Below are 110,366 nucleotides of genomic sequence, written 5' to 3'. Positions count from 1 at the left end.
TCGACGATCAGCCAGCGCCGCACGACGCGCAGCGGGATGCCCGCGCCCATCGTCGCGGTGATGTCCGCGCCCGCGATCATCCCGCGCGCGGGCGGCAGCGGCGCGATCGGGCGGCGCGCGCTTGCCGAGGCGAAGTCGCGCCACGGCGTCCCGGGGGTGCGCAGCCGCAGGTGGAGGTCACCGAGATGGACGTAGCCGTCGCCGGCGCGCTCCGCCTCACGCGCGGCCGGGAGGAAGTCGAAGCCGGCGGCGCGATCGGGGCGCAGGCCCGCCGCGGTCTGCGTGTCGCGGCGGAGCGCCAGGGTGAAGCCGCCGACGCGGTAGCGCGTCGTGGGCACCGGTGCGGCGTCCGGGCGCGGCGCGGCGGCCGCGGGGGCGAGCGCGAGGGCGCCGAGGAGTAAGACTGCGCGCATGACCGTCGTCCCGCTGGATCGTATACAATAGCCTGTCGCACCGCGGCCGCGAGATCAAGCGTCTCGTGCCGGGCGCCCGCGCGATCGGCGACGCGGGCGCGCGATGCGCCCGCGTCGGACCGGCGTCGATCGGCTCTAGCGCGGCCGTTGTTCCGCGCGTAAGCGCGGCGCCATGACGACGAAGACCGTTTCGGATCACAGTGCGGCGGTCATCGGATCGCGCGACCAACTGATCGCCCATCTCGCCTCGGGCGAGAAGCCCGCGTCGCGCTGGCGCATCGGCACCGAGCACGAGAAGTTCGTCTACGCGCTCGGCGACCATCACGCCCCCTCCTACGACGAGCCCGCGGGTATCCGCGCGCTGCTCGGCGAGCTGGTCCAGCACGGCTGGCGGCCGGTCGAGGAGGGCGGCAAGGTGATCGCGCTCAGCGGCGCCGACGGCAGCGTCAGCCTCGAGCCCGCGGGCCAGTTCGAGCTCTCGGGCGCGCCGCTCGAGACCCTCCACCAGACCTGCGCCGAGACCGGCCGCCACCTCGCGCAGGTGAAGGCCGCGGGCGAGGCGCTGGGGATCGGCTTCCTCGGGCTCGGCATGTGGCCCGACAAGACGCGCGCCGAGCTGCCGATCATGCCCAAGGGCCGCTACGCGATCATGCTGCGCCACATGCCGCGCGTCGGCACGATGGGGCTCGACATGATGCTGCGCACCTGCACGATCCAGGTGAACCTCGACTATGCCTCCGAGGCGGACATGGTGCAGAAGTTCCGCGTCGGCCTCGCGCTCCAGCCGCTCGCCACCGCGCTGTTCGCCAACTCGCCCTTCACCGAGGGCAGGCCCAACGGCTTCCTCTCCTATCGCAGCCACATCTGGTCGGACACCGACCCGGCGCGCACCGGCATGCTGCCGTTCGTGTTCGAGCAGGGCTTCGGCTACGAGCGCTACGCCGACTACATGCTCGATGTGCCGATGTACTTCGTCTACCGCGACGGCCGCTACATCGACGCCGCGGGCCTGTCGTTCCGCGACTTCCTGCGCGGCGAGCTGAGCGTGCTGCCCGGCGAGAAGCCGACGCTCGACGACTGGAACGACCATCTCTCCACCGCCTTCCCCGAGGTGCGGCTGAAGACCTTCCTCGAGATGCGCGGCGCCGACGGCGGGCCGTGGGGGCGGATCTGCGCGCTGCCCGCGCTGTGGGTGGGGCTGCTCTACGACCAGGGCGCGCTCGACGCCGCCTGGGACCTCTGCAAGGACTGGACGCTCGACCAGCGCCAGGCATTGCGCGACTCGGTGCCGCGGCTCGGACTGGCCGCACCGCTACCGGGCGGCGGCACGCTGCGCGACGTCGCGGGCGCGGTGCTCGACATCGCCACGCTGGGCCTGCGCGCGCGCGGGCGCACCAACGCCGCGGGCGACGACGAGACCGGCTTCCTGGAGCCGCTGCGCGAGATCGTCCGCGGCGGCAAGGTGCCCGCCGAGCAGCTGCTCGAGCGCTACCACGGCGCCTGGGGCGGTGACGTGTCGAGGGTCTACGCCGAGGCGAGCTACTAGGACGTAGCCGACCGGTGCGCGCCCGAGCGCGCCGCCCTGCCACGCCGCCCTGCCACGCCGCGCAGGAAGGCGGCGTGCCGTCACACCCTTGTTGCCGCTCCCCCGCGCACACCCTACGTAGCGCGGGATGACGCTCCCTCCTCCCGTCGCCGCGACGCGCCCCCATTCCTTCACGCGCCACGGCGTCACCGTCGAGGATCCTTATGCCTGGCTCAAGGACCCGGGCTACCCCGAGGTGACCGACCCTGACGTGCTCGCCTATCTCGCGGCCGAGAACGCCTATTTCGAGGCGCAGATGGCGCCCCACCAGGCGCTGGTGGACCGGCTCTACGAGGAGATGAAGGCGCGCATCAAGGAGGACGAGTCGAGCGTCCCCCAGAAGGACGGCGACTATGTCTACTGGACCGCGTTCGAGACCGGCGGCCAGTATCGCCGATGGTGGCGCAAGCCCGTCGCCGGCGGTTCCGACGAGCTGCTGCTCGACGAGCCGGCGCTCGCCGAGGGCAAGGACTATTTCCGTCTCGGCGCCTTCGCGATCTCGAACGACGCGACGAAGCTCGCCTATGCGATCGACGGCGATGGCTCGGAGCGCTTCACGATCCACGTCAAGGATCTGACCACCGGCGCGCTGCTGCCCGACACGATCCCCGGCATGCTCTCCGACATCGTCTGGAGCGCCGACGACGCGGGCTTCCTCTACGGGCTCGCCAACAAGGAGTGGCGCACCGACAACGCGCGCTTCCACCGCCTCGGCACCGACCCGACGGAGGACGTCGAGCTCTACCACGAGGACGACGAGGGCTATCGCGTCGCGGTCGGCGAGACGAGCGATCGCCGCTGGATCGTGATCTCGACCGGCGACCATGTCACCAGCGAGGTGCGGCTGCTCCCCGCGGACGACCCGTTCGCGGCGCCGATCCTGGTCGCGCCGCGGCGGGAAGGGCGCGAGTATGACGTCGACACGCACGGCGACACGCTGTTCATCCACACCAACGACACCGATCCGATGTGGCGCCTCGTCACCGCGCCGATCGCCGCGCCGGGCGAGTGGACCGAGCGGATCGCGCCGAGCCCGCATTTCTACATGACCGGCGTCGACTGCTTCCTCGACTATCTCGTGGTCGAGGGGCGCGAGGACGGGCTCGACCAGATCGAGATCCATTCCTACGATCCCGACGAGGCGCCGCGCCGCATCGCCTTCCCCGAGGCGAGCTACACCGCCGGGATCGGCGACAATCCCGAGCATGACACGCGGGTGCTGCGGCTCGGCTATGAGTCGATGGTCACCCCCGGTACCGTCTACGACTATGACGTCGCCAGCGGCGCGCTGACGGTGCTCAAGGTGCAGGAGATCCCCTCGGGCTATGACGGCGCGCGCTACGCCACCGAGCGGGTCAGGATCACCGCGCGCGATGGCACCGAGGTCCCCGTCTCGATCGTCTACCCGCGCGACTTCCCGCGTGACGGCTCGCGGCCCCTGTTCCTTTACGCCTATGGCGCCTACGGCCACGCCATCCCGCCGGGCTTCTCGACCGGGCGGCTATCGCTGCTCGACCGCGGCTTCGCTTATGCCATCGCGCATATCCGCGGCGGCGACGACCTCGGCCAGCAATGGTACCACGACGGCAAGCTCGAGAAGCGCGCCAACACCTTCACCGACTTCGTCGACGTCGCGCGCGGGCTGATCGCGGGAGGCTGGACCAGCGCTGGCCGGATCGCGGTCGCGGGTCGCTCGGCGGGCGGCGAGCTGATGGGCGCGGTGGTCAATTCGGACCCCGAGCTGTGGGGCGCGGTGATCGCCGACGTGCCCTTCGTCGACGTGCTCAACACCATGCTCGACGAGACGCTGCCGCTCACGCCGGGCGAGTGGCCGGAATGGGGCAACCCGATCGAGGACGCGGCCGCCTTCCACCTGATCCGCGGCTACAGCCCGTACGACAACGTCCGCGTCCAGGCCTACCCGCCCCTGTTCATCTCGGGTGGGCTCAACGACCCGCGCGTGACCTATTGGGAGCCGGCGAAATGGGCCGCCCGCCTGCGCGCCACCAAGACCGACGACAACCTGCTGCTGCTCAAGACCAACATGGGCGCGGGCCATGGCGGGAAGTCGGGGCGGTTCGAGAGCCTGCGCGAGGCCGCCGAGGAGCACGCCTTCGTGCTGTGGCAGCTGGGGGTCGAGTCATGAGGCGCGACCGGCACCGCGCCTCGTGACGATCGAGGCGATCGTCGCGCGCTACGGGCTGGCGGCGGTGTTCGCCGGCGCCGCGCTGGAGGGCGAGGCCGCGGTGATCGCGGGTGGGCTGCTGGCGCACCAGGAGATGTTCCCGCTCGCCGGCGCGATGGCCGCGGCGGCGGCGGGCTCGTTCACCGCCGACCAGGCCTATTTCTACGCCGGTCGACGCTTCCGCGACCATCGCTGGGTCGCCGCCGCGCGCGAGCGCCCCGCCTTCGCCAGGGCGATGGCCGCGCTGGAGCGCCATCCGGTCGGCTTCATCTTCGCCTTCCGCTTCCTGTACGGGCTGCGCACGATCAGCCCGATCGCGATCGGCACCGCCGGGATCCGCCCGCGGCTGTACGCCGCGGTCAACGCGGTGTCGGCGATGCTGTGGGCGATCACCTTCACGACGATCGGTTTCGTCTTCGGCGACACGTTCGAGGCGGCGGTCGGGCGGCTGCGGCACGATCCGCGGCTATGGTGGCTGGCGGGGAGCGTGGTCGCGGCCGGCGCGGCGGTCGCGCTGGTCCATCGCATCAGGAGCCGCCGCGCGTGACGCCGTTCCGTCGCCAGGTCACCGCCCGGCCCGAGGACATCGACGAGCTCGGCCATGTCAACAATGCGGTGTGGGTGCGCTGGATCCAGGACCTGGCGGTGGCGCACTGGGCGGCGGTGGCGCCGCCCGAGCAGCAGGCGGCGCATGTCTGGGTCGTGACCCGCCACGAGATCGACTATCGCGGCAACGTCGTCGCGGGCGAGACGGTGACGGGCGAGACCTGGGTGCCGGGGGCGCCGCGCGGCGCGCGCTTCGACCGCCATTTCCGCTTCCTCGGCAGCGACGGCCGCGTGCGAGTCGAGGGCGTCACGACCTGGGCGCTGCTCGACCGCGCCACCGGCCGGCTGCTCCGCATCCGCCCCGAGATCGCCGCGCCGTTCCTGGGGTGATCGAAGGACATCCTCCCCGTCCAGCATCCCTCTGCAAAATGTTCTGCATGATGTGTACCGCCATCACCCCCCCGCCGCCTCCTCCAGCCGGTAGTCGCGCCACCGCTCGCGCAGCAGCTTCTTGTCGATCTTGCCCGTCGCGCCGAGCGGGATCGACTCCACCGCCAGCACCGCGTCGGGCATCCACCAGCGCGCGATCTTGCCGTCGAGGAAGGCGAGCAGCGCGTCCGCGTCGCAGCGCTCACCCGGCGCGGGCTGGACCAGCAGCACGGGGCGCTCGCCCCAGGTCGGGTGCGCCACGCCGATGACGGCCGCCACCGCGACCGACGGGTGCGCCGCGGCGAGGTTCTCGATCTCGATCGAGCTGATCCACTCGCCGCCCGACTTGACGATGTCCTTGGCACGATCGGTGATCCGCACATAGCCGGCCTGGTCGATCACCGCGACGTCGCCGGTGTCGAACCAGCCCGCCGCGTCGACCGCCTCCTCCGCTTCGCCGTAGTAAGCGCGCGCGATCGTCGGCCCGCGGATCAGCAGTCGCCCCGCGCTGGCACCGTCGTGCGGCAGCACCGTGCCCGCATCGTCGACCAGCCGCAGCTCGAGCCCGCACACCGGCCGCCCCTGCATCGCCTTGCGCCGCACCTGCGCGTCATAGGGCTGCGCCAGCACGTCCGCGGTCGGGGAGGAGAGCGTCGCCAGCGGCGAGGTCTCGGTCATGCCCCAGCCCTGCACCACCTCGACGCCGTAATCGTCCTGGAAGGCGCGGATCAGCGCCTCGGGCGGGGCGGCGCCGCCGATGATCACGCGCTCCAGCGAGGTGAAGCCCTGTCCGGTGCCGCGCAGGTGCTGGAGCAGCCCGTGCCACACCGTCGGCACCGCGGCGGAGAAGGTCACCTGCTCCTGCTCGATCAGCTCGTACAGCGCGGCGCCGTCCATCCGCTGGCCCGGCAGCACCAGCTTGGCGCCGACCGCGGGCGCCGAATAGACCACGCCCCAGCTGTTGGCATGATACATCGGCACCACCAGCAGCAGGCTGTCGCGCGCGGACAGGCCCATGGCGTCGTGCTGGAGCGCCATCAGCGTGTGGAGCCAGTTCGACCGGTGCGAGTAGAGCACGCCCTTGGGTAGGCCGGTGGTGCCCGAGGTGTAACACAGCCCGCACGCGGCGCGCTCGTCGAAGCCGCCCCAGGGGTGGTCGGTCGGCTGCGCCGCGACCAGCTCGTCGAAGGCGATGCCGCCGCCCTCGGGCAGCGCGTCCGCGCCGCAGAGATAGACGACCCGCTCGATCGTGCCGACCTCGCGCGCCAGCCGCTGCGCCAGCGCGGCACATTCCGGGTCGGCGAACAGCAGCCGGTCACCGGCGTGCGCGGCGATGTAGCGGATCTGCTCGGGGAACAGCCGCGGGTTGAGCGTGTGCAGCACCGCGCCCATGTTGGTCGCGCCGTACCAGGCGGCGAGGTGGCGGAAGCCGTTCCAGCCGAGCGTCGCGACGCGGTCCCCCGGCAGGATGCCGAGCCCGGCGAGCGCGGCGGACACCTGCTTGGCGGTGCGGTGCAGCCCGGCATAGTCGCTGCGGCTGACCGCGCCGGCGGCGTCGCGCGAGACGATCTCGCGGCGCGGGTGCCACTCCGCCGCATGGTCGAGGAAGCGGTCGACCGTGAGCGGCATGTCCTGCATCAGCCCGAGCAGCGGCGGCATCGTCTCTCCCGTGCGCGCGCCGCGTGGGTCGCGGTCGCGTCGTGCCGGCATGATGGCGCAGTAGCGCGCGGCTGTCGCGTGTCGATTGGTGTCGGGCGGCTCAGTGCGGGCGCGTGACGGATCAGAAGGGAGGAATGCGTTCCTCGGTGAGGCGGATCATCTGCGTGCCCTTACCGGCGGGGAGAAGCTCGATGTGCCACATCGTCTCGTAATTGGAGCGCGTATAGAAGGACCAGCCTGCTCCCGTTGGCTCGACCTTATACAGATCCTGCAGCGGCAAGACGGCAAGCAGGTCCTTCGATCGCACCTGGCAACGCTTGCGCCATTCCAGCTTGACGCAAACCACCGTCATGTTGCGATGGCTCGCGCTGCTGCACTGCGACGGTGGCATCGTAGAGCGTCTGAAGCGCGTTCGCCGCGGCCTGTGGGTCAATGCCATGGGGGAGTGAGGTGAAGGATTCGTCCACGACGAGCCCGCAATCTCCGCTCAGCTTGATTCCCTCGAACTGATGAAAAGGGCGGCCCGGCTCGGCGTAGCGTCCGTACAGGGTGTGATAGCCGACGCGGAAGCAGACGTCGGTAGTGAGACGTCGAGAGCGCTCGAACAGCTGCACTCCGATGAGGTCACCTTCCGACGATCTGGTCTCTCTCCCGCCGATGACGCGCGAACGCTGTGGAGAGGTATTTCTTCCATGGCGGCACGAACGAGGGGGCTGGTCGGCGGAGGCGGCAGAGCGGGACCTCCGCCGACCAGCGCGCGCCCGGCCAGTAGCAGTAATACCGGCAGAGCGAGGGCGATGAAGCTAGGCGTCAACATAGGGGACCTCGCACGTAAACAACTAAGTCACCGGATTGGATTTCTCCGGCCCTCCTCGTCATGCCCTGTTGGATGTGTGTCGCTATCGATCTCAGGATCGACAGATGTACCAGAGTTGACGGAGTTGCCGTAATTCACGTCAACATAGGCGTCATGTCCAGCATGAAGCTGGATGACCTTAGCGACATCGTTCGCGATCACCTCGCGTCGCTGCTCGGACACTCAGGAGGCAGATAAAGAGTATTTGGTGCGAGCGGAAGTCGATACGCTTGTCATTGCAACTGACTCCTCGCCTAGAAAAATCAAATGCCCTCTCACTAAGTAGAGGGTGTTCCCGCGAGAGGCCGGCGCATCGTATCATTTTTGAAGCCTGATGTGGCTACTTGAGTAGATTGACCTATCTTGGTCGGCAATACTTCAGAGGTATACGCTGCGAGCCGCGTGAGAACTCCGCTCACCCCCGCCGCGTCGCGCTTCCGCTGTCGAAGCCCGCCGCCTGCGGCTCGGCCAGCTCGGCCTCGCCCGCCATCGCGTGCGAGTCGTCGTGGTCGCGCAGCGTGTCGAGGTGCATCAGGCGGCGCACCAGCGGGCTCACCAGCAGCACCAGCAGCGCGATCCCCATCGCCCACCAGCCGATCGTCTCGTACACCGCCAGCGTGCCGTCGCGCGTCATCGTCCCGCCCTCGCCGCCGCCGGTGGCCTCGCCGATCTTGCCCGCGACGAAATTGCCCACCGCGGTCATGTAGAACCACGCGCCCATGATCAGGCTGGCGAGGTGGCGCGGCGCCAGCCGGTTCATCGCCGAGAGGCCCACCGGCGACAGGCACAACTCGCCCGAGGTCTGGAAGAAGTAGATCATGAAGACGAGGTACACCGGGGTCAGCGCCGCGCCGTACAGCCGCGCGCCCCAGACGAAGAGCAGGAAGCTCAGCGCCACCTGCACCAGCGCCAGCCCGAACTTGGCCGGCGCCGAGGGCTCCCAGCCGCGCCGCCCGAGCGACACCCACAGGCCCGCGAAGATCGGCCCGAGCAGCACGATGTAGATCGGGTTGACCGACTGGAACAGCGAGGCCGGCACGCCGCCGCGGTCGACGAAGCGGTCGGTGTACAGGTTGAGGCTGCCGCCGGCCTGCTCGTACAGCCCCCAGAACAGGGGATTGAGCGCGATCAGGAAGAGCACCGCGAACATCCGGTCGCGCGCGTGCGGCTCCAGCTTGAGCGAGGCGAACAGCACGTAGCCGAGCAGCGCCACGCCCGAGACCATCAGCAGCGTCTCGATCACGTCCTGGTATTGGATCAGCAGCCAGATCACGCCGACGGCGGCGACGCCGATCGCGTAGAGCGACCATTCGAGCGACCGGGCCAGCGCGCGCGGCGCCTCGCCGCGCCCCTTGAGCAGCGGCTTGCCCAGCACGAACACCAGCAGCCCCAGCAGCATGCCGACCCCCGCCGCGCCGAAGCCGTAGGACCAGCCGTAGGTCTCACCGAGCCAGCCGGCCAGGATCGTGCCGAGCGCGGCGCCGGTGTTGATGCCGATGTAGAAGATCGTGTACGCACCGTCGCGGCGGATATCGGTGAGCGGGTAGAGCTGCCCCACGATCACCGAGATATTGGCCTTGAGGAAGCCCGAGCCGACGATGATGAAGCCGAGCGCGAGCCAGAACACGTTGATCGCGGCCGAGGCCTGGCCGCCGTCGCCCTCCACCGCCATCAGCAGGTGGCCGAGCGTGAGCAGCACCGCGCCATAGACCACCGCGCGGCGCTGGCCGAGGTAGCGGTCCGCCAGATAGCCGCCCAGCACCGGGGTGATGTACACCAGCGAGGTATAGGCGCCGTAGATCAGATTGGCCTTGCCGTCGTCGAACAGCCAATGCTTGGTCAGGTAGAAGATCAGCAGCGCGCGCATGCCGTAGTAGGAGAAGCGCTCCCACATCTCGGCGAAGAACAGGACGTACAGGCCCTTGGGATGGCCGGCGAACTCGTCGCCCGGCTTCACCGCGGCGGCGATCCCGCCGCCCAGGAGCAATGCGAGAAAACCGAGCGCGATCGTGGGGATGATGGGCAAGGGAGGGCGGCTCCGGTGAGGGGCGGGGCGCGCGCGGGCGGCGCCGATGGTTGCGCGCGAGACTAGCGATATGGGCGCGGCTGTAAATATCCCCGCGGCGCGCTATCTGTCCCGGCGATGTTCAACGACCTCTCCTCGCCGCTCGCGCTGCTCGCCACGCGCCGCTCGGGCAAGCCGCGCGACCTCGTCGCACCCGGGCCGACGCGCGACCAGCTCGTCGCCATGATCCAGCTCGCCGGGCGCACCCCCGATCACGGCAAGCTGGCGCCGTGGCGCTTCGTGATCGTCCCCGACGAGCGGCGCGACGCCCTCGCGGCGCGGCTGGTCGAGGCCTATCGCGCCGAGCGGCCCGCGGCGGCGCGCGTGGAACTGGAGGCGATGGACCAGTTCGCGCGCCAGGCGCCCGCGCTGGTGGTGGCGCTGTCGTCGCCGCGGCCGGAGAGCCACATCCCTTTGTGGGAGCAGGAGCTGTCGGCCGGGGCGGCGTGCATGAACCTGCTCCACGCCGCGCACGCCCACGGCTTCGCGGCGGGCTGGCTGACCGGCTGGGCGGCCTTCTCCGACGCGGTGCGCGACCTGTTCGGCGCCGCGCCCGAGCGGATCGCGGGCTTCGTGTTCATCGGCACGCCGGGTCGCGCGCTCGAGGAGCGCCCGCGCCCCGACCCGGCGGCGCTGTGGAGCGAGTGGGCGGGGTAGGCGGTATCCTCCTCGCGGTGTCGCGGGCGCGGACGCGACGCCTGCCGTCGGGGGCGCGACGCCGTCTTCCCGGGCGACGAGGCAGGTCGCCGCGATCGTCATGACCGCGCCACGCGGCGGCGCTTCGTCGCCGGCGCCCGATCCCCGTGCCTGCTCCCGTTCGCGTGACGGTGCCATCGAGGAGGCGCGGCCAGGATCGTCGAATGCGTCGGCTCGACGATCAGAGCCGCGCGCCCGGCTCCCGGGCCCGCGGCGACGCGGTCATGCAGTATTTCGCGACGTGCGTGGACGAGAATGAAGCATTCGTGAAGATGATCTCACGGTGTGCGTGGGTTAACGTCTCGAAACCTTCCGGCTTAACCGATCCGAATGAAATGATGGAGTAAGAAGGCGTAGTCCGAAGTCGGCGATCGGTTGGTCCGTCGCTGTGACTTCGTCCCAACGTCTGTCTCTTCGGGGGTTGCATGAAGAAGCTCTGGATCGTGGGCGGGGCCCTGGTGGCCGCGTCGAGTGCGTATGCGGCGACGAACACCGCCAGCGTCACGCAAGCCGCCACCAGCCTCGTCACGGTGGTCGCCGCGCCGGCCGCGACGGTGGCGACGCCCGCCAAGGTGGTGAAGCTCGCCGCCGACGGCCTCCCGGTCGACGCGATCCGCAAGACCGGCCCGTTCGGGCTCGTGCAGCAGCCGTCTTATGCGAGCAACTTCAAGGCGGACGACCTGCTCGTCCCGTCGTGGGGAACGGGTGCGATCCCGCAGTCGGGCGCGCCGGACGTGGTCGGCGCGTTCCGCTTCATCTGCATGCCAGGTCAGGTGCTCAAGGACGATCCGATCGTCTTCCCGGGCCAGCCGGGCAAGTCCCACCTCCACCAGTTCTTCGGCAACACCGGCGCCAATGCTTACTCCGATTATGGTAAGCTTCGTTTCAGCGGCGACAGCACTTGCAACAACAAGCTCAACCGCTCGGCCTATTGGGTCCCGGCGATGCTGAACGGCAAGGGCAAGGTCGTCCGCCCTGACTACGTCTCGATCTACTACAAGCGTCTTCCCGAGAGCAGCCCGGCGTGCCGGATCGAGGGCAAGGCCTGCGTCGAGATGCCGCGCGGCCTGCGCTTCGTGTTCGGCTACAACATGAGCACCGGCAAGAGCGAGAACAACTTCTACTTCAACTGCGACGGCCCGACCGCGACGCCCGGCCACTATCCGGATCTCGTCGCCGCGGCCAAGGCCTGTCCGGTGGGCAACCGCATCGGCGTGGTGATCCAGGCGCCGAGCTGCTGGAACGGGCGCCAGCTCAATTCCGGCGATCACCGCAGCCACATGGCTTTCCCGAGCTACGGCTGGGACGGCATCCTGAAATGCCCCGCGACCCACCCGTATATCGTGCCCACCTTCACGCTGGGCGCCTGGTACACGGTGGACGAGGACCTCGACACCTCGGGCGACTGGAGCGAGGGCAAGAGCACTTGGACGCTCGCCTCGGACTCCATGCCGGGCATGGCGACGCAGCGCCCCGGCAGCACCTTCCACGCCGACTGGATCGGCGCCTGGGACGACAAGGTGCTGCAGATGTGGACCGAGAACTGCATCAACAAGCTGCTCAACTGCTCGGGCGGCGACCTCGGCAACGGCCTGCAGCTGAAGATGCGCGACGACTTCACCTGGAATGCCACGCCGCGTCTCGTCGACATGCCGAAGTAAGCGGGACCATGCGGGACGGGGCTCCCCGTCCCGCACACCGCCGATCACCGCCGCGCCGTACCCGCTCCGACGAGCCGGTGCGGCGCGGTATCGCATGTCGTCGAGCGCGCAGCGCGAGGTCGTGCGCGGGCCGCGGTCGGGGGGCGCGCTACGTCTGGCAGCAGCGTCGAGGCGGCCGCCGACGCCGTATCAGGCCGCGGCGCGATCCGCCCGGCCATGATCCCGACGCGTCCTGCTGCTGTGGGGAAATGGTGCCCAAGGGCGGGATCGAACCACCGACACTACGATTTTCAGTCGTATGCTCTACCAACTGAGCTACTTGGGCGCACCGCTCGCTGAGCGGTGAGGCGCGGTCCCTAGGCGGTGTCGCGCGGCTTGTCCAGCCCCTCCAGCATCTCGTCGTCGATCGGCCGGCCGGGCAGGCGATAGCCCTCGCCGAGCCAGCGCAGCAGGTCGCGGTCCTTGCAGCCGCGGCTGCAGAAGGGGGCATGGTCGGGGTGCGCCGGGGCGGCGCAGATCGGGCAGGGCTGGGTCATCACTCGAAGATAAGGAGCCGGCCGGTGCGGCGCAGCAGCTCCTCCTGCCACGCCGGGGTCGCCAGCACGCGCGCGCGCACCGGCTCGGGCAGGCGGTGGCGCGGCGAGGCGCCCGGCGGCTCGCGCTCGATCCGGCGCAGCGCGGCGCGCGCCTCGGCGCCGACGGGATCCTCGCGCAGCCGCTCGGGCAGCGACGCGCGCGGGCGCGGGCGGACGATCTGGAGGAAGCCGAAGCCGTTGACCGCGGTGCGCTCGAACGGCGGCGGCAGCGCGGCGTCGAGCGCGGCGGCGACCGCCTGGCGCGCCGCCTTGCCGGTGACGCTGGGGAAGTCGACGCCGATCGACCCGCCGATGCCGTGGCGCCGGATCGCCCGCGCCACCGCGGTGGCGGCGCGCAGCGCGAGCGCCTCGGGCGCGTCGTCGCCGTCGACGTCGAACAGCGTCATCGCCGGGGTCGGCGACATCCGCAGCGCGCCGCCGGCGAAGGCGATCTCGCCGGTGCGCGCTTCCTCCAGCACCTCGGACCAGCCCGCCGCCTCGAGCACGTCGGCCTCGTGCGCGCGCGGCGCGATCACGGGCAGCCCGGTGGCGGCGATCCGCTCGCGCAGGCTCGCGCCCGCGGCGGGTGCGGCGTCAGTGACGCGGCCGCGCGCGCGCTTGGCGCGGCCGGGTTCGGGGATCGCCTCGCGCGTCACTTCCACTGCCAGCCGCGCGCCGAGCGTCACGCCCGCGGGCGCGCGGTCGAGCAGCAGCTCGCGCCCATCGTCGAGCACCGCGACCTGCCGCTCGCGCAGCCGCGCCGGGGCGACCGTGCCGACGCGCAGGCCGTCGGGCAGCTCGATCCGCGCGGCGAGGAGTCGCTCGCCCTCGACCAGCGCGGCGCGTGCCTCGCCGATCCCCTCCTCGTACAGCCACTCAGCCAAGCAGGACCCCCGCCGCGGCGAGCAGCGCGCGGGTCTCGAACAGCGGCAGGCCGATCACCCCCGAGTGGCTGCCGGCGAGGAAGCGCACGAACGCCTCGGCGCGGCCCTGGATAGCATAGCCGCCCGCCTTGCCGAGCCCCTCGCCGCACGCGACATAGGCGTCGATCTCCGCCTCGGACAGCGGCTTGAACGCGACGACCGTGTCGGCCAGCCGGGTGCGCGCGCGGCCGTCGGGCGCGATCACGCACACCGCGGACAGCGCGTGATGTCGCCGGCCGGCGAGCAGCCGGAGCAGCGTGCGCTGCACGTCCTGGTCGGTGGCGGGGGGCAGGATGCGACGGCCGAGCGCGATCGTGGTGTCGCCCGCGAGCACCGCCTCGCCCGCGCCGCGTGCCACCGCGCGCGCTTTCTCCTCGGCGAGGCGCGAAGCATAGGCGCGCGGCAGCTCGCGCGCGCGCGGCGTCTCGTCGATGTCGGGCGAGTCGGTCCGCGCGGGCACCACGCCGAGCCGCGCGAGCAGGTCGCGGCGGCGCGGCGAGGAGGAGGCGAGCACCAGCGGCGCGGCGCCGTCGGGCGGCGTCACGCGGTGACCGTCGGCGTCATGGTGGGGCTCGTCCGGCGCGCGGCTCAGGACGGGCCGGGGCCGCCGCGGCCGGGCATGAAGCGATAGGTGATGCGACCCTTGGTGAGGTCGTACGGGGTCAGCTCGACCAGCACCTCGTCGCCGACGAGGACGCGGATGCGGTTCTTGCGCATCTTGCCCGCGGTGTGGCCGAGGATCTCATGGTCGTTCTCGAGCCGGACGCGGAACATCGCGTTGGGCAGCAGCTCCACCACCTGCCCGCGCATCTCGAGGAGTTCTTCTTTCGCCAAACGGTGTCTCTTTCGCGCTGAGTGCGCGCGCCCTTAGCCGAGACGGCGGAGAAAGGAAAGGCGAGCGCGTGGATCGCGCGGCGACCCTCGGGCTGCGGCGCGCCCCGTATATGGACATCGCGGCGGGGTTCGGCAAGCCGGCACGGCGCGGCGTCTATCCGGCCGTCTATATTGGCGCATGGGGGCTACTACCTTCACGCTGCGCTACGAGGACCTGCTGGCGGCGGCGCGCGCGGGCGCGGCGCCGCGCGGGCAGTGGCGCGGGGCGGCCTTGATCGCGCTGCCCTGGCTCGCGCTCACCGTCGCGCTCGAACGCGGCGATCTCGGGCCGGGCGGCGCGGGCGAGCGCGGCGCGATCGCGACGGCGCTGGTGCTCGTCGCGCTCGGCTGGACCGTCGCGACGCTGCTGGTCCCGCTCGCGGCACGCCGCCGGCTGGTGCGGCGGGTCCGTCGCCGCTTCGCGCGCCAGCCCCCGACAGCGCTGCTCACCACGCTGGTCTGGTGCGAGAGTGGGCTCGTGCTGGCCTCGTCGCGCGGCACGCTGCGGCTCGGCTGGGGCGAAGTGGCTGCCGTGGAGCAGGGCGCGCTGCTGCTGTTCCGCCGGCGTGGCGGCGGGGTGCCGCCCTTCGTGCCGCTCGCGCTGCTGACGCCGACCCAGCGCGCCGAGCTGCGCGCGCTGGCGGACGGGCGGCATAGCGGTGGACGGTCGGAGCGGTGACGTGGTCGTCGATACCGCTCGTGCTCCGTGTCAGGCTGGGCGTCGCGCGTGCCGCCGGTCGCCGCCCTCCTAGCTCTGACGTCCCGCCCTCGCGACGCCTGACATCGAGATGACGGACCGCCCCGGCGGACGCCGGGGCGGTATGTGGGCAAATCTCGAACGCATCTCGCGGCAGCTCGCCGCGTCGCAGGATAGTGAACAGCGGCCGCGTTACAGTCTGATCCACCTCATCTGAACCATCAGCGTGCTCCGGCGAACGCCGGAGCCCAGGACCACCAAGGTCGCCGCCTGTGGCGCTGGGGTCCCGCCTGCGCGGGAGCACGGGGCCGCTCGGACGGGATGGGACCCTTGCCTTCCCACCTTCCCCGCCATCCCTCCCGCAGGCCGTTCCCCTACAGCAGCGAGCCCTGGCCGCCGCGCGCCTCGCGCGCGGCCTGGCGGAAGGCGGCGTCGGGGTCGACGTGCGGCAGGTCGGGGCGCTTGCCCGCCATCAGCTCGGCGAGCGTCAGGATCTGCAACCGCGCGTAGCTGCGCCCGGTCGCGCTGCTGGCGAAGCGGCCCACCGCGGCGGCCTCGCGGATCATCGGCTCGGTCGGCGCGGCGCGCGTCACGAACACGCCCGCGACCGCGCGGTCGCGCACCATCGCCGAGTGGAGCTCGCGCACCATCGCCACGCCGACCTGCTCGCCGCTCTTCACCGAGACCAGGGCGCGCTCGACGGTGCGCCCGTCGGGGCGGCAGTAGAGCAGCCCGTCGACCCCGCCGTCGGCGCCCCTGCGCCGCCCGCCCTGCGGCATCGCGCCGATCAGGAACACCACCCACCATTGATATTGGTAGCGGTCGCGCCGCGCCAGGTCCTCGGCCGAGGCGAGGTCGCGCGGCGTGCCCTCGACGGTGAAGCGCGCCTCGGGGAAGGCGGCGTGCAGCCGCTTCTCGATCAGCGCGATGGCGAGATGGGTCACGTCGATCCCGGTCCAGCGCCGCTCCAGCTTCTGCGCGGCGTGGACGGCGGTGCCGCAGCCGCAGAACGGGTCGAGCACCAGGTCGCCGGGCCGCGACGAGGCGGCGATGATCCGCTCCAGCAGCGCCACCGGCTTCTGCGTCGGATAGCCCAGTTTCTCGGCGGAGAAGGACTTGATGTTGGGCGAGTAGAGCGCGGGATCGTCCCACACGTCGTCGAGCGGCTTGCCGAGCGGGTTGCCGCCGCCGCCGCGCCGCTCATATCCCGGGGCGTGGGCGACATATTGCTTGTTGAAGGTCCAGTCGCCCGCGGGATCGCGGACATAATAGAAGATCGTGTCGTGGTTGCGCACCCAGTTGGCGGTGCGCGTCTTGAAGCCGCTCACCCAGCCCGAGCGCCACACGATCTCGCGGCGGAAAGCGTGCGGCGCGAACACGCCATCGAGCAGCAGCTTGAGGTAATGGCCCGCGGTGGGGTCACAGTGGAGATAGAGGCTGCCGCTGTCCTTCAGCACGCGGCGCAGCTCGATCAGCCGGATCGTCATCATCGCGAGATAGGCGAGCATGTCGTTCTCGCCGAGGAAGCGGCGCAGCGAGTCGAGCAGCTGGAAGGCGCTCGCATGGCCGCTCCGCGCGACCTGGTCGAAGGCGTCCGCCGCGGCGTCGTTCCAGTGCCAGCTGTCGTGGAAGGCCTCGACCTGCGCCGCGGTGCCCGCGCCGTCGGGCGCGCGGAAGAGGACATTGTAGCTGGCGTTCGAGTTGAACGGCGGGTCGAGATAGATCAGGTCGACGCTGGCGTCCGCGATCTCGCGCCGCAGCACGTCGAGATTGTCGCCGTAGTAGAGGTGGTTCGTCGGTTGGTTCGTGCCCATGCGCGCGAGCGGAGCGCGGTTGTCACGCCGGCGTCACGAGCTGGTTCGTCCGGAATGGACTGGGGCGGCGGGGCGCGGGGGAAGGAAGGCCCGATGTGGATTAATTTGGGTTGATCGGGTGGAAGATCCTCCCCGGCACGGGGAGGGGGACCGCCGCGCGTAGCGCGGTGGTGGAGGGATTCCCCACGTAGCGCAGCGCCTGCGGACGCCCCCCTCCACCACGCCTTCGGGCGCGGTCCCCCTCCCCGCGAGCGGGGAGGATCTGCCCTCAGCCGCCGCCCCCGGCCAGCGCGGCGAGCAGCAGCAGCGCGACGATGTTGGTGATCTTGATCATCGGGTTCACCGCCGGCCCGGCGGTGTCCTTGTACGGGTCGCCGACCGTGTCGCCGGTCACCGCGGCCTTGTGCGCCTCGGAACCCTTGCCGCCGTGATTGCCGTCCTCGATGTACTTCTTGGCATTGTCCCAGGCGCCCCCGCCCGAGGTCATCGACAGCGCGACGAACAGCCCCGAGACGATCACGCCGAGCAGCATCGCGCCCAGCGCCGCGAACCCGCTCGCCTGGCCGTCGACCGCGGTGACGATGAAATAGAGCGCGATCGGCGACAGCACCGGCAGCAGCGAGGGCACGATCATCTCGCGGATCGCGGCGCGCGTGACGAGGTCGACGGTGCGGCCGTAATTGGGCCGGCTCGTCCCCGCCATGATGCCGGGATTGTCGCGGAACTGCTGGCGCACCTCCTCGACCACCGCGCCCGCCGCGCGCCCCACCGCGGTCATCCCGAACGCGCCGAACAGATAGGGTAGCAGTGCGCCGAGCAGCAGCCCGACGATCACATAGGGGTTGCTGAGCGAGAAGTTGACCGACAGGTCGGGGAAATAGGTCTGCAGGTCGGTGGTGTACGCGCCGAACAGCACGAGCGCGGCGAGCCCCGCCGAGCCGATCGCATAGCCCTTGGTCACCGCCTTGGTGGTGTTGCCCACCGCGTCGAGCGCGTCGGTGCGCTCGCGCACCTCGTCCTCCAGCCCCGCCATCTCGGCGATACCGCCGGCATTGTCGGTCACCGGGCCGTAGGCGTCGAGCGCCACCACCATGCCCGCCTGCGACAGCATCGCGGTCGCGGCGAAGGCGATGCCGATGATCCCGGCGAGCTTATAGGCCGCGACCACCGCGACCACGATCACCAGCGTCGGCAGCGCGGTGGCTTCCAGGCTGATCGCCAGGCCCTGGATCACGTTGGTGCCGTGGCCTGTCTCGCTCGCCTTGGCGATCGACTTGACCGGGCGATAGTTGGTGCCGGTGTAATATTCGGTGATCCACACGATCAGCCCGGTCACCGCCAGCCCGATCAGCATCGAGAAGAACAGGTCGTAGCCGGTGAAGGCGCTGGCCGCGGGCACGCCCGCCACGCCGCTCGCCGCCTGGGTGGTGGCGCCGGCGTCGGGCACCGCGCCGCCGCCGGCGTCGAGGAAGCCCGCGCCGCCGATCACGCGGTGCATGTCGCCGAGCGTCCACTGCGTCACCACCCAGATGGCGGGGATCGACAGCAGCGCCGCGGTCCAGAAGCCCTTGTAGAGCGCGCCCATGATCGAGCCGCCGCCGAGCCGCACCATGTAGGTGCCGATGATCGAGGTGAGGATGCACACGCCGCCGACCGCGAGCGGCAGGCTCATCAGCCGCATCAGCTCGGCCGCGTCGGCCTGGATCAGCAGCGCGATCGACACCATCGTGACGCCGAGCGTGACGACATAGGTCTCGAACAGGTCGGCCGCCATGCCGGCGCAGTCGCCGACGTTGTCGCCGACATTGTCCGCGATCACCGCGGGGTTGCGCGGATCGTCCTCGGGGATGCCGGCCTCGACCTTGCCGACCAGGTCGGCGCCGACGTCGGCCGCCTTGGTGAAGATGCCCCCGCCCAGCCGCGCGAAGATCGAGATCAGCGAGGCGCCGAACGCCAGCGCGGTGAGCGCCTCGACGATCGCGCGGTCGTTGGGCAGCAGCCCCGCCGGCCCGGTGAGATACCAGAAGAACAAGGCGATCGCGAGCAGCCCCAGCCCGGCGACGAGCATCCCCGTCACCGCGCCCGAGCGGAACGCCATCGTCAGCCCGCGCTGGAGCGTGTGGCGCGCCGCCTCGGCGGTGCGGACGTTGGCGCGCACGGAGATCGTCATGCCGACGAAGCCCGCGAGGCCGGACAGGAGCGCGCCGATGACGAAGCCGACCGTCGACAGCAGGCCGAGCGTGACCGCGAGCACGACCGCGACGATCGCGCCGACCACGGCGATGGTGGTGTATTGGCGCCCGAGATAGGCCTTGGCCCCCTCCTGGATCGCGCTGGCGATATCCTGCATCCGCTCGTTGCCGGGCGACGCGGCGAGCACCTGGCGGCTGGTGACGAAGCCATAGAGTACGGCCACCAGGCCGCAGACGATGGCAAGGTAGACGATCGTCATGCCTCACATCCCTCCTTGATGCGCGCCCGGTCTGATGCCGGGAGATGTCGCGCGGGACGCGGAGGCTAACATGCGGGAACGTCAGCGCAACCCGTGCTCATACCCGAGCCGGGCAGGGGGCGGCTCGGGGGCGCCGGCGCGGGTGAGCCGCAGCCCGGCGCCGGGCTCGAAGCGGCCGACGCGGGTCGCCGGCACCGGCGGCACGAGGCCGGGCGCGGCGGCGAACAGCAGCTCGTAATCGTCGCCCGCGGCCGCCGCGGCGAGCGGGTCCGTGACGCCGCGCGCGAGCGGCACGTCGGCGAGCTCCACCGTCACCGCCACGCCGCTCGCCGCCGCCATGCGCGCCGCGTCGATCAGCAGCCCGTCCGAGACGTCCATCATCGCGGCGACCAGCGGCGCCAGCGCGCGCCCCTCGGCGAGCCGCGGCACCGGGCGGCGGTAGCGCGCGAGCAGCGCCGCGTCGCCGCGGCCCGCGCGCGCGATCGCCAGCCCCGCGCCGGCGTCGCCGATCGTGCCGGTGACCCACAGCGCGTCGCCCGCGCGCGCGCCGTCACGCGGCGGCGCGGCGGCGTCGCGCCCGATCGCGGTGAGCGTCAGCACGCGCGGCGCGCCCGCGGGCAGCGCCACCGTGTCGCCGCCCAGCACAGCGCCGCCCAGATCGCGCAGCGCGGCGTCGAGCCCGTCGAGGAAGGCGGCGTCCCAGCCGGCGTCGCGGAGCGGGTAGTTGAGCAGCACGCCCTCCACCAGCGCGCCCTTGGCGGCGAGATCGGAGTAATTGGTCGCGAGCAGCTTCCACGCCACGTCGCCGGCGGGGTCGCCGGGGAGGAAGTGGACGCCCTCCACCAAGGTGTCGGTGGTGAGCGTGTAGCCGCCCAGCGCGGCGGTATCGTCGCATAGCCCGCGCGCGCCGGGATGGAGCGGCAGGCGGCGCAGGCGCGCGAGCAGGTCGGCCTCGGTCATCGCGGCGGCATAGCCGCGCGGCCTGCCGCTGTCGCGCGGCGCGGCCACCGCGCGTTAACGACTGGGTCGTACACCGGGGTCGCGATAGGAGCTGACGATGTCGGGCGTACCGGCGGACCATGACGAGCTGCGCCGGCGGATGGCGCGTTTCCTGCCCCTGATGGACTCGACCGGCCATGCCGGCGGCGTGCTGCTGCGCGAGCGGCTCGAGTTCTCGCGCATCTTCCAGACGCACAGCCAGCGGGAGCAGCGGGAGGTCGCCGCGCGCGCCGCGGCCGAGCCCGGCTTCGCCGCGACCGCCGCGGCCTATCGCGACCGACTCGACCGGCTGCGCACCGACTATAGCGCGCACATCGCGCGCTGGACGCCCGCGGCGATCCGCGACGAAGCGGCGGCCTATCGAGGCGCGGTGGTGACGCTGCAGCGCCGCTTCCACGACCTGCTCGCCTGGGAAGAGCGCCACCTGGCGTGAGGCGGCCGCGCGACGCCGCACGCGCGCTCGCCTCCGTCACTCCTCGCGCCGTCAGTCCTCGCCCGGCCGCCCCAGTGCCGCGCCGTCGAGCGCCGCGTCCTGTCGCGCGCGCGCCTGCCGCTCGGCCAGCTTCTCCGCCTTGGTGCGGCCGTGCGCGACGCGGTTGGCCGCCGCCTGCGCCGCGTCCTCGGCGCGCTTCCGCGCCTTGCGTGCGCGGCTCAGCGAGACCAGCTCGCCCATCTCAGCCGCGCACGTCCTTGGCGATATTGTCGAGCAGCCCGTTGACGAACCCGGCCTCGCGCTTCTGGTAGAAAGCGTGCGCGACGTCGACGTAGGAGCTGATCGCCGCGCCCACCGGCACGTCGTCGCGCGCGAGCAGCTCGTAGCAGCCGGCGCGCAGGATCGCCTTCATCGGCTTGTCGAGCCGCTCCAGCGTCCAGCCGCTGCTCAGCTTGGCCTCGATCAGCCGGTCGATCTCGCCGCGGCGCGCGTCGGTGCCGGTGACCAGGTCGTCGAAGAAGTCGACGTCGGCCTCGGCATATTGCGCCTCCTCGATCTCGGCGCCGAGCCGGTGGTGGTGGAATTCGTGGAGCAGCGCGGGCAGAGCGGTGCCCTCCATCTCGCGCTGGTACAGCGCCTGGACGGCGGCGAGGCGGGCGGCGGCGCGGGCCTTGGTGCGGGCGGCGGTGCGGGACATAAGCGGCGCCCTGTACGCGCGCCGCGGCGCTTCGTCACCCCTCCGCCGCGTTTGATCTCGATCAGCGTGTTCGCGGACCGCCGCGGCGCAACGTCCGCGAGGCCCCGTCGTTCGTGCAGCATCCCCCCGACCCATTACCAGAGGAGCATCACCATGGGCCTGTTCACCAAGGACATCGCGACGCTGCACGACCTGTTCCTGCACACGCTGCAGGACATCTATTACGCCGAGAACCAGATCACCAAGGCGCTGCCCAAGATGATCGAGAAGGCGACCGCGCCCGAGCTCAAGCAGGGCTTCGAGACCCATCTGCGCGAGACCGAGGGCCAGATCGCGCGGCTGGAGCAGGCGTTCGAGGTGCTGGGCGAGAAGGCGAAGGCGGTCACCTGCCCCGCGATCGACGGCATCATCAAGGAGACCAACGAGGTCGCCGGCGACATCGCCGACAAGTCGGTGCTCGACGCGGCGCTGATCGCCTCGGCGCAGGCGGTCGAGCATTACGAGATCACGCGCTACGGCACGCTGATCGCCTGGGCCAAGCAGATGGGCCACGACCAGGTCGCGACGCTGCTGCAGGCGACGCTCGACGAGGAGAAGTCGACCGACGAGAAGCTGACGACGCTGGCCGAGAGCAAGGCCAACCAGAAGGCAGACCTCGCGACCGCGTGAGGTGACGCGGGAGCCGCCCGGGATCGGGCGGCTCGTCAGGTGCGGTATCGCCCTTCCGTCTTGTTCCCCGGCGAAAGCCGGGGCCCAGGTGGGGGACGCTGCTGAGGCACGTGACAGGAGTCACGCCCACGTCTCCGCTTGAGCCGAGGTTGACATGTGGCGACAGTCGCGCGTCACCACCGCGGCTTTCGCAGCTGGGCCCCGGCCTCCGCCGGGTCACAAGCGGCAGGAGTCAGGGGAGCGAGCTGGCGCCGGAGTACCGGCGACCTCGCCGCACCCCTTCATCCCACCCGCACACCCCGCTAGGGCGGGCGGCGTGACCCCGACGCTGCCGATCCACGCCGTCCTGCCCGCGCTGCTCGCCGCGCTGCGCGACGTGGGCGCCGCGGTGCTGGTCGCGCCGCCGGGCGCTGGCAAGACCACCGCGGTCGCCCCCGCGCTGCTCGCCGAGCCCTGGTGCAGCGGCGAGATCATCGTCACCTCGCCGCGCCGCCTCGCCGCGCGCGCCGCGGCCGAGCGGATGGCGCAGCTCGCCGGCGAGCCGGTCGGGCAGACCTTCGGCTATGCCACCCGGCTCGACACCAGGCGCTCCGCCGCCACCCGGGTCACGGTCGTCACGGAGGGCATCCTCACCGCGCGGCTCCAGGGCGACCCCGAGCTGACCGGCGTCTCGGCGCTGCTGTTCGACGAGGTGCACGAGCGCAGCCTCGACGGCGACTTCGGCCTGGCGCTCGCGCTCGACGCGCGTGCCGCGCTGCGCCCCGACCTGCGCCTGGTCGCCATGTCCGCGACGCTCGACGGCGCGCGCTTCGCCGCGCTGCTCGACGGCGCGCCGGTGGTGGAGAGCGAGGGCCGCAGCTACCCGCTCGAGCTGCGCCACCTCGGCCGCGCCGCCGAGGCGCGGGTCGAGGACTCGATGGCGGCCGCGATCCGCGAGGCGCTGCGCGAGGAGCAGGGCGGCGTGCTCGCCTTCCTGCCGGGCGTCGCCGAGATCGAGCGCACCGCCGAGCGCCTCGGCGACCTGCCTGGGGTGCGACTCCACCGCCTCCACGGCAGCCTCGACCCGGCCGCGCAACGCGCCGCGATCCGCGCCGAGCCCGACGGCGCGCGCAAAATGGTGCTCGCCACCAGCATCGCCGAGACGAGCCTCACGCTCGACGGCATCCGCGTGGTGGTCGACAGCGGCGTGGCGCGGCGCCCGCGCTACGACCGCGCCGCGGGCATGACTCGGCTGGTCACCGAGCGCGCCAGCCAGGCCGCGGCGACGCAGCGCGCGGGCCGCGCCGCGCGCCAGGGGCCGGGGTTGGCCTATCGCCTGTGGGAAGCGGCGGCGACCGCCGGCATGCCCCGCTTCGACCCGCCCGAGATCCTCGAGGCCGACCTGTCGGCGCTCGTGCTCGCCTGTGCGCTGTGGGGGGTGAGCGACCCGCGTGACCTGCGCTGGCTCGACCCCCCGCCCGAGGCCGCGGTGGCGGAAGCGCGCGCGCGGCTCGCCGCGCTGGGCGCGCTCGACGCCGACTCGCGGCCCACCGCGCACGGGCGCGCGATCGCGGCGCTGCCGATGCCGCCGCGGCTGGCGCACATGCTGCTCGCCGCGCCCGACCCGCGCCGCGCCGCCGAGGTGGCGGTGCTGCTCCAGGAGCGCGGGCTGGGCGGGCCGGACGCCGACCTCGAGCTGCGGTGGCGGCGCTGGCGCGGCGACCGCTCGCCCAAGGCGGAGAGCGCGCGCGGGCTGGCGCGGCGCTGGGCCGGTCTGGTGAGACGCGGCGCGGACGAGGGCGCGCCCGACTCGATCGGCGCCTGTGTCGCGCTCGGCTTCCCCGATCGCGTGGCGCGGCGGCGCGACGCGAGCGGCGAGCGCTGGGTGTCCGCCGGCGGGCGCGGGTTCAAGCTCGACCCGACGTCGCCGCTCGCCGGCGCCGAGTGGCTCGCGGTGGCGGAGACGCAGGGCATGGCGGCGGGGGCGCGCATCCTCGCCGCCGCGCCGATCCTCGCCGCCGAGGTGGAGGCGCTGTTCGCGGACCGGATCGAGACGCGCCGCACCGCCGACTTCGACCCCGCCACCGGCGCGGTGCAGCCGCTGCGCGAGCGCCGGCTCGGCGCGATCCGGCTGTCGAGCGGGCCCGACAGCGGCGCCGACCCGACGGTGATCGCGGCGGCGCTGGTGGAGGGGGTTCGCGCGCAGGGGCTGGCACTCCTGCCCTGGTCGCGCGCGGCCGAGACGCTGCGCACGCGCGCGGCCTATGCCGGGGTGCCGCTCGACGACGCGACGCTGCTGGCGCGGCTCGACGACTGGCTGCCCGCGCTGGTCGAGGGCAAGCGCCGGCTCGACTCGATCGCGCCGGGCGCGCTGGTGGAGGCGCTGCGCGGGCTGCTCGGCTGGGACTCGCTGCGCGCGATCGACCGAGTCGCGCCGGCGGACTTCACCAGCCCGGCGGGCTCGACCCACGCGATCGACTATGGCGCCGAGGCGGGGCCGACGGTGGAGCTGCGCGTCCAGGCGCTGTTCGGGCTCGACCAGCACCCGGTGGTGGGGGCGGAGCGAGTCCCGCTGGTGCTGTCGCTGACCTCGCCCGCGGGCCGCCCGATCCAGACGACGCGCGACCTGCCGGGTTTCTGGCGCGGCAGCTGGCACGCGGTGGCCAAGGAGATGCGGGGCCGCTACCCACGCCACCCCTGGCCCGACGATCCGGCGAGCGCGGCCGCGACGCTGCGGACGAAGAACGCCGACGCGCGGCGTGGCTGACGCGTTCGGCGCGGCGACTCCTCACCGCCCAGCCCCGCCCCACCCCGCCCTCGGCTCACGCGGCGCGGCGCGGCGCCGGCTGGTTGAGCCGATCCAGGTCGAACGCCGCCGCGAATTCCAGCCCGGCGCGTCCCTCGTCGTCGACCCAGCGGATCGTCGCCGCCAGCGCCAAGCCGTCCTCCAGCTCGAGCGCCACCGGATAGCCGATCGCGGCCGCGGGCAGGTCGACGCCGTCGACCATCGCGCCCGCCGCGGAGATGTTGCGCACGCGCACCTCGGCGCGCTCGCCCGCCAGCTCGATCCGCGCCGAGCGCAGCACGCGGTGGCGCGCGGCGCGGCTGGTCTTGTGCCCGATCGGCACCGCATAGCCTTCCGCCGCGGCGAGCTGGGCGCGCACGTCGTCGGCGCGCGCCGGTCGGCCGTAGACATAGCCCTGGATGTGGCTGCACCCCAGGCCGCGGATCAGCACGATCTCGTCCTGCTGCTCCACCCCCTCGGCGGTGGTCTCCATCCCGAGCGTCTCGGCCAGGCTGACGATCGCGCGGATGATCGCGGCGTTGCGGTTGCCCGGCTGGATCGCGCCGCGCACGAAGCTCTGGTCGATCTTGATCTTGTCGAACGGCGCCTTGCGCAGGTAGCCGAGGCTGGAATAGCCGGTGCCGAAATCGTCGAGCGCGAGCCGCACCCCCAGCGCCTTGAGCGCGCGGAACATGCGCTCCGACGAGGCATCCTCGTTGAGGAACACGCCCTCGGTGATCTCCAGCTCCAACCGCGCCGGCGCCAGCCCCGAGGCGGCGAGCGCGCGGGTCACCAGCGCGGGCAGCTGGGGATTGGCGAACTGGATCGGGGAGACGTTGACCGCGACCCGGACATGGTCGGGCCAGGACGCGGCCTCGGCACAGGCGGTCTCGAGCACCCAGGCGCCGATCGCCTCGATCAGCCCGCATTCCTCCGCCACCGGGATGAACTCGGCGGGGCTGACCGGCCCGCGCTGCGGATGGTCCCAGCGCACCAGCGCCTCATAGCCCATGATGCGCGTGTCCGCGGTCGACACCACCGGCTGATAGGCGAGGTGGAACTGCCCCGCGGCGAGCGCCTGGCGCAGGTCGTCCTCCAGGCGCTTGCGGTTCTGCGCGCCGTGCAGCAGCTCCTCGCGGTAGAAGCGGTGGACGCCGCGCCCGTCCGCCTTCGCCGCGTAGAGCGCGAGGTCGGCGTTGCGCACCAGCTCCTCCTGCGCCGCGCCGTCGGCGGGCGCGATCGCGACGCCGACCGAGCAGCCGATCGACAGCGTCGAGCGGTCGATGTGATAGGGTAGCGACAGCGCCGCGATCACGCGCTGCGCCAGCGCGGCGAGCCGGTCGCGGTCGCCCTCGTTGGGCACGATCACCTTGAACTCGTCGCCGCCGAGCCGCCCGACCAGGCCGGCGTCGCCGATGGTGCGCTGCAGCCGCTGCGCCACCTCCTTGAGCAATTCGTCGCCGACCTGATGGCCGAGCGTGTCGTTCACCGCCTTGAAGCGGTCGAGGTCGAGCAGGAACAGGCCCGTCGGATGGGTGCCGCCCGCCTGGGCCTGCGCCAGCGTCTGCTCGAGCGCGAGCCGCATGCGCTGGCGGTTGGCGATGCCGGTGAGCGCGTCGAACAGGGCGAGCCGCTTGATCTCCGCCTCGGCGCGGCGCTGCTCGGTGAGGTCGGAGCCGGCGCCGATGAAGCCCTGGAAGCGATCGAGGTCGTCGCGCGCGGGGCGGCCCGAGATCGACCACCAGCGTTCCGCGCCGCTGCCCCCCGCGGCCGGGCGGACCGAGTAATCGGTGAAGGAGGTGCGCGACGACAGATGGAAGCTCAGCGTGCGCTCGGTCTCGACCCAGGCCGAGTCGACGCGGAACACGTCGGTGAGCGGCGCGCCGATCGGCTCGATGCCGAGCGCGCGCAGCTCGCGCGCGACCTTGTCGGAGAGATAGGTGAGCCGGCCGCGCCGGTCGCTCTGCCAGAACCAGCCGGTCCCGTGCGCCTCATATTCGGCGACGAGGCGGCTGTCGCGGCGCTCGATCTCGCGGCGCGCACGGCGTTCCCCCAGCGCGCGCTGCCGGACGAGCGCGGCGCGCGTCACCGCGAGCGCGACGAGCGCGGCGGCGCCGAGCGCGAGCGCGGCGGGCAGCGGCGCGGCGCCGGTGAGCGCGAGCGCGGCGAGCGCCAGCGTCGCCACCAGCGCGAGCGTGGCGGCGCGCAGCGGCTGGAGCGCCAGCGCCAGCGCCACGGTCGCGGCGCCCCCCGCCACCGCCGCGGCGGGGTGCAGCGCGCGCGGCAGCGCCGCGGCGGCCTCGGCGCCGAGCGCGAGCGAGAGCGCGATCGCGCTGGCGCCCGCGGCGATCGTCGCGAGGCGCCATTGGGTCGGGCTCGCGGCGGCGCGCGGGTGCGCCGCGACCGCCCAGCAGCCGAGCGCGAGCAGGACGGCGGGGGCGGTGCGCCACGCCAGCGCGGTCGCGGCAGGCGTGCCGAGCGCGAGCAGCACCAGCGCGAGCGGCGCGAGCAGCAGCACCGCGGCGGCGGCGGGCCATAGCGCGGCGCTGGCGGCGAGCGCGGCGCGACGCGACTCCTCGACCAGCGCGTCCGACGCGGGCGCGAGCCCCAGTGCCTCGACGAGCGCGCGCGCGCCGCCGGACGGCTCCTCTCGGTCGGTGGCGGGCGGTCGCATGACACTGCCCTAGCTCGACAACCTTGCTTATTCCTTTGCGCCGCGCGGAGGGGGGCGAACCGTCTCGACGATCCGAGAGTGCCATCATCTGCCCGCCGCCTCGCGCATGCTTGGCACCCTCGATCAGATCGGAGGTCGGCTCTCGAGTTTCGGGGGTCTCCAGCGAGATCGACGTCCGCCCGATCCTCCCATGCAGGGGAGGATTCATCATACCCGTCGTATGTCCATGACGCCCCGGGGCTCCCCCGGTGCGCCCAGCTCCCGCCAGTTGCCCCGCTATCGGCACCGTCGTACAGCCGCGCGCATGACGACGATCCGCGAAGCCGACCTGATCGAGAGCGTGGCCGACGCGCTCCAGTACATCAGTTACTATCACCCGATGGACTACATCCGCGCGCTGGGCGACGCCTATGCCGCGGAGCAGAGCCCCGCCGCCAAGGACGCGATGGCGCAGATCCTCACCAACAGCCGGATGTGCGCCGAGGGGCATCGCCCGATCTGCCAGGACACCGGGATCGTCACCGTCTTCGTGAAATGGGGCCAGGACTGCCGGCTGGAGAGCCAGCGCTCGCTCCAGGAGGTCGTCGACGAGGGTGTGCGCCGCGCGTACCTCCACCCCGAGAACAAGCTGCGCGCCTCGATCCTGGCCGACCCGGCCTTCACCCGCCGCAACACGCGCGACAACACGCCCAGCGTGCTCCACGTCGAGATGGTGCCGGGAGACAGGGTGCACATCGACGTCGCGGCCAAGGGGGGCGGCAGCGAGAACAAGTCCAAGTTCAAGATGATGAACCCGAGCGACTCGATCGTCGACTGGGTGCTGGAGATGCTGCCGCAGATGGGCGCCGGCTGGTGCCCCCCGGGCATGCTCGGCATCGGCATCGGCGGCACCGCGGAGAAAGCGATGGTGCTCGCCAAGGAATCGCTGATGGGGCAGATCGACATGGCGCAGCTCAAGGCGCGCGGGCCGAGGAACGACCTGGAGGCGCTGCGGATCGAGCTGTTCGACAAGGTCAACGCGCTCGGCATCGGCGCGCAGGGGCTGGGCGGGCTCTCGACCATCCTCGACGTCAAGATCCTCGACTGGCCGACCCACGCCGCCTCCAAGCCGGTGGCGATGATCCCGAACTGCGCCGCGACCCGCCACGCGCATCTCACGCTCGACGGCTCGGGCCCGGTGTACCTCGAGCCGCCCAGGCTCGCCGACTGGCCCCAGGTCGACTGGCAGCCCGACAGCGCCGCGATCCGCGTCGACCTCGACGCGCTCACCCCCGAGGTGGTGCAGAGCTGGAAGCACGGCGACCGGCTGCTGCTCAACGGCAAGATGCTCACCGGGCGCGACGCCGCGCACAAGCGCATCGCCGACATGCTCGCGCGCGGCGAGGAGCTGCCGGTCGCGTTCAAGGGCCGCGTGATCTATTATGTCGGCCCGGTCGATCCGGTCGGCGAGGAAGTGGTCGGCCCCGCCGGCCCGACGACCGCGACGCGGATGGACAAGTTCACGCGCATGATGCTCGAGCAGGGGCTGCTCGCGATGGTCGGCAAGGCCGAGCGCGGTCCCGCGGCGACCGAGGCGATCCGCGACCATAGGAGCGCCTACCTCATGGCGGTGGGCGGTGCCGCCTATCTCGTGGCGCGCGCGATCAAGGGCAGCAAGGTGGTGGGCTTCGCGGACCTCGGGATGGAGGCGATCTACGAGTTCGAGGTGAGCGACTTCCCCGTCACTGTCGCGGTCGACGCGGAAGGACAGAACGTCCACCAGCTGGCGCCCCTAGTGTGGCGCGAGAAGATCGCGCGCGCCAGGGAAGCGGACGGGGGATTGCTCCAGCCGGCGTGAGGGGAGGTCGCGGGCGGCGAGCGATGCCGGATCGCCTCGCTACCTCCGGCTGCTCGCCGTCACGCCCGCGCTAGCGCCGCTTGAACGATCCCCGCGTCCACGCCTGGTGCGCGGGCGCGACGATCGCGGCGCAGATCTGGACGATCGCGGCGCTCCACGCCGCCAGGAAGACCGCGATCCAGATATGATCGCCGCGCGTCACACCCAGCAGCGCGACGCTCTTCGTCACCACGCCGCCGATGACCAGCGGCAGACTGAGTGCCAGCGTGGCCATGACCAACAGCGTCCAGCGGTGCCCTTCGAAGTCCTTCATCACCCCGCGCGCCAACCCGGTGCCGCTGACGCTCGCGGCGAGCATGGCGATCATGCCGGCGACCAGCGCGACGCGCTCTCCGCCGCTGAGATAGAGCGTGTCCGCTCCACGCGAGCCGGCGCTCGCGTGATGGGAGATGGCGAGTAGATATTGCAGCGGCACGAGGACGAAGCCGTACAGCATGAAGGCCAGCAGCGTAGCGACGCAGCTCTGGTCCAGTCGCCTGGTCCGCGCGGGATATGTCCGCACGATCCTGTCACGCCGGGCAGCCAGCGCCGCCAGCCAAAGATAAGTGCGCTGCATCATCGCGACATGGTCCTCCAGCCTCATCCGCCGCCCGCCTGCGGAACGGAAGGGTGACATAGTGGGTACGGCAGTGCAACCGCGATCGTCGACACGCTCGCTGGAGACGCGCGCGACGGCCGCTGCCGCCCGGGTTCAGTCGCCAGGGTCACTCGTCCGGCTCAGGCGCGCCGGAACAGCGCCGCCTCGCCCGCGCCCGCGGTAACGCGCCAGCCCTCCGCCTCCAGCGCGTCGCGGTGGCGCGGGGTGACGTAGAGCAGGCGGACGTCGCGCCCGGGCGGCAGCGCCGCCAGTCGCCGCGCCACCGCGCGGATGATCGCCGCCTCGAACGGGTTGAACAGGTAGACGACGAGATCGCCGTCGGGCAGCGCCACCGCGGTGGCGTCGCCGAGCAGCGCGGTCGCGCGCGGGTCGCCGCGGCGCGCGAGGTTGCGGGTCGCGACGGCGTGGAGCTCGGCGGCGAACTCCACCCCGGTGATCGCGCGGAAGGGATAGTCGCAGGCGAGCAGCAGCGCGCGCCCCTTGCCCGAGCCGAGGTCGAGGAAGTGGAAGCGCGCCAGGTCGCCGTCGAGCAGCGCCATCGCCGACGCGAAGACGTCGGGGTCGGAGGCGACGTGGTCGATGCCGTGGCGCGCGTTGGGGCTGTCGATCGCGAGCGTGTAGAGCCGCTGGACGCCGCCGGTGTCGCTGCCGTGCGCGGCATCATAGGCGGCGTCGCGCGCGGCCTTGGCGGCGAGATAGTCGCCGAGCCCCGGGTCGGGCCGCGCGCGCCGCAGCAGCCGCCGCGCCGCCTCGATCGGCCCCTCGTCGGCTACGATCGCACCCAGCCGCCGCGCCGCCTGGCCCCATCGTGCGAGCCTGCCCATGCGCGCTTCCCTCTCACCTGTGCCAGATATGAGAAGAGGTTGCCGGACCCCGCCGAAGCGGCGCCCGACAACCCCTAAACATGGTCAGCGGCCGGAGAGCTCCAGCCCGGGAGACCATGCAGGCCTCCGACAGACCGATCTACCTCGTTGTCTGGGGGAGGATACCCCCCGAGGCAGACCGCACCGTCAGAAGCGCGTCCCCCGAACGAACTGAACCGACCCCATTGCTGAACCATGAGACATCGGATCACCTCCTTTCGCTGGTTGATAACGAGCGCGGCCCTCGCGAACCGCAGGATCAATGTGAGCCGCGCGCGACTCGGATACAAGTCTTGTGTTGCGGGACGGAATGTACGATTCTCGCACGCTCGGCCGCGGCCCTTCCGGTGAACGAGGGGGCGTCGCGCCACGCCGAACTGGATATTCGCGCCGACATCGCCTATGTGCGCGCGATGCTGACAGAGCCGGCCGCCCCCATGCCCATCCCCGGGCACATCGATCCCGTGCCCGTGCCGCGCGCCGTCGCGGCGCGCCCGGATGGCCGGGTCGACCTGATCGGCCTCTCCAAGGACCAGCTGCGCGAGACGCTCGCCGCCGCGGGGCTGGAGCCGCGCCAGGCCAAGTTGCGCGCCAAGCAGATCTGGCACTGGATCTACAACCGCGGCGCCACCGACTTCGCGCTGATGACGGACATCGCCAAGGCGCAGCATCCGTGGCTGACCGAGCGCTTCGTGATCGGCCGGCCCGAGGTGGTCGAGGCGCAGGTCTCCAGCGACGGCACGCGCAAGTGGCTGCTGCGCTCGCCCGACGGGCAGGATTACGAGGCGGTGTTCATCCCCGACGCCGACCGCGGCACGCTCTGCGTCTCGAGCCAGGTCGGCTGCACGCTCAACTGCACCTTCTGCCACACCGGGACGATGCGGCTGGTGCGCAACCTGACCGCGGGCGAGATCGTCGGCCAGGTGATGCTGGCGCGCGACTCGCTCGGCGAGTGGCCCAGCCAACCCGAGGGACGCATGCTCACCAACATCGTGATGATGGGCATGGGCGAGCCGCTCTACAATTTCGACGCGGTGCGCGACGCGCTCAAGCTGGTGATGGACGGCGACGGCCTGGCGCTGAGCAAGCGGCGGATCACGCTCTCCACCTCGGGGGTGGTGCCGATGATGGCGCGCGCGGGCGAGGAGATCGGGGTCAACCTCGCGGTGTCGCTCCACGCGGTGACCAAGGAGGTGCGCGACGAGATCGTGCCGCTCAACCGCAAATACGGTATCGAGCAGTTGCTCCAGGCCTGCGCCGACTATCCCGGCGCCAACAACGCGCGCCGCATCACGTTTGAATATGTAATGCTGAAGGACAAGAACGACTCCGACGCGGAGGCGCACGAGTTGGTGCGGCTGCTGCGCCACTATCAGCTGCCCGCCAAGGTGAACCTGATCCCGTTCAACCCCTGGCCCGGCGCGGCCTATGAGACGTCGACGCCCGAGCGCGTGCGCCGCTTCAGCGAGATCATCTTCGAGGGGGGCATCTCGGCGCCGGTGCGCACCCCGCGCGGGCGCGACATCGACGCCGCCTGCGGCCAGCTCAAGACCGCGGCCGAGCGGAAGAGCCGCGCCGAGCTCGATCGCATCGCCGCCGAGAAGCAGGCGGCGCTTGGCTGATCTCGGTGCGATCGCGCTGGCGGCGGGTGCCGGCGCGGTCGGCGGCGCGATGAACGCGCTGGCGGGGGGCGGCACCTTCGCGACGCTGCCCGCGCTGCTCGGGCTCGGCCTGCCCGCCAACGTCGCCAACGCCACCTCCAACGTCGCGCTGCTGCCCGGCGCGGGCGCGAGCGTCTGGGGCTTCCGCGACGAGCTCGGCCCGGTGGCGGGCGTGTCGCTGCGCCGGCTGGCGGGCGTCACCTTCCTCGCCGGGCTGGTCGGCAGCGCGCTGCTGGTGGTGACGCCCAGCCGCGCCTTCGACCTGATCGTGCCCTGGCTGCTGCTGGTCGCGCTGGTCGCGATCGTGCTCGGCCCCGCTGGCGCCTCGTGGCTGGCGGCGCGGGTCACGATCGGGCGCCGCAGCCTGTTCGTCGCCCAGGCCCTGCTCGGCACCTATGGCGGCTATTTCGGCGGCGGCGTCGGGATCATGATGACCGCCACCTACGGCCTGCTCGCCGGCGCCACCCCGCGCGCGATGTTCGCGCCGCGCACCGCGATGCTGGCGACCGCGAACGGCGCGGCGGCGCTGGTGTTCATCGCGACCGGGCTGGTGCGCTGGGAGGCGGGCGCGCCGATGCTGCTCGGCGGCATCCTCGGCGGCTGGGCCGGCGCGGGGGTGGGCAAGAGGCTGCCCGCGCGCGCGGTGCGCGGCTGGACGATCCTGGTCACCGCCGCCACCACCGCGGTGTTCTTCTGGCGCGCCTATGGCTGAGCCCGGCGCATCGCTCACGATCGGACGATCGGCGCGAAGCGGGCGAGAGAAACGGTCCGCCTCCTAATCTCCGTTGAGGACCCTTGATCGCGGTCGCGGCTAGCCGTCGCGGCGAAGGGAGCCGCCGATGCCGCGCTATTATCTCAACGTCCGCGACGGCGTCTCGCACCCGGACACCGAGGGCCAGGAGTTCGCCGCGATCGACGACGCGCGCGCCGCGACGGTGCGCTTCGCCGCCGACGTGATGCGCGACGAGGCGGGTCCGCTGCTGCGCGGCGAGGACTGGCGCGTCGAGTTGGTCGACGCCGACGGCAGGCTGCTGTTCTCGGTGATCGTCGCGACGGTGGCGAGCGCGCTGGCGGCCTAGCAGTAATCCTCCCCGCTCGCGGGGAGGTGGCAGCGCGCAGCGCTGATGGGAGGGGGCTCCCCGCGCACGCTGCGGGACATGGGAACGCTCGCGATTCCCGTCTGCCGTACCGCCCGCGGCTACCCCCCTCCACCAGCCTTCGGCTGGTCCCCCTCGCCGTGCCGCTAAGGCGTTCGTGTACCCCTTCAGCCCGTCGGCCGCTCCAGCCGGAACAGCTGCTCCGCGGTGATCTCGAAATAATCGGCCGGGCCGCCGCCGCGCGTGATCGGGCGCGCGCGCGCGGTCTGGTAGACGCCGTCCTCGAGCAGCGCGCGGTCGAGGTGGATCGCCACCGCCTCGCCCAGCACCAGCCACGACGGCAGCCGATCGCCCCCGCGCGCCTCGAGCTGCACCAATTGGGTGACGACGCACTCGAACTGCACCGGGCTGGCCGCCACGCGCGGCGGGCGCACCTTGGCCGCGGGCAGCGTCTCCAGGCCCGCCAGCGCGAACTCGTCGGCCTCGGGCGGGGCGGCGACCGAGGAGGCGTTCATCGCCTCGGCGAGGTCGCGCGTCGCCAGGTTCCACACGAACTCGCCGGTGTCGCGCGCGTTGGCCAGCGAGTCCTTGGCGCCCACCGAGCAGAACCCCACGATCGGTGGCTTGTAGTTGAAGAGGTTGAAGAAGCTGTACGGCGCCAGGTTGCGCACGCCGTCGCGCGACACGGTGCTGATCCAGCCGATCGGGCGCGGCGCGACGATCGCGTTGAGCGGGTCGTGGCGCAGGCCGTGGCCCGCGGCGGGCTCGTAGAAATGCCATTCGGTCATGCGCTGACCTCTGCTAGGATGGGCGCATGGGTGCAACCGCCATTCGCCGCCACCGGCTCGCCACGCGACTGTGGCACTGGCTCAACGCGGTCGCGGTGATCGTGCTGATCGGCTCGGGGCTGGGCATCTCCAACGCGCACCCCCGGCTCTACTGGGGGCGCTACGGCGCCAATTTCGACCATGCCTGGGCCGAGCTGCCGCGCTTCCCCGCGTGGCTGACCATCCCGGCCAATTATAATCTCGCGATCTCGCGCCGTTGGCACCTCTTATTCGCGCTGGTCCTGGCCTTCTCGCTGCTCGGCTACATGATCGTGAGCCTGCTCAACCGCCACTTCCAGCGCGACCTGCGGCTGCGCCGCCGCGACCTCGCGCCCGGGCACATCGCCGCCGACGTGCGCGCGCACCTCGACCTGCGCTTCCACGATCCCGAGGCCCCGGGCGAGTATAACGTGCTGCAGAAGCTGAGCTACGTGTCGGTCGTCTTCGTGCTGCTGCCGCTGGTGATCCTCACCGGGCTGGCGCTGTCGCCGGGGATGGACGCGGCCTGGCCGTGGCTGCTCGAGCTGTTCGGCGGGCGCCAGTCGGCGCGCTCGCTCCACTTCCTCGCGATGGCGGGGCTTGCGCTGTTCACCGTGGTGCATCTGACGCTGGTGATCCTCGCCGGGGTCGGCAACGAGCTGCGCTCGATGATCACCGGCTGGTGGCGGGTGCCCGAGTGATGTGGCGTCGGCGCCAGCTGCTCGCGCGCGGCGCGGCCGGGGGGAGCGCGCTGCTGCTCGGCGCGTGCGACCGCGTCATCCAGCGGCCGGAGGTCCGCACCATCCTGTTCAAGGGCGAGGACATCCATCGCGGGCTGCAGCGCGCTCTGTTCGACCGCGGCGCGCTCGCGCCCGAGTTCCGTTCCGATCAGATGTCGCCGCGCTTCCGCACCAACGGCACGCGCGACCCCGGCACCGACGCTTATGCCAGCCTGCGCGCCGGGCGGTTCGCCGACTGGCGGCTGGCGGTCGACGGGCTGGTGGGGCGCCCGCTCGCGCTGTCGCTGAGCGACCTCGGTGCCTTCCCCCAGCGCGCGCAGATCACGCGCCACGACTGCGTCGAGGGGTGGAGCGCGATCGGCAAGTGGCAGGGGCCGCGGCTCGGCGACGTGCTCCGCGCCGCGGGGCTGAGCGACCGCGCGCGCTACCTCGTCTTCACCTGCGCCGACTATTACGGCGGCGCCCCCTATTACGAGTCGATCGACCTGGTGGACGCTTTCCACCCGCAGACGATCCTCGCCTGGGCGATGAACGACCGCTTCCTCGACGTCGGCCACGGCGCGCCGCTGCGGCTGCGGGTCGAGCGCCAGCTCGGCTACAAGCAGGCCAAATTTCTGATGCGGGTCACCGCGGTGGAGTCGCTCGCGGGCGTCGGCAAGGGCCGCGGCGGCTATTGGGAAGACAATGTCGACTACGACTGGTGGGCGGGGATCTGAGCGGGTGAGGTGAAACAATCCTCCCCGGCACGGGAAGGGGGACCGCCGCGAAGCGGTGGTGGAGGGGGGCTACCGCGGGCGGTGCGCCGCGTGGAGAGTCCCCTCCACCACCGGCCTCCGGCCGGCGGTCCCCCTCCCCGCTAGGGGGGAGGATCTTGAGGGTTCGTCCGCCCGTCCCCCCGCCGCCTCAGTGCGACGACGTACACCACCACCGCGACGCCCGCGAACAGGAACCACTGCACCGCATAGGCGAGGTGGTTGTTGGGCACGCTCGACGGGTCGGGCGGCGCGTTCGCCGCCAGCCCCGCCGCGGGTCGGTCGCTCACCAGCATCAGCTCGCGCGCGCGCGGCGCCGTCACCGTCGCGATCAGCGGGCGCGCGTCGGGGGCGTGCGCGATCCAGCCGCTGACCTCTCCGCCGCGCCACGCCGCTGTCGCCTTGGCGTCGCGCGTGGTGCCGAGCTGGACGCGCAGCCCCGGCCCCTCCGCGCCGGTGCGGCATACCGCGATGACGCGGAAGCCCGCCGCGCCCGCGCCGGCGCGCTCGAACGCCACCGGCTCGAGGCAGAAGGCGCTCGCCCGCCGGAACAGCAACGTCTCGTCGGGGAAGCGCGGGAAGGCGACCGGCGGCTTGGTCGGGTTGGCGGCGAGCTGCGCCAGCAGCGCCTCTTTCTGCGGCCGGCGCTCGAGCAATTGCCACAGCCCCAGCGCCACCATCGCCGCCGCGGCGAGTGCGACCAGCAGCGTCGGCACGACCGGCACGCGCCTCATTCCGCCACCCGCCCCTCGCGCGCGGCGTTGCGATATTCGGCCGCGATCAGCCAGCCCTTGGCCAGCCGCAGCGAGCCGACCACGCCGGCGAGCGTCAGCGGCACCCAGAGCAGCGCATGGACCCACCAGGGCGGTGCCATCGAGAGCTCGAGCGCGATCGCCAGCGCGACCACGATCGTGCCCCAGATCAGGGTGAGGAAAGCGGCCGGGCCGTCGCCGACGTTGAACTCGGCGAGGCGCAGCCCGCAGGCGCGGCACCGGTCGGCGAAGCGCAGCAGCCCCGCGAACAAGGTCGGCGCGCCGCAGCGCGGGCAGAGGCCCTTGAGACCGACGTCGAGCGGGCGCGGTGTGACCCTCCCGGGGGGCGCGTCCCGCCCGGGGTCGGTCACGCGCGCCTCAGCCCGCGTGGACCGGCGCGCCCCAGCCGCCCCAGACGTAGATGGTGACGAACAGGAACAGCCACACCACGTCGACGAAATGCCAGTACCAGGCCGCTGCCTCGAAGCCGAAATGCTGGCGCGGCGTGAAGGCGCCGTTGTACGCGCGGATCAGGTTCACGATCAGGAAGATCGTGCCGACCAGCACGTGGAAGCCGTGGAAGCCGGTCGCCATGAAGAAGGCGGCGCCGTAGTTGATGCCCTTGAACGGGAAGGGCGCGTGCATGTACTCATAGGCCTGGATGCTGCTGAACAGCACGCCCAGCGCCACCGTCGCCCACAGTCCCTTGAGCACGCCGTCGCGGTCGCCCACGCCGAGCAGGCCCCAGAAGCCGCGCTTCTCGCCGCCGCGCTGGTCGTGGATCAGCGCGTGGTGCGCCCAGGTGATGGTCGTGCCCGAGCACAGCAGGATCAGCGTGTTGAGCAGCGGGAACTCGAACGGGTCGATGACCTCCAGCCCCTTGGGCGGCCATTGCGCGGCGATCGCCGCGGCCCCCTCGGCGGCGCGCTCCACCTGGCCGTCGACGAACGACATGGCGGTGGGGAACAGCGAGAAGTCGAAGAAGGCCCAGAACCAGCCGACGAAGAACATCACCTCCGAGGCGATGAACAGGATCATGCCGTAGCGGAAGTGGAGCTGCACCACCGGCGTATGGTCGCCGGCGTGCGCCTCGCGGATCACCTGGTGCCACCAGCCGTACATGCAGAACAGCACCGCGGCGAGGCCGATCAGGAAGACCCAGCCCCCCGCCGTCGCCGAGTGCATGTACATGATGCCACCGGTCGCCAGCACCAGCGCCGCCATCGAGCTGAGCAGCGGCCAGGGGCTGGGCGGCAGGATGTGGTACTCGTGGTTCTTGGCACCCGCCATGCGCGGCTCTCCCCGTTACGCTTATCGGCTCTCGTCTAGCCCGCTCGCCCGGCGGAATCCACCGGGTAAAATGTGTAGGAGAGCGTGATCGTCTGCACGTCCTTGGTGTCCGGATCGGTGAGGATCGCGGGGTCGACGTAGAAGATCACCGGCATGCGCTGCGACTCGCCCGCCTTCAGCGTCTGCTGGGTGAAGCAGAAGCACTGGATCTTGGTGAAATACTTGCCCGCGATGGCGGGGGTGACGTTGTAGGTCGCGGTGCCCGTGGTCTCCTGCGCGGCGCGGCTGGTGGCGGCGAAGAAGGCCATGTCGCGCGCGCCGATCTCCACCACCTCCTGCTCGCGCTCGGGCTGGAAGCGCCACGGCAGCTTGGGGCTGGTGTTGGCGTCGAACGCGATCGTGATCGAGCGGTGCACGCCGCCCGGCGCGCGCTCGGCGCGGCCGGTGGTGCCGTTGAGCCCGGTCGCCTGGCAGAACAGGCGGTAGAGCGGCACGCTGGCGAAGGCGAGCCCGGTCATGAAGCAGATGCCCAGCACCGCCAGCAGCGCGGTGCGGCCCGTGCGCGAGAGCCCCAGGAACGATCGCGCGCTCAATGCCCCATGCCCTGGTGGATCTTGGCGATGGTGATGAAGAAGATCAGCACCACGAAGGCGGCGAGCAGCAGCGCCACCACGATCGCGCGCGCCCTCTGCCGCTGCTGGACGAGTCGCTGTTCCTCCGGCGTCATGCCACCCACCGATCCACCACGAGCGCTCCGAACACGACGAACAGGTACAGGATCGAGAAGCCGAACAGCTGCTTCTCGTGGCGCATCGGCCTCACCGCGCTGGTCCGCCCGGCGGCGACCAGGGCGGCGAGCAGCGCGAACACCGCGGTCATCGCGGTCGCCACCACGCCGTAGACCGGCCCCGCCAGCCCGAGCGGCCAGGGCGCCACCGCCACCAGCGCCATCGGGATGGTGTACAGCCCGATCTGGCGCCGCGTCACGCGCTCGCCCGCCACGACGGGGAGCATCGGCACGCCCGCGTTGGCGTAATCGGTCTTCACGAACAGCGCGAGCGCCCAGAAATGCGGCGGGGTCCACAGGAACACCAAAGCGAACAGCAGCAGCGGCAGCAGCGCCACCTCGCCCGTCGCCGCGGCCCAGCCGATCAGCGGCGGGAAGGCGCCTGCGGCGCCGCCGATCACGATGTTCTGCGGCGTGCGGCGCTTCAGCCACACGGTGTAGATCAGCACGTAGAACAGGATCGAGACGGCGAGGATGGCCGCGGCGGCGAGGTTCACCGCCAGCCCCATCAGGATCACCGAGAAGGCGCCGAGCCCGACGCCGAAGTGCAGCGCCGATTGGCGCTCCATCCGTCCGGCGGGCAGCGGCCGCGCCGCGGTGCGCTTCATCACCGCGTCGAGATCGGCCTCATACCATTGGTTGAGCGCCCCCGCCGCGCCCGCGCCTAGCGCGATGCACAGGATCGCGGTGAAGCCCAGCACCGGGTCGACCGCCACCGGCGCCGCGAGCATGCCGCACAGGCCGGTGAACACCACCAGCGTCATCACGCGCGGCTTGGTCAGCGCGAGGAAGTCGCGCCAGTCGGCCGGGGGCAGGAGGGGAGCGGCGGTGGTCATCGCCCGTCGCTCCTACTCCGCCGTGGGAGCGAGGGAAAGGGCGCGCGGTCGGCTTCTCAGCCGACGCGATGCACCATGATATAGCCGCCTGGGCCGCAGGTCTGGCCGTCGTAGCCGATGTTGATCGACTCGTGCGTCGCATAGGCCGTGAGCAGGCGGCTGAGTTCCTGCTGTCGCGCCAGACCCTGGTCGCCGGGGATGACGAAGTACCGGCCCGTGCAGTTCGGCACCTTGGGCATGTGTGCGAAGGCGAACAGGATGGTCGTATCGCCCGTGTAGGTCAGCACCTCGCTGAGTTGCCCCCCACTGTTCATATTGTAGCTGTTGTCCGCCGCCGCGGGTGTCGCCGCGAGAGCGGCGAGCGCGAGCGCGCCGTAGGCGCACCCCCGACCGGCGGAGACCGCGCTGACGAGGCGGTGACAAGGGCTGAACATCGTGCGACCTCCCGGTTTTTGACTCCATCATAGGACGGCGCGGCCGCCTTACCGTGGGGCGGGCCGGCGGTTCGATCGGCCGGCGGACTGGCCAGCGGGCTCGACCGGCGTTCTGCGTCAGGCACAGCGACCATGACGCCGTCGTGCCCGGGCTCCCTCTATGATGGAGATGATCTAGGCTGCGACGGAAGGCTCCCGTGCGATCCCTCATTCTCCTGCCGCTCGCCCTGCTCGCGGGACCGGCCGCGGCGCAGACCCCGCCGGCCAACACCACCACCTACACCTATGACGCGCTGGGGCGGCTGGTGCAGAGCGACGTCACCTCCGACGGGGCGACCGTCGAGACCAAGGTTCAGTACGATCCGGCCGGCAACCGCACGAGCTACACGGTGACCGGCGCGGGGCGCACCGACGACGGCGACGGCGGCGACGGCGGCGACGGCGCGGCCGTGGTGAGGCCGAGCGGCGTGGTGGTCGTGCCGCTGAACGGCTTCACGATCATCCCGTTGGATGGGAATTCCTGATGGTCGCTCGGTCACGGGCCGCCGCGGCGGCGCTGGCGATGGTCGCGGCCGGTGTTCCCGCCCCTGTCGCGCACGCCGCCACCTTCTACTGCGACGCCGACGCGCACGCCTATCTGGGCGTGGGCAGCAACGGCTACGTCTACACCGGCGTGTCGAACGGCAGCGGCATGGTCATCACGGCGATCTGCAGCCTGAGCAGCGCCGACGGCGATGTCACCCCGCAGGCCTGCTCCGCCTGGTACGCGATGCTGCTCACGCAGCGAACCGCGGGTGGCAAGGTGCTGCCGCATTTCGACACCACCCACGCGGGCAACACCGCGCTCACCGGCTGCGCCGACCTGAAGCCGTGGGAGCATCACACGCCGTATTTCATCCCCGCGCAGTGATCGCGGCGTCGGCCGCGCCGACCTGCCCCAGCCCCGTCGCGAGCGCGTCGAACACCGCGCGGTAGCGCGCGCCCCCGCGAAGGTCCTCGTGCATCACGATCCACAGCGGCAGCGCGACGTCGAGCGCCGCGGGCAGCACGCGCACCAGCGCCGGGTCGCGCCGCGCCACCGCGGTCTGGCAGATGCCGATGCCATACCCCGCCGCGATCGCCGCGACATGCGCCGCGTCGCTGTCGGTGCGCAGCGCGAAGGCGACGCGGTCGAGCCCCGGCAGCCAGTGCGCCGCGGCGCGGGTGAACGCGGTCTCGGTGTCGGGGCCGATCAGGTCATGGTCGCGCAGCTCGGCCGCGGTCGCGGGCGTGCCGCGGCGCGCGAGATAGTCGCGGTGCGCGTGGAAGCCGAGCCGCACCTCGCCGACCCGCCGCGCCACCAGCGCCCGCTGTGCCGGCTCGATCATCCGCACCGCCACGTCGGCCTGACGCTGCAGCAGGTCGTCGACCGAGTCGCTCAGCGCCAGCTCGACCGTCAGCCGCGGGTGCGCGCGGCGCAGCGCGGCGAGGATCGGGGGCAGGTGCCACACGCCCACCGCCTGGCTCGCGCTCACCCGCACCACGCCCTCGGGCGCGTCGGGTGACCCACGCCCCGCGCGCCGCAGCGCGGTCGCGGCGGCGACCAGCGCCTCGGCGTGCGGGCGCAGCGCCAGCGCGCGGTCGGTCGGCGAGAGTCCGCGCGGCGAGCGAACGAACAAGGCGCCGCCGACCGCTCGCTCCAGCGCGGCGACGTGCCGCGCGACGCTCGGCTGGGTCAGCCCCAGCGCGCGCGCCGCGCCCGAGAGCGAGCGGTCGCGCAGCACCGCGGCGAAGCTGCGATAGACGTCCCAGCTCGGCTCCCGGCTCATCGATCGGCGTATAGCAGACCCACGGTATTCGGCAATTTTCGTCGATCCCGCACGCCCCCATCCTCGCCGCGACCATGACGAGGAGAAGGATGATGAGCGAGCGACAGGCCCTGATACTCGGCGCCACCGGCGGGATCGGCGGCGCGACCGCGCGGCGGCTGCTGGACGGCGGGTGGCGCGTCCGGGCGCTGGTGCGCGGCGACGCAGCGCGGCTCGACCCGCGCTGCGAGGCGGTGCGCGGCGACGCGCGCGACGCCGCCGCGGTCACCGCCGCGGCGATGGGGGCGGCGGCGATCGTCCACGCGGTCAACCCGCCGGGCTACCGCGACTGGGCGGGGCAGGTGCTGCCGATGCTCGACAGCACGATCGCCGCGGCGCGCGCGTGCGGCGCGCGCGTGGTGCTGCCGGGCACCGTCTATAATTACGGTCCGGACGCCTTCCCGCTGCTGGCGGAGGACTCGCCGCAGTCGCCCGTCACGCGCAAGGGCGCGATCCGGGTCGAGCTCGAGCGCCGTCTCGGGGCGCTGGCGGCGAGCGGCGCGGCCTCGGTGCTGATCGTGCGCGCGGGCGACTTCTTCGGCCCGGGCGCGGCGAACAATTGGTTCGCGCAGGGGCTGGTGACGCCGGGCGCGCGCCCGCGGGTGGTGCGCCAGCCGGGGCAGCGCGGCGTGGGCCATGCCTGGGCCTATCTCCCCGACGTGGCCGAGACGATCGCGCGGCTGCTCGACCGGGGCGACCTGCCCGCCCTCGCGCGCTACCACCTCGACGGGCACTGGGATTCGGATGGGCGGCGGATGGTGGAGGCGATCGTGCGCGTGCTCGGCGATCCCGCGGTGCCGATCCGCCGGCTGCCCTGGTGGCAGCTGCGTCTCGCCGCGCTGGTGGCGGAGACGCCCCGCGAGCTGATGGAGATGCGCTACCTGTGGGAGCGCCCGGTGCGGCTCGACAACGCGCGGCTGGTCGCGACCCTGGGCGCGGAGCCGCGCACGCCGCTGCCGGAGGCGGTGCGCGCGACGCTGGCGAGCCTGGGCTGCGGGTGAGGGGAGGGCGCTACGCGGCGACCGCGCCGCCGGCGAACTGCGCGCGCAGGTCGGCGAGCGTGCCCGCGATATGGTCGTGGAGCAGTCGCGCGTGCGCGGCCGAGTCGCGCGCCATCCAGCTGTCGATCAGCCCCTTGTGCTCGAGGTGCGCGCGCGCGTCGCGCCCGGCGGGGGCCAGATGCGCGACGGTGTAGCGCTCCGCCAGGATGCCGAGCCGCTCGACCAGCTGGGTCGTCAGCCGCCGCCCGCCCGGATGCACCAGCGCGATATGGAAGACGCGGTTGCGCACCGCCACCTCGGCGAGGTTGCTCGACGCGGCCTCGTCGAGCGCGTGGAACGCCGCCAGCGCGGCCTGTCGCCCCGCCTCGTCCGCCGCGAGCGCGGCGCTCGCCGCCGCGGCGGGCTCGATCGAGAGTCGCAGCGCGTAGATCTCGTCGGCCTGCGCCGCCGACATCGGCTGTACCGAATAGCCGCGATTGGCCTGGCTCGACAGCAGCCCCTCCTGCTCGAGCCGCGCCAGCGCCTCGCGCAGCGGGATCTTGCTGACCCCCAGCTCTCCGGCGAGCGCGTCCTGGCGGATCGGCATGTTGCCGCGCAGCTCGCCGGTGACGATGCGCTCGCGCACGATCTCGAACACGCGGTCGGACAGGGTGCGGGCGATGATGCTGACGGGCATGATGGTCCTCGGGAAGCCGCACCTCGGGTGCGTGACGGGCGCATGATCCCAGATGCGTCGTTAACGATCAATCAACAAGACGAGCGCGGCGGCGCGGCGGGCGACGGCACAGCGACTTGTCCCCCACCATCGTATACGATAGAGCCCATGGCGTGAAGCGGCGGGTGACCCAGCGATGCGGATCCTGATCGTCGGCGGCGGCGTGGTCGGATCGACCCTGGCGCTCGCGCTGGCGCGGCGCGGCGCCGCGGTCACGCTGCTGGACCAGCGCGCCGCCCTGCCCGCCGCCTCCTGGGGCAACGCGGGGCATATCGCCACCGAGCAGGTCGAGCCGCTCGCCTCGCCCGCGACGCTGCGCGCCTTCCCGCGACGGCTGTTCTGGCGCGGCGGCCCGCTCAGCCTGCCGCCCGCGCAGGCGCGCGACTGGCTGCCCTTCGCGCTGCGGCTCGCCTGGGCGTCGCGCCCGGCGCGCCACCGCCGCGGCCGCGCCGCGCTGGGCGCGCTGCTCGCCGCGGCGCTGCCGGCGTGGCAGCGGCTCGCCGCGGCGCTGGGGGACGCCGCGCTGGTCCGCGCCGACGGGCATCTCGTCGCCTGGGAGAGCGAGGCGAGCGCGGCGCGCGGCCGCGCGGCGTGGCGCGCGGCCGACACCGGCACCGCCACCGTCCACGCGGTCGACGCGGCGACGCTGGCGCGCGTGCGCGCGCTCGCCCCCGGCGTGGCCGACGCGGTCCGCTTCGCCGGCAGCGCGCAGGTGAGCGACCTCGACCGGCTCGCCGCCGCGCTCGCCGGCGCGCTCGACGCCGCGGGGGTGGTGCGCGCCACCGGCGCGGCGACGCTCGCGCGCGCGGGCGACCGGGTCGCGGTGCCCGGCCATGCCGCCGACGTCGTCGTGGTCGCCGCCGGGGTCGGCTCGCGCGCGCTGATGGCGGCGGCGGGCGAGCGCGCGCCGCTGATCGCCGAGCGCGGTTATCACGTCCGCGCCGCCGCCGAGCACTGGCCCGCCGACCTGCCGCCGCTCGTCTTCGAGGACCGCTCGATCATCGCCACGCGCTACGCCGACAAGGTGCAGCTCGCCGGCTTCGTCGAGTTCGGGTCGGCCGCCGCCGCGCCCGACCCGCGCAAGTGGCGGCGGCTCGAGGCGCATGCCGCCGCGCTGGGGCTGCCGCTCGCCGCGCCGTTCGAGCGCTGGATGGGCGCGCGCCCGACGCTGCCCGACTATCTCCCCGCGATCGGCCGCTCGACCCGCGCCGCCAATTTGTACTACGCGTTCGGTCACCAGCATCTCGGCCTCACGCTCGCGCCGGTCACCGCCGAGCTGCTGGCCGAGTCGATCGCGGGCGCGGCGCCGGCGATCGACCTCGCCCCCTACGACCTCCGCCGCTTCGGGACGCGCGCATGATCATCGGCACCTCCGATCCCGCCACCGAGCTCGCCGCCATCCGCGCCGCGCCCGCGGTGCCGCCCATCGGCGCGGCCGAGCATCTCGCCCGGATCGAGCGCGCGCGCGCGCTGGCGGGGGCGCTGGGCATGGACGCGCTGCTGGTCGGCGCGGGCGCGAGCCTGCGCTATTTCACCGGGGTGAGCTGGGGCGCGAGCGAGCGGATGGTGGCGTTGCTGCTGCCGGTCAGCGGCGACCCGCTGATGATCTGTCCCGCGTTCGAGCGGGGCTCGCTCGCCGCCGAGCTGGCGATCCCGGCCGAGGTGGCGCTGTGGGAGGAGGACGAGGACCCGGTCGCGCTGGTGGCGCGCGCGCTGACGCCCGGCGCACGGCTCGCGCTCGACCCGCTGCTGCCGTTCGGCTGGGGCGAGGCGCTGCGCGCCGCCGGGCTGGCGGTGAGCGACGGCGCGGCGGCGATCGACCGCTGCCGGCAGATCAAGTCCGCCGCCGAGCTCGCCTGCCTCGCCGCGGCCAAGGCGATGACGCTGGAGGTGCAGCGCCGCGCCGCCGCGATCCTGCGCCCCGGCATCGCGGCGAGCGCGGTGAAGCGCTTCATCGACTCGGCGCATCAGGCGATCGGCGGGGGCGGCTCCTTCTTCTGCGCGGTGCAGTTCGGCCGGGCCACCGCTTTCCCGCACGGCCTGCCGGGCGACCAGCTGCTCGAGGAGGACCAGCTGGTGCTGATCGACACCGGCTGCCGCGTCCACGGCTATCACTCCGACATCACCCGAACCTATGCCTTCGGCCGCGTCGCGCCCGACGTGCGCGAGACCTTCGCGGTGGAGCGCGCGGCACAGGCCGCGGCCTTCGCGGCGGCGCGGCCGGGGGTGACGTGCGAGTCGGTCGACGCCGCGGCGCGGGCGGTGCTGGAGCGCGCGGGGCTGGGGCCGGGCTATCGGCTGCCGGGGCTGCCGCACCGCACCGGGCACGGCATCGGCCTGTCGATCCACGAGCCCGCCTATCTGGTGCGCGGCGACCGCACCGTGCTGGAGCCGGGCATGTGCTTCTCGAACGAGCCGATGATCGTGGTGCCCGAGCGCTACGGCGTGCGGCTGGAGGACCATTTCCGCGTCACCGCCGACGGCGCGGCGTGGTTCACGCCGCCGCAGGAGTCGCTCGAGCGCCCGTTCGGCTGAGGTGCTCCTGCCGACGCAGGAGCGCGGCCCCGCTCGGCTAAATCGCACGCTGGCCGATCCCGATCCAAGGAGGGGTTGGTCGACCCTCCCGGGAGGCGTGGCAGCCCGCGGCGCTGCCGGAGCGGTACCGTCGGTGGTACGTCCGTCTGCGCCCGCGAGCGTTGACGCCCCGCGACGCGCGCCGCGCGCCACTTCCCTGAGGGAAGGATCAGCCGAGGAGGCTCAGGCGAGATCCTCCACCCGCGGGATGATGGTGCGCTCCACCGCCTCGTAATAGGTCTCGATCGTGTCCTCGCCCGTGTCGCGCAGCCGCGCCCGGACCTTCTCGACCGGGGACACGGTGATCGCGCCCAGATCGAGCACCGGCGCGAAGGCCGCGCGGCCGCCGCCGAACAGCCCCAGGAAGCCGCGCTTCGCCGCCGCGGGCGGCGTGTCGCGCCAGCGGCCGCCGAGCTGGCGGCGGATCACCTCGCCGACATAACAGCCCGCCTCGGTCGCGACATGCGCCGACTTGCCGCCGCGTGCGCGCCGCCGGTCGTCGAGCAGCCGGTCGACGACCGCCAGGCTGTCGGGCGAGAAGTCCAGTCGCTCCCCGTGGTGCGCCGCCGCGAACCGGTCCGCCAGCCGCGCTACGTCCCCCATCGTCATCACCCCGTCCCTCGTGGCATCAGCGCTCATTATAGGCGGTGCCGCGCGTGGGGGTTCGAGGATGCGTCAGACCAGCACGTCGGCGGCGACCCGGATCACGCGCTCGACGCGCGCGCCGGTCGCCGCCTCCTCGTTGGAGAAGCCGTCGCGCAGTGCCAGCGCGCCGAAGTCCAGCCCGGTGGCGCGCTCCACCGCCGCGACCGAGCGCTGATAGGTCTTGTACGGCCCGAAGATCAGCTCGACCCGGCCGAGGTCGACGTCATGGTCGATCATATAGGCGGTGGCCGAGGGCGTGCCGTCGTCGTGGACGAAGGCGATCACCTTCCAATAGGCCAGCGGGATCGCGACCCCGCGATAGACCGGGTCGTCGGCGCGGAACACCGGGCCGGTGAACACCGTCGCGCGCTCGCGCTGCCGCCGCGTGTTGCCCAGCACCAGGTCCTCGAGCCCGAGCCAGGTCTGCTGGTTGTAGGCGGAGAGCTGCGGCGCGCAGTTGGTGAAGTGGAAGGTGTCGCGGTTGGCCGCGGCGGCGTCCGCGCCCCAGTTCGGGTCCTCGCGGCGGACGAGGTGGCCCCGGTCGAAGTCGTTGTTGGCATAAAGCTCCTCGCCGACCTGCGCGTCGGCGGGGAGGCGGCCGTCGAGCGCCCAGGGATCGCCGCCGCGGGGCACCGACACGCTCTGCGCGCCGTCCAGGTTGGCGGCGGTGAACAGCGCGAGCCGGCGGCTGGCGGAGAGCACGATCGAGAAATGCGTGTAGTCGAGCCGCCCGTCGTCGCGCCCGGGCACCGCGCGCACGTCGCTGCGCAGCGCGGCGGTGGAGGGCAAGGCCACCGCGAAGTCGGGGAGATGCGCGGGGTCATAGCCGGCGCGCCCGGCGAGGTCGCTCGCCGGCGTGGTGCGCGCGAGCGCGGGGGCGAGCGTCGGCGCGGCGCCGGGGAAGACGGCGGGGGCGGGGACGAGCGGGCGCAGGTCGCGCAGGCGGGGGCGGTAGGACGAGGCGGGCATGGTCGGTCTCCTGCGCCGAGGGGCGGACCGACCCGGTATAGCGATTTCCGTGACGCCGCCGCGACGGTGGGGGGCAGGTGATCAATCCTCCCCGGCACGGGGAGGGGGACCGCCGCGCGTAGCGCGGTGGTGGAGGGGGCTCTCCTCCCACGCGGCGGCGCTTGTGCGGAAGCCCCCCTCCACCATGCTGCGCATGGTCCCCCTCCCCGCGAGCGGGGAGGATGCTACTGGCTTCTCCCCTCAGAACTCCGCCGACAGCCCCGCGAAGAAGCTCCGCCCCGCGACGTCGTACACGCCGGGATAGGTGTTCCCGTTGCCGAACGCCGACAGCAGCCCCTGGACGATCGCGGGCGGGTCGCGGTCGAGCAGGTTGTTCACCCCGAGGCGCAGGCTCACGCCCTTCCGCACGTTGGCGGTGAAGGCGAGGTCGAGATAATGGTACGTGCCGATGCGCGAGTTGAGCGTGTAGGCGTCGCCCGCCAGGAACGGGTCGGCGGTGTTGCTGCTCAGCCGCGTGGCGCCGATGTAGCGCCAGTTGAGCGACACCGCGCCCTTGTCGTCGGGGGTGGTCCAGGTCAGCCGCGCCTGGTGGCGCCACTCCGGGCTGGGCTGGCCGCAGGTCGGGCCGAACAGCCCCTTGCAGTCGTAGGAGCCGAGCCCCGGCAGCGGCTCGGTCACCAGGTCGTTGAGCCAGGTGCCGACCAGCGACAGGTCGACGCGGCCGAGCCCGCCGACCGGCACCGCGGCGTTGAGCCCGAGGTCGATGCCCGAGGTCTTGAGCGAGCCGGTGTTCTGCGTGGTCGAGACGACATAGCCGTTCTCGCCGAACAGCGCGCCGTTGCGCGGGTCGCGCTTGAACAAGGCGCAGAAGAACGGGTCGCCGGTGGCGACGCACTGGCTGATCGTCAGCGAGGTCGGGATCGAGGAGATATAGTCGCGCACCTTGATGTTGAAGTAATCGACCGACAGCGACACGCCGCGCAGGAACGTGGGCGAGAGCACGATGCCGGCGGTGTACGTGTCCGCCTCCTCGGGGCGCAGCGCCGGGTTGCCGCCGCCCAGCGCCGAGCAGACGTCGGTCGGGCAGGCGATGATGCGGCCGTATTGCGCGGCGGTGACGCCGGTGAGCGCGCAGCGCTCGGCGCTGGCGACCGGGGTGGCGCCCGAGCACGGGTCCTGCGCGGAGACGTTGCCGATCTGCTGCGCGGCGAACAGCTCGCTGATGTTGGGCGCGCGGATCGCGCGATTGTAGCTGCCGCGCAGCCGCAGCGCGCGCACCGGCGCCCAGGAGAGCTCGCCCTTGTAGGTCGACACGCCCTTCGACAGGTTGCTGTAGTCGGAGTAGCGATAGCCGCCGGTGATCGACAGTTCCTCGGCGAAGGGACGGTCCTCCGCGATCGGCAGCCGGACCTCGGAGAAGAACTCGGTCACGTGGAAGCGGCCGAACGACTCGTTGGTGCCTTTCTGCTGCGCCAGCGCGTCGGCGGTGAAGCGCAGCCGCTCGCGGCGATGCTCGACGCCGAGCACCACGCCCAGGCCCTGGTCGGCCCAGGGCAGCTTGACGCCGTAGCTGGTGAGGTCGGCGTTGATCGAGCCGCTGTAGACCTCCTCCTCGTCGAGCCCGCGCGTGGAGGTGGGCGAGTAGATATAGCCGAAGGCGTTGTCGCTGATGCCGTTGTAGCGGAACACGTCGAGCGGGACGCAGTCGGCGTCGGTGCCGTTCACCACCGAGGTGCAGGTCGGCGTGCCGTTGACCGACACCACCTGGAGCCCGCGGTTGGCGCGCGCCGGGTCGATGTCGTTCATATAGGTCTCGCGGAACAGCGCGCGCGAGTAGAGCCCGCTGACGTCATAGCCGATGCCGCGCGCGATCTCGCCGCGCAGCCCCGCGGTGGCGCGATAGTCGATGCGGCGCAGGTCGTCGCGGCGCGGCCGCGCGTTGCCCGCGACGGGGCGGTAGCCGATGAACAGGTCCTGCGTCGCGCCGCTGCCATAGGCGCTGCCGCACAGCAGCTGGCCCTGCTGCTGGCCGAGCAGCGGGTTGTCGCAGTTGATCGTGTAGGTCGTGCCCTGGAACAGCGCGGACGGCGCCACCTGCGAGAAGGTGTGGTCGTCCATGAACATGAAGCTGCCGTACAGCTCGGCGGCGGGGTCGAGCTCGTATTTGGCGAAGGCGCCCGCGGTGTAGCGCACGTCCGAGCGCTGGAAGTAATTGAGCGGCGCGGTGTTGTAGCGGAAGCTCGAATCGTACGGCACCCAGGTCTTCTGGCCGTCGCGGGTGTTGTTATAGGCGGTGCCGGCGTTGGGGCCGGTGAGCGGCTGGAACAGGCCGTACATGTTGTTGCTCGAGCCGCCGCAGGTGAAGGCGCTGTTGTTGTCCCGCGGGTCGAGCGCGCAGGCCGAGACGTCGCGGTTCGCCTGGATGATCGGCTTCACGTCGCGATAGCCGAAATAGGCGGTGATGTTGCCGCGGTCGCCGAGGTTCTTGCCGACCGCGAGGTTGGCGTCGAGCCGCTGCCCGTCGACCGGCGAGCTGAGCGCGTTGGCATAGCCGTTGCGGCGGACGAGGTCGCGCAGACCATTGTTGTCATTGTGGTGCGCGGCGAAGCCATATTGGACGTCGCCGCGGACGCCGTCGAGATCGTCGCGCAGGATGAAGTTGACCACGCCCGAGATCGCGTCCGAACCGTACACCGCCGAGGCGCCGCCGGTGACCACGTCGATCCGCTGCACCATGAAGCCGGGGATGAAGTTGACGTCGTTGGCCTGCACCGGCAGCAGCCGCTGGCCGTTGACCAGGATCAGGTTCCGGTTGTCGCCCAAGTTGCGCAGGTTGATCCGCGCGGTGCCGTCCGAGCCATTGGAGACATTCTCGTTCGCCGCCGCGGTGACCTGGGGCAGGCGGTTGATCACGTTCTCGATGTTGGTGGCGCCCTGGAGCCGGATCTCGGCCGCGCTGACGTCGGTGATCGGGCTGTTGCTCTGCAGCCCGGGCTGGCGCAGCCGCGTGCCGGTGACGGTCACCTCGCCGCCGGCGGGCTCCGGGTCGGCGGGAGCGGGCGCGGTCGTGATCGAGGGCTCGCCCGCGGGCGGCTGCACCTGCGGTGCCTGGGCGTGCGCCGCGCCCGCGAGGGCGAGCGCGATCGGCGCGGTGGAGCGCAGCAGTCGGTGTGCGAGCATCGGCGAGGTCCCCTATTTTCCCTGCCGCCCACATTATCGTATACGGTCTAACATTGCAAATATGTTATACGGAACGTGTCGTTCGATGTCGTACGCGCGCGTCGGCCGACCACGGCGCGCATCTTTGCTGCGTCACGGAGCGGCGCGCCCCCGCGAAGGGCGCGCCGCCCGCGGCGATCACCCCCGCACGAAGGCGAGCAGGTCGGCGTTCAGCACCTCGTGGTTCACGGTCAGCATGCCGTGCGAGTAGCCGGGGTAGATCTTGAGCGTCGCGTCGGGCAGCAGCTCGGCGGAGAGCTTGCCCGCGTTCTGATAGGGGACGATCTGGTCGTCGTCGCCGTGCAGCACCAGGGTCGGCACGGTGATCGCGCGCAGGTCGTCGGTCTGGTCGGTCTCGGAGAAGGCCTTGATGCCCTCGTGATGCGCCTGGGCGCTGCCCATCATGCCCTGGCGCCACCAATTGTCGACGACCGCGGGCTTCACCTCGGCGCCGTCGCGGTTGAAGCCGTAGAACGGGCCGGCGGGCAGGTCGCGGTAGAAGGAGGCGCGGTCGGCGGCGAGCGCGGCGCGCAGCCCGTCGAACACCTCGATCGGCAGGCCGCCGGGGTAACGCTCGGTCTTGACCATGATCGGCGGCACCGCGCTGACCAGCACCGCCTTGGCGACCCGCCCCTGCGGCAGGCCGTGGCGCGCGACATAGGCCGCGACCTCGCCGCCCCCGGTCGAGTGGCCGATGTGGACGGCGTCGCGCAGGTCGAGATGCTCGGCGACCGCGGCGGCATCGGCGGCATAGGTCGCCATGTCGTGGCCGTGGGCGACCTGCGCCGAGCGCCCGTGGCCGCGGCGGTCGTGCGCGATCACGCGATAGCCCTCAGCCAGGAAGAACAGCATCTGATTGTCCCAATCGTCCGAGGACAGCGGCCAGCCGTGGTGGAACATGATCGGCCGCGCGTCCTTGGCGCCCCAGTCCTTGAAGAAGATCTCGGTCCCGTCCCGCGTGGTGATCGTCGGCATGGCTCGTCCCCTGTTCGTCGCTGTGACCGGAAGGCGTCCGGCGATCAGAGACGTACGCCGACCCGCCGAGTCGCGGCAGCGCGATAAGGTCGCGTCATCCGTTCGAGAAAATGGAACAGCGGCGGCGGGTCCTCTCAGCCGAGCGCGCGGACATGGTCGACGAAGGCGCGCAGCGGCGGCGGCACGAGGCGGCGGCTGGAGTGATAGAGGAACGGTCCCGGGAAGCTCGGCCACCAGTCGGCGAGCACCGGCTCGAGCGCGCCGGCGGCGAAGGCGGGGGCCAGCCACTCCTCGAAGAGGTAGACGATGCCGCCCCCGCCGACCGCGGCGTCGACCAGCAGGTCGGCCGCGCCGGCGACGCGCGCGATCAGCCGCGCGACCGGTGCGATCCGCACCTCCTCGCCGTCGCGCTCGAACTCCCACGGGCTGGCCAGCGCGCCGCTGGAGAAGCGGCCGACGAGGCAGTCGTGGTCGAGCAGCGCGCGCGGGTGGTCGGGTCGGCCGCGGCGCGCCAGATAGGCGGGCGCCGCGGCGGCGGCGAAGCGCTGCACGCGCGGCCCGATCGGGGTCGCGATCATGTCCTGCTCGAGCCGCTCGTCGTAGCGGATGCCGGCGTCGGCGCCCGAGGCGAGGATGTCGACGAACGAGTCCTCGGCGTCGATCTCGACGCGGATGTCGGGATAGGCCGCGAGGAAACCCGGCAGGATCGCGGGCAGCACCAGCCTGGCCGCGCTCACCGGCACGTTCAGCCGCAGCAGGCCCGCCGGGCGGTCGCGCAGCTCGTCCACCGAGCCGAGCGCGGCGGCGACGGAATCGAGCGCGGGGGCGAGCCGCTCGAGCAGCCGCGCCCCCGCCTCGGTCGGCGCGACGCTGCGCGTGGTGCGGTGGAGCAGCCGCAGCCCGACGCGCGCCTCCAGCCGGCGCAGCGCCTCGCTCAGCGTCGAGGCGCTGCGCCCGGTCGCCCGCGCGGCGTCGCGGAAGCCGCGCGCGCGCGCCACCGCGACGAAGACTTCCAGGTCGGCGAGATCGGCATCCATCGTTCGGCTCCCCGCACAGGCCGTGCAGATCCTCCCGGCTAATCGGGACAATCGCAAGCGCCTATCTGCGTGTTCTCGAACGAGGAGACGCAGTATGAGCACGGACATCACCTACCCCCTCGGCCACCGTCGCGTGCGCCGGCTCGGCTACGGCGCGATGCAGCTCGCCGGCCCGGGCGTGTTCGGCCCGCCGCGCGACCGCGCCGCCGCGGTGGCGGTGCTGCGCGAAGCGGTCGAGGCGGGGGTCGATCATATCGACACCAGCGACTTCTACGGACCGCACGTCACCAACCAGCTGATCCGCGAGGCGCTGGCGCCTTATCCCGAGGCGCTGACGATCGTCACCAAGGTGGGCGCGGTGCGCGGGCCGGAGGGGTCGTGGGACCCGGCGCAGTCGCCCGCCGCGCTGCGCGCCGCGGTGCACGACAACCTGCGCAACCTCGGGCTGGAGCAGCTCGCCTTGGTCAACTTCCGAGTCCACGACGGCGGGCACGGCCGCGGCGAGGGCTCGATCGCCGAGGGCTATGGCGCGCTGGCGGCCATGCGCGAGGAGGGGCTGATCCGCGACCTCGGCATCAGCAACGCCACCGCGGCGCAGGTCGAGGAGGCGCGCGCGATCGCGCCGCTGGCCTGCGTGCAGAACATGTACAACCTCGCACATCGCGAGGACGACGCGCTGATCGACCGGCTCGCCGCGGACGGGATCGCCTATGTCCCCTTCTTCCCGCTCGGCGGCTTCAGCCCGCTCCAGTCCGGCGCGCTCGACACGGTCGCGGCGCGGCTCGCCGCCACGCCGATGCAGGTCGCGCTGGCCTGGCTGCTGCGGCGATCGCCCAACATCCTGCTGATCCCTGGCACCTCGTCCGTGGCGCACCTGCGCGAGAACCTCGCCGCCGGGTCCGTCGTCCTGGACGAGCAGGCGCTGGACGCGCTCGACACGATCGGCGCGGCGCGGTGACCGCCCGCCGCGCCGCGTTCTGGCCAAGCGCGGCGCGGCACGGCATAGCGGCGGCGCCATGACCGACTCCGCGCTGGCGCTCTACGTCCACTGGCCGTTCTGCGTCTCGAAATGCCCCTATTGCGACTTCAACAGCCACGTCCGCGCCGCGGTCGACCAGGAGGCGTGGCGCGAGGCGCTCCTCGCCGACCTGGCGCACGAGGCGGCGATGCTGCCGGGGCGTCGGCTCGGCTCGATCTTCTTCGGCGGGGGCACGCCCTCGCTGATGCCCCCCGCCACCGTCGCCGCGGTGATCCAGGCCGCCACCGCCGCCTGGGCGCCGCTGCCAGACCTCGAGGTGACGCTGGAGGCCAATCCCTCCTCGGTCGAGGCGGCGCGCTTCGCCGATCTCGCCGCGGCGGGGGTGAACCGGGTCTCGCTCGGGCTGCAGGCGCTGGACGACGCCGCGCTCTGCTTCCTCGGCCGCGCGCACGACGTCGCCGAGGCGCTGGGCGCCCTCGACGTCGCGCAGCGCCATTTCGCGCGGGTGAGTACCGACCTGATCTACGCGCGCCCCGACCAGTCGCTCGCCGCCTGGGAGGCGGAGCTGGCGCAGGCGCTGGGCTTCGGCACCGAGCATCTGTCGCTCTACCAGCTCACGATCGAGCCGGGCACGCGCTTCCACACCGAGGCGGCGGCGGGGCGGCTGACCATCCCCGACGGCGACGCCGCCGCCGACCTGTTCGAGGCGACGCGCGCGATCACCGCCGCCGCCGGCCTGCCCGCCTATGAGGTATCCAACCACGCGCGGCCGGGCGCGGAGAGCCGCCACAACCTCGCTTACTGGCGCTACCGCGACTATGCCGGGGTCGGCCCCGGCGCGCACGGCCGGCGGCAGGCGAGCGCGACGCAGCGCCACCGCAAGCCCGAGAACTGGCTCGGCGCGGTCGCGCGCAACGGCCACGGCCTCGTCACCGAGGAGCCGCTCGCCCCGGAGGCGCGCGCGCGCGAGGCGCTGCTTATGGGGTTGCGGCTGGGCGAGGGAGTGGATCTCGCGCGGGTGGCGCGGGTGACCGGACTGGCAGTCGAGGCGATCGTCGACGGCGACGCGATCGCCGCGCTGCCGGGGCTGGTCGCGCGCGATGGCGACCGGCTGCGCGTCACCGAGGCGGGGATCCTGCTGCTCGACTCGATCCTGCCGCGCGTGGTGCGCTGAGCGGCCAGGGGGCGCCGACGATCCGCTCGGGCCTGCCGCCCGCGGTCCTCACCGCCGCCCGGCCTTACCCGCGGCAGTCCTCGATCACGCGCGCCAGCTCGGCCCAGGGCGGCAGCACCAGCGGCGCGGCGCCCGGCTGCTCGAGCGTGAACCGCCCGCGGCTGAACACCATCGCGTCGAGCAGCCGGTCGCTCGCCGCCAGCGTCGCCGCCGCGCCACCCGCCACCGCCGCGGCGGGCAGGGTCCGCGCGGTCGCGCTGGTGCGGATCGTGAAGGGCGCGGGCACGCCGCCGACCCGGGTCAGCGTCACCGTGCGCGCGTCGCGGTCGCAGCGCGCCGTGACCACCGCCGCGCCCGCGCCGAAGCTGGCGGTGCTGCCCCCGGGAGCGCGCGCGTAGCGCCACGTCCCGGGCGTGCGCGGCCAGTCCTGCCAGTCCGCCGCGGGTGGCGCGGGCGGGGGGGTGGGCGCGGGCGCGGGGACGGGCGCCGGCGTCGGCGCCGGGGCGGGCGGCGGCGGGGTGACCTGTGGGACGCAGCCGGCGACCAGCATCAGCGCGGCGGAGAGCGGCGCCAGACGCACGCGGTTGGTAAAGTATCGAGCCACGACCGGGGCCTATGCCGGAAGCCGGGGGTCGGCTCAACCGCCGCGCGGAACCGCGGCACGGCGCGGGCGGTTTCCGATGACAACGTTTGTTGATGGAGTTCGCGATGGCCGATGACGTGCCCACCCAGATCCTCGTCCAGTCCAACCTGGGGGAGACGATGAAGGTGGACAGCCGCGACGGCGACCATCTCGGCGCGGTCCACGCCTTCATGGTTCACAAGGCGTCGGGTCGCGCTACCCATGCCGTGCTCAGCCTCGGCGGCTTCCTCGGCATGGGCAAGAGCTTCTACCCGCTGCCCTTCGCGCTGCTGCAGTTCGATCCCGTCCGCGACCGCTACGTCGTGACGATCGACCGCCGCCTGTTGGAGGGCGGCCCGAGCTGGGCCAATAACGCGCCGGTGTTCGACCAGGCCTATGCCGATCGCGTCGCCAGTTACTATCAGGTGCGCGGCGAGAACCTCGCCGCCGAGTGAGGAGAATGGTGATGGCCGAGCGCGACCGCGACGACGCGGTGGAGGAGACCGTCGAGGAACTGCTGACCGACCCGGACGCGCCCGACCACGGCGAACACCCGCGCCCGCCGCAGACCACCGACGCCGAACCGAGCGGGGCGGGGCGACGCGCGCCCTAGCGCGACGCCGTCGGCGCCGGCCCGTGTTCCTGCGGACGCAGGAAAACTGAGTCATGTGGCGCGACCCCGCCTAAACTGGGCTCCCGCTTCGCAGGAGCGGGATCGCCGCGATCGTCCACATACGCGAAAAGAGCCGCCGGCGCTACCGCCCGCGGCCCTCGGCGATCCGGTAGGCGGCGGGGCGGCGCGGCCGCCCCGGAGCCGCTCACTTGATCTTGGCTTCCTTGAACGCGACGTGCTTGCGCACGATGGGATCGTACTTGTTGAAGCTCAGCTTCTCGGTCTTGGTGCGCGGATTCTTCTTGGTGACGTAGAAGAAGCCGGTGTCAGCCGAGCTGACGAGCTTGATCTTGACGGTGGTCGGCTTGGCCATGACCGGTTCCTAAGCGAATGAAACAAGAAAGCGGCGAAGCTCGCCTCGCCGCGTCAGACGCGGGCGCTTGGCGCAAGTGGCGCGCGGAGTCAAGCGCGGGCGGGCATTAAGCCGGTCGTAAGGGTCGCGCGCGCATGCTGCACGCCTCGATCAAGGACCAGGCACATGGACGACATGGATATCCTCGCGATCAGGGCGCATCTGGCGCGGCGCATCGCCGCGATCGACTGGCGCGCCGGCCCGGCGCGGCTCGCGCCCGAGCTCGACGGCATCCGCGTCGCCGCCGCGCAGCACCATCTGCTGCCGGTGGTGACCGTGGCGCAGTCGCTCGGCACCGCGCTGGGCCGCGGCGAGCGCGGCCTGCTGGTGCACGACTGGCTCGGGCTGCTCGGCGAGGCGGTGGCGAGCGGCGCGCAGGACGAGGCGACGTCGCGCGCCTTCGCCGCCGCCTGCGCGGTGCGGCTGGCGGCCTAGGGCGGCGGCCAGAGGAGCGCTTTGTCCCGATCCTCCCCGCACGGCGGGGAGCATCCATGCCGCACGACCACGCTTCTCTCACCGCCCGCTTGACCGGACCCATTCGCGCCCCGCATCGTTTCGCCCCCGAACAGTGAAACGACGGAGCCGCCCGTGGCCGACACCAATCCCGCGCTCGACACACCGACCGACCTGCAGCGCAACGACACCCGCAGCGTCGCCGACGCGCTCAACGCCGCGCTCGCCGACAGCTACGCTTTGTACCTCAAGACCAAGAACTTCCACTGGCACGTCTCGGGGCCGCACTTCCGCGACTATCACCTGCTGCTCGACGACCAGGCGACGCAGATCCTCGGCGCCACCGACGCCATCGCCGAGCGCGTCCGCAAGACCGGCAACACCACGCTGCGCTCGATCGGCGACATCGCGCGGCGCAGCTCGATCCGCGACAATGACGCCGACTTCGTCGCCCCCGAGCAGATGCTGGCCGAGCTGCGCGACGACAATCTCACGCTCGTCCAGCGCTTCCGCGACGTGAAGGAGGCGGCCGACGAGGCCAAGGACAATGCCACCAGCGGCATCGTCGACGACTGGACCGACGAGGCCGAGGAGCGCGCCTGGTTCCTGTTCGAGGCCAGCCGCAAGGGCTGACCTCGCCCACCCACCGTGAAGGAGCCGAGCGATGCTGAGACTGGCCGTGATCTTCCTCGTCGTCGGGCTGGTGCTCGGCGCGCTCGGCTTCGGCGGCATCGGCGGCGCCTTCGTCGGCATCGCCAAGCTGCTGTTCTTCGTCGCGCTGGCGCTGTTCCTGATCTTCCTCGCGCTCGGCCTCATGGCGGGCAAGAAGGTGAAGGACACGCTCGACTGAGGCGCGCGGGGCAGGTCGAGCGTTAGCGCGCCATGCACGCCTTCGCCGCGCTCCTCGACTCGCTGATCTACACCCGCGGGCGCAACGCCAAGCTCAAGCTGATCGGCGACTATCTGCGCGTCACGCCCGATCCCGACCGCGGCTGGGCGATGGCGGCGCTGACGGGCGACCTCGACCTGCCCGGGGTGAAGCCGGCGCTGATCCGCGCGCTGATCGAGTCGCGCGTCGACCCGGTGCTGTTCCGGATGAGCCGCGACTATGTCGGCGACACCGCCGAGACCGTGGCGCTGCTATGGCCGGTGCCCGACCCGCCGCCCGCCGACACCGTGCCGCTGAGCGTCGGCGCGGTGGTGGACCGGCTGATGCACCTGTCGCGCTCGGACGCGCCCGCGGCGCTGGCGGACATGCTCGACCGGCTCGACGCGGAGGAGCGCTTCGCCTTGCTCAAGCTGGCCACCGGCGCGCTGCGCGTCGGCGTCTCGGCGCGGCTGGCGAAGCAGGCGCTGGCCGACGCCTTCGGGCTCGACGTCGAGGCGGTGGAGGAGGTGTGGCACGGGCTCGCGCCGCCCTATCCCACCCTGTTCGCCTGGGCCGAGGGCACCGGCGAGCAGCCGACCCCGGCGGACGTGCCGGTGTTCCGCCCCTTCATGCTGGCGCACCCGCTCGAGGACCTGCGCGTCGATCTCGCCGACTATGTCGCCGAGTGGAAGTGGGACGGCATCCGCGTTCAGCTCGTCCATGTCGCAGGCGCCACGCGGCTCTACAGCCGCACCGGCGACGACGTCACCGCCGCCTTCCCCGACGTGGCCGCGGCGTTCGCCACCTTGGGCGTGGTCGACGGCGAGCTGATGGTACGCGGCGACGCGCAGGGCGGCGGCATCGCGGAGGGCGAGGGTGCCGGCAGCTTCAACGCGCTGCAGCAGCGGCTCGGGCGCAAGGTCGTCTCCGCCAAGATGCTGGAGGAGGCGCCCGCCTTCGTCCGCCTGTACGACATCCTGTTCGACGGCGCGGAGGACCTGCGCGCGCTGCCCTGGACCGAGCGGCGCGCGCGGCTGGAGGCGTTCGCGGCTCGGCTCGACCCGACCCGCTTCGACGTGAGCGGGGTGATCGCGGCGGATGATTTCACCGCGCTGGAGGGCATCCGCGCCGGCGCGCGCGACGCCGCGATCGAGGGCGTGATGCTCAAGCGCCGCGACTCGCCCTATGTCGCGGGGCGCCGCGCCGGGCTGTGGTACAAATGGAAGCGCGACCCGCTCACCGCCGACTGCGTGATGATGTACGCGCAGCGCGGCAACGGCCGGCGCTCGAGCTGGTACAGCGACTATACCTTCGGCTGCTGGACGGGCGAGCAGGCGGGGGAGGGCGAGCTGCTGCCGGTGGGCAAGGCCTATCAGGGCATCACCGACCAGGAGATCGCGCAGCTCGACCGCTTCGTGCGCCAGCACACGCTCAACCGCTTCGGCCCGGTGCGCGAGGTGGAGAAGTCGCTGGTGCTCGAGGTGGCGTTCGACTCGATCCACGAGTCGAAGCGCCACAAATCCGGGCTGGCGATGCGCTTCCCGCGGATCGCGCGGATCCGCACCGACAAGCCCGCCGCCGAGGCGGACACGCTGGCGGGGCTGCGCAAGCTGGTGACGTGAGGGAGGGCGAGACCGGTTAAGGTCTATCCCTCACCCCGCCCTCAACTTCACAGCTTGACGCGCAGGCCGACGTTGTAGCGCGCGCCGGTCTCCTGCTGGAGCAGGTAGCGCTCCTTGATCGCCGACCATTCGTCGATGAACTCGTTGGTCACGTTCACGCCCTGCAGATAGACCTGGAAGTTGGGCGTGAGGTCGTAGGAGACGTTGAAGTCGAGCTGGCCGTAGGAGGAGCGGTTGCGCGGCCGCGACTGGCTGTCGCGGCAGTTGCGCAGATAGTCCGAGCGCCAGTTGTACGACACGCGCGCCGAGATGCCGTATTTCTCGTAGAACACGCTGCCGTTCGCCGAGTGCGGCGAGAGGCCGTTGTAGCCGCACTGGAAGTCCGCCAGCACCTGGTCGCGCTCGGCGCTGCTGGCGACATAGGTGTAGTTGCCGGTGAGGCCGAAGCCGCCGACGAAGCCGCCGAGCGCGTCGAACGAATATTGCCCGCCGACCTCGATGCCCTTGATCGTGCCGCTCTGCCCGTTGCGCGTGCGCGTGTCCTGATAGACCCGGCCGAAGCGCTCGACCGGCAGCGTCTGGAGCTCGAGGAAGTCCGACAGGTCCTTATAGAAACCGCCGACGCTGATGTAGCTGACGCGCGAGAGATACCATTCCAGCGACAGGTCGTAGTTGGTCGAGCGGAACGGCAGCAGGTTGGGGTTGCCGCCGGACGACAGCGGCACCGCGATGCGCCCGCCATAATCGTTGTTGACGCCCAGGTCGGTCAGCGTCGGCCGCGTGATCGTCTGCGAGAAAGCGGCGCGCGCGATCAGCTTCTCGGTCAGGTTGTACTTCACGTTGGCCGAGGGCAGCGCGTTGACGTAGCTGCTGCGCACCGCGATCGCGGTGGCGGGGCCGTAGGTATATTGCAGCGTGTCGTCGCCGGGCGTGTTGGCGATCCCGGTGACGGGCGTGTCGAAGCCCGAGGAGAGCACCTGGGTGCGGATCACGCGCACGCCGGCGTTGCCGGTCCAGCGATCGTTGCCGAACTGCATGCTGATATAGCCCGCGGTCAGCCGTTCCTGCACGTTGACCGTGCCGCGGAGCTGCTCGCGCACCCCGAACGGTCCGCCCTCCAGCGCCTGCACCTGCGCCGCGAACGCTGCCTGCTGCTCGGGCGTGCGCCCGTTCGAGGGGATGTTGAGCGTGGCGGGATCGTTGAGATAGGCCAGGAAGGCCTCGGGATCGACCTGGAACAGCGAGGGCGGGATGTTCTGCCCGCCGCCGAGCAGGTCGCCCCACTCATAGGGCTGGAGCAGGCCGGAGGCGATCGGCACCTGATAGCCGCAATAGGTGCAGTTGGAGTCGCTGTTGTTGAACTGGCGGTTGATCTTGCGCCGCTCGGTGTAGGACCCGCCGAGCGTCACGTTGCGCAGGATCGAGCCGTCGACCGTCCACTTGGTGTCGAAATGATATTCCGAGCCGCGGTCGCGCGAGCGATTGGCGTCGATCCCCATGTAGTGCAGCCGCATCAGGTCGGGGTTGTTGATGATGCCGTTGTCGTAGGAGATCGACGGGATGCCCTTTCCGCCGTCGAGCGAGAACTGGTAGCTGTAGGGCAGCAGCGCGCCGTAGACGTAATAAGCGTTGGGCGAGTTGCGGTTGGCGCCGGTCTTCGAGGCGTCGAAGCGCAGCTCGACGTTCTCCGTCGGGTTCCACTTGACGTTGGCACCGACCTGATAGCTGTCCGACTTGCGATTGGTCGTGTTGTAGACGTGGTCGACCTTGGCGTTGACGCCGTTGTTGGTCAGCGTCGGGTTGGCCGCGAGGAACTGCGGGTTGGCGGCGATGAAGTCGCGCCCCAGCATGGTTAGGCTCGTCGCGGTGTTGGTGTCGTCGAACGTCGGCTGGTAGTAAGGCGCCGCCATGAAGTTATCGAGCCGGCGCGTCACGCCCGAGATGTTGAAGCGCGAGTAGATGCCGTCCACGGTGATCTCGAGCGTGTCGGTCGGCCTGAACTGCACCGCGCCCGAGACGTTGATCCGCTCGCGCTCCTCCTGCGCGCGCTGGTAATAGACGCTCTGCGGCAGGTTGGCGTTGCCGGTGACGGGGTAGCGCGAGTCCGACCCGGTGATCAGCGTCGGCACGCCGCCGATCGTCTCGACGATGTCGGGGCGGCCGTTGATCCAGCCGTCGATCGCGATCTGATCGGTCTGGCTCTTGCGCTTGGTGTAGGAGCCCGCGAGCAGCACGCCGAAGGTCTTGTCGGGGTTGGCGTAGGAGACGGTGGCGGCGAGATCGGGGGTGATCCGCTCGCGCGACCGGTCGTAGATGCCGCCGATCTGCGCCGCGGCGCGGAAGCCGCTGCGACCCTCGAGCGGGCGCGCGGTGACGATGTTGACCGTCGCGCCGATGCCGCCTTCCTGCAGCTCGGGCACCGGCGACTTGAAGACGTCGGTGCGCTGGATCATGTTCGAGGAGAGCACGTCGAACGAGAACTCGCGCCCGGCATTGTCGGTGGCCATCACGCGGCCGTTGACCAGCACGGTGTTGAACTCGGGACCGAGGCCGCGGACGGTGATGAACTGGCCTTCGCCGCCCGAGCGGTCGATCGCCACGCCGGTGATGCGCTGGAGCGATTCCGCGATGTTGGCGTCGGGGAATTTGCCGACGTCGACCGCGCTGATCGAGTCGACGATCTGGTTGGCGTCCCGCTTCGTCTGCGCCGAGGAGCTGAGGCTGGCGCGGATGCCGGTGACGACGATCTCGTCGCCCGCGGCGCCGGCATCGGGGGCGACGCTGGCGCCGCCCTGCTCGGCCGGGGCGTCCTGCCCGACCGCGGCGGCGGGCGGCGTCTGCTCCTGCGGCACCGTCGCGGGAACGTCCGGCGCCGAGCCGGTCTGCGCGAGCGCGGGCGCGCCGGCCAGGGCGCTGCCCAGCAGCAGGCATAGTTTGAGCGACGTTGGCATGACCCGTTCCTCTCCCGTGGAAGCACTGCCGCTCGTCCGCGGCTATTCTTATGATTTCTCGGCCTATGGGAAAAACAAGTTGAGAGATCAACCCGATAATGTAACCGGTTTAGCCGTGAGCGCTAACATCGCCGCACTGGCGTGAGCGCGCCGACATGTTGCGACGGGCGCGCGTCAACGACGCCCGCTCTCGCCGCGCGGATCTTCTGTTGCCCGATGTTGCCCGGCGCTCAGCGCGTCCCCAGCGCCGCCGCCTCCGCCGCGCAGCGCGAGGTCGCGAGGCCCGGCCTCGCGGGGAGCAGTCGCGCCAGCTCGTCGCGCGCGGCCTCCATGTCGGCGCGGAACGCCGCCTCGGCGTGGAGCCGGCTGACCGCGGCCGCTCCCGCCAGATAGCCAGCCTCGACCGCGCTGCGGCTATGCGAGCCGCAGATGTAGCGGCTCTCGCCGAAGCTGCGCCCGCGCGCCAGGATCGCGGTGGCGCGCGAGGGGACCAGCTCGGCCAGGATCAGCGCGCTGATCCAGCCGCCGCTGGTATGGCCCGAGGGATAGTCGCCGTTGGCCGCGAGATGCGCCGTCCGGGGCTCGCAGATCGCGCCGGGCTGGTCGAGATAGGGCCGGCGTACCGCGAAGGCCGCCTTGGCGCGCGACACCATGCCGCCGTCGCCGACGCGCTCGAACAGCCGAGCGGTGGCGGGCGCGCTCGCGGCGTCGAGCGCTCGGCCGAGCGCGCAGGCGAAGACGGTGAAGCGGTCGTCGCCCACGTCGCGCGTCGCGAGCGCCCAGCGCGGCGTGCCGGCGAGGCGGCGCGTGCGGCGGAAGGTGTCGCGATCGTCGCGCGCGCGCGCCTCGTCCCGCGCGGGTGGCGGCGGCAGCACGCGGGTGAGATCGGGCACGTCGGCGCCGTCGAGATAGGGCGGCGGCGGTCGGTCCGCGGCGACCAGCGCGAGCGCGAGCGGGAGCAGCAGGGCGGCGGATCGGAACATGGTCGGCGTCTCCTTCTCGACGGGGCTCACCGCGTCCGAGTCAGCGCCGCGCGCAGGTGGAACACATTGTCGTCCACCTCGTCGAACGCGAACGGCACGCGCATCGTATAGCCGGACACGGCGACGGTATCGGCGAGGCCGCCGAGCAGCATCGCCTGGCGCTCGTCGAGCTCGCGCTGGCCGTGCGCGGGGCGGACGGTCGCGGTGAGCGCGCAGGCGTCACCGGCGCAGGAGACCGCGACGTCGCCGAGCAGCGGGAAGGCGCGCGCCACCCGCGCAGCGACCGCCGCGGGCGCGACGGCCGGCGCGGCGACGCTCGGCGACGGCGCGACCGGGCGGGTGGGGGGCGAGGTCACGCGCGCGTCGGGCGCCGCCACGACGGTGACCGCCTCGTCGCGCGCTGCCCCCGGCGTCACACGCGCGCCCAGCCACAGGAGGAGCGCGGCGGCGAGCACGAGCGGCACGGCGGCCAGTCGGGCGAGGCGCGGGAGCGGCATGCGGCATCCTCCTGTAGCGCGGCCCGGTGACACGGATGCCGCGCCCCGCCGCGGATCGCCGGCGGGGCGCGGCACCGGGGTGATCGACCGCGATCGATCACCCGCTCGGCTCAGCAGATCGTGGCGCCGCTCGGGCAACCGGGCGAGTCGCTGCCAGCGTCCAGGTTGGGGTTGAAGCCGGGCGCGATGTTGCTCTTGTTGGCGTTGGCCAGCGTGGTGGCGAAGCGCGCCTCCTTCACCTCGAAGTTGGCGCCGCCGAAGTCATAGCCGGCCACACGGTCGCGCACAGCGCGCGAGGTATAGCCGTTCCAGCTCACCAGCGGCTGGATCACCCACTGGCCGGTACCGTTCTCGGGCGGCTCGTCGCCGCCGTCGGTCTTGCTGAAGCGGAACAGGTGCGAGAAGCCCCAGGTCTCGTAGTGGAAGACCAGCTTGGCGTGCTCGCCGGTCGAATCGCTGACGAAACGCAGCTGGCCGCCGCTCACCGCGCGCGTGTCCCAGTCGCCGTGGTCGCCGCGGGTGACGCCGACGACGCGGCTGCCGGTGCCCGCGTCGGTGGTCCAGACGATGATCGTCTCCCAGTCATAGGCGTGGCTGAAGTCGGACTGCCAGAAATAGGCGTAGACCCGCGCGCAATAGCCGTTGTTGCAGCGGCTGCGCGAGTAGACGTTGCTGCCACGCAGGTACCCGGCGCTGCGGCACGAGGCCGGGGGGCGCGTGGCATAGGTGGAGGCGGCGGCACTGACGTTGCCGCTCGAGTCGATTGCGGCGACGTTGAAACAGACGTCGGTGTCGAAGTCGATCGCGGGCTGGAAGCGCTTGTCGAGCGCGGTGGCGCGCTCGGGCAGCGGGTTGACCGGGGCGGGCCAGCCCTGCGCGGGGGCGGGGGCGGGCGCGAGCAGCGCCGCCGCGGCGCCGACCGCGGCGACGAGCGCGGTGGGGAAGGATCGTGTCGTCATGGGTCATCTCCCGAGGTCGTTCGTGACAGGCTACGCACACGCACTCCCGCCCGCGGTCCGTGCCGCGGGCGTCGAGGTCAGAAGGTGGTGGTGACGCCGAGCGTGAAGATCCGCCCGCTGGTGGTGTAGACCAGCGTCCGGTCGGCGGTGCGATCGGTGAACTGCTCGATCGCCTGGTTGGTGACGTTGATCCCCTCGGCGACGAAGCGCAGCTTGGGCGTCGGGCTGTAGCGGATCTGGAAATCGACGTTGTTGGTCGGGCGGATGCCCTCGCCGACATTGGCGTTGCCGCCCGCGCCGGTCAGGTAGCGGCTGCGATGGGCGGTCGAGACGCGCGCGCCGAACCGCTCGGTCTCGAAGTAGAGGGTCGCGTTGGCCGCCCAGCGCGACAGATTGTAGAGCGGGATGCGCTCGCTCACGCCGTTGTACACCGCGTTCTGGTCGCCGCTGATCCAGGTGCCGTTGGCGACCGCGCCGAGCCGGTCGAACGGCGCGGGCAGGAAGGTGAAGTCGTGCTGGAACGCCACCTCCACGCCGCGGATGCTCGCGCCCTCGCCGTTGATCGGGCGGGTGTAATTGTACGGCGTCGTGCCGTCCTGCCCGGGCAGCAGCAGCGACACCGGGAAACCGGTGGCGCTGTACGGCACCTGCGACGTCTCCGAGGTGATGAAGCTGTCGAGATCCTTCCAGAAGAAGCCGACCGATGCGAAGCCGTTGCGATCCATGTAATATTCCAGCCCGCCCTCGGCCGAGGTGGAGCGGAACGGGGCGAGATAGGGGTTGCCGACCGAGACCGTGCCGCCGAACGGCGCCACCGTCAGCGTCCCCGCCGCGGCGAGCTGCGCCAGCCCGGGCCGGTTGACGTTGCGCGCCACCGAGCCGCGCGCGACCAGCCGCTGGGTGAGGTCGAGCGCGACGTTGAGCGCGGGGAGCCAATCCTCGCTGCTGGTGCGCGCGGTCACCGGCTCGAGCGCGGTGACGCCGTTGGTGGCGGTGGCGAGCGAGCCGCGCGAGGTCAGGTCGGTGTGATAGTAGCGCACGCCCGCGTTGCCGCGCAGCCGCATCGCGCCGAGATAGGTGTCGAGGTCGAGCTGCGCGAACCCCGCCCAGGTCTTCTCGACGATGCCGAAGTCGCTGCCTGCGGTCAGGTTGGCGCGGGTGAGATCCCGGTTGTTGCCGAGCAGCGCGTAGATGCCGTCGACGTCGCCGCCCACGTAGGGCAGCAGGCTGTCGCGGTCGATCTCATATTTGAGCGAGGCAGGGACGGCGCGGTCCGCGGTCGCCTGGGTGCCGTAGAAGATGTTGGTGAGATACTGATAGCCGCCGTTGGTGAAGCGCTTGTACTCGCCGCCGAGCTCCAGCTTGAGCATGTCGCCGACGTCGTAGACCGCCTGCACCTGCGCGTTGGTATAGTCGCTCCTGATCGTGTTCTCCTGCGTCACCAGCCGCTGCACGTTCCACAGCGACGGGTCCGTCAGGTCGAAGCCGTAGCTGTTCCGCGGGATCGTCGGCCGCATGTCGAAGCCGAAGGCGGTGTTGCGCGCCTGCAGGAACACCTTGTCGAACACCGGCTGGGCGAAGTCGGACTTCTGATAGCCCGCCAGCGCGGTCAGCTTGAGCCGGTCGCTCGCCTGCCAGCCGAGATTGGCGACCGCCTGGTAGAAGTCGGTCGAGTTGACGACGCGGTGGTGCTCGGTGCGCTGGTCGATCCCGGTGTAGCTCGCCGCCACCAGCGAGTTGCCCTCGATCGTGGCGGCGCGGATCACCTGCGTGCCGCTGACGTTGCCGGTCAGCGCGTTATAGCCGCCCGCCGCGATGGCCCAGTCATCGCGGTCGTCCGACAGCCGGCCGTAGAGCAGGTCGACGTCGAGCGTGAACCGCTCGCCGGGATGGTATTGCAGCGCGGTGGTGACGCCGATCCGCTCGCGCTCGGTGTACCAGGTCGAGGGCGACTGCGCCTGGGGCGCGAAGATCGTGCCGCCGCGCAGCAGCGCGCGCGTGGCGTCGTCGATCTCGGCGCCGACGTTGCGCGCGCCGTAGGTGACCTTGCCCCAGTTCCAGTTGCGGTAGCCGTACTCGTTGTTGCGGATCTTCGAATAGGCCACCGAGACGAGCGCGCCGACGTCGCCCTGCCGCTGCGAGAAGAGCGCGACCAGCCGCGGCGTCACGCCGTCGGTGTTGGTGTTGGTCTGGCCCTTGGCGGAGAGCACGACGCGCGGGCCGTCATAGTCGAACGGGCGCGCGGTATAGAGCTGCACCGTGCCCGCGATGCCGCCCTCGTCCTGGTTCGCGGCATAGCTCTTCTGCACGCTGACGCGGTTGAACAGCTCGGACGCGAACAGGCTGAAGTCGAACCCGCGCGTGCGGCTCACGTTGCCGCGATTGTCCATGCCCGAGGCGGTGTTGCCCAGCACCTCCATGCCGTTGAGCTGGGTGCGCGTGAAATCGGGGCCGAGCCCGCGCAGCGTGATCTGACGGCCCTCGCCGGTGTCCCGATTGATCGCCACGCCGGGCACGCGCTGCAGCGCCTCGGCGAGATTGAGATCGGGGAAGGCGGCGATGTCGGAGGCGAGGATATTGTCCTCGGTGCCCACCGCGCGGCGCTTGAGCTGCTGCGCGGCGAGCAGGCTGCCGCGGAAGCCGGTGACGACGATGTCGCCCGGCGCGCCGTCGGCGAGCGTGTCGGGCGCGCCGTCGCTGAGCGGCGCGGGCTCGGGCGCGACCGCCGCGGTGGCGCCGGCGGGGCGCGGCCGCGCCGGTTCCTCGCGGAGCAGCAGCACGCCGTCGCGCGCCATCGGGCGCAGCCCCGAGCCGCGCAGCAGCAGCGCGAGCGCCTCGCGCGGCGTGTAGGTGCCGCTCACCCCCGCGGTGCGGCGGCCCGCGACCAGCGCGGGCGCGGCGATCACCTGCATGCCCGTGACGCTGGAGTAGCGCGACAGCGCCGCGCCCAGGTCGCCCGCCGGGATCGCGAAGGCCAGCGCGGGCGCCTGCGCCGGCGCCGCCGACGCGGCGACCGCCACGGTGAGAGCCGAGGTACCACCCAGAAACGTCATATCATCCCCCAACCGCGGCGCGCCCACGCGCCGCCCGGGAGGAAGACGCGGCGGCTGCCACGATCCGGACAATGTTTTTTCCCGGCTCGGCCCGCGCGCCTTCCCCGGGCGCGGGCGACGCGACCGCGGTCGTCGAGCCGCCTCAGCGCGGCTCCAGCACCAGCTCGCCGTCGCGCTCCACCACGCCGAAGCCGAACCCCGCGCCGATCGCGCCGAGCAGCGCGCGCGGCCGGTCGGTGCGGAAGCGGCCGAAGACCCGGGTCGACGCCAGCGGCTCGCGCGGCGCGGCGACTCGCGCGCCGGCGCGGTCGAGCACCTCGATCAGGTCGTCCAGCCGCATCCCCGCGGTGTCGACCCAGCCCGCGCGCCAGTCCGGCAGGGCGGCGTCGAAGCGCGCCGGCGGTGTCGCCGCGCCGTCGGCGATGCTGCTGCGATAGCCCGCGCGCACCACCACGCCGCGCGCGCCGCCCGGGTCGAAACCGACCGCGCCGCGATAGACCGACAGCGCCACCTGGCGCCGCGTCCGGTCGAGATCGAAGGCGGTGCCGAGCACGCGCGCGCTGGTCGTCCCGGCCGTCACCGTGAAGGGCCGCGCGGCGTCGTGGCGCACGTCGAAGAAGGCCTGGCCGGCGAGCAGCTCGGCGCGGCGCTCGCCGGTGCGGTAGGTCACGCGCACCCGCGTCGCGCCGTTGAGTCGCACGGTCGAGCCGTCCGCCAGCGTCAGCGTGCCGCGCTCGCCCGCGCGGGTCGCCAGCGTGCGCGTCCAGGCGGGGGTGGGGCGCGCCGGGGTGAGCCACGCGGCCGCGCCGAGCCACAGCGCGCCGATCGTCCCCAGCGCGGCGCCCAGGCCGCCGATCCCGCCCGCGACCGCGCGGCGGCGGCGGCGCAGCGCGCGCACCTGCTCGTCGGAGAGCCGGCCGCAGCGCGCCGCGGCGTCGCGCAGTGCCTCGCTGAGCGCCTGCTCGTCGAGGACGAGCGCGTCGCCCGCGCTCACGCGCCGTCCGCCAGCGTGACGCCGCGCCGCGCCAGCGCGCCGCGCAGGTCGGCGAGGGCGCGGACGACATGCTTCTCGACCGCGGCGAGGCTCATCTCGAGCGCGCCCGCGATCTCGGCGGTGGTGAGCCCGTCGAGCCGCTTGCGCAGGAAGATCTCGCGCCGCAGCGGGGGCATGCGCTCGAGCGCGCCGGCCAGCACCGCGACCGCGCGGCGGAAGGCGACCACGCGCTCGGCGCTGGGCAGTGGGCAGGCGAGCGCCTCGTCCAGCTCGACCGTCGCGCCGTGGCGGGCGGCGCGATGGTGGTCGAGCAGCAGGTTGCGCGCGATCGCGAAGCACAAGGCCTTGACGTCGTCGACCCGCCGCCCCGCCTGATAGCCGAGCAGCCGCGCGTAGGTCTCCTGCACCACGTCGTCGCGGTCGGCCGACTGGGCCACCCGCCCGCCGACGAAGGCGCGCAGCGCGCGGTGGAGCGCGGCGTCGGCGACGTCGAGCGCGCGCGCCGACTCGATCGCCGGGCACGCCGCGGCATCGTCGCGCCACCCTGTCGTGCTGCCCATCGCCTGTCCCCCGGAGACGATCGCCGGAGACGATCGCGGGCGGCTTATGGTGCGTTCGTGAAGCCGGCATGACAGCCGACGCGGCGCGGCGGTCGCGTGCCGGCGGCGCTCAGGCGGTCTCGAGCAGCCCTACGATCGTCGCGGGCTCGCGCTGCGGCAGCGGCGGCATGCCGAGGCGGCGCACGTCGATCGCGCTGACACCCGCCAGCAGCGCGTCGCCGAAGCCGCGGTCCGCGGTCTCGACCAGGATGCCCGCCGGTGTCTGGCGCAGCATCGCCCATTCGACCACGCGTGCCCGCACGCGCGCGCCGCGCACCAGCACCAGCGCGATCACGCCGGTCGAGTCGATCACCAGCGCGGCGCGGCCGTCCTCGGCGATCACCGCGTCGAAGCCCGCGAAGCGCGGCAGCGCCGCCGCCGCCGCCTCGATCGCCTCGTCGACCGAGCGCATCATCCGGTGCGCCCGACCGAGACCGAGCCATGCCGCCAGCCCCATCGCGCCGCTCAGCCGCGCCGCGCCACCGCGTCGAGCAGGGGACGCAGGTTGGTGAGGTCATAGCCCGCGGCGGCCGCTCTGGCGGTGAGTGAGTCGGCGTCGTCGCCGCGCGCGGCGCCGGCGAGCGCCCAGAGGTTGCACGAGCGCGTGCCGGAGCGGCAATAGGCCAGCACCGGCCCGCCCGCCTCGGCCAGCGCGGCGGTCATCGCCTCGACCTGCGGCAGCGAGAAGCCGGCGTGGGTGACGGGGATCGCGGTGTAGCGCAGCCCGGCCGCCTCCGCCGCGGCGCGGATCGACTCGCCGTCGGGCTGGCCGGGCTCCTCGCCGTCGGGGCGGTTGTTGACGACGGCGGTGTAGCCGGCGGCGGCGATGGCGGGCAGGTCCTCGGGCCGGATCTGCGGCGCGACCGCGATCGTCTCGTCGATGATGCGCAACATAGGAGCCTGCCTCTAGCGCGGACGGGGCGCCGCGTCATTGATCCCGATCGTCCCGTCGCGGGAGAGGCGGCGCCTTAGCCGGAAGCGGGCGGGTCGGCGAGGGGAGAATAGCGGCCGCTGGGTGAGACAGAAATCCTCCCCGCATGGCGGGGAGGGGGACCACCGCGCGTCAGCGGGGCGGTGGAGGGGGCTCTCCACGAACGCACCGGCTCGTATGCGGAAGCCCCCCTCCACCACGCCGCTTCGCGTCGCGGTCCCCCTCCCCGTGCCGGGAAGGATTTTCAGGGCTCTTCCCGGCCAGACTCACCCCCTCACCCCGCGCCCTTCAGCGCATCCAGGAACGCCTGGCCGTAGGCGTCGAGCTTGCGCTGGCCTACGCCCGCGATCCGCCCGAGCGCGGCGAGCGAGGTCGGGCGCAGCGCCGCCATCTCGCGCAGCGCCGAGTCGTGGAAGATCACGTAGGGCGGCACCCCCGCCTCCTTCGCCAGCTCGCGCCGGCGCGCGCGCAGCGCCTCGAACAAGGGATCGTCGACCGGGTTCGGGATCGCGCCCGCGCGCCCGCCGCGGCGGCGCTCGCGCTTGGGCGGCTCGACCAGCGGCAGCGTCGCCTCGCCCTTGAGCAGCGCGCGCGCCGCCGGGCCGAACTCGAGCCCGCCGTGGTGGTTGGTCCGCAGCGCGTCCTTGAGCAGCAGCGCGCGCCCGACCGGCTTGAGCAGCGCCACCTCCTCGCCGTCGACGATGTTCCACACCGACAGCTGCTCGTGCCCGTTCGTCAGGCTGCGCTCGCTCGACTGGCCGGTGAGCACCTGCTCGATATAGGTCGCGCCGAACATCTGCCCGGTGCGGAACACCGCCGAGAGATATTTGCGCGCGGTCTCCGTCGCGTCGAGCGCGGCGGGCGGGGACAGGCAGTTGTCGCAATTGCCGCACGTCTCGGGCGGGTGCTCGCCGAAGTGGCGCAGCAGGATCGCGCGGCGGCAGCCCGCGGTCTCCACCAGCGCGCCCAGCGCGGCGAGCCGCTGGCGCTCGCCGGGCTGGCGCTGCGGCTCGACCTCGCCGATGCGCTGCCGCGCGCGCGCGAAATCCTCCGCGCCCCAGAAGAGATGCGCCACCGCCGGGTCGCCGTCGCGTCCGGCGCGGCCGGTCTCCTGATAATAGGCCTCGATCGACTTGGGCAGGCCGGCGTGCGCGACGAAACGGACGTCGGGCTTGTCGATCCCCATGCCGAAGGCCACCGTCGCGCACATCACCATGTCCTCGGAGCCGACGAAATCGGCCTGGTTGCGCGCGCGCACCGCGGGGTCGAGCCCGGCGTGATAGGCGCGCACCGGGCGGCCGGTCAGCGCGGTGAGCTGCGCGGCCATCTTCTCGGTCGCGGCGCGGGTCTGGACGTAGACGATGCCGGGGCCGGGAGTGTCGCGCACCACGTCGGCGATCTGGCGCGTAGTGTTGTCCTTGGGCCGGATCGCGTAGCGGATGTTGGGCCGGTCGAAGCCGGCCACGATCATGCCGGCGTGCGGGATGCCGAGCTGCTCGAGGATGTCGGCGCGGGTGTGCGCGTCGGCGGTGGCGGTCAGCGCCAGCCGCGGCACCTCGGGGAAGGCGTCGAGCAAGGGGCGCAGCAGGCGATAGTCGGGGCGGAAGTCGTGCCCCCACTCGCTGACGCAATGCGCCTCGTCGATCGCGAACAGCGCCGGGCGGCCGCGCTCGAGCAGGTCACGGAAGTCGGCGGTGGAGGCGCGCTCGGGCGCGACGTACAGCAGGTCGAGCGCGCCATCGAGGTAGCGACCCCGCGTCTCGGCCTTGTTCTCGTCGACACTGGTGAGCGTCGCCGCGCGCAGGCCGACCGCGGTGGCGGCGCGCAGCTGGTCGTGCATCAGCGCGATCAGCGGGCTGACGACCACGCACGTCCCCTCCAGCATCGCCGAGGGCAGCTGGTAGCACAGCGACTTGCCCGCGCCGGTCGGCATCACCGCGAGGGTGCGCTCGCCGGCCAGCACGCGCGTGACGACCTGCTCCTGCACGCCGCGGAAGGCGGGGAAGCCGAAGATGGTCTGGAGCTGGGGAAGCGGGTCGAGCGCCATGGGCGCGCCCGACCTAGGCGCGCGCGGGGCGCAGGGCAACCGGCGCGGTGACCGGCGATGGGCCGGGGCGGGAACGCGTGGCGGGAACAGGCGGCGGGAACGCGCGACGGGGGCGGGGCGTAGTGCGGGCATGCTGTCCGGACGATCGACCACCCCGCGCGCCAATCTCGCGCTGTTCACCTTCGGCGCGGCGGCGCTGCTCGCCGGCTGCGAGCGCGAGCCGGCCGACGGCGCCGCCGCCGCGGTGGAGACGCGGGCCACCCCCGCCGGATCGGTCGCGCGCGCGCCCGACGCGCCCGCGGCGGCGCCCGGTCAGTGAGCGTCGAGCGAGTCCGCGACAACCGCTCCGAGCAGGAGTTCGAGCTGTCGGTCGCGGGCGAGCGCGCGGTCGCGGCCTATCAGCTCGAGGGCGACACGATCGTCTTCACCCACACGCTGGTGCCGCCCGCGATCGAGGGGCGCGGCGTGGGGTCGCGGCTGATCCGCGCCGCGCTCGACTCGGCGCGCGACCAGGGCCTGCGTGTCGTGCCGCAATGCCCCTTCGTGCGCGCCTTCGTCGAGCGCCACCCGGAGTATCGCGACCTGGTGCGGTGACGTCGTAGGTGAGCGGAGCGACATCGTGCCCTTCTCAGGATGACGGAAGTGGGTGGGCGGAAGCGCGCGTGAGCGAGCGAACCTAGCCCCCGGCCTCACCCCCTCACGCCGCGCGTGCCATCCGCCACGCCGCGGCGATCTCCTCCAGCTCGGCGGCGACCGCGCGGAACGGCTCGCCGTCGGTGCCGATGCTGGCGTCCACCACCTGGCGGCGGCAGCCCGCGTAGAAGCGCGCCAGCGTGCGCGAGACGTCGCCGCCGCGCTCGAAGTCGAGGTTCGCCTCCAGCGCGAACAGGATCGCGGTGGCGCGCGTCACGCGCTCGCTGCGCGTGGCGAACTGGCGGTTGTCCGCCGCCCAGGCGGCGACGCGCAGCGCCTGGGTGAGCTCCTCGTACAGCAGCTGGACGAGCGCGGGCCCGTCGGCCGCGGCGGTGCGGCCCGCGAGATCGATCTCGCGATAGGTGCGCGCCGGGTCGCGCAGCAGGGCGGAGGCATAGGCCATGATCGTCTACTCCCCGCTCAACCCGTCGACTTGGTCCAATTGTCGATCTGCTGCTGCATGAACGACTGGGTGGCTTTGTAGGCGGAGACGCGCGCGTTCATGCTCGAGAACTGCTGCGTCAGCCGCGTCGTCATCTTCGTCGCCTGATCGTCGACGCTGGTCTGCTGCTTGCCCAGGTCCGACTGCGCCTGGCGGTAGCGCGTGGTCGAGGCGGCCAGGCCGTAGATCGTGCTGCCGGTGTTGAGGTCGAGCGACTTCATCGCCGCGTACAGCCCGGTGGCGCCGCTGCTGCTCTTGGCGAACATCGCCTCGATCGCCTCGGGCGCGCTCTTCATCGCGTTGGTCAGCGCGTTGTCGTCGACCTCGAGCTCGCCGGTGCGCGTGGTGCGCACGCCGATCGCGGCCAGCGTCGCGGGCGTGCCCGCGGCGGCGTCGGGCAGCAGCACGCGGCTGGTCAGCCCCTGGAGCGTCCGCAGCAGCGTCTTGGCGGCGGGGTCGGCGCGGAGCTGGCCGTTGATCGGGTCGGTCTGCTCCTTCACCTGCGCCAGCACCTGGTTGTAGGTGTCGACGAAGTCCTTCACCGCGCTGGTCAGCGCGCCGTCGGGCCGGGTGGCGGTGAGGTTGGTGGTGCCGGTGCCGGTCAGGCTCAGCTTCACGCCCGCGATCAGGTCGCTGACCTCGTTGCTGCCGCGGTCGACCGCGACGCCGTCGACCACCAGCTTGGCGTTGCCCGCCTGGCTGGAGACGGTGGTCTTGTTGGTGGTGCCGTAGCCGGTGTCGAACTGCGCCAGCGCGCTCGCCGGGTCGCTCGCCGCCAGCGTGAAGGCCTGGGCCGCGCCGGTGGTGCCCTTGAGCGAGAGATAGGCGCCGCCGTCGGCGTCGTTGATCACCGTGGCGGTGACGCCCCCCTTCTTGGCGTTGATCGCGGCGGCGATGCCCGACAGCGAGTTGTTGCTCGAGTCGATCGTGATCGCGAAGGACTTGGACGTCCCGTCCGCGTTGGTGCCCGCGGTGAAGCCGGTCATCGCGCCGCCGCCGGTGGTGGCGGTGCCGAGCGTGAGCGTCAGCGTGCCGGTGCCGAAGGTGGCGGTCGAGGGCGAGGCGATCTTGGCGCTGGTGGCGATCTGCGCGGTGGCGAGCGCGTTGACCGTGACGCTGCTGTTGAGCCCCGAGGCCGAGGCGCCCGCGATCGGGCTGGCGGTGGCGACGCCGGCGAGCGAGCTGTTCGGCTGGGTCGCCAGCGTGCCGCCCTCGACGAGATTCTCCAGCGCCTTGGTGAAGTCCGAGATGGTGCTCTTGAGCGTCGCCACGCCCGAGATCTGCGCGGTCAGCGTGTCGCTCTTCGAGGTGAGCTGCGCGCGCTTCTGCGCGAACTGCGCCTCGACCAGCTGGGTGACGAGCGCCCCGGTATCGACCCCCGAGCCCGAGCCGAGCGAGGTGAGGACCGAGTTGGCCGCCGACTGGTTGACCGACGCGGTCGACGACGTCTTGGTCGTCGACGTCGTGCCGGTCGTCGCCGTGCTGCTGCTGGTGCTGCTGATCGTCGTCGCCATGATACCCCCTTAAACGACCGCTCGCGGCAGGAATTTACCCCTGTTTCTTGCCGTGCTCGTCGAACCGCGCGGTGAGCGGTACGTCGACCGGCGGCAGGCGCCCGCCGGCGCGCTCGTTGAGCCCGAAGACGAAGGCGAGCACGGTGGCGATCGCGACGTACAGGTCGTCGCGCACCTCCTGGCCCTCGCGGCTGGTGTAATAGACCGCGCGGGCGAGCGCGGGATATTCGAGGATCGGCAGCTGCATCTCGCCCGCCGCCTCGCGGATCGCCAGCGCGGTGGCGTTGCGGCCCTTGGCCACCACCACCGGCACCTGGTCGCGCCCGCGGTCGTAGCGCAGCGCCACCGCGAAATGGGTCGGGTTGGTGAGCACCACGTGCGCCTCGGTCAGCGCCTGGCGCATGCCGCCCGAGAGCAGCGCGCGCTGCCTGGCGCGCAGATGCCCCTTCATCTCGGGGTTGCCCTCGCTCTCCTTGTGCTCGTCGCGCACCTCCTGCTTGGTCATGCGCAGCTTGCGCAGCAGCTGCATCACCTGGGTGGGCACGTCGACCAGCGCGATCGCGACCAGCCCCATCGCCATGACGAGCAGCACGTTGGTCATGGTCGCGCCCAGCCCGGCGAGCGCGACGGGCAGGTTGGACGAGGCGAGGCCGAAGCTGAAATGCGCGGTCTTCCACAGCATCCAGGCGCCGATCGTGCCGAGCAGGATCACCTTGAGCAGCGACTTGCCGAGCTCGATCCAGCCCGACATGCCGAGGATCCGCTTGAGCCCCGAGGCCGGGTTGATGCGCGACGCCTTGGGCGCCATCAGCGAGCCGTTCCAGCCGAAGCTGCCGAGCCCCGCCTGGCTCACCACCGCGGCGGCGACGCTGATCGCGAACAGCGAGCCGAGCGGCGTCGCCAGCTTCCACCCCGCCTCGACCAGCGGGCGCCAGGGCGCGAAATCCTCGACGTCGGCGCGGCCGAAGGTGAAGCTCGACGCCATCACCGCGCGGCAGGCCGCGAGCAGCCCGGGGCCGAAGAACAATAGCCACGCCACGCCCGCCAGCACCACCAGGGCGGTGGCGAGGTCGCGGCTCTTGAGGATGTCGCCCTTGTCGCGCGCGTCCTGGCGGCGCTTCGCGGTCGGGGCTTCTGTCTTGTCGCCGCCCTCCGACATCAGCGCGCCCCCGCGAGCACGAGGCTCTGCGCCGCGGCGAGGCCCTCGCGGACGATCACCTGCATATAGTCACCCATGGCCGGCAGCGCGATCGCGAGGCTCACCACCCCGACCGCGAGGCTGACCGGCAGCCCGACCGCGAACAGGTTGAGCGAGGGCGCCGAGCGCGACACCATCCCCATCACGAGGTTGAGGCACAGCAGCAGGAAGCCGACCGGCAGCGCCAGCAGCAGCCCGGCGAGGAAGGCGTAGCCGCCGAACAGCGCGATGTCGCGCAGCTGGTCGGCGGCGAGCCAGGAGGCGCCGGGCGGCAGCGCGCGGTAGCTGCGCACCACCAGGTCGACCAGCACGAGATGGCCGTCGAGCGAGAGGAACAGCAAGGTCAGCAGGATCGACAGGAACTGGCCGATCGCGGGGCTGGAGCGGCCCGAGTTGGGGTCGATCATGTTGGCGAAGCCGATCCCCATCGAGCCGCCGATGATCTCGCCCGCCACCAGCGGCGCGGCGAAGGCGATCTGGAGGACGAAGCCGAGCGCCAGCCCGACCAGAGCCTCGGCCGCGACCGCGACGAAGGTGGCGAGTGCGAACACCGTCTGCGGCACCTGCACGGGGGTGGTGCCGAGCACCAGCACCGCGATCGCGCCCGACAGCGCGACTCGCACGGTGAGCGGCACCGAGACGTTGCTGAACACGGGCGCGGCGACGAACGCGGCGCCGACGCGGATCATCACGAAGATCATCGCCCACAGCTGGGGCTCGATGGCGAGGCCGAAGCCGAGCATCTAGCGGGCGATATTCGAGCGGATGAGCAAGCGACCTCGTCCCGCCCCCGACCGCCCCGGCGCACGCCGGGGCCCAGTCAGGAGAACGGCAGGGAGAGCGCGCACCGGCCGTCCGACCCGCTGCTCGATGCGTGCGCGCCGGTGAAGGATGACTCCTGCAAGCGATGCCCGCCTTCCCACCTGGACCCCGGCGTTCGCCGGGGTGGCGCAGCGGTCGGGGGAGGAGAGAGGGGCGCAAGCCGTCACGCGCTCACCGCACCAGATCGGGGATGCGCGCGAAGATCTCGGTGGTGAAGTCGCTGAGCAGCCCCAGGATCATCGCGCCGAACACCATGATCGACACCGCCACCACGATCAGCTTGGGGACGAAGCTCAGCGTCTGCTCGTTGATCGAGGTGGCGGCCTGGACCATGCCGAGGATCAGCCCCGACAGCAGCGCCGGGATCAGGATCGGCGCGGCGGCGAGCGCCAGCACCCACATCGTCTGGTTGGCGACGGTCAGGAAATAATCGGCGTCGACGAGCGGCTGCATGCGGGCTTCTCTATGACGTCACCCCGGGAGCGGGGTCGGGACACGCGCGCTATGGCGGAAGTTGGTTAACGCACCTCTACCGTCGCGTCAGGTGGCGAAGCTGTTCGCGAGGCTGCCCATCGTCAGCGCCCAGCCGTCGACCAGCACGAAGAGCAGCAGCTTGAACGGCAGCGAGATGATCGTCGGGCTCAGCATCGCCATGCCCAGTGCCATCAGCACGGTGGCGACCACCAGGTCGATGACGATGAAGGGCAGGAAGACGAGGAAACCGATCTGGAAGGCGGTCTTCAGCTCGGAGGTGACGTACGCCGGCAGCAGCACCGAGTAAGGGATGTCGCGCGGGCTGGCATAGGGGCCGGACTTGGCCATCTCGGCGAACATGGTGACGTCCTTCACCCGCGTCTGCTTCTCCATGAAGGCGTGGAGCGGCGCGCCCGCGGCCTGGATCAGCTGCGTGCCGCCGATTCGCCCCTGCGAATAGGGCTGGATCGCGGTCGTGTTGATCTGGTTGATCGCGGGCGCCATCACGAAGAAGCTGAGGAACAGCGACAGGCCGATCAGCACCTGGTTGGGCGGGGTCTGCTGCAGCCCCATCGCCTGGCGCAGGATCGAGAGCACGATGATGATCCGGGTGAAGCTCGTCATCATCAGCACGATCCCGGGCAGGATCGTGAGCAGCCCCATGATGATGAGCACCTGGAGCGACAGCGACAGCGAGCCGTTGCCGGGGGTCGCCGAGGCGTCCCCGCGCGAGAGCTGGCCCAGCGCGCGGTCGACCGCGTCGCCGACACCCGGCGCGGGGGCCGCGGGCGCGCCGGGCGGCGGCGCGGCCGGGCCGGCCTGGGCGAGCGCGGGTAAGGCGACGCACAGCATCACCGCGATGGCGGCGAGCGCCAGCAGCACGCGCCAGGCGTGGCCGCGCCTGGCGACGCGCGCGCGGATCAGCGCCGCGGTGCCGCCGGTGCGCGTGACGGTGTAATTCTGCTGCATCATCGGCATCCGCATCCTCCTTCCCAGCGTCATCCTGAACTTGTTTCAGGATCCACGTCGCCGACCAGGCCGCGGCTTCGATCCCTGCGGCACGGTGGATCCTGAGACGAGTTCAGGATGACGGAAGGAGAGGGCGCTCTCAACATCCTCCCCGGCACGGGGAGGGGGACCAGCCGCAGGCTGGTGGAGGGGGCTCGCCACGCCGCGCGGCGTCCGCGGAAGCCCCCCTCCACCACTCGCTACGCGAGCGGTCCCCCTCCCCGTGCCGGGGAGGATCGTAGTATGCAACGCGCTCACCGGCGGAACTCCCGCGCCAGCGCGCGCGCCGCCTCGGCGGGGTCGACCGTCGCGGCCGCGCCCTCGCCGGGCGCGGGCGTCTTGTCGACCAGCGTCACCCCGCCGCGCCCGACCGAGACGAGCAGGCGGCTGCCCTCGAAGTCGATCACCGCGAGTCGCAGTCCCGGCGAGATCATCATCGTCTCGCGCACCGCGATCATCCGGGTCGCGGTCTTGCCCGGCAGCCGCGTCTCCAGCCGCCGCCACAGATACAGGCACCCGATCATCAAGCCGCAGACCAGCGGCAGCAGCACCACCAGCTTGAGGATATAGGTCCACATCATCGTCGCGTCGCCCTTCAGCCCCGCTTCTCAGCCCCGCTTCTCGGGCGCGACCAGCTCGGTCATCTTCACCCCGAAGCGGTCGCCCACCGTGACGACTTCGCCGCGTCCGATCAACGTGCCGTTAACCAGAACATCCAGCAATTCGCCCGCCTGGCGGTCCAGCTCGATCACGCTGGCCTCGCCGAGCGCGAGCAGCTCGCGCAGCGACAGCGTGGTCGAGCCGATCTCCACCGTCAGCTTGACGTCGACGTCCTGGAGCATCCGCAGGTTGGCGGCGACCGCCGCGTCGATCGTGAAGCCGCTGGTCATATCGTTCATAGCAGGGGTCCTTCGAGCTTGGAGATGCGGATCGCGGCGCGACCGTTGGAGGTGCCGACCGTGCCCATGCCGAGCGCGACGCCGCCGATCACGATCGGCACGTCGGGGCCGAAGCTGATCGGGATGACGTCGCCCTCCTTGAGGTCCATCAGCTTGGCGAGCGAGATGGTCGGCTCGGCCAGCACCGAGCGCACCGGCAGCCGCACGCCCATCGCGGCGCGGGTCAGCTGGGTGCGCCACTCGGCGTCGACCTCGGCGGGCTTGGCCACCACCTTGCCGGTGAGCGCGACGGTGTGCGGCTTGAGCGTGGCGACCGGGTAGAGCACGTCGACGAACGCCGGCTTGGCGTTGCCGCGGGCGAGCCCGAAGCGGGTGCAGATCACCACCTCGTCGCCCTCGATCCCCTGGATCAGGTTCGAGCCGAGTTCGCACCGCTCCGCGCCAAAGCGCGCGCGCGCCAGCGGCTCCCACGCCGCCTGGAGCGTGCGCGCCATCGCCCCCGCGACCCGCTGCGCCAGCACGTCGGCGGCGGGGGTGAACTCGAGCGCGAGCGTGGGCGAGACGTCGCCGGTGCCGCCGAAGAACAGGTCGAGCAGCTCGGCGACGAACTGCGAGTCGAGCACCACCAGCAGCGCGCGCCCGTCCATCGTCAGCGGCAGATAGGCGGTCAGCTTGTCGCCGCGCGCGGCGCGATAGTCGGCGAGCCGCAGCACCTCGAGCGGCTCGGCCCAGGCGCGGGTCTCGCTGCGCCAATAGCCCTCGAAGGTCTGCCGCACCCCGCGCGCGGCGCGCGCCGAGAGATGCTGCAGCGTGTGGAGATCGCCGAAGGGATGCAGCTTGCCCGCCCCCCCCGACCCGGCGCCGAGGGTGGTCACGCCGACGGGAGAGTCGGTGCGCCCACGCCCGCGCCGCTCGGTGGCGTCGGGCTCCAGGCCGAAGTCGGAGAGGTCGGGCTCGTTAACCATGCCCCGTCACTGAACCACGAAGTTGGTAAAATAGACGTTACTGATGCCGCCGAATCCCTCTTTCTCGCGCAGAGTCTGATTGATCGACGCGACCAGCCGCTTCTGCAGCTGCTGCTTGCCCGCGCTGGTGAAGACCTGGTCCTCGGTGGTGTCGCCCAGCGTCATCAGGATCGCCGAGCGGATCGCGATGTCGTTGGTCTTCAGGTTGTTGACGACCTTGTCGTCGTAGGGCGTGGAGACGGCGATGCCGACCTGGACGAAATGGACCGAGTCCTGGAGGTTGGAGGTGAACTCCTTGTCCATCGCGTAATAGTTGGAGGCATAGGGCTCGCCGCCCGCGCCCTCGGGGGTGGGGGCGCCGTGATCCTCGCTCTTGGCCTCGCCGCCCTCGGCGCTCTCGCCCCCGCCGTGGCCGCCCTCACCGCCCTCGCCGCCCTCACCGGCGCGCTTCTGCTCGCTCTTGGGCACGAGATGGGGCTTGTTGGGGTCCTCCTTGAGCGCGGGGTGCGCGCCGCCGCCGCCGACCAGGCCGGAGTTGGCGGCGTAGAGGCCGGCGCCGACGCCGCCGCCCAGCAGGACGACGACGCCGACGACGCCGACCAGGATCGTCTTCATCTTGCCCTTCTTCTTGGGCGCGGCAGCTTCGGTGTCACTCATCGGTCATTCCCTTCGATCTCAGGCGATACGGTCGTCGGTGGTGGCCGCGTCGGCGACGCGGCGGGCGGGAGCGGGGGCATGCGGCGCGGCGCGCTGCTGCTGCGCCTGGGGCTGCTGGCGGTCGGGCTGCTGGCCCGCGGCGCTGCCCTGCGACTGGCCCGCGAGAGACTGGCCCCCGGGGGACGGGGCGCCCTGCGACCCGCCGGACGATGACGGGTTCTGCTGCGATGTGCCGCCCCCGCCGTTGCCGGTGGTCGCGCCGCCGCCGTGCTGGAGCTTGATGCCACGCTGCTCGGCCATCTCCTGCAGCCGCGGCTGCGCCTCGGCGAGCAGCGCGCGGGTCTGTGGCTGCTCGGCGACGAGCTGGACCTGCACCATGTCGCCGTCGCGCCGGAGCGAGACGTCGATCGCGCCCAGCGCGTCGGGGACGACGCGGATGCGCACGTCGTTGGCGTCGGCCATGTCGCGCAGCATCTCGATGCGGTGGATCATCGCCTCGGGCCAGCGACCGTGCGTCATGTCGAGCGGCTGCTGCGTGGCGGGCTGCGGCGCGGCGACCGCGGCGGCGGTGATCGCGCCGGTCGCCGGCTGCGCGAGCTGCGCGGTCGGCGAGGGCTCGGCCGGCGCGGCGCGCTCGTCGGCGGTGACGGCGCGGTGGATCGCCTCGGCGAAGGTGCGCGCCGCGGTCGCGATCGTCGGTGCCGCGGCGGTCGCGACCGGGGCCGCGGGGGTCGCGAGCGGGGCCGCGGCGGCGCGCGATAGGGCTCGGTCGAGCGGGGCGGCCGGGATCGGGTCGGCGCTCACGGTAGCGTCCGCCGGGGGCGCCGGGGCGTCGCCGGTCGCGCCCGGCGGGGCGGGCGCGGTCGGCGCGGTCGCGGGAAGCGGGAGCGACGCGTCGACCCGCGCCGGCGCCGCGGCCGCGATCACCGGCGCGACGGAGGCGACGGTCGGCGCCGCGCCCATCGGGACGGGGGCGGCGGGCGGCTGCGACGGCGCCTCGGCGACCGGCGTGCCGGGGGCGCGCGCGTCGAGGGTCGCGGGCGGGGCGCGCTCCGCGCCGCGGGCCGGGACGGCAGCGGCGGCAGCGACCGCCGCGTCGCCCGGAACGGCGCGCGACGGCCGGGGCTCGCTTCGGGTCATGGCGTGCACCGCGGCGGCGGACGGGGAGAGCGGTGCGGGGGTGGGCGACGGTGCCGCGGCGATCTCGTCGGCGGTGACGACGGGTGCGGGTGCGGCCGGCGCGGCGACCATCGCACGCGGTGACGCCTCGGGCGCGACCGCGCGGCGCGCGCCGGCGCGTCCCGGCGCGGGGGCGGCGTCGGTCGAGGCGGCCACCGGGATCGGTCCAGCGGTCGACGGGGTGGCGGTGGCGACGTTGCCGGTCGCGACCGGCGCGGAGAGCGGGGCGGCGGCGGGAGACGGCGCGGCCGCCGCCGCGGCGGCGCGCGCGGGAGCGGCCGCGGTGCCGACGACGCGGCTCGCGGGAGCGCGCGCGACGGGCATCGACCCGTCGGCGTCGGCGTCGGCGGAGGCGGCGCTCGGAGCGACCGCGTCGCGCGAGGCTGGCGCGGGCTGCGGCGCCCCGGCCACGAGGGGTGCGGTCGCAGCCGGTGCCCCGACGTGACCGGGGAGAGCGGGACGGGCGTCGGCCGCGGCCCGGGAGAGAGGCGCGCGGGGGCTCGTCGGGGCGACCTCGCGCGCCGCGGCGCCGCGGGCGACGGTCGTCGCCGCGACGGCCGGCGTCGCGGAGACCGCTGCCGCCGGTACGCCCGCGGGCGGCGGCGGGGCGAGCGCCGCGAGCGGCGGTGTCTCGGGGGCAGGCGGCACGGCGGGTGCGAGCGACGCGACGGGCGCGGGCTCGGCCGGCATCGCGGCGGCCACCAGCGTCGCCGCGGGCTCCGCCGCCGTCACGTCCTCGCGCGACGGCGCAACGTCCGGCGCGTCGGCGTCCGCCGACGCGGCGCCGGGGAACGCCTTGCCCGGGTCGACCGCGATCTCGGTCGCGCCCAGCGACCGAGCCGGTGCGGTGCGCCCCAGCACCGCGCCCGACGGCAGCGGCACGGTGCGGCGCGACGCGACGACGGGCATCGCCGCGGTGGGGGCGGGGTCGGGAATAGCCGTGACCGCGGCAAGGTCCGGACTCGCCGCGACCGCGGCGGGGGTGGGCGCGGGCGGCACCTCCATCCCGGTCGCGTCGGCGAGCCAAGCGAGCGCCGCCTCGCCCGCTGGCGCCGCCGCGATCACCGCGCCCTCGCCGGACGCGGCCGGCAAGAGGCTGCCGCCGCCGGCAAGCGCCTGCCGCTCGCCGGGCGCGGGCGCGACATCGGCGGGCGCGACCAGGTCGAGGAAGGTGGTCCCCGCCACCGCGAGCTTCGCGCGCGCGCCGCCCCCGGCGGCGAGCGACTCGCCGGCGGGCGCGCCGGGGATCGCCAGCGCGCCGGGGGCGGTGGTCAGCAGCAGGCTCGCGATCGTGGTCAAGGCAGGCTCCGGGCGCTGATGAGAGGGTGCGACCGGTAGTCAGCAAGAGCCGTGCCGTTTCTGCGGCGGGTCATGATCGGGGGGCGCGGAGCCGCCCGGTGCGGCCGCGCTCCGGCTCTATGAGGTCGCCTTGGCCAGCCTGCTCGCGCCTCAGGACCCGCGCTTCCTCGCCGCCGAGGAGTTCCCGCAGATCGACGTCGGCGCGGAGCTGCGCGCCGGCCTCGACGCCGGTGGCAGCCGAATGAGGGCGGGCGGCTCGCGCGAACCCGCGCGGGCGCAGGACGAGATCTTCCCCGCGCCCGGGGTTCGGCCGCGTGGCGGCGGCTGCCGCGCCCAAGGTCCGGGCATGGCGGTCGCCACTTACGACCGCTCGGTGCGCTACCCGGACGTGACCGTCGAGGCGCTCTCGCCGGGGACGCGCGAGCACGACCTGCGCGTCATCAAGGAGGGTTAGCGCGCGCTGCCGAGCGTCGACACGATCCTGCTCGTCATGCCGGCGAGGAAAGGGTGTTCGTCAGCCAGCGCGTCAGGGCGGATGGACCGAGACGGTGCCCCGCGCCGCGACGCGGCGCCGCGGGCGCTCGACGTCGTGCCGCGCGGGAGAGGTATCCGCGCGCGACCGATCGCGCGCCCGCGCGTTCGGGCGGGATGGCGAACCGCGCACCGACCCCCGGCGACAGCCGAGTCCCCGCCGACAGCATCGTCTTCGGCTATGGGCCGATGCTCCCGCTCGTCGCCGCCGGCATCGGGGCCTGGGTGCTGCCCGAACCCTGGGGCGTGGTCGCGGTGCGGCTCGCGGTCATCTGGGGCGCGCTGATCCTGTCCTTCATCGGCGGGGTGCGACGCGGCTTCGGCTTCGCGCGCGCGGCGGCCTCGACCGCGGTCGAGCTCGCCGCCGCGGTGGCCTATGTCACGATCGCGGGGCTGGCGCTGCTGGTGCCCGACGCCGCCGTCGCCGTGGCCCTGCTGGCCGCGGGCTACGCGCTGGCGGCGCTGCTCGACCGCCGCGCCGCGCTGCGCGGCGATGCCCCGGCGCATTTCGCGCGGCTGCGCGTGCCGCAGCTGCTGCTCGGCTGCGCCGGCCTCGCCGCCTGCTGGGCCTGGGTGATGAGCGGGTGAGGATGGCTCGGCGTCGTCCGGGCGGAGCCTTGCCCGAGCGATGGTGAGCTCCGTCCTGAGTCCGATCCACCACCGATCCGTGCTCCGGCGAACGCCAGAGGCCAGGGTGGCGGGCGCGACGCTCCTGGGCTCTGGGCTCCTGCGTCCTTAGGAGCACCCCGCTGGTCCACATCAGCTAGTATCCGGGGGGTTGCGCGCCGTCGTCCTGCTGGACGCCGGGTTCCCGCCGGGGCGGGACGTCACCCCGGTGAGGAGCCCCGGCGACGCTCTCGGAGCGGGTCCGGGGAAGGAGACCGGCGTCACCCGAGGCCATAGGCCTTGAGCAGGTCGTACAGCGTCGGCCGGCTCACCCCGAGAAGCCGCGCCGCGGCGGCGACGTTGCCGTCGCTCTGCGCCAGCGCGCGGCCGATCGCGCGGCGGTCGGTCGCCTCGCGTGCGGCGCGCAGGTTGATCGGCGCCGCCGCTCCCTCCTCGCCCGAGGCGCCTTGCGCCAGGTCGAGGTCGGCGGCGGTGGCGAGCTTGGCGTCGGCCATGATCGCGGCGCGCTTCACGCGATTCTCCAGCTCGCGCACGTTGCCGGGCCAGTTCCAGGCGTCGATCGCCGCCAGCGCGTCCGGCGCGAACCCCGTGACGTTGCGCCCCAGCGCCCGCGCGTGGCGCTGGAGGAAGTGACGCGCCAGCAGCACCGCGTCCCCGCCGCGCTCGGCGAGCGCTGGGATGCGCACCACCAGCTCGGCGAGGCGATAGTAGAGATCCTCGCGGAACCGCCCGGTCGCCACCATCGAGTCGACGTCCTGGTGGGTGGCGCAGACGATCCGCACGTCCACCGCGATCGCGCGTCGCGCGCCGACCCGCTCGATCACGCGCTCCTGCAGGAAGCGCAGCAGCTTCACCTGGAGCGCCAGCGGCACGTCGCCGATCTCGTCGAGGAACAGGGTGCCGCCCTGCGCCTGCTCGATCTTGCCCGGCGTGGTCTTGACCGCGCCGGTGAAGGCGCCCTTCTCGTGGCCGAACAGCTCGCTCTCGAGCAGGGTCTCGGGGATGGCGGCGCAGTTGATCGCCACGAACGGCCGGTCGCGACGCGGCGAGCGCTCGTGCAGCGCGCGCGCGAGCAGCTCCTTGCCCGTCCCGCTCGCGCCGAGCAGCATCACCGCGATGTCCGCGCCGGCGACGCGCTCGACCGTGCGCGTGACGGCCAGCATCTCGGGCGCGGCGGTGATCAGCCCCGCGCTCGCGGGCGCCGCCGCCGCGAGGCGGCGGTTCTCCGCCTCCAGCGCGTGGACGTGAAAGGCGCGCTGCACGATCAGGCCGAGCTGGTCGATGTCGATCGGCTTCTGGTAGAAATCCCAGGCGCCCCCCGCGATCGCGGCCAGCGCGGCGGCGCGGTCGCCGTGGCCCGAGGCGACGATCACCTTGGTGTCGGGCTTGAGCGCGAGCACGTCGCCGAGCAGCGCCAGCCCCTCGGCGGTGCCGTCGGGGTCGGGCGGGAGGCCGAGGTCGAGCGTCACCACCGCGGGCTCGTGCGCGCGCACCGCCGCGATCGCCTCCGCGCGTGTGCCCGCCACCACCACCTCCTGCCCGTCATAGGCCCAGCGCAGCTGGCGCTGCAGCCCGGGATCGTCCTCGACGATCAGCAGGGTCGCGCTCATGCCGCCACCTCCACCGCTACCGCCACCCGCGCGGCGCGCGGCAGCAGCACGCGGAAGCGGCTGCCCTCGCCCGGCCGGCTCTCCACGTCGATCCGGCCGCCCATCCGCTCGACCAGCTGGCGCGCCTCATAGGCGCCGAGCCCGAAGCCCGCCGGCTTGGACGAGGCGAACGGGCGGAACAGTCGCTCGCGCACGAAGGCCGCGCTCATGCCGGTGCCGCGATCGATCACGTCGACCGCGACCTCGGCGCCGGCACGGTCGCGCACTGCCAGCGTCACGGGCACGCCGGCCGCGCTCGCCTCGACCGCGTTCTGCAGCAGGTGGACGAGCACCGTCTCGAGCGCGGCGGGGTCGACCAGCGCGTGCGCGCCCGACCCGCTCACCGCGACCGGGTGCTGCGCGCGGCGCGAGTCGGCCAGCCGCTCGGCCAGCGCGCGGACGTCGACCGCGCGCGGCGGGGCGGCGGCGGCGTTCGTGGGCTGGGCCTGGGTCAGGCGCGTCAGCAGCGCGGTCATGCGCCGCGACGACTCGCGCAGCGTCGCCACCATGTCGGCGCGGAACTCGGGGTTGTCGGCGTGACGCTCCGCGTTGCGCGCCACCAGCGCGAGTTGGCTCACCAGGTTCTTCAGGTCGTGCAGGATGAACGCGAAGCGCCGGTTGAACTCGTCGAAACGGCGCGCGTCGGCCAGCGCCTCGTGCGCCGCCGCCTCGGCGAGGTAGCTCGCGGCCTGGCGCCCCGCGACGCCGAGCAGGTCGAGGTCCTCCCAGTCGAGCGCGCGCGCGCCCGGTGGGGACGCCAGCACGATCGCGCCGACCAGCCGCTCGCCGTGGAGCAGCGGCACCAGCGCCCAGGCGTCGGCGCGGAGGCGCAACCAGTCGGGCACCAGCGCGGCCTCGGCGGCGGTCGCGCCGTCGCCGCGCACTCCGAGCGCGACGATCCTCCCGCTCCGCTCGAGGTGGCGCGCCAGCGCGGGCGACCCGGCGGCGGCGGGGGCGGGGTCGCAGCGCCACGCCGCGCCCGGCGCCAGCGAGTCGCCGTCCGCGACGAGCAGCAGCGCGGCGGGCGAGTCGGTCAGGCCCGCGACCGCGGTCACCACGCGCTCGGCCAGCGGCGCGCCGTCCGCGTCGGTGCCCGCGCGACCCAGCGTCTCGGCGAAGCGCAGCCACGCGGTGCGATAGTCGTAGCGGTGCTGGAACAGGTGCTTGGCCACGAGGACCCGCGCCCAGGCGCGCAGCCACGGCGTGCCGAGCGCGGTGAGCAGCGCGGCGGCGGTGCCGAAGACCAGCGCGGTCTGCACCACGCGCGCGTAACCGCCCGCGAGCGCGCCGAGATAGCCGGCGGCGAGGCCCGTCGCGACGACGTACAGCCCGGCGCCCGCGGCGAGCGCGGCCTGGAGCGTCAGCGTGCGCGAGGCGCGCAGCGGCGCGTGCGGCGCGCGGTGCAGCGCCAGCGCGAGCGGCGGCACCGCGGCCACCGCGAGTGCGCCGCGCGCCAGCGTCAGCGCGGCGGACCAGCCGTCCGCCAGCCAGGCGAGCGCGAAGACGATGAGGTCGCCGCCCCACAGCAGGGCGAGCGCGGCGAGTACCGGCGCGCGCGCGCCCGCGGTGCCGCCATCGCGCCCGGCGGCGCGCTGCAGCAGCACCAGCGCGGCGGCGGCGGCGAGGAGGCGCAGCACCAGCCAATAGCCGTCGAGCAGCGCGGCGACCGCGCCGCGCGGCGCCGCCGCGCTGGCCACCGCGAGCGCGGCGGCGAGCAGCAGGCACGCGGCGGTGGCGGCATAGGCGCTCAGCCGCGCGCGGGCGGCGGGATCGCGCGCGGCGTCGGTCACGACCGCGAGCAGCGCCAGCCAGGCGAGGTCGCGCGCGCTGCCCGCGACTCGCGTGGCGACGTCGCGCGGGTCGATCCCGGCGGTGGCGAGCGCCCAGAGCGCGGTGAGCGCGCAGGCGGCGGCGAGCGGCACGCGCGCGCGGCGCAGCGCCGGATCGCGCGCGCGCAGCAGCGCGACGCCGCAGTAGAGCAGCGCCACCAGCGCGTAGAGCCAGGTCGCCGCTCCTGAGGCGGTCATCGCGCGGGCCGGGGAGTGGATCGGATGGTCGACACGTGCGGGTCTATCGCGCGATATGACGAAGAATCCCTGAAGGTGGAACAGTTACGCGGCCAACGCCGATTGCCGCACCGCACAAAGGACCGTACGGGACCCAAGCGCCCGCCGGGGTGTTGTCACGGACGAAGCGGGTGCGGTCGCGCCCCGGGGAAAGGGAATAACGTTGACCGAGATCGTGCCGGTGATCCTCTCGGGTGGGTCGGGTACCCGTTTGTGGCCGATGTCGCGGCCCGAGAAACCCAAGCAGCTGCTGGCGCTGACCGCGGACGAGACGATGCTCCAGCTCACCGCGGCGCGCGCGCACGGCGACGCCTTCGCCGCGCCCGTGGTGGTCGCCAATGCCGCGCACGCCGACGAGGTGGAGGCGCAGCTCGCGGGCATCGGTGCCGCGCCCCAAGCACTGATCCTCGAGCCGGCGGGGCGCAACACCGCGCCCGCGATCGCGCTCGCCGCGCTGGTGGCGAAGGGCAAGAGCCCGCTGCTGGTGATGCCGTCGGACCATGTCATCGCCGACCGCGAGGCGTTCCACGCCGCGATCCACGCCGCGCTGCCGTTGGTCGAGCAGGGCTGGCTCGTCACCTTCGGCATCACCCCCGACGCGCCCGAGACGGGCTATGGCTACATCAAGGTGGGCGAGCCGATCGCGGCGGGCGTCCACCGCGTCGCGCGCTTCGTCGAGAAGCCGCAGCGCGACGTCGCCGAGGCGATGGTGGCGGCGGGTGACCATGCCTGGAACGGCGGGATCTTCCTGTTCTGCGCGGAGGCGTATCTCGCCGCGCTGGAGGCGCACCGGCCCGATATCCTGGCGGCGGTGAAGCGCTCGCTCGACGGCGCGCGGCGCGACGGCGCGCGCATCTATCCCGACGCCGAGGCCTTCGCCGCCTCGCCCTCCGACTCGATCGACTATGCGGTCATGGAGAAGGCCGAACGGGTCGCGGTGGTGCCGGTGGCGATGGGTTGGAGCGACGTCGGCAGCTGGGACGCGCTCCACGCGATCAGCGCGGGCGACGCCGGCGGCAACGTCGTGGCGGGAGAGGTGCTCCTGCTCGACACGCGCAACTGCCTGGTGCGCAGCGACGGCGCCAAGGTCGCTATGGTCGGCGTCGAGGACCTGATCGTGGTCGCCAGCGGCAACGACATCCTGATCCTGCCGCGCGGCCGCAGCCAAGACGTCAAGCTGCTGCTCGCGGCGATGAAGGGCTAGGGTCCGCTCCGGCGAACGCCGGGGCCCAGGGCCGGAGGCGTGACGCTCGTGGCTCTGGGCTCCTGCGTCCGCGGGAGCACCCCGCGGGCTCACACCAGATGGATCAGCCTCTAGCGCTCGTCGCTACTTTCGTCGCGACGCCCGCGGCGGAGGCGAGGCGGCCCGATCGGTCACCTCACGCGCTCATCCCGCGGCCTTGCCCGGCACGTTGACCCCCATGCTCTGCAGGTAGCGCTTCACGTTGCGCGCCGCCTGGCGCAGCCGCTGCTCGTTCTCGACCAGCGCGATCCGCACATAGCCCTCGCCGTTCTCGCCGTAGCCGACCCCCGGCGCCACCGCGACCTTGGCATGGGTCAGCAGCTGCTTGGAGAATTCGAGGCTGCCGAGATGCGCCAGCGCGGGCGGCAGCGGCGCCCAGGCGAACATCGAGGCGGGCGGCGCGGGCACGTCCCAGCCGGCGCGCGCGAAGCTCTCCACCAGCACGTCGCGGCGCTTGTGATAGAGCTGGCGGTTCTTCTCGACGATGTCCTGCGGACCGTTGAGCGCGGCACAGGCGGCGGCCTGCACCGGGGTGAAGGCGCCATAGTCGAGATAGGATTTGACCCGCGTCATCGCCGCGATCAGCTTGCGGTTGCCCACCGCGAAGCCGATCCGCCAGCCCGCCATCGAGTAGGTCTTGCTGAGGCTGGTGAACTCCACCGCGACGTCGCGCGCGCCGGGCACCTGGAGGATCGAGACGGTCGGCTTGCCGTCGTAGTAGAGCTCGGAATAGGCCAGGTCGGAGATCACCCACACCTCGTTGGCGCGCGCCCAGGCGACCAGCCGCTCGTAGAAGGCGAGGTCGACCGTCTCCGCGGTCGGGTTCGACGGGTAATTCACCACGAGCACGCTCGGCCGCGGGACGGTGAAGGCGACGGCGCGGTCGAGGCTCTCGAAATAGCGCTCGTCGGGCGTGGTCGGCACCGCGCGGATCGTCGCGCCCGCGATGATGAACCCGAAGGTGTGGATCGGGTAGCTCGGGTTGGGCGCCAGCACCACGTCGCCCGGCGCGGTGATCGCGGTGGCGAGGCTGGCGAGCCCCTCCTTCGACCCCATCGTCACCACCACCTCGGTCTCGGGATCGACCTCCACCCCGAAGCGGCGGCCGTAATAATTCGCCTGGGCGCGGCGCAGCCCGGGGATGCCGCGCGACTGCGAGTAACCGTGCGCGCTCGGCTTCTGCGCCACCTCGACCAGTTTGGCAATGACGTGGTCGGGCGGCGGCAGGTCGGGGTTGCCCATGCCGAGATCGATGATGTCCTCCCCGCCCGCGCGCGCCTGTGCCCGCATCGCGTTGACCTCGGCGATGACATAGGGCGGCAGGCGCTTCATGCGGTAGAATTCGTCGGACACGGGCGGGCACTCCTTTCCGCTCACCTATATCGCCATTCGCCCCGCGCGGCACCCGCTCGACAGAAAAAGCCTGCGCACGCGCTTCGCCGCGCAAGGAGCTTGCGCTATGCCGGGCGCGCCAACGAGGAGCGACGAGCCGTGAGCGCGACGACCAAGCCGCCGATCCCCGACCTCGCCGAGCTCCAGCACTGGACCTGGGTGGCGGGGCGCGCGCAGCAGATGCTGATGGAGGCGGGCGTGCCGCTCGCCGCGCCCGAGAAGGCGGCGGCGCAGGTGCAGGACTTCTGGAGCGACTATCTCGCCCTGTGGCAGCGCTTCGCCGCGCCCGACCGCGACGAAGCGACGCGACCCGAGAAGGACCGCCGCTTCGCCGCCACGGCGTGGCGCGACCACCCCTTGTTCGACTGGATCCGGCAGAGCTACGCGCTCGTCGCCGATCACCTGCTGCGCGGGGTCGACCAGCTCGACGGCGTCGACGAGCGCACCCGCGCGCAGCTGCGCTTCGCCGCGCGCGGCTTCGTCGACGCGATGAGCCCCTCCAACTTCGCGCTGACCAACCCCGAGGTGATCGAGCGCACGATCGCGACGCGCGGGGAGAATCTGCTCGCCGGGCTGCGGCACCTGCTCGACGACCTGCAGCGCGGCCAGGTCACCCACAGCAAGGAGGGCGCCTTCACGCTCGGCGAGGACCTCGCCACCACGCCCGGCCAGGTGGTGAAGCGCACGTCCTTCTACGAGCTGATCCAGTACAACCCGGCGACCGAGCGGGTGCTGGCCACGCCGCTGGTGATCTTCCCGCCGTGGATCAACCGCTTCTACATCCTCGACCTGACGCGCGAGAAGAGCTTCGTCCGCTGGGCGGTGGAGCAGGGCGTCACCGTGTTCGTCGTCTCCTGGCGCTCGGCCGACGCGACGATGGCGGAGGTGACGTGGGACGATTACGTCGCCGCGCAGCTCGACGCGATCGACACGGTGCGCGCGCTGCTCGACGTCCCCGCGGTCCATACCGTCGGCTATTGCGTCGCGGGCACGACGCTGGCGGCGACGCTCGCGCTGCTCGCCGCGCGGGGCGAGGAGGGCCGCGTCGCCAGCGCCACCTTCCTCACCGCGCAGGTGGATTTCAGCCGCGCCGGCGACCTGCTCCACTTCGTCGACGACGAACAGCTGGCCTTCATGGCGTCGCTCAGCCCGCAGGGCTTCCTCGACGGCCGCTACCTCGCCGCGACCTTCAACCTGCTGCGCGGGCGCGACCTGATCTGGAACTATGTCACGCAGAACTATCTGCTCGGCAAGGACCACGTCCCCTTCGACCTGCTCCACTGGAACGGCGACGTCACCAACCTGCCGGCCAAGTGGCACCTCGCCTATCTCACCGACCTGTACCGCGACAACCGGCTCGCCAAGGGCGAGATGAGCGTGGCGGGCGTGCCGATCGACCTCGGCCGCGTGACCACGCCGAGCTACGTCCAGGCCGGGCGCGAGGATCATATCGCGCCGGCCGAGAGCGTGTGGAAGCTCACCGAGCATTTCCGCGGCCCGCTGCGCTTCGTGCTGGCGGGATCGGGACATATCGCGGGGGTGGTGAACCCGCCGGCCGCGGGCAAGTACCAGCATTGGATCAACGAGGCGGACGCCGAGACGCTGGACGGGTTCGTCGCCGGCGCGCGCGAGGTGAAGGGCAGCTGGTGGCCCGACTGGGCGGCATGGCTGCGCGCGCGCGCGCCCGAGGAGGTGCCCGCCGCCGGCGCGCGCGTGCCGGGCGCCGGCACGCTGGCCGCGATCGAGCCCGCGCCGGGCCGCTACGTGCGCGCGCGGTGATGCCTCCTCCCCGCGGGTGAGCCCGCTCGAGGTCTCCATGTGCTCCCGCGCACGCGGGAGCACATGAGGCCCGAGGGTCGCCAGCCGTCATCCTGGATGGCGGCGTGCGCGGGAAAACGGACCGGCGTGCGCCGGGCCACCTTCCCGGCAGCGACAGCGCCCCCTCAGCCCGCCTTCTTCGGGGTGAGCCGCAGCAGCTTGGCCTCGGCGCCGTCCTCGAGCAGCCACAGCGCGCCGTCGGGGCCGCTCACCACCGCGCGGATGCGGTTGCCCATGTCCCAGCGCTCCGCCTCGCGCGCAGTGGTGCCGTCGAAGGCGATCCGCACCAGCGCGGTCGCCGCCAGCCCGCCGACGAAGGCCGAGCCGCGCCAGTCGGGGAACATCGTGCCGTCGTAGAAGGTCAGCCCCGCCGGCGCGATCACCGGGTTCCAGTAGAGCGCGGGCTCGGCCAGGTCGGGCCGCGTCGTCGGGCTCGGGATCGGCGTGTCGTCGTAGTTCGAGCCGTAGGACACCAGCGGCCAGCCGTAGTTCTTGCCCGGCTCGATCAGGTTGAGCTCGTCGCCGCCCTTGGGCCCCATCTCGACCGACCACAGCCGCCCCTGCGAGTCGAAGGTGAGACCATAAGGGTTGCGGTGCCCGCTGCTCCACGTCTCCGCCGGGGTGAGGTTCGGCCCGGGGACGGTGACCTGCCGGCCCTTCGCCTTGGCCGCCGCGCCGGTGTTCTCGGGCGGGTCGATCAGCGACACGGTCGTCGCGCCGGTCTTGCCCTCGCCGGGGTTGCCCGGCGCCGGCTTGCCGTCGAGCGTCAGCCGCAGGATCTTGCCGACGGGCTGGTCGGGGTCCTGCGCCGGCGTCATCCGCATCCGGTCGCCCGCGGCGAGGAACAGGTGCTGGCCGTCGGGGGCGAGCGCGATATAGCCGCCGAACTGGCCGCCCTTGCCGCGCGGCAGCTGGCGCCAGATCACCTGCAGCCCGGTCAGCGCCGGCGCCGCCGCGGCGGGATCGATCGTCGCGCGCGCCAGCGCGAGCGAGTCACCCCCTGTGCCGGGCTCGCTGTAGCTGATGTACACCGCGTGATCGCTGGCGAAGCGCGGCGACACCGCGACGTCGAGCAGGCCGCCCTGGCCCTCGTCGTGGACGGTCGGCACGCCGCTCACCTTGGTCTTGGCGCCGTCCGCGGTGACGAGCCAGATCCGCCCCGGCTTCTCGGTCACCAGCATGCGCCGGTCGGGCAGGAAGGCGAGCGCCCAGGGCTGATCGAAGGTCGCCACGGTCGCGGCGTCGAACGGCTTGGTCGCGGCGGGCTTGGCGTTGCCGTAATTGACCGGCGCGGCCGCCGGGGCCGGAGTCGCCGCGGCGCTCGCCTGCTGCTGGTTGCCGGCCGGGGCAGTCGTGCCGCCGCACCCGGCCACGGCCGCGGAGATCGTCGTGAAGGCCAATAGATTCCGCAGCATAGATCCTCTCTCTCGTCCCTTGTCGGGCGCGACCTTAGTGGCGCCGCGGGCGCTCGCCTAGGCGCGATCGCGATGCCCCGCCGCGCCGCGCGGCGAGTTGCCGTACGGGAAGGCCTAATCTATGCTAGTCAGCATCTTGGACGATCCCTCCCGCGCCTCCCCACCGCTGCTCCCGCGTGAGCCAGACGCCGCGGTGCGCGCGGCGGTGGCCGCCTTCGCCGCGCGCCTGGCGCAGGGCGATCCGTGGGTGGCGGCGTTCGACGAGTCGATCACCGCGATGGCGATCAGCGACCCCACGCTGCCCGACAACCCCCTGCTGTACGTCAACCGCGCGTTCGAGGCGCTGACCGGCTTCGCCGCGGCCGAGCTGGTCGGGCGCAACTGCCGCTTCATGCAGGGGCCGCTGACCGATCCCGCCGAGGTGACTCGGCTGCGCGAGGCGATCGCGCGGTGCGAGCGGGTGGAGGTGGACCTGCTCAACCATCGCCGCGACGGCGCACCCTTCTGGAACCGGCTGACCGTCGCGCCGGTGTATGACGCGCGGGGCGCGCCGCGCTACTTCGTCTCGTCGCAGCTCGACGTCACGCTCGAGCGCCACCGGCTCGCGCGGCTGCAGCGCGACCGCGAGCAGCTCGCCGCCGAGGTGGCCGAGCGCGACGCCACGATCGCCGATCGCGAGGAGCGGCTGGCGCTGGCGATGCGGGCGGGCGGGCTCGGCACCTTCTCGGTCGACCCGCACACGCGCGAGCTGTTCGCCTCGGCCAGCTGCAAGCTGAACTGCGGCCGCTCGCCCGACGCGCCGCTGACGCTCGACGAGCTGTTCGCCTCGATCCACCCCGGTGATCGCGCGCGCGCCGACGCGGCGATGGCCGCGACGCTCGCGCACGGCGAGCCCTACGACATCGAATACCGCCTGCTGACCCCGGCGGGCGAGCAGCGCTGGGTCGCGGTGCGCGCCGAGATGCAGTATCGCGCCGACGGTACGCCGCTGGCGATGGTCGGGTTCACCACCAACATCTCCGACCGCAAGTTCGCCGAGGAGCATCGCGCGGTGCTGGCGCGCGAGCTGACGCACCGGGTGAAGAACATCCTCGCCACGGTCGGCGCGGTGGTGAGCCAGACGCTGCGCGACGCCCCCTCGCTGCCCGCGGCGCGCGGCGCGGTGGCGGGGCGGATCGCCAGCCTCGGCGCGGCGCACGAGCTGCTGGTGCACGACGAGGTCGAGGGCGCCGCGATCGGCGACATCGTCCGGCGCGTGCTCGCCCCGTTCGCGGACCGCGACGGCCGCCGCTTCGACGCGGACGGGCCGGCGATCCGGCTCAGCCCGGAGATCACGCTGGCGCTCTCGATGGCGCTGCACGAGCTCGCCACCAACGCGATCAAATATGGCGCGCTGTCGGTGCCGGAGGGGCGCGTGACGATCCGCTGGGCGCTGGCGGGCGACGACCGCGCGCGGCGCTTCCGCTTCTCCTGGATCGAGCGGGGCGGTCCGCCGGTGACGCCGCCGACCAGCGCCGGCTTCGGCTCGCGCATGATCGAGCGCGTGCTCGCGCCGCATGTGAGCGGGCCGGTGGCGGTGGCGTATCCGCCCGAGGGCGCGCGGTTCGAGGTGGAGGCGCCGGTCTAGCGGGGCGGGGGGCGCGCGACGCACGTGGGGCTCCTCGATGCGGGCGGTGGTTGCCGGACGTCATCTCTCCAACGTTCGTCATCCCCCTAACGTTCGTCATCCCCCTAACGTTCGTCATCCCCGCGCAGGCGGGGATCCAGACGAGCGGACCGGCGAAGGAGCAGCGATCTCGGCCTTCATGGATCCCGCCTGCGCGGCGATGACGGTCCTGGGTTAGCGTCAGCGCGCAGGCTCAGGCGGTCGGGCGGCCGGTCCGATCCCACTAACTAAAGGTTGATCCATCTGGTGTGAACCAGCGGGGGTGCTCCTGCGGACGCAGGAGCCCAGGGCCACGAGCGTCACGCCTGCGGCCCTGGGCTCCGGCGTTCGCCGGAGCACGGATCGATGGAGGTGGATTAGAATCTAAGCCCTCAGCTTCTCCCCGAAACCCTCACCCCAGCCGCCCGCGCGCGCGCAGCTCGTCGCTGGCGGTCGCGCGCAGCCTCGCGGCGACTCGCGGGTCGAGCCCCAGGTCGTCGGCGGCGCGCTCGCGCCCGTCGAGCCGGTGCGGGTCGGTGCCGGTGAGCGTGCCGAACACCATCAGCGCCTCGAGGTAATAACCCTCGGCGCTGGCGTGATACTGGTCCCAGCTCCACAGGTCGACCTGCCCGTAGGCCACGCCGTCATAGGGGTTCGGGTCGGCGAGCCCGTCGCGGATCGCGCGGTTCCACGCGCTGCCCACCGCCACCGCGGCGGTGAGGCCGCCGCCCTCGGCCACGGCGCGGTCGGTGGCGGCGGCGAGTTCGTCCGCCATCGCGTAGATCGGCTGGCCCGACCAGCGCGCGCCGGGGCGATAGGTGAGGTCGGCGCGCGACCAGGTCGCGACCAGGTCGACCACCACCGCCGGGTTGCGCGCGCGGCGGCGACGTGACGCACCGGGTCGCCCGGCCGCGCCGGGTCGAGCGTGCTATAGCCCTGCAGCACCACCGCGTCCCACGGCCGGTCGATCAGCGCGCGCCGGTTCTCGAGGTGCCAGGCGAGCTCCTTGCCGGGCGAGGTCTCGAGGCTGACCTGCCAGTCGAGCCCGGCCTCGTCGGCAAAGGTCTTGAACAAGGCGGGGACGCCGCCGATCCCCTCGCCGTTGAGGTCGGTCACGCGATCGGGGCGGTAGCGCTGCACCGGCGAGTTGGCGCCGAACGTGAAGCTGTTCCCGAGGAAGAGCGCGGTGCGCGCGGCGGCGGCCTGGGGCAGCGCCGCGGCGAGCAGCAGCGCGGCGGCGAGCGCGCGGGGGAGGAGGCGGGTCATGCCGCCCAGACAGCAGACCCGCGCGCCGCTGCCAAGGGTGTCACGCGGCGCCGGTCCCCCCGCATCACGGGAGAACCGGCGCCAACGCGGTTCAGCGGCCGATGCTGGTGTACTGGAACCCCGCCGCGGCGATCTCGTCGGGGGTGTAGATGTTGCGCAGGTCGATCAGCACCGGAGTCTTGAGCAGCGACTTGACGCGGTCGAGGTCGAGCGCGCGGAACTGGTCCCACTCGGTGACGATCGCGAGCGCGTCGGCGCCCTCGATCGCCTCGTACGGGCCCTTGCAATAGACCACGTCGCCGAGCAGCTTCTCGGCCTGCTCCATGCCCTCGGGATCATAGGCCTTCACGGTGGCGCCGGCGTCCTGCAGCGTCTGGATCACCGCGATCGCGGGCGAGTCGCGCATGTCGTCGGTGTTGGGCTTGAAGGTGAGGCCCAGCACCGCGACGGTCTTGCCGCGCACGTCGTCGCCCATCGCGTGGACGATCTTGCGCCCCATCGCGCGCTTGCGGTTGTCGTTCACCGCCACCACCGCCTCGACGATGCGCTGCGGCGCGTCATAGTCCTGGCTGGTCTTGAGCAGCGCCAGCGTGTCCTTGGGGAAGCACGAGCCGCCGTAGCCCGGGCCGGCGTGGAGGAACTTCGATCCGATGCGATTGTCCAGCCCGATGCCGCGGCTGACGTCCTTCACGTCCGCGCCCACCTTCTCGCACAGGTCGGCGATCTCGTTGATGAAGGTGATCTTGGTCGCGAGGAAGGCGTTGCCGGCGTATTTGATCAGCTCGGCGGTACGGCGGCGCGTCACCAGGATCGGCGCGGCGTTGAGGTACAGTGGGCGGTACACCTGGCGCATCACGTCGGTGGCGCGCTCGTCCTCCGAGCCGATGACGATACGGTCTGGCCGCTTGAAATCGTCGATCGCGGCGCCCTCGCGCAGGAACTCGGGGTTGGAGACCACGCCGAAATCGGCGTCCGGCGCGGCCTCGCCGATGATCCGCTCGACCTCGTCGCCGGTGCCGACGGGCACGGTCGACTTGGTGACGATCACGGTATAGCCCGAGATCGCCTCGCCGATCTCCTTGGCGGCGGCGTAGACGTAGGACAGGTCGGCGTGGCCGTCGCCGCGGCGCGAGGGCGTGCCCACCGCGATGAAGACCGCGTCGGCGTCCTTGACGCCGTCCTTGAGGTCGGTGGTGAAGCGCAGGCGGCCGGCCTGGACGTTCCGCGCGACGAGGTCCTCGAGCCCGGGCTCGTAGATCGGCATCTTGCCGGCGAGCAGCCGCTCGATCTTGCCCTGGTCCTTGTCGACGCAGACGACGTCGTGGCCGAAATCGGCGAAGCAGGTGCCCGATACCAGCCCGACATAGCCCGAGCCGATCATGGTGATGCGCAAGACGGTCGCTCCTCGTTGATTGCCGACGGGACGCGATCGGCCCCTCGACGCGAGCGCTACCCGTTACGTTCGCGGTCTGGCAAGCCGCAAGCGGTGCAGTGCAGCAATCAACTGCTTGGATATGGGGCGGCTGGCACAGCGGGGCGGGGACCGCGCGCCACCGCGCGGCGCCAGCGCCGGCGGCGATGCTGCGCCACCGCGGCGACCGCGACCGGCCAGAGCATCGTCAGCGTGACGTCGCCGAGCGTGTCGCGCAGCGTCCATGTCGGGGTGGCGGCGAGCCAGTCGAGCGCCTCGTTGAGCATCTCGGCGGCGAAGACGACGTGGAGCGCGGCCAGCGAGCCGCGCCGCTCGCGCAGGACCAGGCGCGCGAGCAGGTAGATGGCGAGTCCGGCGTGGACGTGGAGCAGCGGCGCCGGGCCGGCGACCGCGACGATCTGGTCGATCAGCTGCTTGTAGGCGCGCGCGAGTTCCATCGCGGGCAGGTGTAACGGGTGGAGGGTTACCGAATCGCTAGGGGATGAGAGGCGCGGTGCGGCGGGGAGCGGTGGCTACCGCTTCCCTCCCGTTACCGTCATCCCCGCGCGGGCGGGGATCCCTACACGCCGACGTCTCGGCTCCATCGAAGACCCGCGCGTCTGGATCCCCGCCGGCGCGGGGACGACGAAGGGGTAAGGCGAAGTTCCACGCCCCCTCCTCAGCCCCCAGACGCCAACCGGCGCCGCGTCGGGGGACGCGGCGCCGGCCAGTGTCTCATGAGGGAAGGCTCGCTCAGTCGATCTTGGGCAGCGTCTCGAACTGGTGGAACGGCGGCGGGCTCGACAGCGTCCACTCCAGCGTGGTCGCGCCGGCGCCCCAGGGATTGTCGGGCGCCTTCTTGCCGGCGAGCAGCGACCAGACGACGTTGACGAAGAAGATCGCCATGCCCGAGGCCATGATCATATAGCCCACGGTCGCGACCTGGTTCCAGTGCGCGAAGGCGTCCGGATAGTCGGGGTAGCGCCGCGGCATGCCCTGCAGGCCGAGGAAGTGCATCGGGAAGAACATCACGTTCACGCCGACGAAGAACACCCAGAAGTGCAGCTGGCCGAGCAGCTCCGAGTACATCCGCCCCGTCATCTTCGGGAACCAGTAATAGAAGCCCGCGAACAGCGAGAACACCGCGCCGAGGCTCAGCACGTAGTGGAAGTGCGCCACCACGTAATAGGTGTCCTGCATATAGTCGTCGACGCCGCCGTTGGCGAGCACCACGCCGGTCACGCCGCCGACGGTGAACATGAAGATGAAGCCGATCGCCCATACCATCGGCGTGGGGAAGCGCAGGCTGCCGCCCCACATCGTCGCGATCCAGGAGAAGATCTTGATGCCGGTGGGCACCGCGATCACCATCGTCGCCGCGGTGAAGTACATCTTCACGTTGACGCTCATGCCGGTGGTGAACATGTGGTGCGCCCACACCACGAAGCCGACCACGCCGATCGCGACCATGGCATAGGCCATGCCGAGATAGCCGAACACGGGCTTGCGGCTGAAGGTGGCGACGATGTGGCTGATGATGCCGAAGCCCGGCAGGATCATGATGTACACTTCGGGGTGGCCGAAGAACCAGAACAGATGCTGGTACAGCACCGGGTCGCCGCCGCCCGCGGGGTCGTAGAAGGTGGTCCCGAAATTGCGGTCGGTCAGCAGCATCGTGATCGCCGCGGCGAGCACCGGCAGCGCCAGCAGCAGCAGGAAGGCGGTGACCAGCACCGACCAGGCGAACAGCGGCATCTTGTGCAGCGTCATGCCCGGCGCGCGCATGTTGAAGATCGTGGTGATGAAGTTGATCGCGCCCAGGATCGAGCTGACGCCCGCGAGGTGGAGCGATAGGATCGCCATGTCGACCGAGGGCCCCGGCTCGCCGTAGGTGGAGAGCGGGGCGTAGACCGTCCAACCGGTGCCCGCGCCGCCGAAGAAGGGCGAGGCCAGCAGCAGCGTGAAGGCCGGGATCAGCAGCCAGAAGCTGATGTTGTTCATCCGCGGGAAGGCCATGTCGGGCGCGCCGATCATGATCGGCACGAACCAATTGCCGAAGCCGCCGATCATCGCGGGCATCACCATGAAGAACACCATGATGAGGCCGTGCGCGGTGACCAGCACGTTCCACAGGTGGAGCGCCTGGTCGAAGCTCTGCTCGGTGCCGCCGTGCAGCATCGCCACCCACTTGGGCAGATACTGGATCCCCGGGTGCATCAGCTCGGCGCGCATCAGCCCCGAGATCGCGCCGCCGATGATCCCCGCGCAGATCGCGAAGAGCAGGTAGAGCGTGCCGATGTCCTTGTGGTTGGTGGACATGAACCAGCGCGCGAAGAAGCCGGGCTTGTGATCGGCGTGCGCGTCATGGTGGCCGTGGTCGTGCGCCTGGAAGGCGGACGGGTGGAGCGCGGTGTCGGTCATCGTCTTAGCGTCCGGCTTCGCCGACGCCACCGGGGTTGCCGGTCGCGCCCTGCGGGGAAGGGGTGGGAGTGTCGGTGCCGTTCTCGGTCGGGCCGGTGAGCGCGTTGCTCATGGCGGCCTCGTCCATCACCGCGGCCGAGCCGTCGGCACCGGGCTGCGGGATCACCTTGTCGGAGAGCTTGCCCGCGGCCGGCATCGAGCCGCCCTTGGCACGCACCCAGGCGGCGAACTGCGCCGGCGGCACCGCCTCCACCGCGATCGGCATGAAGGCGTGGCGCGCGCCGCACAGCTCGGAGCACTGGCCGAAGTAGAGGCCCGGCTTGTCGATGGTGAAGCTGGTCTCGTTGAGCCGGCCCGGGATCGCGTCGAGCTTGATCCAGAAGGCGGGGACCGCCCAGCTGTGGATCACGTCGTTGGCGGTGGTGATCAGCCGGATCGGCACGCCGACTGGCAGCACCACGCGATTGTCGGTGGCGAGCAGCCGCGGTCCGTCGGCGTCGCTGCGCGCTCGCTCGCCCGCGGCGACCTGGCTGCCTTCCTTGAGCATGTTGGCGGTGATCTCGATCCCGCCGTGATCCGGATATTGGTAGCTCCAGAACCATTGGTTGCCGATCGCCTTGAGCGTCACCGCGCCGGCGGGGGCGGGGCGGAACTGCGCCTGGAGCAGCCCGATCGAGGGCACCGCGATGGCGACCAGGATCAGTACCGGCGCCAGCGTCCACACCACCTCGATCACGGTGTTGTGGCTGGTCTTCGACGGCGTCGGGTTGGCGCTCGCGCGGAAGCGGATCACCACATAGACCAGCAGCAGCAGCACGAAGATCGAGATGATCGTGATCAGCGGGAACAGGATGCGATCGTGAAACCAGTGCGCGCGCAGGCCATTCTTGGTGACCTGCGGCTGGATGTGGATCACGCCGTCGACCGGCTGGCCGATCTTGGGCCCCGTGCTGACGACTCGCGCGTCCATCGCGGGGGCACCGTCCATCGCCAGCGCTGGCGCGGCGGGCGCGGCATCGGCCTTCTGCACGGTGCCGCCGGCCTGGCCCTGGTTGGCGTCGGCGGGGCGCAGCCCGCTCGGCGCGGCGGTGGCGCTCGTCGCGGGGCCGGCGCTCGGCGCGGCGGCCTGGGCGGAGGCTCCGCCGGCGACGCCCGCCAGCGCGAGCCCGGCCGCGAGCATCAATCCTGTCAGCGCGCCCCGGCAACCTGCCCCGAAACCTGCCTTGAACCCGGTTGTCAGCATGTTGTGTTCTAAACCCCTCTCTGGCGCACGCGTCAGCGGGCCGGGCAAACCTGCCCCTCCTGCCTAGGCGTATAGCAGACCGACCCCTCGCCTCAAGGCCCTGCGCGCGACGGCGGTTTTCGCGGGCCGGCGCGTTGCGCGCGGGCGCGCTCGCTCCTATGGCCCGATCAGCGCGGCGAGGAGAGTGACGCGACGATGACCGACGACGAGGTGCTGGCCGAGTTCCGCGCCGCCGACGCGCTGCTGGAGGGGCATTTCATCCTCTCCTCGGGGCTGCGCAGCCCGCGCTATCTCCAGTGCGCGCGCGTGCTGATGGACCCGCGCCGCGGCGCGCGGCTGGCCGAGGCGCTGGCCGAGCGGATCCCGGACACGCTGCGGCAGCGGATCAGCGCGGTGGTCGCGCCGGCGATGGGCGGGGTGATCGCGGGGCACGAGATGGCGCGCGCGCTCGGCGTCGAGGCGATGTTCGTCGAGCGGCCGAGCGGTACGTTCGAGCTGCGCCGCGGTTTCCGACTCGCCCCCGGACAGGAGGTGCTGATGATGGAGGACGTGGTCACCACCGGCCTCTCCAGCCGCGAGGCGATCGCGGCGATCGCGGCGGCGGGCGGGCGAGTCGTCGCCGGCGCCGCCCTGGTCGACCGCTCGAACGGCCAGGCCGACATCGGCGTGCCCTTCTTCCCGCTGATCCGGCTCGACGTGCCGACCTACGCGGCCGACTCGCTGCCGCCCGAGCTGGCCGCGATCCCGGCGATCAAGCCGGGCAGCCGGGCCGCCGCGTGATGGCCCTCTCGTCGTCGCCGCTGCGCCTCGGGGTCAACATCGATCACGTCGCCACGGTGCGCAACGCGCGCGGCGGCGCCTTCCCCGACCCGGTCCGCGCCGCGCTGCTGGCGGCCGAGGCGGGCGCGGACGGCATCACCGCGCACCTGCGCGAGGATCGGCGCCACATCACCGACAACGATATCGCGCGGCTCTCCGCCGGGCTGACGATCCCGCTCAACCTCGAGATGGCCGCCACCGCGGAGATGCTCGCGGTCGCGCTGCGCCACCGCCCGCACGCCGCCTGCATCGTCCCCGAGAAGCGCGAGGAGCGCACCACCGAGGGCGGGCTCGACGCCGCGGGGCAGCGCGAGGCGCTCGCGCCGATCGTCGCGGCGCTGCGCGAGGCGGGGGTACGCGTGTCGCTGTTCATCGAGCCGGACCCGCGCCAGATCGAGGCCGCGATCCGGCTCGGCGCGCCGGTGGTGGAGCTGCACACCGGCCGCTACGCCGAGCTGGACGGCGACGCGCGCGCCGCGGAGCTGCGCCGGCTGGCGGACGCGGCGGCGCTGGCGGCGAAGAACGGCATCGAGGTCCATGCCGGCCACGGGCTCACCTACGACAATGTCGCGCCGGTCGCCGCGATCCCGCCGCTGCGCGAGCTCAACATCGGGCATTTCCTGGTGGGCGAGGCGATCTTCGTCGGCCTCGACGCGAGCGTCCGCCGCATGCGCGACGCGATGGAGAGCGCGCGATGAGGGGCGGGCTGAATCCTCCCCCGCGAGGGGAGGGGGACCGCCGCGAGGCGGTGGTGGAGGGGGGGCGCGGCGTCGCGCTATCGTTCCAGGGTATCACGCGACGACGCGTCTGCACGCTGCGCCTCACCAACAGACCGGCACTTGCGCGGACGCCCCCCTCCACCACCGGCCTGCGGTCGGCGGTCCCCCTCCCCGTGCCGGGGAGGATCTTATGATCGTCGGCCTCGGCTCCGACCTGTGCAACATCGAGCGAATCCAGGCCTCGCTCGACCGCTTCGGCGAGCGCTTCGAGGCGCGCGTGTTCACCGACGTCGAGCGCGCCAAGGCGGCGCGGCGGCCGCTCACGCGCGCGGGCACCTATGCCAAGCGCTTCGCCGCCAAGGAGGCCTTCTCCAAGGCGGTCGGCACGGGCTTCAAGGCGGGCGTGTTCATGAAGGACATCGGCGTCGTCAACGCAGCGTCGGGCGCGCCGACGCTGGCGCTGACCGGCGGTGCCAAGGAACGGCTTGACGCGATGATACCCGAGGGCCACGTCGCCCGCGTCCATCTGACGCTGACCGACGATCACCCCTGGGCGCAGGCGTTCGTGATCGTCGAGGCGGTGCCGGTCGAGAGCAAGGGAGCGGCGTGACGCCATGGCCGATGAGATCAGCTTGAGCGGCGAGCCTCCGCTGGAGCGCCACGCCGAGGCGCCGCGCGCGCGCTTCGACTGGTGGGGCGAGGTGAAGGGGCTGGTCGGGCTGGTGCTCGCGGTGCTCGGCTTCCACAGCTTCATCGCCAAGCCTTTCTACATCCCGAGCGAGTCGATGCTGCCCGGGCTGATGGTCGGCGACCGGCTGGTCGTCTCCAAATATGCCTATGGCTGGTCGTTCGTGTCGCCGACGATCCCCAACCCGGTCGCGATCGTCGAGGACCTGGTGTTCCACCGCCCGGTCGACGGCTGGTCAGTCCAGCTGCCCTTCCTCCACGGCCGCGTGTGGGGCAGGCTGCCCGAGCGCGGCGACGTCGTCATCGTCACCCCGCCGGGGCAGAGCAGCGACTATATCAAGCGCGTGATCGGCCTGCCCGGCGACACGCTGGCGGTGCGCGGCGGCGTGGTGTTCCTCAACGGCGTGGCAGTCCAGCGCGGCGAGAAGCATTATCGCGAGCTGCCGGTCGACGCCAACGCCACCTGCGACCCGGCGCAATATCCCGGCGCGCGCGTCGCCCGCGCCGACGGCACGATCGTGTGCCGCCTGCCGATCGTCACCGAGACCCTGCCCAACGGGCGCCGCTACGACACGGTCGATCTCGAGCCCGACAGCCCCGGCGACACCTACGGGCCGGTCAAGATCCCGGCCGACCGCGTCTTCCTGATGGGCGACAACCGCGACCGCTCGGCCGACAGCCGCTTCGCGCTGGGCGGGTTCGAGCGCGGGCTGGGCGGCCCGGTGCCGTACGAGAATCTCGGCGGCCGTGCCGAGTTCATCACCTTCTCGGTCGACGGCGAGGCGACGTGGAACCCGCTCACCTGGCCGCACGCGCTGCGCGCCGGACGCGCCGGCACCTCGCTCCACCCCGAGCGCACCAAGTGACCGACGCCGCGGGTCCGCCCGAGCGCCGCGGCGAGCGGGTGCGCGTGGAGCCGGGCGCCAGCCCGCACGAGGTGCGCGACCCCGCGACGCGCGACGAGATCCGCCGCGCCGCGGTGTGGCTCGGCATGGCCTGCGCGATCGCGCTGGTGGTGCTGCTGGTCCAGCCGCTGCTGATCATCTTCGCCGGCCTGGTCTTCGCCGCGCTGCTCGACGGCGGGGTGCGGCTGCTCGGGCGCGTGCTGCCGATCGCTCGCGGCTGGCGGCTGCTGATCGTCTGCCTGCTGACGGTCGCCTTCCTGCTCGGCACCTTCTATCTCGCCGGCGTGCAGATCAGCGCGCAGGTCACCCAGCTGCGCAGCACGGTCGAGACGCAGGCGATGCGGGTCACCGGCTGGCTCAGCGCGCAGGGGCTGATGCCCGGCGCCTCGGACCTGAGCGGCCTGTCGCGCCAGGCGCTGTCCTCGGTCGGGCGCGTGACCAGCTGGGTCGGCACCGCGGTGGGTGCGCTCACCACGCTCTTCATGATCATGGTGATCGGGCTGTTCGTGGCGATGGACCCGCGCGTCTACGATCGCGGGCTGCAATGGATGGTGCCGGAGGCCGACCGCGCCGAGTTCGCGCTGACCGTCAACCGCATGGGGCGGACGCTGCGGCGGCTGCTGGCGGGGCGGCTGCTCGGCATGGCGTTCGAGGGCGTTCTCGTCGCGGTCGCGCTGTGGCTCGTCGGGGTACCGATGGCGCTGATCCTCGGCATCCTCACCGGGCTGCTGGCCTTCATCCCCAATATCGGCGCGTTCATCTCGGGCGCGCTGATGGTGGCGGTGGGCTTCTCCGCGGGGGTGCATGTCGGGGTGCTGGCGATCATCGTCTATGTCGTGGTGCAGACCTTCGACGGCTATGTCGTGATCCCGATGGTGGCCAAGCGCACCGTCGACCTGCCGCCCGCGCTGACGCTGGGCACGCAGATCCTGGCGAGCGCGCTGTTCGGCATCCTCGGCCTCGCGCTGGCCGACCCGATGACCGCGATGGTCAAGACCGCGATGGAGCGGCGCTCGGAGCGGCTCGACGACGACCGCGGCGGCGACGGCGACTCGGCCTGAGCCGCGCCGCGGGCGGCTGATCGCGCGCGGGACAGTCTCGCCGCGCCCGTCGCTGGCGCGTGCCGCCGCGCGCTGCTAGATGCCGTCGATCCCCGCCAGCGCGCGGGGCAGGACCAGAAGATTGCGCGCCGACGAGCCACTGACCGAGCGAGCCCCCTCCCGCACCGCCGATGCCGCCCCGCCCGCGGACGCGCCGCTGGTCGCGCTCCGCCCGGTGCAGACGCTGCGGCGCCGCTGGCCCGCGCTGCTCGGCGCCGCGGTGACGGTGGCGATGATGATCGGGCTGCTGCACGAGCTGCTCGACCACGGCCTCGCCGGGCTGCGCCGCACCGTGCCCGAGACGCCGGGCTTCTACGTCTATTTCCTGCTGTCGTATCTGGCGCTGCCGGTGTGCGACTATGCCATCTTCCGCCGGCTGTGGGGTGTGCCGCCCGCCGCCTTCCTGGCGCTCAACAAGAAGCGGATCGCGAACGACATCCTGATCGGCTACTCGGGCGACGCCTATTTCTACGCCTGGGCGCGCGCGCGGCTGAAGATGGTGGCGGCGCCGTTCGGGGCGGTGAAGGACGTCAGCATCGTCTCGGGCATCGTCGGCAATCTCACCGCGATCCTGCTCGGCGCGGTGGCGCTGCCGCTCGGCTACGAGCTGATCGACCCCGAGCTGGTGCGCACCATGCTGTGGTCGCTCGGCCTCGCGCTGGCCATCCCGGTGGTGGTGATCACCTTCTCCAGCCGCGTCTTCTCGCTCTCGCGCGGCGACCTGTGGTTCATCTTCGGGATCGACTGGCTGCGCATCACGCTCACCTGCGTGACGATCGCCCTGGCCTGGTCCTACGCGATGCCGAGCGTGTCGATCGGCATGTGGCTGTTCCTGGTGGCGGGCCGGCAGCTCGTCTCGCGCCTGCCGCTCGTGCCCAACAAAGACCTGCTTTTCGCCAACTTCGCGATCCTGGTGATCGGCCATGACCGCACGTTGTCGGACCTCATGGCGTTCACCGGCGCGTCAACCTTGGTGATGCATCTGCTGCTGACGCTCCTATTTGGGGTCGTGTACGTGTGGGAAAGGACGCAGGAATGGCGACATACCGGCGGAGCGTGACGCTCGCCGCGGCTGGCCTGGGGTCAGCGCTGGGGGTGGCACTGGCCGCGACCCCGGGCGCGGCGCAGGTGCTCGGCCAGGACGCCGCCGCCTGCGCTCCCGGCGCGCCCGGCCCCGCGATCCTCGCCAGCGTGTCGGGGATCAAGGACCGCAGGGGCACGCTCAAGCTCGAACTCTATCCCGCGACCGAGGAGGATTTCCTCGCGGGTGACAAGAAGCTGCTGGAGGCGGGCAAGACCTTCCGCCGGATCGACGTGGCGCCGCCCGCGGGCCTCGCGGGGGAGATCTGCATCCGCGTGCCGCGCCCGGGCCGCTACGCCCTGTTCCTGGGCCATGACCGCGACGGCAAGCGCAAGTTCAATTTCTGGAGCGACGGCGCCGGCTTCCCGAGCAACCACAAGATCGGCCGCGCCAAGCCCAAGCTGGTCGACTCGCTGATCGACGTCGGCCCCGGCGTCACCCGCGCCACGATCCGCCTGCAATATCTGCGCGGGCTCGGCGGCTTCAACTTCGCGGACTGAGGAGGCGCGCGATGCGGATCGTCGACGTCAACGAATTCTACTCGCCCACCGGCGGCGGGGTGCGCTCGTACCTCGACCGCAAGATGGCGATCATGTCCGAGCTGGGGCATCAGCAGATCGTGATCGCCCCGGGCAAGGAGGATCGGGTCGAGGAGCGGCCCGGCGGCGCGCTGCTCTATTACGTGAAGTCGCCGGGCATGCCGTTCGACTCCAACTACGGGCTGTTCTGGGACGCCGCGCCGGTCCACGCGCTGCTCGACGAGCTGCGGCCCGACGTGGTCGAGAATTGCTCGCCGTGGCGCTCGGCCGCGATCGTCGCGTCGTGGCAGGGGCCGGCGATCCGCGCCTGGTTCATGCACAACGACAATATGGAAGCCTATCCGAAGCGCTGGTTCGCCAAAATCGCGTCCGAGGGCGCGATCGAGCGGATGTTCGGCTGGTACGACCGGTATATGGCGCGCTGCCTCGCGCCGTTCGACACCGTGGTCACCAACGGCCCGGTGCTGACCGAGCGGCTGCGCGCGCGCGGGCTGCGCGTCGACGCCACGATGACGCTGGGGATCGAGCGCGAGCATTTCTCGCCCGCGCTGCGCAGCCCCGCGCTGCGCGCCGCGCTGCTGGCGCAATGCGGCCTGCCCGAGGACGCGCACCTGCTGATCGGGATCGGTCGCCACCACGCCGAGAAGCGCTGGCCGATGGTGATCGACGCGGCGCGGCGCGCGGGGACGAAGATCCCGGTCGGGCTGATGCTGCTCGGGCTCGGCCCCGACACGCGCACGCTCGAGCGCCACATCGCCGAGAGCCCGCACGTGCGCATGTTCCAGCCGATCTACCACCGCGGCCAGCTCGCCGCGATCATGGCGAGCGCGGACGCCTTCATCCATGGCGGCGACAGCGAGCCGTTCGGCATGGTCGCCTCGGAGGCGCTCGCCTCGGGGCTGCCGATGATCGTGCCCGATCGCGGCGGCTCGTCGGCGGTGGCGCGGCCCGAGTTCGCCGAGACCTATCGCAGCGGCGACGCTTATGCCTGCGCCAAGGCGATCGTGGCGCTGTTCTCGCGCGACCAGCCGCTGGTGCGGCGCGCCGCCGAGGTGGCGTCGCGCACCGTGCTCAGCGACCGCGAGCATGCCGTCGCGCTGGTCGAGCATTATCGCGAGGTGATCGAGCGCAAGCGCGAGGTGCGACTGGCGGGGTGAACCCGGCCGGGCCTCAGAGTCTGATCGACGTCCAACGATCCGCGCTCCGGCGAACGGCGGGGCCCAGCGCCGGAGACGTGACGATCGTCGCTCTCGGCGTCTGCTTCCGCGGGGGCACCCCGCTGGTTCGCATCAAGCGGATCAGCGTCTAGCGCTCGCCCGACCTGTCAGCCGCCTCGGACGCGCGGCAAGTCGCCGCCCGCGTCGTTCTACCCGGTCCGCACGGCATCCAGCACAGAGGCGGACCGGCTTGGGCGTCCGGTCACCCCGAACGCCCTCGCTGTCTGCGACCGGCGTGGCGCCGGGGGATCAGATCCCGTTGGAGAGGTTGGTGTCGGCGTCGTGGGTGCGCATGTCGTCGGCCTTGTTGTCGCCGGTGGCGCGCACCGCGTCGGCCTTGTTCTCCAGCGCGTCCTCCGCGTTGTCGGTGGTGGCGTTGTCCGCCATGTCCTCGAGATTGTCGGCGACCGCGTCGGCGTTGGCCTCGATATTGTCGGCGGCCTGCTCGCGCGGGGTCGAGTTGCACGCGGCGAGCGACACCAGCCCGAGGGCGGCGACGGCGGTG

General features: G+C 72.4%; 111 protein-coding genes and 1 tRNA gene (2 of these 112 only partly in view). 46 read left to right on the top strand and 66 right to left on the bottom strand.

Annotated features, from left to right (window positions below; genetic code table 11):
- Nucleotides 1-413: the 5' portion of a DUF5695 domain-containing protein gene (locus KZ813_RS10910; protein WP_219755012.1), read on the bottom strand. It extends 2,290 nt beyond the left edge of the window; 413 of the gene's 2,703 nt are visible here — the first part of the coding sequence; the start codon lies at nt 411-413; the stop codon falls past the left edge of the window.
- Between the two features lie 172 nt (nt 414-585).
- Between KZ813_RS10910 and KZ813_RS10905 the strand changes: the two genes are divergently transcribed.
- The 4 genes from KZ813_RS10905 to KZ813_RS20125 all read left to right on the top strand — a co-directional run bounded on the left by KZ813_RS10905 (nt 586) and on the right by KZ813_RS20125 (nt 5,119).
- Nucleotides 586-1,959, top strand: a complete 1,374-nt coding sequence (locus KZ813_RS10905; RefSeq protein ID WP_219755011.1) for a glutamate--cysteine ligase — start codon at nt 586-588, stop codon at nt 1,957-1,959.
- A 127-nt stretch (nt 1,960-2,086) separates the two neighbouring features.
- Nucleotides 2,087-4,144, top strand: coding sequence for a S9 family peptidase (locus tag KZ813_RS10900; RefSeq protein WP_219755010.1), 2,058 nt, complete (start codon nt 2,087-2,089; stop codon nt 4,142-4,144).
- A 22-nt stretch (nt 4,145-4,166) separates the two neighbouring features.
- Complete coding sequence (locus KZ813_RS10895; RefSeq protein ID WP_219755009.1) at nt 4,167-4,730, top strand: DedA family protein; 564 nt, start codon at nt 4,167-4,169, stop codon at nt 4,728-4,730.
- On the top strand, nt 4,727-5,119 hold the full coding sequence (locus KZ813_RS20125) for an acyl-CoA thioesterase (RefSeq protein WP_308461859.1): 393 nt from the start codon (nt 4,727-4,729) through the stop codon (nt 5,117-5,119). Before KZ813_RS10895 ends, KZ813_RS20125 begins: the two co-directional genes overlap by 4 nt.
- A gap of 63 nt (nt 5,120-5,182) precedes the next feature.
- Here KZ813_RS20125 and KZ813_RS10885 read toward each other — a convergent pair whose 3' ends face one another.
- The 4 genes from KZ813_RS10885 to KZ813_RS10870 form a co-directional block, all read right to left on the bottom strand.
- Entirely contained in the window at nt 5,183-6,868 is a 1,686-nt protein-coding gene (locus KZ813_RS10885; protein WP_258046654.1) for a long-chain-fatty-acid--CoA ligase, read from the bottom strand.
- 70 nt (nt 6,869-6,938) lie between these two features.
- Nucleotides 6,939-7,169: a hypothetical protein gene (locus KZ813_RS10880; protein ID WP_219755007.1), complete on the bottom strand. Its 231-nt coding sequence runs from the start codon at nt 7,167-7,169 to the stop codon at nt 6,939-6,941.
- Between the two features lie 492 nt (nt 7,170-7,661).
- The gene (locus KZ813_RS10875) at nt 7,662-7,856 is read right to left on the bottom strand and encodes a hypothetical protein (RefSeq protein WP_219755006.1); all 195 of its coding nucleotides are present in this window, start codon (nt 7,854-7,856) and stop codon (nt 7,662-7,664) included.
- A gap of 232 nt (nt 7,857-8,088) precedes the next feature.
- Entirely contained in the window at nt 8,089-9,699 is a 1,611-nt protein-coding gene (locus KZ813_RS10870) for a peptide MFS transporter (protein WP_219755005.1), read from the bottom strand.
- Nucleotides 9,700-9,816: 117 nt separating this feature from the next.
- Between KZ813_RS10870 and KZ813_RS10865 the strand changes: the two genes are divergently transcribed.
- The 3 genes from KZ813_RS10865 to KZ813_RS10855 all read left to right on the top strand — a co-directional run bounded on the left by KZ813_RS10865 (nt 9,817) and on the right by KZ813_RS10855 (nt 12,095).
- Nucleotides 9,817-10,395, top strand: a complete 579-nt coding sequence (locus tag KZ813_RS10865) for a nitroreductase family protein (RefSeq protein WP_219755004.1) — start codon at nt 9,817-9,819, stop codon at nt 10,393-10,395.
- A 203-nt stretch (nt 10,396-10,598) separates the two neighbouring features.
- The gene (locus KZ813_RS10860) at nt 10,599-10,781 is read left to right on the top strand and encodes a hypothetical protein (protein ID WP_219755003.1); all 183 of its coding nucleotides are present in this window, start codon (nt 10,599-10,601) and stop codon (nt 10,779-10,781) included.
- Between the two features lie 78 nt (nt 10,782-10,859).
- Nucleotides 10,860-12,095, top strand: coding sequence for a DUF1996 domain-containing protein (locus KZ813_RS10855; protein ID WP_219755002.1), 1,236 nt, complete (start codon nt 10,860-10,862; stop codon nt 12,093-12,095).
- A 249-nt stretch (nt 12,096-12,344) separates the two neighbouring features.
- Here the strand turns inward: KZ813_RS10855 and KZ813_RS10850 are convergent.
- The 5 genes from KZ813_RS10850 to infA all read right to left on the bottom strand — a co-directional run bounded on the left by KZ813_RS10850 (nt 12,345) and on the right by infA (nt 14,427).
- A tRNA-Phe gene (locus KZ813_RS10850) sits at nt 12,345-12,420 on the bottom strand.
- Between the two features lie 31 nt (nt 12,421-12,451).
- Nucleotides 12,452-12,631 carry a DNA gyrase inhibitor YacG gene (locus tag KZ813_RS10845; protein ID WP_219755001.1) on the bottom strand — a complete coding sequence of 60 codons (180 nt, stop codon included), beginning with the start codon at nt 12,629-12,631 and terminating at the stop codon, nt 12,452-12,454.
- A complete protein-coding gene (locus tag KZ813_RS10840) occupies nt 12,631-13,554 on the bottom strand; it encodes a ribonuclease E/G (protein ID WP_219755000.1) in 924 nt (307 codons plus the stop codon). The genes KZ813_RS10845 and KZ813_RS10840 overlap by 1 nt, the downstream gene beginning before the upstream one ends.
- Entirely contained in the window at nt 13,547-14,137 is a 591-nt protein-coding gene (locus KZ813_RS10835; protein ID WP_219754999.1) for a Maf family protein, read from the bottom strand. The genes KZ813_RS10840 and KZ813_RS10835 overlap by 8 nt, the downstream gene beginning before the upstream one ends.
- A 44-nt stretch (nt 14,138-14,181) precedes the next feature.
- Nucleotides 14,182-14,427: a translation initiation factor IF-1 gene (infA, locus tag KZ813_RS10830; protein WP_022685627.1), complete on the bottom strand. Its 246-nt coding sequence runs from the start codon at nt 14,425-14,427 to the stop codon at nt 14,182-14,184.
- A gap of 178 nt (nt 14,428-14,605) precedes the next feature.
- Here infA and KZ813_RS10825 point away from each other — a divergent pair, with 178 nt between their 5' ends.
- Nucleotides 14,606-15,145 (top strand): hypothetical protein, encoded by a 540-nt coding sequence (locus KZ813_RS10825; RefSeq protein ID WP_219754998.1) that lies wholly within the window; start codon nt 14,606-14,608, stop codon nt 15,143-15,145.
- Nucleotides 15,146-15,537: 392 nt separating this feature from the next.
- Here KZ813_RS10825 and KZ813_RS10820 read toward each other — a convergent pair whose 3' ends face one another.
- The 3 genes from KZ813_RS10820 to thiL form a co-directional block, all read right to left on the bottom strand.
- Nucleotides 15,538-16,977, bottom strand: a complete 1,440-nt coding sequence (locus KZ813_RS10820; RefSeq protein ID WP_219754997.1) for a DNA methyltransferase — start codon at nt 16,975-16,977, stop codon at nt 15,538-15,540.
- Between the two features lie 268 nt (nt 16,978-17,245).
- The gene (locus KZ813_RS10815) at nt 17,246-19,429 is read right to left on the bottom strand and encodes a sodium-translocating pyrophosphatase (RefSeq protein WP_219754996.1); all 2,184 of its coding nucleotides are present in this window, start codon (nt 19,427-19,429) and stop codon (nt 17,246-17,248) included.
- 81 nt (nt 19,430-19,510) lie between these two features.
- Nucleotides 19,511-20,389 carry a thiamine-phosphate kinase gene (gene thiL, locus KZ813_RS10810; protein WP_219755142.1) on the bottom strand — a complete coding sequence of 293 codons (879 nt, stop codon included), beginning with the start codon at nt 20,387-20,389 and terminating at the stop codon, nt 19,511-19,513.
- A 97-nt stretch (nt 20,390-20,486) separates the two neighbouring features.
- Between thiL and KZ813_RS10805 the strand changes: the two genes are divergently transcribed.
- The gene (locus KZ813_RS10805) at nt 20,487-20,861 is read left to right on the top strand and encodes a hypothetical protein (protein WP_219754995.1); all 375 of its coding nucleotides are present in this window, start codon (nt 20,487-20,489) and stop codon (nt 20,859-20,861) included.
- Between the two features lie 51 nt (nt 20,862-20,912).
- On the opposite strand, the gene KZ813_RS10800 is transcribed toward KZ813_RS10805, so the two are convergent.
- A complete protein-coding gene (locus KZ813_RS10800) occupies nt 20,913-21,101 on the bottom strand; it encodes a DUF4169 family protein (protein ID WP_219754994.1) in 189 nt (62 codons plus the stop codon).
- A gap of 1 nt (nt 21,102) precedes the next feature.
- On the bottom strand, nt 21,103-21,558 hold the full coding sequence (gene nusB, locus KZ813_RS10795; protein WP_219754993.1) for a transcription antitermination factor NusB: 456 nt from the start codon (nt 21,556-21,558) through the stop codon (nt 21,103-21,105).
- Nucleotides 21,559-21,711: 153 nt separating this feature from the next.
- Between nusB and KZ813_RS10790 the strand changes: the two genes are divergently transcribed.
- Together KZ813_RS10790 and hrpB are read left to right on the top strand one after the other, a co-directional pair.
- Nucleotides 21,712-22,227: a YciE/YciF ferroxidase family protein gene (locus KZ813_RS10790; RefSeq protein WP_219754992.1), complete on the top strand. Its 516-nt coding sequence runs from the start codon at nt 21,712-21,714 to the stop codon at nt 22,225-22,227.
- A 316-nt stretch (nt 22,228-22,543) separates the two neighbouring features.
- Entirely contained in the window at nt 22,544-24,973 is a 2,430-nt protein-coding gene (hrpB, locus tag KZ813_RS10785; protein ID WP_308461858.1) for an ATP-dependent helicase HrpB, read from the top strand.
- A 55-nt stretch (nt 24,974-25,028) separates the two neighbouring features.
- Here hrpB and KZ813_RS10780 read toward each other — a convergent pair whose 3' ends face one another.
- Nucleotides 25,029-27,665, bottom strand: a complete 2,637-nt coding sequence (locus KZ813_RS10780) for an EAL domain-containing protein (protein WP_219754990.1) — start codon at nt 27,663-27,665, stop codon at nt 25,029-25,031.
- 304 nt (nt 27,666-27,969) lie between these two features.
- Here KZ813_RS10780 and KZ813_RS10775 point away from each other — a divergent pair, with 304 nt between their 5' ends.
- Nucleotides 27,970-29,502 carry a fumarate hydratase gene (locus tag KZ813_RS10775; RefSeq protein ID WP_219754989.1) on the top strand — a complete coding sequence of 511 codons (1,533 nt, stop codon included), beginning with the start codon at nt 27,970-27,972 and terminating at the stop codon, nt 29,500-29,502.
- A 70-nt stretch (nt 29,503-29,572) separates the two neighbouring features.
- Here the strand turns inward: KZ813_RS10775 and KZ813_RS10770 are convergent, their stop codons facing one another.
- The gene (locus KZ813_RS10770) at nt 29,573-30,145 is read right to left on the bottom strand and encodes a hypothetical protein (protein WP_219754988.1); all 573 of its coding nucleotides are present in this window, start codon (nt 30,143-30,145) and stop codon (nt 29,573-29,575) included.
- Between the two features lie 134 nt (nt 30,146-30,279).
- On the bottom strand, nt 30,280-30,984 hold the full coding sequence (locus KZ813_RS10765) for a class I SAM-dependent methyltransferase (protein WP_219754987.1): 705 nt from the start codon (nt 30,982-30,984) through the stop codon (nt 30,280-30,282).
- 476 nt (nt 30,985-31,460) lie between these two features.
- Between KZ813_RS10765 and rlmN the strand changes: the two genes are divergently transcribed.
- From rlmN to KZ813_RS10750, 3 genes are all read left to right on the top strand, one after another.
- Nucleotides 31,461-32,645 carry a dual-specificity RNA methyltransferase RlmN gene (gene rlmN, locus KZ813_RS10760; RefSeq protein WP_506344942.1) on the top strand — a complete coding sequence of 395 codons (1,185 nt, stop codon included), beginning with the start codon at nt 31,461-31,463 and terminating at the stop codon, nt 32,643-32,645.
- Nucleotides 32,638-33,396, top strand: coding sequence for a sulfite exporter TauE/SafE family protein (locus KZ813_RS10755; RefSeq protein ID WP_258046653.1), 759 nt, complete (start codon nt 32,638-32,640; stop codon nt 33,394-33,396). Before rlmN ends, KZ813_RS10755 begins: the two co-directional genes overlap by 8 nt.
- A 127-nt stretch (nt 33,397-33,523) precedes the next feature.
- The gene (locus KZ813_RS10750) at nt 33,524-33,763 is read left to right on the top strand and encodes a DUF6894 family protein (protein ID WP_219754985.1); all 240 of its coding nucleotides are present in this window, start codon (nt 33,524-33,526) and stop codon (nt 33,761-33,763) included.
- Nucleotides 33,764-33,948: 185 nt separating this feature from the next.
- Here KZ813_RS10750 and KZ813_RS10745 read toward each other — a convergent pair whose 3' ends face one another.
- Entirely contained in the window at nt 33,949-34,569 is a 621-nt protein-coding gene (locus tag KZ813_RS10745; protein ID WP_219754984.1) for a flavin reductase family protein, read from the bottom strand.
- A gap of 26 nt (nt 34,570-34,595) precedes the next feature.
- On the opposite strand from KZ813_RS10745, the gene KZ813_RS10740 reads away from it, so the two are divergent.
- Nucleotides 34,596-35,288 (top strand): cytochrome b/b6 domain-containing protein, encoded by a 693-nt coding sequence (locus KZ813_RS10740; RefSeq protein WP_219754983.1) that lies wholly within the window; start codon nt 34,596-34,598, stop codon nt 35,286-35,288.
- Nucleotides 35,288-36,043, top strand: a complete 756-nt coding sequence (locus KZ813_RS10735) for a molybdopterin-dependent oxidoreductase (RefSeq protein ID WP_219755140.1) — start codon at nt 35,288-35,290, stop codon at nt 36,041-36,043. The genes KZ813_RS10740 and KZ813_RS10735 overlap by 1 nt, the downstream gene beginning before the upstream one ends.
- A gap of 140 nt (nt 36,044-36,183) precedes the next feature.
- Here KZ813_RS10735 and KZ813_RS10730 read toward each other — a convergent pair whose 3' ends face one another.
- Genes KZ813_RS10730 through KZ813_RS10700 form a run of 7 tightly spaced genes read right to left on the bottom strand, consistent with a single transcriptional unit; the run spans nt 36,184 to nt 40,178 of the window.
- Nucleotides 36,184-36,813 carry an SURF1 family cytochrome oxidase biogenesis protein gene (locus tag KZ813_RS10730; RefSeq protein WP_219754982.1) on the bottom strand — a complete coding sequence of 210 codons (630 nt, stop codon included), beginning with the start codon at nt 36,811-36,813 and terminating at the stop codon, nt 36,184-36,186.
- Nucleotides 36,810-37,202, bottom strand: a complete 393-nt coding sequence (locus KZ813_RS10725) for a DUF983 domain-containing protein (protein ID WP_219754981.1) — start codon at nt 37,200-37,202, stop codon at nt 36,810-36,812. The genes KZ813_RS10730 and KZ813_RS10725 overlap by 4 nt, the downstream gene beginning before the upstream one ends.
- Nucleotides 37,203-37,209: 7 nt before the next feature.
- Nucleotides 37,210-38,121: a cytochrome c oxidase subunit 3 gene (locus KZ813_RS10720; protein ID WP_219754980.1), complete on the bottom strand. Its 912-nt coding sequence runs from the start codon at nt 38,119-38,121 to the stop codon at nt 37,210-37,212.
- 35 nt (nt 38,122-38,156) lie between these two features.
- Nucleotides 38,157-38,714, bottom strand: a complete 558-nt coding sequence (locus tag KZ813_RS10715) for a cytochrome c oxidase assembly protein (RefSeq protein ID WP_258046652.1) — start codon at nt 38,712-38,714, stop codon at nt 38,157-38,159.
- On the bottom strand, nt 38,711-38,848 hold the full coding sequence (locus KZ813_RS10710) for a cytochrome c oxidase system small membrane protein (RefSeq protein WP_219754979.1): 138 nt from the start codon (nt 38,846-38,848) through the stop codon (nt 38,711-38,713). The genes KZ813_RS10715 and KZ813_RS10710 overlap by 4 nt, the downstream gene beginning before the upstream one ends.
- On the bottom strand, nt 38,845-39,744 hold the full coding sequence (locus tag KZ813_RS10705; RefSeq protein ID WP_219754978.1) for a heme o synthase: 900 nt from the start codon (nt 39,742-39,744) through the stop codon (nt 38,845-38,847). The genes KZ813_RS10710 and KZ813_RS10705 overlap by 4 nt, the downstream gene beginning before the upstream one ends.
- Before the next feature lie 56 nt (nt 39,745-39,800).
- Nucleotides 39,801-40,178 carry a hypothetical protein gene (locus KZ813_RS10700; RefSeq protein ID WP_219754977.1) on the bottom strand — a complete coding sequence of 126 codons (378 nt, stop codon included), beginning with the start codon at nt 40,176-40,178 and terminating at the stop codon, nt 39,801-39,803.
- 197 nt (nt 40,179-40,375) lie between these two features.
- Here KZ813_RS10700 and KZ813_RS10695 point away from each other — a divergent pair, with 197 nt between their 5' ends.
- Both KZ813_RS10695 and KZ813_RS10690 read left to right on the top strand, forming a co-directional pair.
- Nucleotides 40,376-40,702, top strand: coding sequence for a hypothetical protein (locus KZ813_RS10695; protein WP_258046651.1), 327 nt, complete (start codon nt 40,376-40,378; stop codon nt 40,700-40,702).
- Nucleotides 40,702-41,088, top strand: coding sequence for a hypothetical protein (locus KZ813_RS10690; RefSeq protein ID WP_219754976.1), 387 nt, complete (start codon nt 40,702-40,704; stop codon nt 41,086-41,088). The genes KZ813_RS10695 and KZ813_RS10690 overlap by 1 nt, the downstream gene beginning before the upstream one ends.
- Here the strand turns inward: KZ813_RS10690 and KZ813_RS10685 are convergent.
- A complete protein-coding gene (locus tag KZ813_RS10685) occupies nt 41,072-41,986 on the bottom strand; it encodes a LysR family transcriptional regulator (protein WP_219754975.1) in 915 nt (304 codons plus the stop codon). The two genes, KZ813_RS10690 and KZ813_RS10685, sit on opposite strands and share 17 nt — an antisense overlap.
- 92 nt (nt 41,987-42,078) lie before the next feature.
- On the opposite strand from KZ813_RS10685, the gene KZ813_RS10680 reads away from it, so the two are divergent.
- Nucleotides 42,079-43,026 (top strand): NAD-dependent epimerase/dehydratase family protein, encoded by a 948-nt coding sequence (locus KZ813_RS10680; RefSeq protein ID WP_219754974.1) that lies wholly within the window; start codon nt 42,079-42,081, stop codon nt 43,024-43,026.
- A gap of 10 nt (nt 43,027-43,036) precedes the next feature.
- Here KZ813_RS10680 and KZ813_RS10675 read toward each other — a convergent pair whose 3' ends face one another.
- Nucleotides 43,037-43,702: a GntR family transcriptional regulator gene (locus tag KZ813_RS10675; protein ID WP_219754973.1), complete on the bottom strand. Its 666-nt coding sequence runs from the start codon at nt 43,700-43,702 to the stop codon at nt 43,037-43,039.
- A 175-nt stretch (nt 43,703-43,877) separates the two neighbouring features.
- Between KZ813_RS10675 and KZ813_RS10670 the strand changes: the two genes are divergently transcribed.
- Together KZ813_RS10670 and KZ813_RS10665 are read left to right on the top strand one after the other, a co-directional pair.
- Nucleotides 43,878-45,101, top strand: coding sequence for an NAD(P)/FAD-dependent oxidoreductase (locus KZ813_RS10670; protein WP_219754972.1), 1,224 nt, complete (start codon nt 43,878-43,880; stop codon nt 45,099-45,101).
- On the top strand, nt 45,098-46,276 hold the full coding sequence (locus tag KZ813_RS10665; protein ID WP_219754971.1) for a M24 family metallopeptidase: 1,179 nt from the start codon (nt 45,098-45,100) through the stop codon (nt 46,274-46,276). The genes KZ813_RS10670 and KZ813_RS10665 overlap by 4 nt, the downstream gene beginning before the upstream one ends.
- 222 nt (nt 46,277-46,498) lie before the next feature.
- Here KZ813_RS10665 and KZ813_RS10660 read toward each other — a convergent pair whose 3' ends face one another.
- From KZ813_RS10660 to KZ813_RS10640, 5 genes are all read right to left on the bottom strand, one after another.
- Nucleotides 46,499-46,924, bottom strand: coding sequence for a DUF6278 family protein (locus KZ813_RS10660; protein ID WP_219754970.1), 426 nt, complete (start codon nt 46,922-46,924; stop codon nt 46,499-46,501).
- Nucleotides 46,925-46,990: 66 nt separating this feature from the next.
- Complete coding sequence (locus KZ813_RS10655) at nt 46,991-47,929, bottom strand: DNA/RNA non-specific endonuclease (RefSeq protein ID WP_219754969.1); 939 nt, start codon at nt 47,927-47,929, stop codon at nt 46,991-46,993.
- A gap of 240 nt (nt 47,930-48,169) precedes the next feature.
- Nucleotides 48,170-51,109: a TonB-dependent receptor domain-containing protein gene (locus KZ813_RS10650; protein ID WP_219754968.1), complete on the bottom strand. Its 2,940-nt coding sequence runs from the start codon at nt 51,107-51,109 to the stop codon at nt 48,170-48,172.
- Nucleotides 51,110-51,286: 177 nt separating this feature from the next.
- Nucleotides 51,287-52,123, bottom strand: coding sequence for an alpha/beta fold hydrolase (locus KZ813_RS10645; RefSeq protein WP_219754967.1), 837 nt, complete (start codon nt 52,121-52,123; stop codon nt 51,287-51,289).
- Nucleotides 52,124-52,257: 134 nt separating this feature from the next.
- Nucleotides 52,258-53,160 carry a LysR family transcriptional regulator gene (locus KZ813_RS10640; protein ID WP_219754966.1) on the bottom strand — a complete coding sequence of 301 codons (903 nt, stop codon included), beginning with the start codon at nt 53,158-53,160 and terminating at the stop codon, nt 52,258-52,260.
- Between the two features lie 94 nt (nt 53,161-53,254).
- Between KZ813_RS10640 and KZ813_RS10635 the strand changes: the two genes are divergently transcribed.
- The gene (locus KZ813_RS10635) at nt 53,255-54,118 is read left to right on the top strand and encodes an oxidoreductase (protein WP_219754965.1); all 864 of its coding nucleotides are present in this window, start codon (nt 53,255-53,257) and stop codon (nt 54,116-54,118) included.
- Nucleotides 54,119-54,176: 58 nt separating this feature from the next.
- The gene (hemW, locus tag KZ813_RS10630; protein WP_219754964.1) at nt 54,177-55,313 is read left to right on the top strand and encodes a radical SAM family heme chaperone HemW; all 1,137 of its coding nucleotides are present in this window, start codon (nt 54,177-54,179) and stop codon (nt 55,311-55,313) included.
- Between the two features lie 64 nt (nt 55,314-55,377).
- Here hemW and KZ813_RS10625 read toward each other — a convergent pair whose 3' ends face one another.
- On the bottom strand, nt 55,378-55,893 hold the full coding sequence (locus KZ813_RS10625; RefSeq protein WP_308461857.1) for a hypothetical protein: 516 nt from the start codon (nt 55,891-55,893) through the stop codon (nt 55,378-55,380).
- Nucleotides 55,894-56,021: 128 nt separating this feature from the next.
- Between KZ813_RS10625 and KZ813_RS10620 the strand changes: the two genes are divergently transcribed.
- Both KZ813_RS10620 and KZ813_RS10615 read left to right on the top strand, forming a co-directional pair.
- Entirely contained in the window at nt 56,022-56,390 is a 369-nt protein-coding gene (locus KZ813_RS10620) for a PRC-barrel domain-containing protein (RefSeq protein WP_219754963.1), read from the top strand.
- A gap of 11 nt (nt 56,391-56,401) precedes the next feature.
- Entirely contained in the window at nt 56,402-56,548 is a 147-nt protein-coding gene (locus KZ813_RS10615; RefSeq protein WP_219754962.1) for a hypothetical protein, read from the top strand.
- Nucleotides 56,549-56,753: 205 nt separating this feature from the next.
- On the opposite strand, the gene rpmG is transcribed toward KZ813_RS10615, so the two are convergent.
- Entirely contained in the window at nt 56,754-56,921 is a 168-nt protein-coding gene (gene rpmG / locus KZ813_RS10610) for a 50S ribosomal protein L33 (RefSeq protein WP_219754961.1), read from the bottom strand.
- 165 nt (nt 56,922-57,086) lie between these two features.
- Between rpmG and KZ813_RS10605 the strand changes: the two genes are divergently transcribed.
- The 4 genes from KZ813_RS10605 (at nt 57,087) to KZ813_RS10590 (ending at nt 59,903) form a co-directional block, all read left to right on the top strand.
- Nucleotides 57,087-57,395, top strand: a complete 309-nt coding sequence (locus KZ813_RS10605; RefSeq protein ID WP_219754960.1) for a hypothetical protein — start codon at nt 57,087-57,089, stop codon at nt 57,393-57,395.
- 153 nt (nt 57,396-57,548) lie between these two features.
- The gene (locus tag KZ813_RS10600; protein WP_219754959.1) at nt 57,549-58,046 is read left to right on the top strand and encodes a Dps family protein; all 498 of its coding nucleotides are present in this window, start codon (nt 57,549-57,551) and stop codon (nt 58,044-58,046) included.
- Nucleotides 58,047-58,077: 31 nt separating this feature from the next.
- Entirely contained in the window at nt 58,078-58,263 is a 186-nt protein-coding gene (locus KZ813_RS10595) for a DUF1328 family protein (RefSeq protein ID WP_219754958.1), read from the top strand.
- A gap of 32 nt (nt 58,264-58,295) precedes the next feature.
- Nucleotides 58,296-59,903, top strand: a complete 1,608-nt coding sequence (locus tag KZ813_RS10590) for a cisplatin damage response ATP-dependent DNA ligase (RefSeq protein WP_219754957.1) — start codon at nt 58,296-58,298, stop codon at nt 59,901-59,903.
- Nucleotides 59,904-59,950: 47 nt separating this feature from the next.
- Here KZ813_RS10590 and KZ813_RS10585 read toward each other — a convergent pair whose 3' ends face one another.
- Nucleotides 59,951-62,854 (bottom strand): TonB-dependent receptor, encoded by a 2,904-nt coding sequence (locus KZ813_RS10585; protein WP_219754956.1) that lies wholly within the window; start codon nt 62,852-62,854, stop codon nt 59,951-59,953.
- Between KZ813_RS10585 and KZ813_RS10580 the strand changes: the two genes are divergently transcribed.
- A complete protein-coding gene (locus KZ813_RS10580) occupies nt 62,853-62,999 on the top strand; it encodes a hypothetical protein (RefSeq protein WP_219754955.1) in 147 nt (48 codons plus the stop codon). The genes KZ813_RS10585 and KZ813_RS10580 overlap by 2 nt on opposite strands.
- 85 nt (nt 63,000-63,084) lie before the next feature.
- Here KZ813_RS10580 and KZ813_RS20380 read toward each other — a convergent pair whose 3' ends face one another.
- The 9 genes from KZ813_RS20380 to recQ form a co-directional block, all read right to left on the bottom strand.
- Nucleotides 63,085-63,837, bottom strand: coding sequence for an acid phosphatase (locus KZ813_RS20380; RefSeq protein WP_219754954.1), 753 nt, complete (start codon nt 63,835-63,837; stop codon nt 63,085-63,087).
- Nucleotides 63,838-63,863: 26 nt separating this feature from the next.
- Entirely contained in the window at nt 63,864-64,334 is a 471-nt protein-coding gene (locus KZ813_RS10570) for a hypothetical protein (RefSeq protein ID WP_219754953.1), read from the bottom strand.
- Between the two features lie 110 nt (nt 64,335-64,444).
- Complete coding sequence (locus tag KZ813_RS10565; RefSeq protein WP_219754952.1) at nt 64,445-65,293, bottom strand: NPP1 family protein; 849 nt, start codon at nt 65,291-65,293, stop codon at nt 64,445-64,447.
- Between the two features lie 77 nt (nt 65,294-65,370).
- Entirely contained in the window at nt 65,371-68,346 is a 2,976-nt protein-coding gene (locus KZ813_RS10560) for a TonB-dependent receptor (RefSeq protein WP_219754951.1), read from the bottom strand.
- Between the two features lie 142 nt (nt 68,347-68,488).
- On the bottom strand, nt 68,489-69,340 hold the full coding sequence (locus tag KZ813_RS10555) for a FecR family protein (RefSeq protein WP_219754950.1): 852 nt from the start codon (nt 69,338-69,340) through the stop codon (nt 68,489-68,491).
- A complete protein-coding gene (locus KZ813_RS10550; protein ID WP_219754949.1) occupies nt 69,337-69,900 on the bottom strand; it encodes an RNA polymerase sigma factor in 564 nt (187 codons plus the stop codon). Before KZ813_RS10550 ends, KZ813_RS10555 begins: the two co-directional genes overlap by 4 nt.
- Before the next feature lie 109 nt (nt 69,901-70,009).
- The gene (locus KZ813_RS10545) at nt 70,010-70,396 is read right to left on the bottom strand and encodes a hypothetical protein (RefSeq protein ID WP_219754948.1); all 387 of its coding nucleotides are present in this window, start codon (nt 70,394-70,396) and stop codon (nt 70,010-70,012) included.
- Nucleotides 70,397-70,404: 8 nt separating this feature from the next.
- Nucleotides 70,405-70,833 (bottom strand): protein tyrosine phosphatase family protein, encoded by a 429-nt coding sequence (locus tag KZ813_RS10540; protein WP_219754947.1) that lies wholly within the window; start codon nt 70,831-70,833, stop codon nt 70,405-70,407.
- 311 nt (nt 70,834-71,144) lie between these two features.
- Nucleotides 71,145-72,917: a DNA helicase RecQ gene (gene recQ, locus KZ813_RS10535; RefSeq protein ID WP_219754946.1), complete on the bottom strand. Its 1,773-nt coding sequence runs from the start codon at nt 72,915-72,917 to the stop codon at nt 71,145-71,147.
- A 130-nt stretch (nt 72,918-73,047) separates the two neighbouring features.
- Between recQ and KZ813_RS10530 the strand changes: the two genes are divergently transcribed.
- Both KZ813_RS10530 and KZ813_RS10525 read left to right on the top strand, forming a co-directional pair.
- Nucleotides 73,048-73,236 carry a hypothetical protein gene (locus KZ813_RS10530; protein WP_219754945.1) on the top strand — a complete coding sequence of 63 codons (189 nt, stop codon included), beginning with the start codon at nt 73,048-73,050 and terminating at the stop codon, nt 73,234-73,236.
- Nucleotides 73,233-73,511, top strand: a complete 279-nt coding sequence (locus KZ813_RS10525; protein WP_219754944.1) for a GNAT family N-acetyltransferase — start codon at nt 73,233-73,235, stop codon at nt 73,509-73,511. The genes KZ813_RS10530 and KZ813_RS10525 overlap by 4 nt, the downstream gene beginning before the upstream one ends.
- Before the next feature lie 103 nt (nt 73,512-73,614).
- Here the strand turns inward: KZ813_RS10525 and KZ813_RS10520 are convergent, their stop codons facing one another.
- The 11 genes from KZ813_RS10520 to KZ813_RS10470 all read right to left on the bottom strand — a co-directional run bounded on the left by KZ813_RS10520 (nt 73,615) and on the right by KZ813_RS10470 (nt 84,067).
- Entirely contained in the window at nt 73,615-74,013 is a 399-nt protein-coding gene (locus tag KZ813_RS10520; protein ID WP_219754943.1) for a flagellar export chaperone FliS, read from the bottom strand.
- 17 nt (nt 74,014-74,030) lie between these two features.
- Nucleotides 74,031-75,566 carry a flagellar filament capping protein FliD gene (gene fliD, locus KZ813_RS10515; protein ID WP_219754942.1) on the bottom strand — a complete coding sequence of 512 codons (1,536 nt, stop codon included), beginning with the start codon at nt 75,564-75,566 and terminating at the stop codon, nt 74,031-74,033.
- 34 nt (nt 75,567-75,600) lie between these two features.
- Complete coding sequence (locus KZ813_RS10510) at nt 75,601-76,725, bottom strand: EscU/YscU/HrcU family type III secretion system export apparatus switch protein (protein ID WP_219754941.1); 1,125 nt, start codon at nt 76,723-76,725, stop codon at nt 75,601-75,603.
- On the bottom strand, nt 76,725-77,507 hold the full coding sequence (fliR, locus tag KZ813_RS10505) for a flagellar biosynthetic protein FliR (RefSeq protein ID WP_219754940.1): 783 nt from the start codon (nt 77,505-77,507) through the stop codon (nt 76,725-76,727). The genes KZ813_RS10510 and fliR overlap by 1 nt, the downstream gene beginning before the upstream one ends.
- A gap of 250 nt (nt 77,508-77,757) precedes the next feature.
- Nucleotides 77,758-78,039 carry a flagellar biosynthesis protein FliQ gene (gene fliQ / locus KZ813_RS10500; RefSeq protein WP_183945550.1) on the bottom strand — a complete coding sequence of 94 codons (282 nt, stop codon included), beginning with the start codon at nt 78,037-78,039 and terminating at the stop codon, nt 77,758-77,760.
- Between the two features lie 87 nt (nt 78,040-78,126).
- Nucleotides 78,127-79,038, bottom strand: a complete 912-nt coding sequence (fliP, locus tag KZ813_RS10495; RefSeq protein WP_258046650.1) for a flagellar type III secretion system pore protein FliP — start codon at nt 79,036-79,038, stop codon at nt 78,127-78,129.
- A gap of 284 nt (nt 79,039-79,322) precedes the next feature.
- Nucleotides 79,323-79,649: a flagellar biosynthetic protein FliO gene (locus tag KZ813_RS10490; protein WP_219754939.1), complete on the bottom strand. Its 327-nt coding sequence runs from the start codon at nt 79,647-79,649 to the stop codon at nt 79,323-79,325.
- A 27-nt stretch (nt 79,650-79,676) separates the two neighbouring features.
- Complete coding sequence (gene fliN, locus KZ813_RS10485) at nt 79,677-79,967, bottom strand: flagellar motor switch protein FliN (RefSeq protein ID WP_132908390.1); 291 nt, start codon at nt 79,965-79,967, stop codon at nt 79,677-79,679.
- Nucleotides 79,964-80,932, bottom strand: coding sequence for a flagellar motor switch protein FliM (locus KZ813_RS10480; protein WP_219754938.1), 969 nt, complete (start codon nt 80,930-80,932; stop codon nt 79,964-79,966). The genes fliN and KZ813_RS10480 overlap by 4 nt, the downstream gene beginning before the upstream one ends.
- Before the next feature lie 6 nt (nt 80,933-80,938).
- On the bottom strand, nt 80,939-81,589 hold the full coding sequence (locus KZ813_RS10475; protein ID WP_219754937.1) for a flagellar basal body-associated FliL family protein: 651 nt from the start codon (nt 81,587-81,589) through the stop codon (nt 80,939-80,941).
- Between the two features lie 18 nt (nt 81,590-81,607).
- On the bottom strand, nt 81,608-84,067 hold the full coding sequence (locus tag KZ813_RS10470) for a flagellar hook-length control protein FliK (protein ID WP_219754936.1): 2,460 nt from the start codon (nt 84,065-84,067) through the stop codon (nt 81,608-81,610).
- A gap of 130 nt (nt 84,068-84,197) precedes the next feature.
- Between KZ813_RS10470 and KZ813_RS10465 the strand changes: the two genes are divergently transcribed.
- Nucleotides 84,198-84,521 carry a hypothetical protein gene (locus KZ813_RS10465; protein ID WP_219754935.1) on the top strand — a complete coding sequence of 108 codons (324 nt, stop codon included), beginning with the start codon at nt 84,198-84,200 and terminating at the stop codon, nt 84,519-84,521.
- Between the two features lie 194 nt (nt 84,522-84,715).
- Nucleotides 84,716-85,186 carry a DUF3429 domain-containing protein gene (locus tag KZ813_RS10460; RefSeq protein ID WP_219754934.1) on the top strand — a complete coding sequence of 157 codons (471 nt, stop codon included), beginning with the start codon at nt 84,716-84,718 and terminating at the stop codon, nt 85,184-85,186.
- 299 nt (nt 85,187-85,485) lie between these two features.
- Here the strand turns inward: KZ813_RS10460 and prsR are convergent, their stop codons facing one another.
- Together prsR and prsK are read right to left on the bottom strand one after the other, a co-directional pair.
- A complete protein-coding gene (prsR, locus tag KZ813_RS10455; protein ID WP_219754933.1) occupies nt 85,486-86,835 on the bottom strand; it encodes a PEP-CTERM-box response regulator transcription factor in 1,350 nt (449 codons plus the stop codon).
- Nucleotides 86,832-88,901, bottom strand: coding sequence for an XrtA/PEP-CTERM system histidine kinase PrsK (prsK, locus tag KZ813_RS10450; protein ID WP_219754932.1), 2,070 nt, complete (start codon nt 88,899-88,901; stop codon nt 86,832-86,834). Before prsK ends, prsR begins: the two co-directional genes overlap by 4 nt.
- A 202-nt stretch (nt 88,902-89,103) precedes the next feature.
- Here prsK and KZ813_RS10445 point away from each other — a divergent pair, with 202 nt between their 5' ends.
- The gene (locus KZ813_RS10445) at nt 89,104-90,144 is read left to right on the top strand and encodes a mannose-1-phosphate guanylyltransferase/mannose-6-phosphate isomerase (RefSeq protein ID WP_258046649.1); all 1,041 of its coding nucleotides are present in this window, start codon (nt 89,104-89,106) and stop codon (nt 90,142-90,144) included.
- Nucleotides 90,145-90,327: 183 nt separating this feature from the next.
- Here KZ813_RS10445 and KZ813_RS10440 read toward each other — a convergent pair whose 3' ends face one another.
- The gene (locus tag KZ813_RS10440) at nt 90,328-91,536 is read right to left on the bottom strand and encodes an LL-diaminopimelate aminotransferase (protein WP_219754931.1); all 1,209 of its coding nucleotides are present in this window, start codon (nt 91,534-91,536) and stop codon (nt 90,328-90,330) included.
- Between the two features lie 138 nt (nt 91,537-91,674).
- Here KZ813_RS10440 and KZ813_RS10435 point away from each other — a divergent pair, with 138 nt between their 5' ends.
- Nucleotides 91,675-93,354 carry a PHA/PHB synthase family protein gene (locus KZ813_RS10435; RefSeq protein ID WP_308461856.1) on the top strand — a complete coding sequence of 560 codons (1,680 nt, stop codon included), beginning with the start codon at nt 91,675-91,677 and terminating at the stop codon, nt 93,352-93,354.
- Between the two features lie 164 nt (nt 93,355-93,518).
- Here KZ813_RS10435 and KZ813_RS10430 read toward each other — a convergent pair whose 3' ends face one another.
- Complete coding sequence (locus KZ813_RS10430; protein ID WP_219754930.1) at nt 93,519-94,808, bottom strand: PQQ-dependent sugar dehydrogenase; 1,290 nt, start codon at nt 94,806-94,808, stop codon at nt 93,519-93,521.
- 136 nt (nt 94,809-94,944) lie between these two features.
- Between KZ813_RS10430 and KZ813_RS10425 the strand changes: the two genes are divergently transcribed.
- On the top strand, nt 94,945-96,435 hold the full coding sequence (locus KZ813_RS10425; protein WP_258046648.1) for an HWE histidine kinase domain-containing protein: 1,491 nt from the start codon (nt 94,945-94,947) through the stop codon (nt 96,433-96,435).
- A gap of 430 nt (nt 96,436-96,865) precedes the next feature.
- Here KZ813_RS10425 and KZ813_RS20115 read toward each other — a convergent pair whose 3' ends face one another.
- The 5 genes from KZ813_RS20115 to coxB form a co-directional block, all read right to left on the bottom strand.
- Nucleotides 96,866-97,312, bottom strand: a complete 447-nt coding sequence (locus KZ813_RS20115; protein WP_258046647.1) for a hypothetical protein — start codon at nt 97,310-97,312, stop codon at nt 96,866-96,868.
- 498 nt (nt 97,313-97,810) lie between these two features.
- Nucleotides 97,811-99,112, bottom strand: coding sequence for a UDP-glucose dehydrogenase family protein (locus KZ813_RS10415; RefSeq protein WP_219754928.1), 1,302 nt, complete (start codon nt 99,110-99,112; stop codon nt 97,811-97,813).
- Between the two features lie 107 nt (nt 99,113-99,219).
- Nucleotides 99,220-99,588 carry a hypothetical protein gene (locus KZ813_RS10410; protein ID WP_219754927.1) on the bottom strand — a complete coding sequence of 123 codons (369 nt, stop codon included), beginning with the start codon at nt 99,586-99,588 and terminating at the stop codon, nt 99,220-99,222.
- A 295-nt stretch (nt 99,589-99,883) separates the two neighbouring features.
- Nucleotides 99,884-101,551 carry a cytochrome c oxidase subunit I gene (gene ctaD, locus KZ813_RS10405; protein WP_219754926.1) on the bottom strand — a complete coding sequence of 556 codons (1,668 nt, stop codon included), beginning with the start codon at nt 101,549-101,551 and terminating at the stop codon, nt 99,884-99,886.
- Between the two features lie 4 nt (nt 101,552-101,555).
- Nucleotides 101,556-102,794 (bottom strand): cytochrome c oxidase subunit II, encoded by a 1,239-nt coding sequence (gene coxB / locus KZ813_RS10400; protein ID WP_258046646.1) that lies wholly within the window; start codon nt 102,792-102,794, stop codon nt 101,556-101,558.
- A 195-nt stretch (nt 102,795-102,989) separates the two neighbouring features.
- Here coxB and pyrE point away from each other — a divergent pair, with 195 nt between their 5' ends.
- The 8 genes from pyrE (at nt 102,990) to KZ813_RS10360 (ending at nt 109,801) form a co-directional block, all read left to right on the top strand.
- Nucleotides 102,990-103,574: an orotate phosphoribosyltransferase gene (pyrE, locus tag KZ813_RS10395; protein WP_219754925.1), complete on the top strand. Its 585-nt coding sequence runs from the start codon at nt 102,990-102,992 to the stop codon at nt 103,572-103,574.
- Nucleotides 103,574-104,311 carry a pyridoxine 5'-phosphate synthase gene (locus tag KZ813_RS10390; protein ID WP_219754924.1) on the top strand — a complete coding sequence of 246 codons (738 nt, stop codon included), beginning with the start codon at nt 103,574-103,576 and terminating at the stop codon, nt 104,309-104,311. Before pyrE ends, KZ813_RS10390 begins: the two co-directional genes overlap by 1 nt.
- Nucleotides 104,312-104,522: 211 nt before the next feature.
- Nucleotides 104,523-104,942 carry a holo-ACP synthase gene (gene acpS / locus KZ813_RS10385; protein WP_219754923.1) on the top strand — a complete coding sequence of 140 codons (420 nt, stop codon included), beginning with the start codon at nt 104,523-104,525 and terminating at the stop codon, nt 104,940-104,942.
- Between the two features lie 4 nt (nt 104,943-104,946).
- Nucleotides 104,947-105,885 carry a signal peptidase I gene (gene lepB / locus KZ813_RS10380; protein WP_219754922.1) on the top strand — a complete coding sequence of 313 codons (939 nt, stop codon included), beginning with the start codon at nt 104,947-104,949 and terminating at the stop codon, nt 105,883-105,885.
- Nucleotides 105,882-106,985, top strand: a complete 1,104-nt coding sequence (locus tag KZ813_RS10375; protein ID WP_308461855.1) for an AI-2E family transporter — start codon at nt 105,882-105,884, stop codon at nt 106,983-106,985. Before lepB ends, KZ813_RS10375 begins: the two co-directional genes overlap by 4 nt.
- 121 nt (nt 106,986-107,106) lie before the next feature.
- Complete coding sequence (locus KZ813_RS10370; RefSeq protein ID WP_258046645.1) at nt 107,107-108,084, top strand: hypothetical protein; 978 nt, start codon at nt 107,107-107,109, stop codon at nt 108,082-108,084.
- Complete coding sequence (locus KZ813_RS10365; protein ID WP_219754921.1) at nt 108,060-108,605, top strand: DUF2141 domain-containing protein; 546 nt, start codon at nt 108,060-108,062, stop codon at nt 108,603-108,605. The genes KZ813_RS10370 and KZ813_RS10365 overlap by 25 nt, the downstream gene beginning before the upstream one ends.
- An 11-nt stretch (nt 108,606-108,616) precedes the next feature.
- The gene (locus KZ813_RS10360; protein ID WP_219754920.1) at nt 108,617-109,801 is read left to right on the top strand and encodes a glycosyltransferase; all 1,185 of its coding nucleotides are present in this window, start codon (nt 108,617-108,619) and stop codon (nt 109,799-109,801) included.
- A 309-nt stretch (nt 109,802-110,110) separates the two neighbouring features.
- On the opposite strand, the gene KZ813_RS10355 is transcribed toward KZ813_RS10360, so the two are convergent.
- On the bottom strand, nt 110,111-110,366 hold the 3' portion of the coding sequence (locus tag KZ813_RS10355) for a hypothetical protein (protein ID WP_219754919.1). 14 nt of this gene lie beyond the right edge of the window; 256 of the gene's 270 nt are visible here — the last part of the coding sequence; its start codon lies off the right edge, out of view — the gene reads right to left on this strand; its stop codon occupies nt 110,111-110,113.

Source organism: Sphingomonas folli (genome assembly GCF_019429525.1).
GTDB lineage: Bacteria > Pseudomonadota > Alphaproteobacteria > Sphingomonadales > Sphingomonadaceae > Sphingomonas > Sphingomonas folii.
This window is presented reverse-complemented; position numbering and strand designations above follow the sequence as displayed.

Excerpts from the sequence above, each read along its gene's own strand:
- KZ813_RS10905 (WP_219755011.1), top strand. The coding sequence starts at position 586 with ATGACGACGAAGACCGTTTCGGATCACAGTGCGGCGGTCATCGGATCG.
- KZ813_RS10900 (WP_219755010.1), top strand. The coding sequence starts at position 2,087 with ATGACGCTCCCTCCTCCCGTCGCCGCGACGCGCCCCCATTCCTTCACG.
- KZ813_RS10885 (WP_258046654.1), bottom strand. The coding sequence starts at position 6,868 with ATGCCGGCACGACGCGACCGCGACCCACGCGGCGCGCGCACGGGAGAG.
- KZ813_RS10880 (WP_219755007.1), bottom strand. The coding sequence starts at position 7,169 with ATGACGGTGGTTTGCGTCAAGCTGGAATGGCGCAAGCGTTGCCAGGTG.
- KZ813_RS10865 (WP_219755004.1), top strand. The coding sequence starts at position 9,817 with ATGTTCAACGACCTCTCCTCGCCGCTCGCGCTGCTCGCCACGCGCCGC.
- KZ813_RS10860 (WP_219755003.1), top strand. The coding sequence starts at position 10,599 with ATGCGTCGGCTCGACGATCAGAGCCGCGCGCCCGGCTCCCGGGCCCGC.
- KZ813_RS10855 (WP_219755002.1), top strand. The coding sequence starts at position 10,860 with ATGAAGAAGCTCTGGATCGTGGGCGGGGCCCTGGTGGCCGCGTCGAGT.
- KZ813_RS10845 (WP_219755001.1), bottom strand. The coding sequence starts at position 12,631 with ATGACCCAGCCCTGCCCGATCTGCGCCGCCCCGGCGCACCCCGACCAT.
- KZ813_RS10825 (WP_219754998.1), top strand. The coding sequence starts at position 14,606 with ATGGGGGCTACTACCTTCACGCTGCGCTACGAGGACCTGCTGGCGGCG.
- KZ813_RS10820 (WP_219754997.1), bottom strand. The coding sequence starts at position 16,977 with ATGGGCACGAACCAACCGACGAACCACCTCTACTACGGCGACAATCTC.
- KZ813_RS10815 (WP_219754996.1), bottom strand. The coding sequence starts at position 19,429 with ATGACGATCGTCTACCTTGCCATCGTCTGCGGCCTGGTGGCCGTACTC.
- thiL (WP_219755142.1), bottom strand. The coding sequence starts at position 20,389 with ATGACCGAGGCCGACCTGCTCGCGCGCCTGCGCCGCCTGCCGCTCCAT.
- KZ813_RS10805 (WP_219754995.1), top strand. The coding sequence starts at position 20,487 with ATGTCGGGCGTACCGGCGGACCATGACGAGCTGCGCCGGCGGATGGCG.
- KZ813_RS10800 (WP_219754994.1), bottom strand. The coding sequence starts at position 21,101 with ATGGGCGAGCTGGTCTCGCTGAGCCGCGCACGCAAGGCGCGGAAGCGC.
- nusB (WP_219754993.1), bottom strand. The coding sequence starts at position 21,558 with ATGTCCCGCACCGCCGCCCGCACCAAGGCCCGCGCCGCCGCCCGCCTC.
- KZ813_RS10790 (WP_219754992.1), top strand. The coding sequence starts at position 21,712 with ATGGGCCTGTTCACCAAGGACATCGCGACGCTGCACGACCTGTTCCTG.
- KZ813_RS10780 (WP_219754990.1), bottom strand. The coding sequence starts at position 27,665 with ATGCGACCGCCCGCCACCGACCGAGAGGAGCCGTCCGGCGGCGCGCGC.
- KZ813_RS10775 (WP_219754989.1), top strand. The coding sequence starts at position 27,970 with ATGACGACGATCCGCGAAGCCGACCTGATCGAGAGCGTGGCCGACGCG.
- KZ813_RS10770 (WP_219754988.1), bottom strand. The coding sequence starts at position 30,145 with ATGAGGCTGGAGGACCATGTCGCGATGATGCAGCGCACTTATCTTTGG.
- KZ813_RS10765 (WP_219754987.1), bottom strand. The coding sequence starts at position 30,984 with ATGGGCAGGCTCGCACGATGGGGCCAGGCGGCGCGGCGGCTGGGTGCG.
- rlmN (WP_506344942.1), top strand. The coding sequence starts at position 31,461 with ATGCCCATCCCCGGGCACATCGATCCCGTGCCCGTGCCGCGCGCCGTC.
- KZ813_RS10750 (WP_219754985.1), top strand. The coding sequence starts at position 33,524 with ATGCCGCGCTATTATCTCAACGTCCGCGACGGCGTCTCGCACCCGGAC.
- KZ813_RS10745 (WP_219754984.1), bottom strand. The coding sequence starts at position 34,569 with ATGACCGAATGGCATTTCTACGAGCCCGCCGCGGGCCACGGCCTGCGC.
- KZ813_RS10740 (WP_219754983.1), top strand. The coding sequence starts at position 34,596 with ATGGGTGCAACCGCCATTCGCCGCCACCGGCTCGCCACGCGACTGTGG.
- KZ813_RS10735 (WP_219755140.1), top strand. The coding sequence starts at position 35,288 with ATGTGGCGTCGGCGCCAGCTGCTCGCGCGCGGCGCGGCCGGGGGGAGC.
- KZ813_RS10730 (WP_219754982.1), bottom strand. The coding sequence starts at position 36,813 with ATGAGGCGCGTGCCGGTCGTGCCGACGCTGCTGGTCGCACTCGCCGCG.
- KZ813_RS10720 (WP_219754980.1), bottom strand. The coding sequence starts at position 38,121 with ATGGCGGGTGCCAAGAACCACGAGTACCACATCCTGCCGCCCAGCCCC.
- KZ813_RS10710 (WP_219754979.1), bottom strand. The coding sequence starts at position 38,848 with ATGACGCCGGAGGAACAGCGACTCGTCCAGCAGCGGCAGAGGGCGCGC.
- KZ813_RS10705 (WP_219754978.1), bottom strand. The coding sequence starts at position 39,744 with ATGACCACCGCCGCTCCCCTCCTGCCCCCGGCCGACTGGCGCGACTTC.
- KZ813_RS10700 (WP_219754977.1), bottom strand. The coding sequence starts at position 40,178 with ATGTTCAGCCCTTGTCACCGCCTCGTCAGCGCGGTCTCCGCCGGTCGG.
- KZ813_RS10690 (WP_219754976.1), top strand. The coding sequence starts at position 40,702 with ATGGTCGCTCGGTCACGGGCCGCCGCGGCGGCGCTGGCGATGGTCGCG.
- KZ813_RS10685 (WP_219754975.1), bottom strand. The coding sequence starts at position 41,986 with ATGAGCCGGGAGCCGAGCTGGGACGTCTATCGCAGCTTCGCCGCGGTG.
- KZ813_RS10680 (WP_219754974.1), top strand. The coding sequence starts at position 42,079 with ATGAGCGAGCGACAGGCCCTGATACTCGGCGCCACCGGCGGGATCGGC.
- KZ813_RS10675 (WP_219754973.1), bottom strand. The coding sequence starts at position 43,702 with ATGCCCGTCAGCATCATCGCCCGCACCCTGTCCGACCGCGTGTTCGAG.
- KZ813_RS10670 (WP_219754972.1), top strand. The coding sequence starts at position 43,878 with ATGCGGATCCTGATCGTCGGCGGCGGCGTGGTCGGATCGACCCTGGCG.
- KZ813_RS10665 (WP_219754971.1), top strand. The coding sequence starts at position 45,098 with ATGATCATCGGCACCTCCGATCCCGCCACCGAGCTCGCCGCCATCCGC.
- KZ813_RS10660 (WP_219754970.1), bottom strand. The coding sequence starts at position 46,924 with ATGACGATGGGGGACGTAGCGCGGCTGGCGGACCGGTTCGCGGCGGCG.
- KZ813_RS10655 (WP_219754969.1), bottom strand. The coding sequence starts at position 47,929 with ATGCCCGCCTCGTCCTACCGCCCCCGCCTGCGCGACCTGCGCCCGCTC.
- KZ813_RS10650 (WP_219754968.1), bottom strand. The coding sequence starts at position 51,109 with ATGCTCGCACACCGACTGCTGCGCTCCACCGCGCCGATCGCGCTCGCC.
- KZ813_RS10645 (WP_219754967.1), bottom strand. The coding sequence starts at position 52,123 with ATGCCGACGATCACCACGCGGGACGGGACCGAGATCTTCTTCAAGGAC.
- KZ813_RS10640 (WP_219754966.1), bottom strand. The coding sequence starts at position 53,160 with ATGGATGCCGATCTCGCCGACCTGGAAGTCTTCGTCGCGGTGGCGCGC.
- KZ813_RS10635 (WP_219754965.1), top strand. The coding sequence starts at position 53,255 with ATGAGCACGGACATCACCTACCCCCTCGGCCACCGTCGCGTGCGCCGG.
- hemW (WP_219754964.1), top strand. The coding sequence starts at position 54,177 with ATGACCGACTCCGCGCTGGCGCTCTACGTCCACTGGCCGTTCTGCGTC.
- KZ813_RS10620 (WP_219754963.1), top strand. The coding sequence starts at position 56,022 with ATGGCCGATGACGTGCCCACCCAGATCCTCGTCCAGTCCAACCTGGGG.
- KZ813_RS10615 (WP_219754962.1), top strand. The coding sequence starts at position 56,402 with ATGGCCGAGCGCGACCGCGACGACGCGGTGGAGGAGACCGTCGAGGAA.
- rpmG (WP_219754961.1), bottom strand. The coding sequence starts at position 56,921 with ATGGCCAAGCCGACCACCGTCAAGATCAAGCTCGTCAGCTCGGCTGAC.
- KZ813_RS10605 (WP_219754960.1), top strand. The coding sequence starts at position 57,087 with ATGGACGACATGGATATCCTCGCGATCAGGGCGCATCTGGCGCGGCGC.
- KZ813_RS10595 (WP_219754958.1), top strand. The coding sequence starts at position 58,078 with ATGCTGAGACTGGCCGTGATCTTCCTCGTCGTCGGGCTGGTGCTCGGC.
- KZ813_RS10590 (WP_219754957.1), top strand. The coding sequence starts at position 58,296 with ATGCACGCCTTCGCCGCGCTCCTCGACTCGCTGATCTACACCCGCGGG.
- KZ813_RS10580 (WP_219754955.1), top strand. The coding sequence starts at position 62,853 with ATGACCCGTTCCTCTCCCGTGGAAGCACTGCCGCTCGTCCGCGGCTAT.
- KZ813_RS10585 (WP_219754956.1), bottom strand. The coding sequence starts at position 62,854 with ATGCCAACGTCGCTCAAACTATGCCTGCTGCTGGGCAGCGCCCTGGCC.
- KZ813_RS20380 (WP_219754954.1), bottom strand. The coding sequence starts at position 63,837 with ATGTTCCGATCCGCCGCCCTGCTGCTCCCGCTCGCGCTCGCGCTGGTC.
- KZ813_RS10570 (WP_219754953.1), bottom strand. The coding sequence starts at position 64,334 with ATGCCGCTCCCGCGCCTCGCCCGACTGGCCGCCGTGCCGCTCGTGCTC.
- KZ813_RS10565 (WP_219754952.1), bottom strand. The coding sequence starts at position 65,293 with ATGACGACACGATCCTTCCCCACCGCGCTCGTCGCCGCGGTCGGCGCC.
- KZ813_RS10560 (WP_219754951.1), bottom strand. The coding sequence starts at position 68,346 with ATGACGTTTCTGGGTGGTACCTCGGCTCTCACCGTGGCGGTCGCCGCG.
- KZ813_RS10550 (WP_219754949.1), bottom strand. The coding sequence starts at position 69,900 with ATGGGCAGCACGACAGGGTGGCGCGACGATGCCGCGGCGTGCCCGGCG.
- KZ813_RS10545 (WP_219754948.1), bottom strand. The coding sequence starts at position 70,396 with ATGGGGCTGGCGGCATGGCTCGGTCTCGGTCGGGCGCACCGGATGATG.
- KZ813_RS10540 (WP_219754947.1), bottom strand. The coding sequence starts at position 70,833 with ATGTTGCGCATCATCGACGAGACGATCGCGGTCGCGCCGCAGATCCGG.
- recQ (WP_219754946.1), bottom strand. The coding sequence starts at position 72,917 with ATGGCGCTCGACCCGCTTCCCCAGCTCCAGACCATCTTCGGCTTCCCC.
- KZ813_RS10530 (WP_219754945.1), top strand. The coding sequence starts at position 73,048 with ATGCTGTCCGGACGATCGACCACCCCGCGCGCCAATCTCGCGCTGTTC.
- KZ813_RS10520 (WP_219754943.1), bottom strand. The coding sequence starts at position 74,013 with ATGGCCTATGCCTCCGCCCTGCTGCGCGACCCGGCGCGCACCTATCGC.
- fliD (WP_219754942.1), bottom strand. The coding sequence starts at position 75,566 with ATGGCGACGACGATCAGCAGCACCAGCAGCAGCACGGCGACGACCGGC.
- KZ813_RS10510 (WP_219754941.1), bottom strand. The coding sequence starts at position 76,725 with ATGTCGGAGGGCGGCGACAAGACAGAAGCCCCGACCGCGAAGCGCCGC.
- fliR (WP_219754940.1), bottom strand. The coding sequence starts at position 77,507 with ATGCTCGGCTTCGGCCTCGCCATCGAGCCCCAGCTGTGGGCGATGATC.
- fliQ (WP_183945550.1), bottom strand. The coding sequence starts at position 78,039 with ATGCAGCCGCTCGTCGACGCCGATTATTTCCTGACCGTCGCCAACCAG.
- fliP (WP_258046650.1), bottom strand. The coding sequence starts at position 79,038 with ATGCCGATGATGCAGCAGAATTACACCGTCACGCGCACCGGCGGCACC.
- KZ813_RS10490 (WP_219754939.1), bottom strand. The coding sequence starts at position 79,649 with ATGATGTGGACCTATATCCTCAAGCTGGTGGTGCTGCTGCCGCTGGTC.
- fliN (WP_132908390.1), bottom strand. The coding sequence starts at position 79,967 with ATGAACGATATGACCAGCGGCTTCACGATCGACGCGGCGGTCGCCGCC.
- KZ813_RS10480 (WP_219754938.1), bottom strand. The coding sequence starts at position 80,932 with ATGGTTAACGAGCCCGACCTCTCCGACTTCGGCCTGGAGCCCGACGCC.
- KZ813_RS10475 (WP_219754937.1), bottom strand. The coding sequence starts at position 81,589 with ATGAGTGACACCGAAGCTGCCGCGCCCAAGAAGAAGGGCAAGATGAAG.
- KZ813_RS10460 (WP_219754934.1), top strand. The coding sequence starts at position 84,716 with ATGGCGAACCGCGCACCGACCCCCGGCGACAGCCGAGTCCCCGCCGAC.
- prsR (WP_219754933.1), bottom strand. The coding sequence starts at position 86,835 with ATGAGCGCGACCCTGCTGATCGTCGAGGACGATCCCGGGCTGCAGCGC.
- prsK (WP_219754932.1), bottom strand. The coding sequence starts at position 88,901 with ATGACCGCCTCAGGAGCGGCGACCTGGCTCTACGCGCTGGTGGCGCTG.
- KZ813_RS10430 (WP_219754930.1), bottom strand. The coding sequence starts at position 94,808 with ATGCTGCGGAATCTATTGGCCTTCACGACGATCTCCGCGGCCGTGGCC.
- KZ813_RS10410 (WP_219754927.1), bottom strand. The coding sequence starts at position 99,588 with ATGGAACTCGCGCGCGCCTACAAGCAGCTGATCGACCAGATCGTCGCG.
- ctaD (WP_219754926.1), bottom strand. The coding sequence starts at position 101,551 with ATGACCGACACCGCGCTCCACCCGTCCGCCTTCCAGGCGCACGACCAC.
- coxB (WP_258046646.1), bottom strand. The coding sequence starts at position 102,794 with ATGCTGACAACCGGGTTCAAGGCAGGTTTCGGGGCAGGTTGCCGGGGC.
- pyrE (WP_219754925.1), top strand. The coding sequence starts at position 102,990 with ATGACCGACGACGAGGTGCTGGCCGAGTTCCGCGCCGCCGACGCGCTG.
- KZ813_RS10390 (WP_219754924.1), top strand. The coding sequence starts at position 103,574 with ATGGCCCTCTCGTCGTCGCCGCTGCGCCTCGGGGTCAACATCGATCAC.
- acpS (WP_219754923.1), top strand. The coding sequence starts at position 104,523 with ATGATCGTCGGCCTCGGCTCCGACCTGTGCAACATCGAGCGAATCCAG.
- lepB (WP_219754922.1), top strand. The coding sequence starts at position 104,947 with ATGGCCGATGAGATCAGCTTGAGCGGCGAGCCTCCGCTGGAGCGCCAC.
- KZ813_RS10365 (WP_219754921.1), top strand. The coding sequence starts at position 108,060 with ATGGCGACATACCGGCGGAGCGTGACGCTCGCCGCGGCTGGCCTGGGG.
- KZ813_RS10360 (WP_219754920.1), top strand. The coding sequence starts at position 108,617 with ATGCGGATCGTCGACGTCAACGAATTCTACTCGCCCACCGGCGGCGGG.